Consider the following 112455-nt stretch of genomic DNA (forward strand, 5'->3'; position numbering starts at 1 on the left):
CTATGTCGCGCGCATTCCCTATGCCAATCCGACGACGCCGGAAAATCTGCGCAAGATGCAGCCGGCGCTGACGGCGGGTGCTGCCCTGATCCTGCCCGACGAGAAGCTCGATGCGATCTGCTACTCCTGCACCTCGGCCTCGGTGGTGATCGGCGACGCCGAGATCGAGGCGGCGATCCAGGCGGCCAAGCCCGGCGTGCCCGTCGTCACCCCGCCAATGGCCGGCGTGCGCGGGCTGAACGCCTTCGGCGTGCGCCGGATCAGCATCCTCACCCCCTACACGGTCGAAACCTCCAGGCCGATGGCGGCCTATTTCGCGGCGCGTGGATTCGACATCGCCAGCTTCACCTGTCTCGGCTTCGAGGACGACCGCGAGATGGCGCGCATCCCGCCGGCAGCCCTTGTCGATCTCGCGCGCCAGACGACCGACGCGAGCGCCGAAGCGCTGTTCGTGTCCTGCACGGCGTTGCGTGGGGCTCTCGCGGTTGCCGGCATGGAGGAGGCAATCGGCCGCCCCGTTGTGACCAGCAACCAGGCCAGCGCCTGGAATTGTTTGCGGCTGTGTGGCGATGAGACGCCACGCCCCGAATTAGGCTGTCTGATGACGCTGCCTTTGGTGCAGTAGATTATGTCCCGACTGCGCGAGCACCCCCCTCTGGCCTGCCGGCCATCTGCCCCTCAAGGGGGGAGATTGGCTGCCGCAACGCTTTCGCAAATTGCGGTCGTTGCAAGACGAGCGGTGACACATGAGCTGCCGATCTCCCCCCTTGAGGGGGAGATGGCCGGCAGGCCAGAGGGGGGGCTTTCGTGATGCCCTCCATCACCCTTCAGGACATCCGTGCCGCCCGTGAACATATCGCCAACAAGGTCGAGCAGACGCCAACCGTTCTGTCCCATAGCCTGTCCGAGCGTCTCGGTGTCCCCGTCCATCTCAAACTCGAGCACCGCCAGGCCACCGGCAGCTTCAAGCTGCGCGGTGCCACGAATGCCGTCGCTTCGCTCAGCGCGGAAGAGAAAGACCGCGGCGTCGTCGCGGCCTCGACCGGCAATCATGGCCGGGCGCTGGCGCATGCGGCGAAGCTCGAAGGCATGCGCGCGGTGATCTGCATGTCGCGACTGGTGCCGCAGAACAAGCTGGACGAAATCCGCCGGCTCGGCGCCGAAATCCGCATCGTCGGCAACAGCCAGGACGATGCCCAGCAGGAGGTCGAGCGGCTGGTGGTGGAGGAGCGGCTGGTGATGCTGCCGCCCTTCGACCATCCCGCCATCATCGCCGGGCAAGGCACGCTTGGGCTTGAAATGATCGAGCAGGTTCCGGATGCCGGTCTCGTGCTGGTGCAGCTTTCCGGCGGAGGATTGGCTTCCGGCGTTGCTGCAGCCGTCAAAGGCGTCAGCCCCGGCACGAAAGTCATCGGCGTTTCGATGGCGCGCGGTGCCGCGATGAAGGCGAGCCTCGATGCCGGCCGGCCTGTCCTGGTGGAGGAACTGCCGACGCTGGCGGATTCGCTCGGTGGCGGCATCGGCCTCGACAACAGGCTGACCTTCGCCATGTGCCGCGACCTGCTCGACGACGTCATCCTGCTCAGCGAGAACGAGATCGCCGCCGGCATCCGCCATGCCTATGCGCAGGAGCGCGAGATCGTCGAGGGCGCCGGCGCGGTCGGCATCGCCGCGCTGCTCGCCGGCAAGGTCAGGGCGAAAGGGCCGGTGGTCGTACTTCTCTCTGGCCGCAACATCGACATGAATGCGCACCGCAGGATCGTCTGCGGCGAGGCAATCGGGGAGCGCGCCGCATGAGCCGTATGACCATCCTGACCGAAGCTGAACTGCGTGAGATCGTGAAGCTCGATCTCGATGCCGTCGCTTGCGTCGAGAACGCGTTCCGTGCGCTGGCAACGCTGCCGGTGGCGATGCCGCCGATCCTGCGCCTCGATATCCCGGAGCACCGCGGCGAGGTCGATGTGAAATCCGCTTACGTACCCGGTATCGACGGCTTCGCCGTGAAGATCAGCTCCGGTTTCTTCGACAATCCAAAACTCGGCCTGCCGAGCGGTGGCGGCATGATGGTGCTGCTTTCGGCAAGGACCGGTGTGGTCGAGGCGCTGCTGCTCGACAATGGCTACCTGACCGATGTCCGCACCGCCGCGGCTGGCGGGGTCGCGGCCAAGTATCTGTCGCGCGAGGACTCCACCGTGGCAGCAATCTTCGGCGCCGGTTTGCAGGCAGGTCTGCAATTGGAAGCCCTACGTCTTGTGAGGCCGATCGCCGAGGCGCGCATCTGGGCACGCGACGCCGCCAAGGCCGAAGCCGCTGCTGCCCGCTTGCGCGAAAAACTGGGCATTGTCGTGCGCGCCGTATCAGACGCGGCGAATGCCGTTGCTGGCGCCGACATAATCGTCACCACCACACCCTCGACCGAGCCGCTGATCAAGGCTGGCTTCATCGCCGCCGGCCAGCACATAACCGCCATGGGCTCGGACGCCGAACACAAGAACGAAATCGTCCCGGCCATTCTGCGCATGGCCGACCTCTATGTCGCCGATAGCGCGCGCCAGACGCGGCGCCTGGGCGAACTGCACCATGCCATCGCGGCGGGAGTGATGGCCGCAGATGCAGAGGTGACTGAACTCGGCCAGATCATCGCCGGCACAAAACACGGCCGGCGCTCGGCCAGCGACATCACCATCGCCGATCTGACCGGGACCGGTGTGCAGGACACGGCGATCGCCACGCTAGCCCGCGACCGCGCGCGGGCGGCCAATGCCGGAACCATTTTTGAAAGCTGATGCTGGCCGCAAAGCCCAACAAACGAGGAAGCAAAAGAATGCAACCAAACCTGAAATTCTCGCGCGGCGAATTTGCGGACCGCCTCGCCAAAACACGGAAAGCCATGGAGGTGAAGGGCGTCGATCTGTTGATTGTCAGCGACCCGTCCAACATGGCCTGGCTGACCGGCTATGATGGCTGGTCCTTCTACGTGCACCAGGCGGTCATTGTGCCGCCGTCGGGCGAGCCTGTCTGGTACGGCCGCGGCCAGGATGCCAACGGCGCCAAACGCACCGCCTATCTCGCGCATGACAACATCGTCGGCTACGCCGACCACTATGTGCAGTCGACCGAACGCCACCCGATGGACTTCTTGTCCAGCGTGCTAGCCGATCGCGGCTGGGGCAAGCTCACCATCGGAGTCGAGATGGACAATTACTGGTTCTCGGCCGCCGCCTTCGCCTCGCTGCAGAAGCACCTGCCCAATGTCCGATTTGTCGATGCCACCGCGCTGGTCAACTGGCAGCGCGCGGTAAAGAGCCCGACCGAAATCGACTACATGCGCAAGGCCGCCCGCATCGTCGAGGCCATGCACCAGCGCATAGTCGACAAGATCGAAATCGGCATGCGCAAATGCGATCTCGTCGCCGAGATCTATGATGCCGGCACGCGCGGCGTCGATGGCATTGGTGGGGACTACCCGGCGATCGTGCCGCTGCTGCCGTCGGGCGTCGATGCTTCGGCGCCGCATCTGACCTGGGACGACCAGCCGATGAAGTCGGGCGAGGGCACCTTCTTCGAGATCGCCGGCTGCTACAACCGCTACCACTGCCCGCTGTCGCGCACGGTGTTCCTCGGCAAGCCGACGCAGGAATTCCTCGATGCCGAGAAGGCGACGCTGGAAGGCATGGAGGCGGGGCTGGCAGCGGCGAAACCCGGCAACGCCTGCGAAGACATCGCCAATGCCTTCTTCGCCGTCCTGAAGAAATACGGCATCGTCAAGGACAACCGCACCGGCTACTCGATCGGTCTTTCCTATCCGCCGGACTGGGGCGAGCGCACGATGAGCCTGCGCCCCGGCGACCGCACCGAACTCAAACCCGGAATGACCTTCCATTTCATGACCGGCTTGTGGCTGGAAACGATGGGGCTGGAAATTACCGAGTCGATCCTGATCACCGAAACCGGTGTAGAGTGTCTGGCCAATGTGCCGCGCAAACTGGTGGTGAAGAATTGAGCCCGATGTCCAGCCTCCGCCCGTCGCCGATCGCGCCGACTGTCGATTTCGATCGCGACGGCGTCCAGCACGGGTTCCTGCGCCTGCCCTACAGCCGCGACGATTCGGCGTGGGGTTCGGTGATGATCCCAATCTGCGTCATCCGCAACGGCGAGGGGCCGGTGGCGCTGCTGTCCGGCGGCAACCATGGCGATGAGTATGAGGGGCCGCTGGCGCTCTACGATCTCGCCCGCACGCTCGATCCGAAGGACGTCGGCGGCAGTGTGATCATCGTCCCGGCGATGAACTATCCGGCCTTCCGCGCCGGCACGCGGACCTCGCCGATCGACAAGGGCAACATGAACCGCAGCTTTCCCGGACGGCCGGACGGCACGGTGACGGAAAAGATCGCCGACTATTTCCAGCGCGAATTGCTGCCGCGCGCCGACATCGTCTTCGACTTCCACTCCGGCGGAAAGACGCTCGACTTCGTGCCGTTCTGCGCCGCCCACACGTTGCCCGACAAGGCGCTGGAGCAGAAAGCCTTCGATGCGGTCGCGGCATTCTCGGCGCCCTTCTCGATGCGCATGATCGAGATCGATTCCGTCGGCATGTACGACACGGCGGCCGAGGAAATGGGCAAGGTCTTCGTCAGCACCGAGCTTGGCGGCGGCGGCACCTCGCGTGCGCAAACCGTACGCATCGCGCGACGCGGCATTCTCAATGTGCTGCGCCACGCCGGCATCGTTGCTGGCGCGGTCGAGAAGGGCAGAACCCGGTGGCTCGACATGCCGTCAGGCGATTGCTTCTCCTTCGCCGAGGATGACGGCATGATCGAAACCATGGTCGATCTCGGCGAACCCGTCGAAGAAGGCGTGGTTCTGGCCCGCATCCATTCCACCGGCCGCACCGGTATGGCTCCGCAGGAGATCAAGGCAAAAATGTCGGGCTTGCTGGCGGCGCGGCATTTTCCCGGCCTGGTCAAGGCCGGAGATTGCGCTGCGGTGGTTGCCGTCGAAGTCGATTGAAGGAAGCGGTTTCGGGCCGAGGCTAGTCTCGTACACCAGGATACGCATATCCAGTCCGGTGGTTTTCCATTACGCTGGCTACCGTATGACAGGGGAGCATCGATTGCGCGGATTTGCGGAAAGCTTGATCGAGAGGCCGCAGACGGTGGCGGAGCAGGTCGCCAATATTCTGCGCGAGGCCATTGCCAGCGGCACCCTGAAGGCCGGCACCGCTTTGCGCCAGGACGAATTGGCCGAGCAGTTCGGCTTCAGCCGCATGCCGATCCGTGACGCGCTTCGGCAATTGGAAGCCGAAGGTATTGTCTCCATTCATCCGACCAAGGGCGCGCATGTCGCCCGGATGGACGGTGCCGAGATCAGCGAAATCTACGCGGTTCGGGAACTGCTCGAATGCGAAGCGCTGCGCCTCTCCATTCCGGCCTTGTTGGACGGCAAGCTCGATGAGGCCGAACAGGCGCTCGACCAGATCGACGCGGAGCGCAATGTCGGCCGCTGGGGCGCGCTGAACCGAACCTTTCATCTGTCGCTCTACCATGCCTGCGGCAACCAGCGTCTGCTCGGCCTGATCGAGGCGCATCACAACGCCGCCGATCGCTACGTCCGCATCCTCTTGTCGAATCTCGACTACCGCACCCGCTCGCAGAACGAGCATCGCGACCTGCTGGCCGCCTGCCGCCAGCGCGATAGCAAGAAAGCCGTGAGCATTCTGCGGAAGCATCTGCGCGAAGGCAGCGAGACGCTCGTCAGGGCGATTGAGGGCGGCGGCCTGTCGCGAAAATCCTAGGCTCGACGGGCAATGCGAGGGCCGATCGCTACCGGCCCCATCAGGCACTGTTGCGTGCCTGCCGGTTCACTGCCACATATTGCAACATCAGTGTTTGCCACGAGAATCGCCATGTCTCCCGTCAGCCGCCTGCCGGCGCGCGCGCTTGCCCCGCGCCGCCACGACGAGATCCTCAGACGGCTGAGCGCCCAGGGTTCCGTCAGCGTCGCCGAACTGGCCGAGTTCTTCGATATCTCGCGCGAAACCATCCGTCGTGACCTGAAGCTGCTTTCGGACCAGGGCAGGCTGGGCATCGTGCATGGCGGTGCTGCTCGCTTCGAGCCGAGCGAACCGGCGATGAGCCTGCGCAGCCAGGAAAATGCCGGTGGCAAGGCGGCGATCGGCAAAGCGGCCGCCGGCCTGGTCAGGGACGGAATGGTGGTCTTTCTCGATTCCGGCACCACCACCCTGGCCGTCGCGCAGGCCATGGCCGGGCTGCGCGATCTCACCATCTGCACCGCCAGCCTGAAGATCGCGCTGCATCTTTGCCATGTCCCCGGCATGCGCGTGCATATGCTGGGCGGCGAAATCGATCCGGGCGAGGAGGCGGCTTCCGGCATCGACACGCTCGATGCCATGGCCCGCTTTCGGGTCGACATCGCCTTTCTCGGCGGCGGCGCACTGTCGCCGGACGGTGAGGTCACCGACTTCACCCGTGCCGGGGCGGAACAGCGCGGCCGTATGATCGCACTCGCCGGCAAGACCTACTTCGTGCTCGACAGCAGCAAATTCGGCAAGCTGACGCCGCTCAGGATTCCGAATTTCGACCGCGCTGCCGGCGTGATCGTCGACACTACTCCCGAACCCGCCCTTGCCGAGGCGCTTTTGCAAAAGGGGCCTGAACTCATGGTTGTCACCTTGATGTGATATTTTGTGACTTTTTGAGTTGATGTTTGGTTTTGTCGTGATAGTGTCCGCCATCCCTTCAAACGGCGGAACGCTCATGGCCCATGAATTTCCCACCCAGGCACGTGTTGTCATTGTCGGCGGCGGCATCATCGGCTGTTCGGTCGCTTATCACCTGACCAAGCTCGGCTGGACCGATGTCGTTTTGCTTGAGCAAGGCCAACTCAGCGGCGGCACCACCTGGCATGCCGCCGGCCTTGTCGGGCAGCTGCGCAGCCATTCCAACATGACCAGCCTGATCCGACATTCGACGCAGCTTTACAGCGAGCTGGAGGCCGAGACGGGGCTCGCCACCGGCTGGAAGAATTGCGGCTCGCTGTCGGTGGCGCGCACGGCCGATCGTATGACGGTGCTGAAGCGCACCGCCGCCTCGGCCCGCGCTCAAGGGGTGGAGATCGACGTCATCTCGCCCAAGGAGGCCCGCGATCTCTGGCCTGTCATGGCGACTGATGACCTCGTCGGTGCCGTCTGGTTGCCGGGCGACGGCAAGGCCAATCCGACGGATCTTACGCAATCGCTGGCCAAAGGTGCGCGCAATCGCGGCGCGAAGATTTTCGAGCGGGTCAAGGTCACTGGCATCAGCATGAAGAATGGCGTCGCCTGCGGTGTCGAGACCGATCGCGGCAACATCGCTTCGGAAATCGTCGTCAACTGCGCCGGCCAGTGGGCGCGCAAGGTTGGGCTGATGTGCGGCGTGTCGGTGCCGCTGCACTCGGCCGAGCACATGTACATCGTCACCGGCCGGATCGAGGGCGTGCATCCGGACCTGCCCGTCATGCGCGACCCCGACGGTTTCATCTACTTCAAGGAAGAGGTCGGTGGTCTTGTCATGGGCGGCTTCGAGCCGCATGCCAAGCCGTGGGGCATGAACGGCATCCCGGAAAATTTCGAATTCGCGCTGCTGCCGGACGATTGGGACCAGTTCGAGATCCTGATGGAAAACGCGCTGGTCCGCGTGCCGCGGCTGGCGCAGGCCGAGGTCAAGAAATTCTACAACGGTCCCGAGAGCTTCACGCCCGACAACAATTTCATCCTCGGCGAGGCGCCGGAACTCAGGAATTTCTACGTTGGCGCCGGCTTCAACTCGATGGGCATCGCCAGCGCCGGCGGCGCCGGCAGGGCGCTGGCCGAGTGGATCGTCAACGGCGCGCCGACCATGGATCTGTGGCCGGTCGACATCAGGCGCTTCGCCTCGTTCAACAACAATCCGCGCTGGCTGCATGACCGGGTCAAGGAGACCCTCGGCCTGCATTACGCCATGCCGTGGCCGAACCGCGAACTGGATACCGCGCGGCCTTTCCGCCGCTCGCCACTCTATGACCAGCTGGCCGCCAAAGGCGCCTGCTTCGGTTCAAAAATGGGCTGGGAGCGCGCCAACTGGTTTGCCGCGCCGGGAGAGACGGCCGAGAACGACTATGCCTTTGGCCGCCAGAACTGGCACGAGGCGGTGCGGCGCGAAATGAAGGCAACGCGCGAAGCCGTTGCCATCTTCGACCAGACCTCCTTTGCCAAGCTGCTCGTCCAGGGTCGCGACGCCTGTGCCGTGCTCAACCGCATCTGCGCCGGCAACATCGATGTGCCGGTCGGCACGTCGGTCTACACAGGCGTGCTCAATGCGCGCGGCGGTTACGAGAGCGACCTTACCGTGATGCGGCTCGCTGCGGAAAAATTCCTCATCGTCACCGGCTCGGCGCAGGCGGTTCACGACGCCGACTGGATCGTCAAGAACATCCCAGCCGATGCCCATGCCATCCTGACCGACGTCACCTCGTCCTACGCGGTGCTGGCGGTGATGGGGCCGCGCTCGCGCGATCTGCTGAGCAAACTGTCTTCGGCGGATCTCTCCAATGCCGGTTTCCCCTTCGCCACCATTCGCGAGATCGATATCGGCTACGCCACCGCCTATGCCAACCGCATGACCTATGTTGGCGAGCTCGGCTGGGAGCTGATCGTGCCGACAGAATTTGCCGTTGGCGTCTACGAGGCGCTGCATGAAGCGGGCCGGGAATTCGGCCTGATCGATGCCGGTTACTACGCGCTCGACGCCTTGCGCATCGAAAAGGGTTTTCGCGCCTGGGGCAGGGAATTGACGCCTGATATCAACCCCTGGCAGGCCGGACTTGGCTTCGCCGTCGCCATGGACAAGCCGGGCGGTTTCATCGGCCGCGATGCGCTCGCCGCTGCAAAGCTGTCGGCACCGGCGAAGCGCATCGTGCTGTTCACGCTCGACGATGCCGAGCCGATGCTGTGGGGCGGCGAGCTGATCCTGCGTGACGGCAAACCGGTCGGCGAAGTCCGTTCCGCCGCCTACGGCCAGACGCTCAGCCGCTCGGTGGCGCTCGGGCTGATCGAGAATGAAGCCGGCGTCGATGCCGCGTTCCTTACCGGCGGCCGTTTCGAGATCGACCTCGCCGGCGTTCGCCATGCCGCGACGGCGCATTTGCGCAGCCCCTATGATCCGAAGTCGGAACGCGTGAAAGCCGACTGGTCGTGGTGAGGGCTGCTGCGTAGAGACGCTCAATCCGCCGACATCGACCGTGCCATGTCGAGGAAGGCGCGCACGAGTTTGCCGCCGCTGCGTTCGCGCAGGCAGATCAGCGCTTCGTCCATCAGCGTTTCGGGCGCGTCGATGGTGATCGGCACCAGCCGTGAATCCTGGCCGAATTCCGCCGCCGAGACAAAGCCGATGCCGGCGCCCGAGGCGACGATCTCACGGACGGCCTCGCGGCCCTCGGCCTCGATTACCGGTCTCAGTTCGATCTTCGACGCCGCGGCCAGGTCTTCGAGCTTCTGGCGCGTCTTCGAACCGCGCTCGCGCATGACCAGCGATTCCTGCGCGAGTTGTTTCAGCGTCAGCGATTTCTTGCCCGCCAGCGGGTGGTCAATGGAGGCGAAGGCGATGATCGGGGTCGAGTTCAGTTTCAGCACCTCGAAGTCGCGCCCGGTCGGCACCTCGCCCAAGACGCCGATGTCGGCATCGTAGCTGTAGAGGCTGCTGATCACCGTCTCGGTGTTGCCGGCGCGCACCGAAACCTGGACACCGGGATAGCGGGCGCGAAAACTGCCGAGGATGTGCAGCAGATGGTGTGCGGCGTCCGCAACGATGCGCAGCGTGCCGGAGCGCAGCGCGCGCGACTCCGTCAAAAGTTCGAGCGCCTGCTGTTCGGTATCGAACATGCGGTGGGTTATTTCGAGCAGCTTCTGACCCGAATGGGTCAGCGTGACCTGCTTCTTGTTGCGGTTGAACAGCAGCACATCATACTCTTCCTCGAGCTTGCGCACCTGATCGGATATGGCCGGCTGGGTCAGGAACAGCGCTTCGGCGGCCCGCGAAAAACCGCCTGATATGGCCACCTGATGAAAGGCTCGCAACTGAACGTAGCGCATTCGTCCTTACCTTCGAGACAGCGGAATCTTGAGGCAATCTATCATAAGGCCAGATTTCCAGAAGGCGGAAACGAACGATTTAGCTTATGCTAAACAGGCGTACTTATCCGGCTTCACAACTGTGTCATGACCAGGATGCAATTTGCGCCGCGTGGTTCACCCTACCATCGTATAAATCGATACTTCGATACAAAATAACGATTTTACAAATATGTCGTTCCGTCCAAGAATAAGGCCGCATCAAAAAGCAGCGATCTGTCGGAGGACACCATGCGCGCCGAGACGAAATTTGCCGCGGAGCCGCTGGCCAGTCCGGCACTGGGCGAGCCTTATCTGCTGACCCCGGGTCCGCTCACCACGGCCTATTCGGTCAAGCAGGCGATGCTGCGCGACTGGGGATCATGGGACGGCGATTTTCGTGGCATGACCGCCGAGATGCGCCGCCGCCTGCTGGCGCTGACGGGTGACACGAAAGACGAATTCGACTGCGTGCCGATGCAAGGCAGCGGCTCCTTCTGCGTCGAGGCGATGCTCGGTTCGTTCGTTCCTAGGGACGGCAAGGTGCTGGTGCTGGCCAATGGCGCCTACGGCCTGCGCGCCGCGCAGACCATGCAGTATCTCGGCCGTGCCTATACGCTGATCGACAAGGGCGACTACCTGCCGCCGCGCGGTGACGAGGTGGCGGCCGCACTCGAGGCCGACCCTGCCATCACCCATGTCATCGCCATCCATTGCGAGACCAGCTCCGGCATTTTGAACCCGGTCGCCGAGATTGCCGAAGCCGTCCATGCCAAGGGCCGCAAGCTGCTGGTCGATTCCATGAGCGCCTTCGGCGCCGTCGCGCTCGACGTCAACGAGATCCGCTACGAGGCGATGGTCTCGTCGGCCAACAAATGCATCGAGGGCGTGCCGGGCTTCGGCTTCATCATCGCCCGCAAGAGCGAGTTGGAAGCCGCCAAGGGTCGCAGCCATTCGCTGTCGCTCGACGCCCATGCTCAATGGGCGCACATGAACAAGACCGGCCAGTGGCGCTACACGCCGCCGACCCATGTCGTTGCCGCCTTCCTGGAAGCGCTGCGCCAGCATGAGGCCGAAGGTGGCGTCGCCGGCCGTGGCGCCCGCTATGTCAGGAACCGTGACGTCATGGTGGCCGGCATGCGCGAACTCGGCTTCGAGACCTTGCTCAAAGACCGCTGGCTGTCGCCGATCATCGTCACCTTCTTCAATCCGGCCCATGCCAACTTCGCCTTCGACCGTTTCTACGAGCTGATGAAGGACAAGGGCTTCATCATCTATCCGGGCAAACTGACGGTGGTGGATTCCTTCCGCGTCGGCTGCATCGGCCAGATGGACGAACATGTCATGCGCCGCGTCGTCGAGGCGGCGGCTTTCTCGCTTCATGAAATGGGCGTCGACACCGCCGCCCCGCCCGCTGCGGCAATCGCCGAGCGCGCCAAACTCGCCGCCTGAAACGGCATTATTTCGAAGGAATACCGATGAACCAGATGTCTCCCGTCAACGTCGCCGTCAACGGCCGCATTTATGCCTGGCCGCGCGTGCCGGCGATCGCCATCTGCCTTGACGGCTGCGAGCCCGCTTACCTCGATGAAGCGATCAAGGCCGGGCTGATGCCGGCTTTGGTGAAGATCAAGCAGAAGGGCACGGTGCGGTTTGCCCACTCGGTCATTCCGAGCTTCACCAACCCCAACAATCTGTCGATCGCCACCGGCCGTCCGCCGTCCGTGCACGGCATTTGCGGCAACTATCTCTACGAGCGCGAAACCGGCAAGGAAGTGATGATGAACGACCCGCGCTTCCTGCGTGCGCCGACCGTCTTCCAGGCCTTCTACGATGCCGGCGCCAAGGTGGCCGTGGTCACCGCCAAGGACAAGCTGCGTGCGCTGCTCGGCAAGGGACTGGCGTTCGATGAAGGCCGCGCGCTCTGCTTCTCGGCCGAAAAGTCGGACACCACGACTGTCGCTGAACATGGCATCGACAATGCCTCGAAGCATTTTGGGCTGCCGGTGCCGGAAGTCTACTCGGCCGAGCTGTCGGAATTCGTCTTCGCCGCCGGCGTCCAACTGCTCAGGGAATTCCGCCCCGACATCATGTATCTGACAACGACGGACTATGTGCAGCACAAATATGCGCCCGGCGTGCCGCAGGCCAACGCCTTCTACGAAATGTTCGACAAGTATCTGACCGAGCTTGACGCGCTGGGTGCTGCGATCGTCGTCACCGCCGACCACGGCATGAAGCCCAAGCACAAGGCGGACGGTTCGCCCGACGTAGTCTATGTCCAGGACCTTTTGGACGAGTGGTTGGGCAAGGACGCGGCCAGAGTCATCCTGCCGATCACCGACCCCTATGTCGTGCACCACGGCGCCCTCGGCTCGTTTGCCACCGCCTATCTTCCGGCGGGCGCCGACCAGGCCGGCATCATGGCGCGGCTGGCCAAGGTCGAAGGCATCATGCTGGTCGTCGACAGCCCGACGGCCTGCGAACGCTTCGAACTGCCGGCCGACCGTATCGGCGACATCGTGCTGATCTCGACCGAGAACAAGACGATCGGCACCTCGGCGCATCGCCATGATCTGGCGGCCCTCAACGAACCGCTGCGCTCGCATGGCGGGCTGACCGAGCAGGAAGTGCCGTTCATCGTCAACCGCGTGCTGCCTGATTTGCCGAATGAGCCGACCTTGCGCAACTTTGACGCGTTCTATTACGCGACGATGGCGGCGGCGCTGGCCTGATGTCGAGTGTGATTGTCGACCCCCACTCCGCCGAGCTTCGCCCGGCACCTCTCCCCCGACCGACGGGGGAGAGGAAAGGCGCCAGGGCTAGCCACGGCTTAGCCTGGAAACGTGAGAGCGCCGACTTCGCCTGATTTCCTCTCCCCCGCCGATCGGGGGAGAGGTGGCCCGAAGGGCCGGAGTGGGGGTCGATCCCCGGCCACGACGTACCCAAGAATCTGCTGGAGCAGAGCCGATGACCAAGCTTGACCCTGCCATCAAAGTTCGCCACGAGCCGATGCGTATCGCCGGCAAGAGGGTCGATGCCGACGGCCTCGTCGAGGTACGATACCCCTGGAACGACACAGTTATCGGCACCGTGCCCGCCGGTCGCGCCGAGCATGCCCGCCAGGCCTTCGAAATCGCCGCCGGCTACAGGTCGAAGCTGACGCGCTATGAGCGCCAGCAGATCCTGTTCCGCACCGCCGAAGCACTCGCGTCACGCCGGGAAGAAATATCCGATCTCATCACGCTTGAGCTTGGCATCTCCAAGACCGATTCGCTCTATGAGGTCGGCCGCGCCTATGACGTGTTCACGCTCTCGGCGCAGATGTGCATCCAGGATGACGGCCAGATCTTCTCCTGCGATCTCACCCCGCACGGCAAGGCGCGCAAGATCTTCACCACCCGAGAGCCGCTGAAGGCGATCTCGGCGATCACGCCGTTCAACCATCCGCTCAACATGGTGTCCCACAAGGTGGCGCCGGCGATTGCCACCAACAATTGCGTGGTGGTCAAGCCGACCGAACTGACGCCGATGACGGCGCTGCTGTTGGCCGACATTCTCTACGAAGCCGGCCTGCCGCCAGAAATGCTGTCGGTGGTGACCGGCTGGCCGGCCGATATCGGCAACGAGATGATCACCAACGACAACATCGACTTGATCACCTTCACCGGTGGCGTGCCGGTCGGCAAGATGATCGCCCGCACCGCCGGCTACAAGCGCCAGGTGCTGGAACTCGGCGGCAACGATCCGCTGATCATCCTCAATGATTTGTCGGACGAGGATCTGGCAAAGGCGGCGGACTTGGCAGTGGCCGGAGCGACGAAGAACTCCGGCCAACGCTGCACCGCGGTCAAGCGCATCCTCGTCCAGGAAAGCGTCGCCGACCGTTTCGTGCCGCTGGTGCTGGAGCGGGCGAAGAAGATCCGCTTCGGCAACCCGATGGACCGCTCGACCGATCTCGGCACCGTGGTGCACGAGAAGGCGGCAGCACTGTTCGAGGCCCGTGTCCATATGGCCGCCGAGCAAGGCGCCGAAATCCTCTACAATCCCGGCCGCCGGGGTGCGCTGCTGCCGCCGATCGTCGTCGATCGCGTGCCGCACACATCCGAACTGGTGATGGAAGAGACGTTCGGGCCGATCATCCCGATCGTGCGCGCGCCGGATGATGACGAGGCTCTCATCGCGCTGTCCAACTCGACCGCCTTCGGCCTGTCGTCGGGCGTCTGCACCAACTCGTTTCCCCGCATGCAGAAATACATCGCCGGCTTGCAGGTCGGCACCGTCAACATCTGGGAGGTGCCGGGCTACCGCATCGAGATGTCGCCCTTCGGAGGCATCAAGGACTCGGGCAATGGCTACAAGGAAGGCGTCATCGAGGCGATGAAGAGCTACACCAATGTGAAGACATTCTCGCTGCCCTGGTCGTGACCGGGCAGCCCGACTGGCAGTACACGAGGGGGCGTTCCACGCTCCCTCATTCGCGTTTTCGGAGAGGGTGATGGCCGCGATCAAAGAACTTGTGCACACCGAGGGCGATTCCAACACGACCGCGGCACGCGGCCGCTGGGATGCCGGCCAGGACGATCCCCGCATTCGCGGCCTGCTCGACCGTGACGCCTCAGCGTTCATGCACCAGAGCCTGTCCAGCCCCTGTCTTTCGACGATTGCTAAGGCGGAAGGCATATGGATCGAGGACACCGCCGGCCGCCGCTTCATGGATTTCCACGGCAACAGCGTGCATCACCTCGGCTACGGCCATCCCAGACTGGTGGCGGCGATCAAGAAGCAGCTCGACGACCTCTGTTTCGCGCCGCGCCGCTTCACCAGCGAACCCGCTGTCGAGCTGGCGGAGAAACTGGCGGCACTGGCGCCCGGCGATCTCGGCAAGGTGCTGTTCACAACCGGCGGTTCCGACGCCGTAGAAGTGGCGCTGAAGATCGCGCGCGCCGCGACCGGCCGGTTCAAGACCGTGTCGTTCTGGGATGCGTTTCACGGCGCCGGTTTCGGTGCGGCAAGCGTCGGCGGCGAAGCCACATTCCGTTCGCACATCGCCGGCCCGATGATGACCGGCACCGAACACGTCGCGCCCTGGGACGGCTATCGCTGCCCCTATGGTCACGATTCCCTGGAAGCGTCAGGGCTCGCCTGCGCCAACATGATCGCCTATGTGCTCGGCCGCGAGCAGGATGTGGCGGCGGTCGTCGCCGAGCCGATGCGAGCGACGCCCAACCCGCCGCCGCCCGGATTCTGGAAGCGGGTGCGCGACGCCTGCGACCGGCATGGCACGCTGCTGATCTTCGACGAGATCCCGACCGGCCTCGGCAAGACCGGTAAATTCTTCGCCCACGAGCATGATGGCGTGACGCCCGACATCGTCGTTCTCGGCAAGTCGCTCGGCGGCGGCATCCTGCCGATCGCCGCCGTCATCGCGCGGCGCGACCTCGACGTCACCGACGGCTTTGCCATCGGCCACTACACCCATGAGAAGAACCCGGTGACCACGCGCGCCGCCCTGACGACCATCGACATCATCCTGGAAGAAGGACTGGTGGAGCGGTCGGCCGAGCTTGGCCAACATATGCTGGGACGCATGCAGGATTTGATGGCTCGCTCGCCCCATGTCGGCGACGTCAGGGGCAGGGGGCTGATGGTCGGCGTCGAACTGGTCGAGGACCGCGCCACACGGCAGCCGGCTCGGGAGCTTGCCGAGCGGGTCTTCTATGCCTGCCTGGAGCAGGGCCTGAGCTTCAAGGTCAGCCAGGGCAATGTGCTGACGCTGTCGCCGCCGCTGGTCATCTCGAAAGCCGACCTCGACCACGCGCTCGACGTCGTCGAGCGCGCCGTGCTGGCGGCCTGATCGTGAAGGCCATCCGCACCGATCGGGAACTCGAATGCCCCGGCATTGACGCTGGTTTGCGGGCGCGAGGCGTCGAACTGGTGACGCTGCCTGACGGCATTGCCGAAGACGATCTCATCGAGGCCGTCACTGACGCCGATCTTCTGCTCATGTGCTACACGCCGATCACGGCGCGGGTCATCGAGGCCGCATCAAAACTGAAGGGCATCGTCAAATACGGCGTCGGCATCGATGCCATCGACATCCCGGCCGCGATGCGGCGCGGCATTCCCGTCGTCAATGTGCCTGAATATGCCGAGGAAACCGTAGCCGAAGGCGCCTTCGCCTTGATGATCGCGCTTGCCAAGCGGCTGCCGGCGATCACTACGGCGGTGTCGCGCGATGGCTGGGTCTGGCCCGCGCAGCGCTGGCTCGGGCGCGACATCTCCGGCGCCACGCTCGGCCTCGTCGGCTGCGGCAAGATTGGCCGCAGCATGGCACGCATGGCAGGCCAAGGGTTTCATGCCCGGGTGCTCGGCTTCGATCCCGGTGTCGATGCCGCAACCCTGCACGCCGCCGGCATCGAGAAGGTTGACGACCTGCAAGCCATGCTGCGTGCCTGCGATTTTGTCTCGATCCATTGCGTGTTGAACGAGAAGACGCGCGGCCTGATCGGCAAGGCGGAACTCGCCTGCCTGAAGCCTTCCGCCATCATCGTCAACGTCTCGCGCGGTGCACTCATCGATGAGGCGGCGCTTGTCGAGGCTGTTGTCGCCGGGCGCATCGGTGGCGCCGGGCTCGACGTCTACTCGGTGGAGCCACTCTCCAGGTCGACCCATCCGATGCGTGCGCTCTTCGATCGCGACAACGTGATCCTGTTTCCGCATCTCACTTTCTTCACCCGCGAAGCGATGCGCCGGCTCGAGGACGACACGCTCGCACGCTGTTTCGAGATCCTCGACGGCCGGCCAGTGACCATCCGCTCAAACGACCCACGTCTGCGGGCGCAGACATCAGGTGTTCTGTTCCGCTGATAAAGCATATCTTTCAACGAGATAGATGTCTTCATCGGAACCACAATCACGCCCGCGACAGGGATGCGACAGTTCCATGACAAATATCAGCAGAAGTTTGTCTGTCATAAAATAAATAGATTTTACTTATCGATCGCTGATCCCCAGAGTTGTCACAACGACGACATCCAATCGGCTCAACGTCCGCCAGAGACACGAAGCTGATCGGTCCTAGTGCATCGCAGAATGTGCCATCAATCACAGGGGAACTGATCCATGAAATCGCGAAACGCAACCATCGCAATGGCCTTCGCCGCGTCGCTTCTGGCGTCGTCAGCTCTCGTCGCGCCGGCATTCGCCGACGGCGTCGTCACCATCTATTCCGCCGACGGCCTGCATGACGGCAATGGCAGCTGGTACGAGACCGAATTCGCCGCCTTCACCAAGGCCACCGGCATCACCGTGCAATATATCGAGGCCGGCTCGGGCGGTGTCGTCGAGCGTGTCGCCAAGGAAAAGTCGAACCCGCAGGCCGACGTGCTGGTGACCTTGCCGCCCTTCGTCCAGCGCGCCGCAGCCGACGGCCTGCTGCAGGACTACAAGCCGGAAGGCGCCGACCAGATCGACGGCGGCACCGACAAGTACCGGCCGCTGGTCAACAACTACATGAACTTCATCTACAACAGCGCCGTGCTGTCGGAAGCGCCGAAGACCTACAACGACCTGCTCGATCCCAAGTTCAAGGGCAAGATCCAGTATTCGACGCCCGGCCAGGCCGGCGACGGCACCGCCGTCATGCTGCAGATCATCCACGCCTTCGGCGGCGAGGATGCCGGTTTCGAGTTCATCAAGAAGCTGCAGGACAACAATGTCGGTCCATCCGCCTCGACCGGCAAGCTGACCGCGCTGGTCAACAAGGGCGAACTGCATGTCGCCAATGGCGATCTGCAGATGAACATGTCGCAAATGGCCGACAATCCCAACATCAAGGTGTTCTGGCCCGCCGGTCCCGACGGCACGCGCTCCACCTTCGCGCTGCCTTATGAAATCGGCCTCGTCACCGGTGCGCCCAATGCCGACAACGGCAAGAAGCTGATCGATTTCCTGCTCGCCAAGGAAGCCCAGTCGACCATAAGCTCGGTGGCGCTCGGCATGCCCGCCCGCAAGGACGTCAAGCCGGACGACGCCAACTTCGCCAAGGCGCAGGAAGCGATGAAGGGCGTCACCATCTGGTCGCCGAACTGGGACGAGGCGCTGAGCAAGCTTCCCGGCTACGTCAAGAAGTGGAACGAGGCGACCGGAAGCTGACCCCGAGGACGGAAATCCGGAGGACCAAGCCATGTCGGCCGTCGCCTTTACTGGTACCAGTGTCATGGACATCGACGCCGCGAAGATTCGCGGCGCCGGTTCCAATGTCCACTTCGACAAGGTCAGCGTCGCCTATGGCGCGCATGTCGTCCTGCATCCGCTGACCCTGGATATCGCGCCGGGTGAAATCCTGGCGATGATCGGCCCGTCCGGCTCCGGCAAGACCACCGCTCTGCGCGCGGTCGCCGGCTTCGTGCGGCCGGCAAGCGGCCGCATCCGCATCGGCGCCACCGATGTCACTGACCTGCCGCCCTACGAGCGCGGTTTGGGCATGGTGGTGCAGAACTACGCGCTGTTTCCGCATATGCGGGTCGAAGACAATGTCGCCTTCGGCCTGAGGGCACAAGGCGCTGACAAGGCGCTGATCGGCGAACGGGTGAAAGATGCGCTCGCCACTGTCGGCATGGCGACTTTCGCACGGCGGTATCCGCGTGAGCTTTCGGGCGGCCAGCAGCAGCGTGTCGCGATTGCCCGCGCGCTTGCCGTGCGGCCCCGTGTGCTCCTGCTCGACGAGCCGCTGTCGGCGCTCGACGCGCAGATCCGCCGCAACATGGTCGAGGAGATCGCTCGCCTGCACCGCAGCCTGCCGGGCCTCACCATCCTCTATGTCACCCACGACCAGACCGAGGCGCTGACGCTCGCCGACAAGATCGCCATCATGCGCGACGGCCGGGTCTGTTCGCATGGGCCGACGACCGAGCTCTACCGCCGTCCGCCAAACCGGTTTACCGCAGAGTTCCTTGGCCGTGCCAACCTTCTGCCGGTGATCGTTGCCGAGGGCGTTGGCGCGAAGGGCTTTGCCGCGGCAAGGCATGGCGACACAGTGCTGACAGGCGCCGGCCGCGGCGAGCAGGCTGGCGACAAGAGCCTGCTCTGCATCAGGCCGCAGCATCTGAGCCTGACGGCCGACAGCGAGCACAGCAACCGCATCGTCGGCACGCTGAGGGAAGTGCACTGGCAGGGCGAACTCACCCATCTCGTTCTCGATGTCGACGGCACACCGGTGCGCGTCTCGGCAACGAAACTGCCGATCGCTTTACCCGAACCCGGCGCCAAGGTGCCGCTGTTCTTCGCACCCGCCGACACCTCGCTGCTTCCGGAAGACGCCGGTGTCTGACGCGATCGCACTTGGCGCGCCGGCGATCCGGCGGGAGCCCGGCAAATTCTGGATCGTGCCGCCGGCAGCGCTGCTGGCGCTGCTGTTCTTCTACCCACTGGCGCTGATTGCCCGGCAGGCCTTCCTCGACGACAGCGGTGTCGCCAATGCCGCCGAGATTTTTCGCGTCCTGCATTCGCGCTTCTTCCTCAATGCGCTGATCAACACGGTGACGATCTCGGTCACGGCGACGGCCGGATGCCTGATCGTCGGCCTCATCCTGGCGCTGATCCTTGCCTTCGTGCCGTTCCCCGGCAGCGGTTTCATCGCCCGGCTGATCGACACCTTCATCGCGCTCCCGACGTTCCTGGTGACGCTTGCCTTCACCTTCCTCTACGGCTCCGCCGGCATGCTCAACACGGGGCTGATGGAGACCTTCTCGCTGCCGCTGCCGCCGGTCGATTTCCTCTATTCGACCTGGGGCGTGGTGCTGGCCGAAGTCACCGTCTACACGCCCTTCATCCTACGGCCGCTGCTCGCCGCCTTTTCACTCGTAGACCGTGGCCAGATCGAAGCGGCAAGCGTGCTTGGCGCCAGGCCGTTCCGCATTGTCCGCCAGGTCATCCTGCCGGCGGCGATTCCAGCACTCATCGCCGGCGGCAGTCTCTGCCTGCTGCTCACCGTCAACGAATTCGGCATCGTGCTGTTCATCGGCGCCAAGGGCGTCATCACCCTGCCGCTGCTGATCTACGGCAAGGCGATCCAGGAATCGGCCTATCAGGTCGCCTGCATCATCGCCGTGGTCAACATCGCGCTGTCGCTCGGCCTGTTCGGCCTCTACCGCTTCGCCGCCGGCCGGTTGGGAGTCTAGCCATGCTGGTCTGGTCGCGCCTCGGTCGGATCGTGTTGTGGGTGCTCTTTGCGCTCATCTTCGGCGTGCTGTTCCTGGCACCGCTGGCGGTCATCCTCCTGTCCAGCCTCGCCGACCAGTGGAACGGTGTGCTGCCGAATGGCCTGACGACGGAGCACTACACTGATGTCATCAGGGGGTCGGCGTGGAACTCGGTCAAGGCCAGCCTGATCACCGGCTTCCTGGCCAGTGCCCTGGCGCTGGTCAGCGGCACCTGGGCGGCACTGTCGCTCCGCCTTCAGGGCCATGCCTTGAAGCGCCTGCTCGGCCTGCTGTTCTTCATCCCCAGTGCGGTACCTTCGGTCTCGGTCGGCCTTGGCTTGCTGGTTGCGTTCAGCCATCCGCCGCTGCTGCTTAACGGCACGATCGCTATCGTCATGATCGCGCATTTCGTGCTGATCTCGGCCTTCACCTTCGGCAATGTCTCGGCCGGCCTGGCGCGGCTTTCGCCCGATTTCGAGCAAGTGGCGTCAAGCCTCGGCGCCCGGCCCGCATACCGGCTCTGGCATGTCACGTTGCCCTTGCTCGCGCCCTATCTGGTCGCCGCCTTCGGCTTGAGCTTCGCGCTGTCGATGGGTGAGCTTGGCGCCACCGTCATGGTCTATCCGCCGGGCTGGGTGACGCTGCCGGTGTCGATCTTCAGCCTCACCGACCGTGGCGACATCTTTGCCGGTGCGGCGCTCACCATGATCCTGGTGGCGGCGACGCTGGTCCTGCTGCTCGGGCTGGAGCGCATCACCGCTCGGGCCACCGGCTCATAGCAGACACTGCCTCAGGTCGGCTTGTGTTCGACGATGTAGATATGATCGGCGGCGAGCACGACTTCGCCGCGCTGATTGATCACTTCGCAGCGCTCGATCACCCGTCCCGAACCCGGCCGCTTGGGGTCATCTTCCTTGGCTGTGATTGTCGTGCGGGTTTTGATCGTGTCGCCGATGAACACCGGCTTGATGAAGCGCAACCTGTCATAGCCATAGGAGAAGGCGACCGGGTTGACGATGCTTGCCGTCAGCCCGATGCCGACCGAAAACACCAGTGTGCCATGCGCGATGCGCTGGCCGAATGGCGTCGTCTTCATGTATTCCGCGTCCATGTGGTGCGGGAAGAAATCACCGGTGTGACCGGCATGGACGATGAAGTCGGTCTCGGTGATGGTGCGGCCGCTGGTCAGCCGCGACGAGCCGATCTCGTAGTCTTCGAAATAGGTGATCTGTTCCATCAGGGTCTTTCCGCGATCGGCGTCGCCGGCGCCGCACTCGATTTATAGGCGGCTTCCACCAGCGCCATGGTGTTCCAAGCGTCCTCGACCGAGCTGACCAGTTCGTCGTCCTCGCCCGTGGCAAAGCGCTGGACATTGGCCATGCGGCCGACGAAGGCGTCAGGGAACCATTCACCGGCCAAGGGCACGGCAACCCAGTCCGTTCCGCCTTTCGTATAGATCTCCAGAATATCCGGTTCGCCCCGGGGATAGTCGAGGTTGAGGCCGAGCTTGAGGTAGGCGGCACCCTCGGTGCCGCAGATGCGGAACTCACAGGCCTGGTGCCGGCGGCCGAATTTGTGGTCGTGATTGACCGACAGCGCGCAGCGCACCGTGTCGCCATAGTCGAGAATGGCGCTGGTGCGCGTCTGCGCCACCTTGTGGTTGGGATGGCCGAGCGTCTTGGCGTGAATCCCTTTGGGATCGCCGAGCAATTGCCTGATGAGGTCGAGATAGTGGATCGAGTGCATGGCGATCTCGACGCGCGGTGCCTTGAGCAGGAACTCCCAGAGCTCCCACGGAGTCGCCAGCGCCAGCCAGGCGTCGAAGTCGACGACTTCGCCGAGCCAGCCCTTGGCGATGGCATCCTTGAGCGCCAGCATCATCGGCGCGAAGCGCAGCTGGAAGTTCACGGCCGCCTTGAGGTTTTTGGCGCGGCAGATTTCGAGGATTTCGGTTGCTTCGCCCAGATAGTTGCCCATCGGCTTCTGGATCAATGCGACCGCACCGTCCGGCAGGGCTTTCAGGATCTCGGCGTGCCGGCCCGGCGGCGTCGCCAGATCGAAGATCGCATCCTTGACCGATGCCGCCTCTTCCACTGAGCGGAATGCGGTCACGCCCCATTTCTCGGCCAGGGTCCGCGCCTTGGCCTGGTCCGGATCGTAGAGGCCGGCAATCGGAAAGCCTGCCTTGCGATAGGCTGGGAAATGCGCGTCGCCGACAATAGAACCCGCACCGAAGGTAACAATCGGGCGAGGGCTGGAGGGTCTTAGCCAGGACTGGACGAGCGAGGCAGGGTCGAAACCGCCTTCAGTCATGGTGGAAGACCTCGTCCATATCAGCCCACCATTCACCCTCCTTGCGGGTCGCCAGCGGCTCCTGGCACGGCATGCAGACGGCCCACCATTCCTGCGTCCTGGGGTCGGCCGCCATCTTGGCCATGTCTGCCGTATAGTCGGTCCCGTGGTATTCAAAGTAGCTGAAGAGCAGGTTCTCCGGCCGCTTCAGGTAGATCGAATAATTCTTGATGTTGCAGGCCGAGATCATGGTCAGCACGTCGGGCCAGACGGCGGCATGGAGGCGGACATACTCCTCGACCTTTTCCGGCTTCAGTCCCAGCACCATTCCCATCCGCTGCATGTCCGTTTCCCTATATGGTGATCGCCGTGGTGAACTCGGCGATGCTCATGGCCTTGACCGCGTCCCAGTCCCAGTCGATGCCGATGCCGGGCTCGTCGGGCGCCAGTGCGTGGCCATCCTCGATGCGCATATGCTTGCCGGTCAACTGGTCGAGCTGCGGAATGTACTCGACATAGCGGCCGTTCTGAACAGCGCAGGTCAAGCTGACATGCAATTCCATCAGGAAATGCGGGCAGACCGGAATATCGAAGGCTTCCGCCGCATGGGCGATCTTGAGCCAGGGCGTGATGCCGCCGATGCGGCCGACATCGACCTGCACGATCGAGCAGGCACCCTTCTGCATGTATTCGCGGAAATGACGCATCGAATAGAGCGACTCGCCGATGGCGATCGGCGTCGGCGTCGAATTCGACAGCCTGATATGCCCGTCGATGTCGTCGGCCGGCAGCGGCTCCTCGATCCAGGCAAGGTCGAGTTCGCGCAGCCGCGCCGCGCGCCGGATCGCCTCGTCGACAGAAAACCCCTGGTTGGCGTCGGTCATGATCTCGTAGCCATCGCCGACCGCCTTGCGCACCGCCGACAAGCGCGCCACATCCTCGGATCCGTGCGGCTTGCCGATCTTCACCTTCGAGCCGCGAAATCCCTTGGCCTTGGCGGCCAGCGCGTCGTCGACAAGTGCGGCCGTCTGGATATGCAGCCAGCCGCCTTCGGTGGTGTAGAGCGGGCACCGGTCCTTGGCGCCGCCGGCCAGTTTCCACAGCGGCAGCTTCTGTTTCTTCGCCCTGAGATCCCACAGTGCTGTGTCGATCGCCGCGATGGCGATGGCGGTGATCGCGCCGATGGTGGTGGCGTGCGTGGCGAACTCGAGATCGTGCCAGATCGCCTCGATCATGTCGGGGTCGCGGCCGATCAGGCGCGGCACCAGATGGTCGGACAAGAGCCGCATCACCGACGAGCCACCGGTGCCGATCGTATAGCTGTAGCCGGTTCCCACCGCGCCATCGGAATCGGTGATGGTGACGATCGGCGTTTCCTGGCTGACGAAACTCTGGATGGCGTCGGTGCGCTTGACCTTGGGCACAAGGTCCACCATCCGCAGTTCGACTTTCTCGATTCTGGCCATGTCCGTCAGCTCCGCAATGTCTTTCCGGTCTCGGTGGCGAACAGATGCGCCTGCGACATGTCGAGGCTCATGGCCACCCGCTCCCCCGGCCGCAACGACCTCGGGTTCAGCATGCGCGACACCCAATCCGTGCCGTTGAATTCGACGAACACCAGCGTCTCGTTGCCGAGCGGCTCGGTGACCGTGACCGGCAGCTCGATCTGGTGGACGTCGGCGGCACCGCCAGAGCTGATGCCATGACCAGCCGGATAGATGTCGTCAGGCCTCAGCCCGAACACGACCTTGTCGCCGGTGGCGACATTGGCCTTGAACTGGCCGGGCAGCGGCAGCTTCTCGCCGCTGGCGAAAACCAGCTGGCCGTCATCGATCGTTGCCTCATGCAAATTCATCGGCGGTGAGCCGATGAAGCCGGCGACGAAGCGGGTCGCAGGCCGGCGGAACACTTCGTCCGGCGTGCCAACCTGTTCGATATGGCCGTCGCGCATGATGACGATGCGGTCGGCGAGCGTCATTGCCTCGACCTGATCATGGGTGACGTAGATCACCGTCGACTGCACCTTGGCATGCAGCTTCTTGATCTCGGTGCGCATCTGCGTGCGCAGCTTCGCGTCGAGATTGGAGAGCGGCTCGTCGAACAGGAAGACGTCGGGGTCGCGCACGATGGCGCGGCCCATGGCGACGCGCTGGCGCTGGCCGCCGGAGAGTTGCGACGGGCGGCGGTCGAGCAGCGTGTCGAGGCCGAGAATGGCCGAGGCCTCGGCGACACGGCGGTCCATCTCTTCTTTGGCCGCTCCTGCGATCTTCAGGGAAAAGCCGAGATTCTCGCGCACCGTCATGTGCGGGTAGAGCGCGTAGGACTGGAACACCATCGAGATGTTGCGCGAGCGCGGCGGCAGATCGTTGACGACGCGCCCGCCGATCTCGATCGAGCCGGCGCTGATTTCTTCCAGCCCGGCGATCATGCGCAAAGTCGTCGACTTACCACAGCCCGACGGGCCGACCAGCGCGATGAATTCGCGGTCGGTGATATCGAGATCGATGCCATGCACGATCCCGATATTGCCGTAGCGCTTGGTCAGCTTTTTGAGGGAAACCGTTGCCATGGGATCAGCCTTTCACCGCGCCGGAGGTCAGGCCGCCGACAAGGTGTTTCTGGACGATGTAGGTGAGGGTGAGCGCCGGGATGATCATCACCACGGCGAGCGCGCACATGCCGCGCCAGTCGATCGTGAATTCGGCCGTGTAATCGAGCAGGCCGACCGGCAGCGTCTTGGCGCTGACCGAACGGGTCAGTTGCGAGGCCAGCGCGAATTCGTTCCAGCAGGTCAGGAAGGCAAAGATGGCGGCGGACGCGATGCCCGGACCGGCAAGCGGAAACTCGACCTGCCAGAAGGCCTGCCAGCGGGTGCAGCCATCAATCTGCGCGGCCTCCGCGAGATCCTTCGGCACCTGGCGGAAGAAGCCGTCGATCAGCCAGATGGTGAACGGTACGTTGAGCGCGACATAGGCGAGGATCAGCCCGAAATGCGTGTCGATGATGCCGAGCCGCACATAGAGGAAGAACAGCGGCAGCGACAGCGCGATGCCGGGCACGGTGCGCGTCAGCATCAGGCCAAGGAAGACGCTCGATTTGCCGCGGAAGCGATAGCGCGCGAAGGCGTAGCCGCCGGCCATGCCGATGGCCACCGCGATCACCGTGGAAGTCACCGAGATGATCAGCGAGTTGCGGAAATATTCGATGACCGGGATGCCGCCCTTGCCGATGCCTGAGAACATCGCGACATAGGCATCGAACGAAACCTCCTGCGGAATCCACACCGGCGGCTTGGCCATGATCTCGACGGTCGGCCGCAGCGACGACAGCACGATCCAGAGGCCCGGCAAACAGATCGTCAGCATCGCCAGGAACAGGCCGATGCGATAGACGATGCCGGTGAGCCGGCGCTTCAGGCGGGCGGAAGAATTCTCGTCCATCACCACTCCGCACCGATCTGCGTGCGCGCCGCGGCGAGCTTGTTGAAGAAATAGACGGTGAAGGCGATCGACAGCAGGATCGAGAAATAGGCCATCGCGTTGGCCATGCCCATGCGGCCGTCGCTATAGGCGGTGCGTGCCACCAGCGTCCACAACAGCTCGGTGCGGCCGGCCGGTCCGCCATCGGTCATGATCTTGACGATGTCATAGGCGCGCGCGACGTCGAGCGAGCGGATGGTCATGGCGATGTAGGCAAAGGGCATGACGAACGGCCACGTCACATAGCGGAATGTCTGCCACGGCGTGCAGCCATCGACGCGCGCCGCCTCGATCGGCTCCTTGGGCATGGCGAGCAGGCCGGCGAGGATCAGGATGGCGAAGATCGCCGTCGACGACCAGATTTCGGCGATCGAGATGGCGATGAAGGCGAGATGGCCCTCGATCAGCCATGGAATGGCGTCTTGCGTAAGCCCAAGTGACTGCAGGGCGTTGTTCACCAGGCCGATATTGTCGTTGAACATGAACTTGAACTGGAAGCCGACGAGGATCGGCGAGAACATCATCGGAAACATCATCAGCGTGCGCAGGATACGCTGGCCGCGCGTCGCCTTCTCGACCAGCATGGCAAGGCCAAGGCCAAGCAGCATTTCGAGATTGAGCGCGATCGTCAGCAGCAGCACCGTGCGGCCGAAGGCCCACCAGAAATCGGCGTTGGCCAGGATCGAGAGATAATTCCGGAAGCCGATGAAGACATAGAATGTCTCGGGCTTGGTCAGGCGGAACGGCGTGAAGCTCGAATAGAGCGACAAAAGCAGCGGCACGACGACGACCGCCGCCAGCACGACGAAGGCCGGAAGCAGCAGCAGGAATGGCGCCGATGGCTTGAAGCCTTTCATCAGAATCCTGTGAGGTGTTGCATTGCGTGGGCGGGGCGCCGAAAGGCGATGTGCATCGCGGAGCCTCCGGCAAGACGCGATCGCCTCCCCCATTCCAAGTGGGGGAGGCAGCCTTGGGAGACGGTTCTAGAGCTTGCCGGCGTCCTGCAGGATCTGCGTCGCCTTGGCGGCGGCCTCATCCAGCGCCTGCTTGGAGGTCTTGTCGCCGAGGATCGCCGCTTGCAGTTCCGGATAGACGGCGTTCGAGATCTCGATCCACTCCGGCGTCTGCGGCACCGCGAAGGCGTGCTTGGCTTCTTCCTGGAAGGCGGAAAGAACTTCCTTCTTGTAGGGATCGTTCTCGGCCTGCTTCAGGTCCCAGTCCCAGACAGCGGTGCGGGTCGGCAGCGGGCCTGCGGCGGCCTCGAGCTTCTGGCTGTCCTCGTTGGTCAGCCACCACACCAGCGAGGCGGCGGCCTCCTTGTGCGGGCAGTTCTCGGTCACCGAGAAGCCGTGGAAACCGGACCAGCCGGTGCGCTTGCCGGAAGAGCCCTTCGGCGCGACCTTCACGCCGACATTGCCGGCGACCTTCGACGACTTCGGATCGTTGAAGAAGCCGGCCCAGCCCGGCCAGTCCAGATTGATGGCGACCGTGCCCGAGGCGAAGCCCTGGCCGAGATCGTCCCAGAGGTAGTTGGTGGTTCCGGCCGGCACGGCCTTGGCCTTGTAGAGATGGACGAACCAGTCGAGTGCCCGGATGCCGGCGTCGGAGTTGAAGACCGGCTTGCCGTCCTTGTCGAGATATTCGCCGCCCTCGGCGACCACCATCTCGTAGAAGCGACCGTTGATCGCCTCTTCCTTGCCGGCGAACTGCGTGCCGTAGAAATTGGGCGGGTTGGCGAAGAACTCGGCCTGGTCGGTGACCTCCTTCCAGGTGTCCGGCGGCACCAAATCATAGCTATATTTGGCCTTGAACTTGGTCTTGTTGTCGGCGTTCTCGTAGAGGCTCTTCTGGTAGTAGAGCGCAGAGACGTCGAACTGCGCGCGCGGCAGCATTTCGAGCTTGCCGTCAATGGTTGCCGATTTGATCGTCGACGGCACGAAGGCGTCGATCTCTTCCTTGGGCAGCAATTTGCTAAGGTCGGTGTAGAGGCCCGTATATTGCGGCGCGAAGGACGAATGGTTCCAGCCGACGCACCAGTTGGTGCTGCCGGAAGCGATGTCGGACTTCAACTCCTTGTCGATGTCGAAGCCGTTCTTCTTGGTCAGGATGTTGACCTTGGCGCCGGTGGCCTTCTCCCATTCGGGTATGCGCTCATAGAGCTTTTCATATTGCTGGCCGCCGATCAGTTTCACGTCGACGGTCACGCCTTCGAACTTGCCGGGCAGGTCGCCGGCAAGGGCCGTGCCTGCACCAAATGCAAGCATCAATGCACCGGCTGACACGCCGGAAAGCAGTCTGTTCATTGGTATCCTCCCTTGGTGCGCCTTGGCAGGCGACCGCAACTCGTCTGATGACAAGAAGTGCTACATTCATATACAAACAAAACATTCATGGATACGTCAAGGCGAAATTTGTTTCCGCCGGCTCCATTTATGCGTATATGAAGAATCGATTTCACTGGAGAAGCACCCCCATGGACGACAGCGAAGACGAGCGCTATCGCGCGCCGGCGCTCGACAAGGGGCTCGACATCCTTGAGCTGCTGGCCGGCGTCGATGGCGGCCTGACCCAGGCCGAAATCGCCAAGAAACTCGACCGTAGCCCGAATGAATTCTACCGCATGCTCGACCGGCTGGTGCGGCGCGGCTATGTCACAAGGCTGGATGGCGACCGCTATTCGCTGACACTGAAGCTATTCGGCCTTGCGCAATTGCACGCTCCGGTGCGGCGGCTGGTCTCCTACGCGACGCCGCTGATGCGCGAGCTGGCCGAGACCTCGCAGCAGGCCAATCAACTCGTTGTTTTTGATCGCGGTTCTGCCGTCGTCATCGCCCAGCAGGAGGCGCCGAACTACTGGGGCATCTCGATCCGGGTCGGCTCCCACATCAGCCTGTTCGACACCGGTTCGGGCCATGTGCTGCTGGCCTTCCGCTCGCAGGAAGAGCGGCAGATGATGATTTCCGAACATGTCCGCAGCACCGACAAGACGGCGCAGTCGGCCGAGTTCTTCACCCGGCTCGACCAGATCCGCGACCGTGGCTACGAGATGATGGCCTCTATGCAGACCGCCGGAGTCTTCAATCTGTCGGCACCGGTGCGCAGTTCCGACGGCAAGGCCATTGCCGCGCTGTCGATCCCCTACATCACCGTGGTCAATGCGCCGTCCGCGCCCGACATCACCCGGACCATCGAACTGCTGCTGGCGACCTGCGAGAAGCTGTCGCATCTGGCCGGGTCGGCTGTGGGCTCGGCAGCATAAATTCTTATTTGAATGAAGAATTCCTCCGTGAGATGATTTGAAAACCCTAGAGGGAGGAGCCTCGCCATGATCATCGACACCCATTTGCATCTCATCGATCGTTCGGCCTTGCGCTATCCCTGGCTCGCCGGTGTGCCGGCGCTCGACCGCGATTTCTCCTATGAGGAATACGCCACCGAGGCGCAGCGTATTGGCGTCGAGCGCGTGCTGCATATGGAGGTCGATGTCGATCCGGCCGACATCGAAGCCGAGACCGCACGGGTCGAAGGCCTGTCACGGCAGGCGGGCAGCATGCTGGTCGGGGCGATCGCGTCCTGCCGGCCTGAAGACGCCGACTTTTCAGCCTATCTCGAAAGGCAGCGGGCAAATCCGTTCGTCAAGGGCTTCCGCCGCGTGCTCCATGTTGTGCCGGACGATCTGTCGGAAGGCGCGGTGTTTCGCGACAACATCAAGCGGCTTGGCGGCACTGGGCTGACTTTCGATTTGGTCGTGCTGCCGCACCAGATCCCCAAGGCGATCGCGCTGGCCGACCTCGCGCCCGATGTCCAGTTCGTCCTCGACCATTGCGGCGTGCCCGATATCAAGCGCGGAGCCGAGCATCCTTGGCGCGAGCATATGAGCGAGATCGCGCGGCGTCCGAATGTCATGGCCAAGATCTCTGGCGTCGTCGCCTATGCCGATCCCGGCAACTGGACAGCCGCGACGTTGCGGCCCTATGTCGAGCACACCATCGCGGCGTTCGGCTGGGACCGTGTCGTCTGGGGCAGCGACTGGCCGGTCTGCACGCTGGGCAGCGGGCTGTCGATCTGGGTGGGCGCGACCCATGCGCTGCTTTCCGGCTGCAGCGTCGCGGAGCGCGACGGATTGTTGTCGGGCAATGCCCGCAAGCTGTGGCGGTTGAAATAGAGCAATTCCAGGAAAAGTGCGGAGCGGTTTTCCGTCCGGAATTGCGTCAAACAAACAATCGCCGTCAGATCGTCGTCGAGACGTGCCGCTCGCGGCCGTAGAGCGAGACCAGCAGCACGATGATGAAGCCCAGTGCTGCTTGCACCGCCGAAGGCTGGAAGCCAAGCCCGATCAGCAGCGTGTTGATCTCGGTCAGCACCAGCACGCCGGCGATGGTGCCGAGATAGCTGCCGCGGCCGCCGACCAGTGCCGCGCCACCGACGACGACTGCCGCAATGGTCTGAAACAGATAGGGTTGGCCGACATCGCCATAGGCCGAGCCGGTGAAGCCGAGCAGCAGCACGCCGGCGACGGCGGCGAAAAAGGCGCTCGCGGCATAGGTGATCACCCACATGCGAACCGGGTCGATCAGCGCCAGCGGCGCCGCGCCCGGATTGCTGCCGAGCGCATAGAGCCGGCGTCCATAGGGCGTCCGCTCCAGCACCAGCACGACGAGCGCGGCCAGCACGACCAGGCTCGGCACCAGCCACGGCACCGGCAGCGGCCCGGCCGATCCGCCGATCGACACGAAGCTGGAAACCGCTTGCGGCGCCGAGCCTGAGGGGAAGCCTGCGGTCCATAGCAACACCAGCCCTTGCACGATCATGCCGATGCCGAGCGTGACGATGAGCGGCTGGATGTCGAGGCTGCGCGCAATCAGACCGTTCAACCCGCCGATAACGATCGCCAGCACCGCGACGAGGCCGCAGACGAGGACAAAATTCCAGCCATCGCCGTAGAGCTGTGCGGCCACGACATTGGCAAAGCCGATGACGAAGGGGATGGACAGGTCGATGCCACCCATGATGACGACCAGCGTCTGTCCGATCGAGGCGACCGCCAGCAGCGAGGCAAGCACCAGCATGGCGCGCACGGCAAATGGCGAGGAGTAACCTGGAATGAGGACCGTGCCGGCGAGATGCAGAAGGGCCGCGACACAGAAAGCGCCAACGACGCGGGCATTGGTTGTCGCAAACAGGTTTCGCCCGGCCATGTCAGTGCCCCCTCGTGGCAAGACGTTCCTGCAGCGCGGTCAGCATCACCGCCAGCACCAGTATGGCGCCGTAGGCGATCTGCAGCACGAAGGTCGAGACGTTGAATGTCGTCAGCACGCTTTGCAGCAGGAAGATGTCGATGGCCCCGATCGCGGCGCCGGCGACGCCGCCACGTCCGCCGGCTAGGCTGACGCCGCCAAGCGCTACGGCGGCAATCGCGATCAGCGTGTAGGTCGGCCCGATATTGGGGTCGGCGGAACCGATCAGCGCCGTCAGCATCAGCCCTGCGCAGCCGCCAAGGATGCCGGTCATGACATAGGCGATGAAGCGCACGCGCGTGACATCGACGCCGGCAGTGTAGGCGGCGCGGTCATCGCTGCCGACCGCCATCAGCTGATCGTAGTAGGGAAGGCGCCGCACCAGCCACCAGGCAAGGAACATCAATAGCAGCGGCAACATCGACCAAGGACCTGCCAATGCCTTGAGCCATGCCGGCGCCGGGCCGATCGGTGCGGGCAGGATCGTCAGCGTCACGCCGGTCAGGATCAGATAGGTGCCGAGCGTGGCGACGATCGGCTGGATGCGTACGATCGTCGCCAGAAAGCCGTTGGCCACGCCAACCAGCGCGCCGATGAGCAGGGCCGCCGGGACAAGCAGCACGGGTGAGGAGATGCCGGCCTTGAGAAACAGCAGCTGGATCACGACGGCATTGACGAAGCCCATCAGCGGGCCGACCGAAATGTCGATGCCGCCACGGCCGGCGAGGATGACCGGTGTCGAGGCGATAGCCGCGCCGATCAGGGGTGCGGCCAGTCCGACCAGCGCACCCCACGACCCCGGCTGGAACCGCGCCGGGCTGAGGATGAGATTGACCGCAAGCAGGACGGCCAGCAGCACAACGGCGAAGCCCACACTTCGCCCTAGCGACAGGAGGCGCGTGACGGGGCTCATGCCGCGCGTCCGAACATGGCCGAGATCACGCTATCGGCGGTCATCGCTTCACCGGAGATTTCCGCCGCGACCTCGTTTTCCCGGAACACCAGCACGCGGTGGCAGAGGAGAAGGATTTCCTCGATCTCGCTGGACAGGATGACCAGCCCCATGCTCTCGGCGGCCAGCCCGCGAAAGACGTCGTAGAGAACATGCCGCGTCGCCACGTCGACGCCGCGGGTCGGATCGTTGAGCAGCAGGATCGCCGGCTCCAGCGCCAGCGCGCGTGCCAAAAGCACCTTTTGCTGGTTGCCGCCGGAGAGGGTGGTGATCGGCGCATCGGGTCGCGGTGCTACGATCGACAGTTTCTCCCGGTAGAGGTCGTAGCGCGCCTTACGCGCCGCCGGGCTGATCAGGCCAAGCCGCGTATCGCGCGACAGTGTTGATACGGCGAAATTGTCGAGCACCGACTGGGTCGGAAAAATGCCGTTCGCACGCCGGTCGCGCGGCAGGTAGGCGATGCCGCTGGCGACGGCTTTGCGGAATCCGGTGATCTTGCGAGACGCGCCGGAGACGCCGAGCTCGATCGAGCCACCAAGTGGCGCCACCAGGCCGGCGAGCATTTTCAGGAACAGCTCCTGGCCATGGCCGTCGAGGCCGGCAAGGCCGACGAGCTCACCGGGAGCGATGGTTTGCGTAATTGCGCTGGCGCCGGGCGCGATGACGAGGTCGCGAATGGCGAGCCCGCGAAAATCAGGGGCGGCGCGATCAACCATGCGCCAGCTCCGCCGCCGTGCGTGGCGCCATCGCCTTGAGCAATTCCGCTGGTGTCGAGGCGCCGCGCTCCTCGGTGCGCACCACGCTGCCGCCACGCAGGATCGAGATGCGATCCGACAACGACATCACCTCGTCCATGCGGTGGGTGATGAACAGGATGAGGCAGCTTTCACCGGCCAGTGCGCGCATCAGCGAAAAGACGGATTCGCGGTCGGCGAAATCGAGCGCCGCGGTGACTTCGTCGAGGATCAGAATCCGGGGATTGCGCACGATCGCTCGGGCTAGCACCACCAATTGCTGCGCGGCCAGCGGCAGCAGCCCGGCAGGCATGTCGAGGGGAACGTTGGTCACGGCGAAGCGTTTGAGCGCGGCTGCCGCCCTGTCACGGCGTTCGTTGCGTGGCACGGCACGCCGGAGCAGCCCATCGAGGCCGAGCAGGATGTTGTCCGTCACGCTGCGATCCGGTGCGATCAGCACCTCCTGGAACACGGTAGCAAAACCTTGCGCCTGGAAGGCCGACGGGTTTGCGACAGAGAACGGCGTGCCGTGCAGCAGGATCGCGCCACTGTCCGGCTGGACGATGCCGGACAGCAACTTGACCATGGTGCTCTTGCCCGAGCCGTTCTCGCCCAGGATGGTGTGGATGGTGCCTGCCCGGAACGCGATCGAAGCGTCGGCCAGCGCGATCGTCTCGCCATAGCGTTTGGATATGTCTTTGATTTCAAGCATGCCGTGTTTCGAAGCTGGCAAGCCAGCTCCCCGAAAGGAGCCGGCTTTCTGGGTTTGTCTCAGGCGTCACTTCGCGCAGGCGTCTGGCACTTTCGAATAGTCCCAGCCCTTCGTCGGCGCCGGGTTCGAGAAATAGGCGTCGAGCCATTCCTCCGGCATCGGATCCTTGGGCGGCACCGGGAAGATCGAGACGGCATCCGTCGTCATGCAGTCCTTGTACCAGGAACCGAGATCGGCGCTGTGCACCGGCGGGATCGGGATCAGCAGCGTGTTGAGCTTCGGCTTCTGGCCGTCGAGCATGCGCTCGCCGACGCGGAACAGCGTCTCAGCGGTCCAGTGCGGCAACACGGCATGGCCTTCGAAGCGGTACTTGTCGGGGTTGGCCTTCCAGTAGCCGAGAGCGTCGCCGGTGATCGAACCGGTGATCAGCGGCGCTGGCCGGCCGGCTTCGGCGAAGGCCTCGGCGACGACGCGGCTTTCGCTGCCGGTCGTCCACACCGCGTCGATCGGCGCCGGATTGGTGGCGATCGCCTGCAGCACGACGGTCTTGGTGACATTGGCCGTCCAGTTGCCGTTGACGTTGCGCGAAATCTTCAGCTTCGGATTCTCAGCCAACGCCTTGTCGGCACCCTGTCGTTCTTGCACCACGATCGGATGGCCGGCAATGCCTTCGACGAGCAGGATGCTGGCGCCGTCCGGCTGCGCTTTGCCGATCGCCGTCATCATGTCATAGCCCCAGCGCGCATAGTTGGAATCGACATTGATGGCGTTCGGGCTGGTCACCGAGCCGGCCGCGGTGATGAACGGGATGCCGGCCTTGGCGGCGGCATCGATGGCATCGTCGAGCGCGGTGGCCGAGCCCGGGATCGAGGTGATGATCGAACACTTCTTGTCGATGAAGGCGCGGATCTGGTTGATCTGTTGGCCGGCATCGTTGTTGGAATCGGACACTTCGAAGCTGGACACCGTGCCGTCGGCGATCAGCCCGTCGACCAGGCGCTTCAGCTCCTTGGTCACGGTGACCCGCCACGGATTGCCCTGGTAGGATTCCGAGTGGCACCATTTCCACGGCTTCGGCGGCGGGGTGAAATTGTCCCAGGCCGAAGGTAGCACCTTCTGCGGTGCGCCGTCATACTGCGCCTTGAGTTCGGTCGGCAGCCCCCCGATGACGCCTTGCACGTCCTGGGCATAGGCAACGCCCGTGATGGATACAAAAGCGGTTGCGGCCATCAGGCCGCGCATCATGTTTTTCATTTTTCTCCTCCGTTCGGTTTCGTTCAGGCTCCTCCACCGGCAGCGCCGGACACCTGCGCGGGCGAACTCTCCCGGAACAGGTTATTGAGATCGGCAACGACCGCGGCGGGCTTCTGCCTGCCTGCGATGCCGGAAAGGATGCGGTCGGATGCTGCCTGCTGGAACGCCATGTAACCGTCATGGCGCGGCCGCACCCATGCGCCTTCAAGCGTCGCGCGCGTGTCGCGATAGAAATTGCCGGTCGCGGCGTTGACGGTCTGATCTTCCCAGCCGGCGGCGTGACCCGGCTGTCCGCCGACGGCGGCATAGGGACCGCGCTGGACATCGCCGCTGGCAACCCAGTACGCAAAATCGATCGCGGCCTCTTTTGCCCGCGAAAAGGCCGACACCGCTATGCCGGTGCCGCCGAGCGCCGAGCCGACCGGGCCGTTGGAACCGATGACCGGAATGTCGGTGAAGGCCAGCCGGTGCGCACGAAACCCTGATATCGCATAGGAGACGTAGCCATAGATCAGCGGCGCGCAGGCGATCTTGGAATCCGCCGCCGCCATGCGTTCGGAGACCGCGATCGGATCCATCTCGAAGCATGCCGGTTCGACCAGCGCGGCGATCTCGCGCATCGCTTCGAAGACCTGGCTGCCGGTCTCGATGTCGATCAGATCGCGGGACGGTTCGGTCGTGCAGGGACGACCGAGATTGCCGGCCAGCGTGTAGAACACCATCAACGAATGAGGCGGTCGCAACGGCAAAAGCACGCGGCCTTGCCGGGCGAGATCGAGCACGTCGCTCCAGCGCGCCGGCGGTGCATCAAGCGCGTCCGGCCGCCAGGCCTGGACCTGCGTCGCCGCGTCGATCGGAAAAGCCCATTGCCGCCCTTGCCAGCTATAGCTCGGATAGGACTGGCCGACACTGCCCGAGGCGACCGCGGTTCGCTCTGCCTCGCGGCCGGCGACATCCAGCGGCGCAAGGCAGCTTTCCGCCGTGATCTGGCCGACATGCGGATGGTCGATGACGATGAGGTCGTAGGCGCGCGCCAGCTCCTCGACCGGGAAGGATTCAAAATCCTGCAGCGAGCGCTTGTCCCATTCGATGGCGATGCCGGTCCTCTGCTGCCAAAGCGACGAGCAGGCGACCATCGGATCATAGCCGCGCGGATGGCTCCAGGTCATGCCCTTGAGCGTGGTCACAGGCCGAACTCCGCGCGGATCGCGGCACTGTGCTCGCCGATGCGTGGTGCGGCGCGATCGACCTTCGCCCTGATACCATCGACCCTGAGCGGCGAACTGGTGGTGAGGATCGAGACATCGTCCTCGCGCGTCACCGTCTGCAGCATGTCGAGCGACTGGAAACCTTCGCTGGCCAGCATCTCCGGCCAGGTCAGCACCTTGGCGCACCAGATGTCTGCCGGCTCGAGAATGGCAAGCCATTCGTCGATGGTCTTGGTGGCAATTCTCTGCGCGATTATCGCCTTTATGTCGTCGCGCGCGGTGAACCACGATGCCGGTCTGTCGCGATAGGGTGCCAACTCGTTAAGCGACAGCAGGTCGGCGAGTTTCGGGATCGGCGTCATGGCGATGGCGAGATAGCCGTCCTTGGCCTGATAGACGCCATAAGGCGCCGACAGATAGGCATGCGCGCTGCGGAAATTGGAGCGCTTGGGCAAGCGGCGGCCGTCATTGAGATGCGTGGTCAGCACCTCGAACTGGAAGTCGACCAGCGCTTCGAGCAGGCTGGTTTCGATGTGGCTGCCTTGGCCGGTGATGCCGCGTCGCACCAGTGCGGCCAGGATGCCTTGCGCGCAGGCCGCGCCCGCCAGCATGTCGCCGATGGCAAGTCCGAATGGCACCGGCCCCTGGTCCTCATCGCCATTCAGCCACATCACGCCGGAACGCGATTGCGCCAGCAAATCCTGGCCGGGCCGCTTGACCCATGGGCCTTCTTCGCCATAGCCGCTGATCGAGGCATAGACCAAACGCGGGTTGATCTTGCGCACTGCCTCATAGTCGAGGCCCAGTCGCTCGATGACACCCGGCCGGAAATTCTGGATCAGCACGTCGGCCTTGGCGAGAAGAGCGCGCAGCGCCTGGAGATCGGCCTCGTTCTTGAGGTCGATGGCAAAGCTTTCCTTGGCGCGGTTGATGGCATGGAAGATGGTGGAATCGCCGCCGATCTCGGTGTCACTCAGATAGAGCCGGCGCGACAGGTCGCCGCCATCCGGGCGCTCGATCTTGATGACGCGGGCGCCGAGGTCGAGCAACCGGAGCGAGCAATAAGGTCCGGACAGGAACTGGCTCATGTCGACGACGACAAGACCGGCAAGCGGCAATTCGGCTGGCGCCGGCATCTCTATTCCTCCGTCTTGCCGACGAAATCGGCCGGGTTGCGGTACTTCACCGTCTGCAGATGCTCGCAATAGAGAACGAGTTCGCCTTCGCCCTTGAACACCTCGTAGCTGGCGCGGATCAGCCCCATTTCCTTGTAGCGAGGCTTCTTGTCGAGGTTGGAGCGGATCGAGTAGATCGTGTCGCCAATGAAAACAGGCTTTATGAAGCGCAGCTTATCATAGCCATAGGAAAAGGCATTGACGCAGTTGGTGGCGACCAGCCCCAGCCCCGCCGAGAAGACGAAAGCGCCGGCGATCAGCCGCTTGCCGAAAATGCCTTCGCTCTCGGCAAACATCTGGTCCTGTACATAAGGGTGGATGTCGAGCACCAGCGCGTTGAACAAATGGCTGTCGCCTTCCGCCATTGTGCGCCGCAACGAGCGGATTTTCTGGCCGACCGGCCAGTCCTCATAGAACCAGTTCTCGGCGTTCCACACCGGCAGTGCGGCATGATCTTCAGGCATGTTTTTTGGATGCGTCGAGGCAACGCCGACCGTGGGGGCGAAGTCGTTCATGGCTGGCTCCAGCGATCTCGCGGGAGGTACCCAGCAATCGTTTGAACACGCCTCGAAGCGCCTGAATGCAAGACGTCTCCTCCCGTCAATCTTCTTTTGTAAATAGTATTTTCACATATGGGGTTGCGTTGCAAGCGAGGACAGGCGAAATTTTGGCCGGCCCGCACGCTCAGGTGCAGGCGGGAGGGAGGAAATCATGGGCAAGGATTGTCTGGTCTTCGTCGGTAGCCTGAACCGCGAGGCGCCGTATTTTCAGGGCGCGCGCGGCATCGGCCTCAGCGTCTACAGCTTCGACGAGGCAACGCTGGAAACGCGAAAGCTGGCCGAGACCAATGACGTCGACAACCCGACCTTCCTTTCGGTGACATCGGATGGTTCGCGCATCTACGCCAATTCGGAAGTGTTTGCCTGGCGCGAGGGCACCGTCTCCGCCTACCGCTTCGATCGTGGTTCGAGCACGCTCTCCTATCTGAACAAGCAGCCGTCGCTCGGCAGCATCACCGCCCACAACACCATCACCCGCGATGGGACGAAGTTGCTGGTTGCCAACTATGGCATGGGCGAGGGCGGTCCGGATCGGGCGGTGGTGGTCTACGGCTTCGAGAAGGACGGCGCGCTGTCGGCGCCGCTGGCCAGCGTTTCGCACTCCGGCACGGGGCCGAACGCGGCGCGGCAGGAACGCTCGCACGCCCACAGCGTCACCGAAACCATTGCCGGCGGAACAGCCATCGTCGCCGACCTCGGCATCGACCGGCTGGTGTCCTACCGGATCGAACAGGATGGAAATCTGAGCAAGCTTGCCGAGTCCGCCCTGACGCCGGGCGCAGGTCCGCGTCATCTCGCGCTGCATCCGAACGGACGCTTCGTCTTCGTCATGAACGAGCTGGACTCGACCGTCGTGTCGATGGCGTTGGACGATGCATCAGGCAAGCTGTCGATCATCGATGCCAAGCCGGCGGTGCCGGCCGAGGCGCGCGACAGCAACCATTGCGCCGATATCCAGATCTCGCCGGATGGCCGCTTCATCTACGGCTCCAATCGTGGCCATGACAGTGTCGTCATCATGGAGGTCGGCCAGCAGACCGGCGCGCTCGACCTCGTCGGTTATGTCCGCTGTGGCGGCGCCACGCCGCGCAACCTGGCACTGACGCCGTCAGGCGGCCATCTGTTCTCGGCCAATCAGAATGCCGACCGCATCTCGATCTTCGCGCGTGACGCTGCGAGCGGCATGCTGACCGACACCGGACGCGCCATCGAGATCGGCACACCGATGTGCGTCAGGATCGTGCGCTGAGGCGCTCGCAACGACCCTCGGACAACTGGACGGGGCTCAAGCCTGCTGTATGGCCGAGAGCTTCCAGCTCGAGCCATTCTGACGCGTGAATGTCCACAGCTCGGTCGTCTCCGTCGGATGATCCTCGTCTCCTTCGACGACCTTGCCGTTGGCCCGTTCGCGCATCACGTCACGGGACTCGTAGCGCAGTGCGGCTGTGGCGTAGTCGCGGTCATCCTCGCGCCAGCTTTCGGCGATGTCGGCCTGCAGCAAGGTGATATCGGAGACCTCGTTCCGGAGACCTTTCTGGGCGTTGTCGGCCAGCTCCTCCGAGAGATAGGACACCATTTCGGGCGTCGTCGCCCGGCGGAGCGCAGCATGGTCTTCGCGCCCGAATGCTTCCTGGACATCGGTCAGCAGCTGCTGGAAGGCGTCGAGGTCGGTCTGGGCCAAGGTGATCTCTTCGGAGCCTGCAGCCGGCGAGCTTCCGCCCGAACCGCCGCCGAAGCCGGGAATTGTAAAGGAGCCTGCGGTCTGCTGCTGTTCCGTTGCGCGGTTCTCAAATCGCGACGCCTCGGCATTGCCGGCACCGGCCAGCGCCGGGGCAGGGCCACGCGCGGATTGCGACCGGAAGAAGCGGATGGCCAGCATGATGGCGCCACCGATGAGCAGGGCCTGAAGCAGGAAGCCGAACATGCCGGCCAGGCCGCCGAAGCCCTGGCCCACCAGCAGGCCGATCAGGCCGCCGAGCAGCAGGCCGCGCATCATCGTTCCGCCAAAACCGCTCATGAAGCCGGGCCTCTGCGGGCCGGCCAGCGGCTGCCGGGCGGCAGAATTCACACCGGTGTTGGGCGTCATCGAACGCTCGACCGGAGCGGTCGGCGCCGGCGCGGTCCTGGTCGGCGGCGCCGACTGGAAGGTGCGCGTGCCGCGACTGCCGAAACTGCCGCCGCGCCGCGCCTCGGCATGATCGATCGCGACCATGGAGAATGCGAGGAACAGTCCTGCAAACAGGGCTGCAAATCGGCTGGTGCGAGACATCATCGGAGATGAACCTTTGTCGATGTGGTTTTCAGGAATTTCAGCAGGCGCCGGCCCGGGCACCGGGCGGTGTCATCGGGTCAATCGAACAATTCCTCGAAGAAGGATTTCTTCCGCTTGGGATAGCGGTGGCCCTGCGAGCGGGAATAATCGTCATCGCGGCCGTGCTGCGGCTGGGAGAACGCCGCCGGCTGTGGCTGCGGCGCGGGCGCCGCCTCCCTGCCGGAACGCTCGATGATCTTGTCGAGTTCACCTCGATCAAGCCAGACGCCACGGCACTGCGGGCAATAATCGATCTCGATACCCTGGCGTTCGCTCATTGTGAGCGCAACGCGGCAGGAGGGGCAAATCAGACCAAGAAGGGAAGATGTCATACGGGGCTCCAAACCGAAAGGATTGAGCCCGCTTGACCGAAAAGGGTGGAAACGGGCCCGTTAAAGCGGTCCGACATCACAATCACCAGAAGCGATCGTCAGAGGGGCCCGGCCCGCGTTCGACAGTTAGGAATGCGGGGCCAAGCCTTCAAGGGCGGTATCGCCGGAAAGTTGCTCAGACCGTCACGACGATCTCAGATCGTCACCACGATCTTGCCGAACTGCTCGTTCGATTCGAGATAACGATGCGCTTCGACGATCTGGTCGAAGGCAAAACTCCGGTCGATGATCGGCCTCAGCGTACCTGTCTCCAGGCCTTCGAGGATAAACGCCTTGGCGACTTCCAGCTTCTCTGGATCGCCGGTGATCTCGTGCACGAGATAACCACGCAACGTCAGCGTCTTGCCCAACACGGCAGCCAACGGGAACGGCGTCGGCTCGCTGCTGAGGCCGCCATATTCGATGAGAATGCCGCCCTTTGACATCGCCGCCGTCAGCGGTTCGAAGATCGGGCCGCCGACTGCATCCAGCACCACGCGCACGCCTCGCGGTCCCGCGATCTTGCTCAGCCGTGCGGCGAGGTCCTCCTCAGCCAGGACGACAACATGCGCCGCTCCGGCATCGAGCAAGGCCTGGTTCTTTACCGATGTTCGCGTCACCGCGATCGCTGTCGCGCCAATTTTGTTGGCGATCTGGATCGCAGCAAGCCCGACACTGCTTGAGGCCGCGGTGATGACGACGGCCTCTCCCCTGCCAAGCCTGGCAATGTCGATCAGCGCACCATAAGCGGTGAGATACTGCATCCAGATGGCTGCCGCCGTCTGCCAGTCGAGCGATGGCGGATGCTTGACGATGAGCCCGGCGGGATAGGTGACCAACTCGCCGTAAGCCGGCCAACGAACCATCGACTGCGGCGGGATGACGCTGACGGCGTCGCCCGGCACGAAATCCTTCACGCCTTCGCCTATCGACTCGACGACGCCCGCTGCTTCCAGGCCAAGCCCGGAGGGCAGGGGCGGCGTCTCAATGTAAGCACCCGAACGCAACAGAGCCTCGGCGCGATTGAGGCCGAGGGCCTTGACGCGGATCTGAACCTCGCCCGGGCTCGGTGGAGGAAGGTCGACATCCTCGATGCGCAGAACCTCGGGATCACCATGCCGGTGGAAGCGAACTACACGTGTCATTCGGGCTACTCCAAATTATCTGAACCGAATGAGCTATGCAGCCAGGAGGTTTCGTGGATAAATGGGCGTAAGCATAAAGCAGTAGAAACCAAAGGTTTCGAATATGGATCGGCTCGAGAGCATGGCCGTGTTCGTTAGGGCGGTCGACCTCGGCTCATTCGCGGCCGCGGCGATCACGCTCGATCTGTCCGGCCCAATGGTGGGCAAGCATGTCCGATTTCTCGAAGACCGGCTGGGCGTGCGCCTCATCAACCGCACCACACGCCGCCAGAGCCTGACCGATTTCGGCCGCGCCTATTACGAACGCTGCCGGGTCGTGCTGGCCGAGGCCGAAGCCGCGGATGCGCTCGCCGCCGACCAGCTCTCGGAGCCGCGCGGAAAACTGCGCGTCACCATGCCGGCGCATTTCGGCCGCCACTGCGTCACCCCGGTGCTGCTGCAGCTCGCGCGGCAATATCCGATGCTGGAACTCGATTTGTCGCTCAGCGACCGCTTCGCCGATCTCGCCGAGGATGGCTACGACCTTGCCATCCGCACCGGAGATCTGGACGACAAAGCCGGCGTGATCGCGCGGCGTGTCGCACGCCAGGGCATGGTCGTCTGCGCCGCGCCTTCCTATCTCAAAAGCCACGGCGAACCGCGGCGGATCGAAGACCTCGCCGACCATCAGGCAATCGTCTACCGCCGGCTCGGCCAGGCCGTTCAGCCGTGGCTGTTTCCCCGCGAAAGGCAAGCCGCTCAGGAGATCATGCCGAGCGGCCGGCTGCGGCTCGACGATCTCGATGCCATCGCCGATGCTGCAGTCGAAGGCATGGGGCTGGCGTGGCTGCCCTGGTGGCTGGTTCGCGAGCGCATTCGAGCCGGTGCGCTGGTGGCGCTGTTACAGGACCAGCCGCGCTATCCCTACGACTGCCACGCCCTTTGGCTGCAGACGCCGCATCTGCCGCTCAAGGTGCGGCTCGCCGTCGATGCGCTGGCGGCCGCACTGCCGAAACTGATGGCCTGATTGCCAACAGAGCAGGCTTGCGCTCTTTGCGGCGTCGCCTTCCCTGCCATATGAAGGTGACTGACGGAATGCGCACATTGCAGGAGATTGTTCATGACCAAAGGTTCGGATCTGTTCGTCGCGGCCCTCGAGAACGAAGGGGTCGACCGGATCTTCGGCATTCCGGGCGAGGAGAACCTGGATATCGTCGAATCCATCCGCCGCTCGTCGATCCAGCTGATCCTGACCCGCCACGAGCAGGCCGCTGCCTTCATGGCCGCCACCTATGGCCGGCTCACCGGCAAGGCGGGCGTGTGCATCACCACGCTTGGCCCCGGCGCGCTCAACCTGACGACCGGCGCGGCTTATGCGCTGCTCGGCGCGATGCCGATGATCATGATCACCGGCCAGAAGGGCATATTGTCGTCGCGGCAGGCGCGCTTCCAGATTGTCGACATCGTCGCGGCGATGAAGCCGCTGACCAAGCTGTCGCGCCAGATTGTCTCGCCCAAGATGATCCCGTCGCTGGTGCGCGAAGCTTTTCGCGTTGCCCAGGAAGAGCGTCCCGGCCCCGTGCATCTGGAACTGCCGGAAGACATTGCGGCGGCGGAGTGCGAGCCGATCGCACTGGTGCCGACGCACCCGGTCGAACTGCCGCTCGCCAGCCCGGGCGCGCTCGATCGCGCCGCCCGCATGATCATTGAGGCGAAACGTCCGCTGCTGATGTTCGGCGCGGCGGCGTCGCGGCCGCGCGTGACCCCCGATGTCGCGCAGTTCGTGCTGCGCACGCAAATTCCCTATTTCACCACGCAGATGGGCAAGGGCACCGTGCCCGGCGGCACCGAACTCTACATGGGAACGGCCGCCCTTTCGGAGCGCGACTATGTGCACGAGGCCATCGAACAGGCCGACCTGATCATCACCATCGGCCACGACACGGTCGAGAAACCGCCCTTCATCATGGGCGCCAACGGACCGAAGGTCATCCATGTCGGCTACCACTCGGCCGATGTCGAGCAGGTCTATTTCCCGCAGGCCGAGATCGTCGGCGACCTCGGCCCTTCGCTGGCGCTTCTGGCGGACCGTATCGAGGGCAAGATCCCCAACGCACAGGCCTTGCTGCCGCTGCGCGAAGGCATTCTGAGCCGCATCGCCGCACGCGCCACCGAGGACCGCTTCACGCCGCAGCGCATCGTGCATGATGTCCGCGCCGTGATGCCGGCGGACGGAATCCTCGCCCTCGACAACGGCATGTACAAGATCTGGTTCGCGCGCAACTACCGCACGCGCATGGCAAACACGCTGCTGCTCGACAATGCGCTCGCCACCATGGGCGCCGGCCTGCCGTCGGCGATGATGGCGTCACTGCTCTATCCCAACCGCCGTGTCATGGCCATTTGCGGCGATGGCGGGTTCATGATGAACAGCCAGGAACTGGAAACCGCCGTCAGGCTCAAGCTCAACCTCGTCGTCCTGCTGCTTGAGGACCATGCCTATGGCATGATCCGCTGGAAGCAGGCGGTCGACGAATTTCCGGATTTTGGCATGACCTTCGGCAATCCGGATTTCGTCAAATACGCCGAGGCCTATGGCGCCAAGGGAACCAGGATTGCGGAAATCGCCGCCTTGCGGCCGGCGCTGGAACAGGCCTTCACCGGCGGCGGCGTGCATCTCGTCGTTGTGCCCATCGACTATTCCGAAAACACCAGGGTGCTTGTCGACGAACTGCGCGAGCGGCTGCCGGCGCCACAGAAGCCCTGACGGCAGCGGCAACGCCGCCGTCAGGGGTTGGTTGGGTGCGAGGGCCTACACCTTGCAGTAAGGCGTGACCGGCGCGATGGTGCCGAAATCCCTAGCGATCTCGTAGCCGATGCCGTCGGCCGCCGCCTTGCCGACATAGGAATGGCAAAGCGTGTGGTTGTTCGAGGCATCGACGCGGATCTTGCCTTGCGGCGCGTCGAACTCGATCGTCGGCAGCGCCTTGAGCACATCGTCGTCCTTCAGCGATCCGGCCTTCTCGGCGGCCAGCGCATAGAGATGCAGGCCGTTGTAGCCGGCCTCGCCAATGCCGTTGACCATCTTCTCCTGGCCGAACTTCTCGCGGAAGCTCGCGATGAACTTCTTGTTGATCGGATTGTCGAGCGCCATCCAGTAGGGCTGCGGCGCGTAGGTGCCGGCCGCCACGCCGGGCGGCAGCGCGTCCTTGTTGAAGACCTCGTCGAGCGGCGCGATCAGCGGCTGCTTGATGTCGAAAGAGCGATACTGCTTGAGCTGGGTGACCGCGTCGTTGCCGACCACCATCGACCAGACGACATCGGGCTTCAGCGATTTGATCTTCTGGAAGGCCGGGCCGAAATCCGTGGTGCCGAACGGATAGTAGTCGGCGCCGATGATCTTGCCGCCAGCCTTCTCATAGGCGGCCGTGATCGCCTCGGTCATCTTCTGCGGCCAGGCATAGTCCGAGGCCATGATGTAGATGGTCTTGCCGAGGTTCTCGGCCACCCACGGCATCATCGGGTCAACCTGCTGCATCGGGATCGGGCCGGTGGCGACGAAGTAGCGGTTGCATTCGCCACCCTCGAAATTGGTCGGGTAGAAGAACAGCTTCTTGGCCTTCGAGGTTACCGAGAGCGTCGCACTGCGCTCGGGCGAAATGATCGTGCCCATGATCACGTCGACCTTGTCTTCGTTGAGCAGTTTGCGCGTTGTCGATGGCGCCCTTGGTCGTGGTCTGGTTGTCCTCGATGAACAGCTCGACCTGGCGGCCGCCAATGCCGTTGGCGGCGTTGAGCTCGGCGGCCGCGAGCTTGTAGCAGTTGAGCAGCGTCTCCCCGAGGATCGCTTGCAGCCCGGTGATCGGGATCGACAGGCCGACCTTGACGGTGTCGGCGGCGCGCAGGATCGACGGCGCGCCGACCATGGCGAAGGCGGCGGCAGCGCCGCCGGATTTCAGGATCGTTCGTCTGCTTATCATTGTTATGTTCCCTTCCAGTCCAGGCGCGCCCCATGCACGCCTTACAAGTCAACAAGCTCCCAGGCGCGCTTCAGGCGGGCCCTATAGGGCCAACAGGTCCTTCAGCAGGCTCTCGTCGGCGAACGCCTCCGGTGTGCCCTCGTGCACGATCCTGCCCTTCTCCATCACCAGGCAGCGGTCCGCGGCCTTGAGAACGAGATCGAGATTCTGTTCGACCAGAACGATCGCGATGCCGCGCTCGCGGGCGATGAGCGGCACCAGTTCGGCGATCGACTGCACGATGTTCGGCTGGATGCCTTCCGAGGGCTCGTCGAGCAGCAGCACCGAGGGCAAGCCGCAGAGTGCGCGGCCAATCGCCAGCATCTGCTGCTGGCCGCCCGAAAGCGTGCCGGCGATTTGCGCCTCGCGTTCGCGCAGGATCGGAAAATAGCCGAAGATGTCGTCAGGAACGCCGCCGTCGCCGCGATCCTTGGCGGCACGGGTGCCGACTTCCAGGTTCTGCCGTACGGTGAGCTGGTTGAAGATGCCGCGCCCCTGCGGCACATGCGCGATGCCCGCCCGCGCCCGGCGGAAAGCCGGCGCATTGGTAAGATCGTGATCGCCGAGAACCACGGCGCCCCCGCTCGCCTTCAGGCCGCCGGCGATGACGCGCAGCAACGTCGTCTTGCCGGCGCCGTTGCGGCCAAGCAGGCCGACGACTTCGCCTGACGCGACGCTGAGGTCGATGCCGTTCAGCACCGGGAGCAGGCCATAGCCGGCCGAGATCGCGAGTGTCCGCAGCATGGTCAGCGCCTCCCCAGATAGACGTCGCGGACCATCTCGTCGGCCTCGATGTCGTGGAAAGGACCACTGCGCAGCCGGCGCCCCTGATGCAGCACCAGCGTCTCGCAGTTCAGCGCCCGCACGAAGCGGATGTCGTGCTCGACGGCGACGATCGAGAACTCGCCCTTGAGCCGCAGCAGCATCTGGGCGGTCGCCAGCGTTTCCTGCGGCGTCATGCCGGCTGTCGGCTCGTCGAGTAGCAGCAGCCTTGGCTCGATCGCCAGCGCCATGCCGATCTCCAGCCATTGCTTCTGGCCGTGCGCCAGTTCGCCGGCCAGCGTGGTTGCGCGGCCACCAAGCGCGACCAGTTCCAGCAGCTCACCGACCGGGCGAACCGGCGAGGGCGCGCCCCATCGCGCCACCTTCAGATTGTCTTCGACCGACAGGCTCGGGAAGACCGACGGGATCTGGAATTTTCGCGCGATGCCGAGCCTGGCGATGCGGTGCAGAGGCAGGCCGGCAATGTCGTGGCCGAGGAAGCGCACACTGCCGCTTGTCGGGCGAAGCGTTCCGGTCAGCACGTTGAGGAAGGTGCTCTTGCCGGCGCCGTTCGGCCCGATGATGCAGCAAAGTTCCTTGTCGCGTACCGTCAGGTTCAACCCTTCCAGCGCTTGCAGTCCGCCGAAGCGGATGCCGACATTCTCGGCCTGGAGCAGCACGTCGCTCATTGCGCGCGCCTCCGGCCTTTGAACAGGCTCTTCAGCCGCGCGTAGATCGACAGGATGCCGTCCGGCAAAACGAAGACGATGATGACGAAGATGCAGCCGAGCAGCAGCGGCCACAGGCTCGGGTTGAAGCTTGAGATCGTCTGCTGCGCGCGCTGGATGAAGATGGCGCCCAGCACCGGACCAAGCAGCGTGCCGCGCCCGCCGACCGCCACCCAGACGATGACTTCGGTCGACAGCAGCAATCCGGACAGATCGGGCGCCACCAGCCCGGCCATGCAGACATAGAGGGCGCCGGCAAGCCCGGCGATCGCCGCCGAGAGAACGAAGGTGACCAGCAGCCGCAACGGCGCATTGTGGCCAAGCGCCGCCGCCCGCACCTCATTGTCCTGGATGGCGGTCAGCACTGTACCCCAGCGGCCTCGGCTGATCGACCACAGCGCCAGCACGACCACCGCGACGATGGACGCGACAAAGATGTAGCTCGGCAGATCCTGGCTGAGATCGACATGCATCCCGCCAACATCGAATGCGATCGGCGGAATGCCGATCAGGCCGCTGTCGCCGCCGGTGACGGAGCTCCAGGAGACGGCGGCCTGCTGGCAGATGACGCCCATGGCCAGCGTGACGATGGTGAAGTAGCTGCCGCGGATGCCGCCGAAGAACAGGAAATAGCCGATGATGGCGGCGACGAAGGCAGCACCGGCCACCGCGCCCATGGTGCCGAGCAGGCTGCCAAAGGGGATCGCGTCGTTGAGCGTGACCAGCGCCATGATGTAGCCGCCAATGCCGAAGAAGGCGGCGTGGCCGAAACACAGGATTCCGGTGCGGCCCCAGAAGAAGTCGAGGCTCGCGGCGAACAGGCCGAAGATCAGCGCGTCCCGGATCACCGTCAACTGGTAGCCGTCGGCAAAGAGCGGATAGAGAACCGCGAGCACCACGCAGACGGCGAAGATCAGCAGCCAGTTGCGGTCGCGGGCGATCATCGCGACGCTCCGTTGAACAGGCCGTTGGGCCGCAGGCGGACGGCGACGATGGCCGCCAGCAGCACGATCGCCTGCGCCAGCGATGGCGAAACTGGTAGTTGAGGATGCTGGTCAGCCCGCCGACGAAGACGCTGCCGGCGACAAGCCCGCCGATCGAGCCGACGCCACCGACGATAACGACGAAGAAGGCGTTGGCGAGATAGTTCACCCCCATCTGCGGCAGCACGATCGCCAGTGGCGCGACCAGTCCGCCAGCAAGCCCGGCGATGGCCGCGCCGAAGGTGAAGGCGATGGCGTAGGTGCGCCGCGTGTTGATGCCGACACCCTCGGCCATTTCGCGGTTCTGGATGACGGTGCGGATGTCGAGCCCGAACGACGTCCGGCTGATCAAGAGGACGACGCCGAGCAAGGTCAGCATGGCAATGGCGATCAGGATCAGCCGGTAGGCCGGATAGACGGTGAAGAACAGATCGAGCGTGCCTTCGATCGGCGGCGTCACCGGCTTGGCGCCGAGACCGAAGGTCAGTTCCAGCCCTTGCTGCAGGATCAGGCTGACGCCCCAGGTGGCAAGCACCGTCGAGACCGGCCGCGAATAGAGATGGCGGATGATGGCGAATTCCAGGATGCAGCCGACCACCGCGCCGGAGATCGGTGCGGCGGCGAGCCCCAGCCAGAACGAGCCGCCGATGCTCTGGACGAAATAGACCGCGAAGGCGCCGACGGTGACGAACTCGCCATGCGCCAGATTGGTCACGTTCATCAGGCCGAAGCTGATCGCCAGCCCGAGCCCGACCAGCATCAGGATGCTGATCAGCGTCAGTGCGTTGAGGAGCGTGGTGACGACAAAATCCATTGTGTCAGGCAGCACTTGCGAGGCGTTGGCGCAGGCCCGCGAGCAGGCCTTCGGCGGCATCGATCACCGCAGCCTGATGCGGCTGCAAATCCTGCCCGGCCCATTCGTCGATATGGTCCGACAGCGGGTCGACCACTTCGGTGCGATGGTTGGCCAGCGTTTCGATGACGGCATGGCCGCAGAACGGCACATAGCCTTCGGAGTAGCCGCCCTCATGGCTCATCATCAGGCGCCCATTCGATGTCTCGGCGGCGAGCGCCACCATGCGCGCGGCAAGGCGCCGGAAGCATTCGCTGTTGAGCATCATGCGGCCGAGCGGATCGAAGCCGGACGCGTCGAAGCCCGACGCGACGATGACGAGGTCCGGCTTGAAGGCGCGCAGTGCGGGGGCGACAACGCGGTCGAAGCTGGCTTCATAGGCGCCGGTGCCGCTGCCGGCCGGCAGCGGGATATTGATGTTGTAGCCTTCGCCTTCGCCCTTGCCATTGTCGGCCAGCGCGCCGCGCCCGGTCGGATAGAGATTGTCCTGGTGCAGGGAAATGGTCAGTACCGACGGATCGGAATAAAACACCGTCTCGGTGCCGTTGCCGTGATGCACGTCCCAGTCGACGATCGCTGCGCGGCGGAGCAGGCCCTCATGCTGCAGCCGGCGCACGGAGACGCCGATATTGGAGAACAGGCAGTTGCCCATCGCCTGGTCGGGCTCGGCATGGTGCCCGGGCGGCCGCGCCAGTGCATAGGCGTTGTCGACACGGCCGGTCAGCACCGCGCGCATCGCGGCATAGGTCGTGCCGGCCGACAGGAGCGCGATGTCGAAACTGTTGAGGCCGATCGGCGCCTGCGGCCCGGCGAAGCCGGAGCCGCGCTCGCTGAGCATCCTGATATCGTCGACATGGCGCTGCGTGTGGACGCGCAGCAGGTCCTCAACCGTCACCGGCTCGGCAAGAATCGGCACCAGATGGCGCGCCAGGCCGCTGACCTGGATAAGGTTGTTCAGCCGGCGCTTGGATCCGGGCGATTCCAGGTGCCGGCCCGGTTCCACGAAACGGCCGGGAGGCATCATGTCGGCGCTCGGGCCGGTGTCATGCCACATCAGCTGTTCGTGAAAAACGTAACCTGTCGCATAGGCAAGCGTCCTCTGAAATCCAGACGACGCTAGCAGGCTAACGATACGATGGCCCGACCCGAAAGAGGGGTTGCGCCTGGTATCTATGCCCCTCCTTTCGGAGGGGGATGGAGGTTGGCGGCGGCCTGCGCGGCGCGCACGGCCTGGACGCGGTTCGATACCGAGAGCTTGCCGAAAATGTTCTTCAAATGCCATTTCACCGTCGTCTCGCTTACCGACAGCGCCACCGCGATATCCCTGTTGGATAGGCCTTCCGACAGGCAGCGCAGCAGTTCGGTCTCGCGCTGGGTGAGTTGCTCTTTCTCGGCTGCCGGTGCGGCGGCCTTGCGCGTTGCCACGGGCATTGTCTGCGCGGCATCGATGATGCGCGATGCATAGGCCGACAGGGCCGGATCTGTCTTTGCTTGCGCCGCGCGCAGCCGCATCAACGCTTCGACGACAGGCCTGCCCTCGTCGACGAAGGAGCGGATGAAGCCGGAAGGCTGAGCAAGGCGCAAGGCTTCGAGAAGATACCGGTCGGCCTCGCGCTGGTCGTGGCCGGCGCTCTTGGCGCGCAGGATCAGCGCCAGTATGTGGCGGCGCATGCGCCCGCTGCTTTTCGTCCGCTCCAGCAGCGCGTCGAGAAGTGCTGCGGCCGCCGCGTAGGATTTTTCCGCCGTCAACAACCGGCCTTCGGCGAAGAACTCGAATTCGTTGGCGACAGTCGGGGTGGTTTCAGCGCTTTCGCGGCGATGCTCGTCGAGCAAGGCGCGTGCTTCGGCGACGCGGCTCTGGTCGATGAGCAGTCGGACGCGGTCATGCACCAGCACCGAAGCAAGACGGCGGTAGACGGAGCCGCGGACGCGCTGGTAGACGCGCTCCAGCATGTCGAGTGCCGCGTCGCCGCGACCGGTCAGCTGCAGCACGCGGGCATAGGTCGGCACGCTGGCCAGCGGATAGACGATGACTGCGGCGCCTTCGATCAGCGGCCCGAGATTCTCGACCAGCGTCAGCGCCTCGCCGGATGCGTTGGTCTCGTAGGCGAGTTCGGCAAGCAGCGTTCCGGCGAGCGCCTCGGCATAGGAGTTCGCGCCGATCCGCGTCCTGGCCTCGATGATGGTGTTGCGCAGCAGCCGCTCGGCGGCGGGCAGGCGGCCGGCCGATCGCTCGATGACGGCCATGTAGCAATTCGCGATGGTGACGCCGAGCAGGCTGCCGCTTCGCTCATGCGCCTTGCGCGCCGCGTCCGCCGCCGCCCGCGCGCCTTCGAGGTCGCCCAGCGCATAGAGATTGTAGCCGATGACATTGGCGGTCGCGCCTTCCATGAACCAGGCATCGGGCGCGATGATGCGGAGCGCGGCCAGCGCGGTGTCGCGCGCTGCCTCGAACTGTTCCAGCGTGCTGTGCACGGCGGCATCCAGGACGGCGATTTCGGCCTCGATCGTGGTGCCGGTCAGCGTGCCCGGATCCTTGCCGTCGGCCGGCCCGGTCTCGACCAGCTTGCGCGCATTGGCGAGCGTCTGCTGGGCGATCTCGGGCTGGCTTGAGTGCACCGCCAGCCACAGCACGACGAGCTGAAGCCGGATGCGCTGGTCGACCAGTTTCTTCGGCAGCAGCGCCAGCAACTGGCGCACATAAAGCAGCTGGCACTGGGCGATGAGTTCGAGCGCGTTGTTCTCGACGAACACTGCCGCGCGGGCCTGGTCGCCGGCGGCGAGCGCATGCCCGATCGCCTCGGTCAGCATCTTGCGTTCGCCGAACCATTCGGCCGCGGCCAGATGCAGCGGCGCGATCATCTCCGGCTCGCGTCGTTCCATTTCGCGGCTGAGGAAATCGTGGAACAGATGATGATAGCGGAACCAGCGCCGCTCCTCGTCAAGCGGCACCAGGAACAGGTTGCGGGTCTCGATCTCGGTGATATCGGCCTCGGCATCCGCAGCGCGCAGGACCGCCCGGCAGGCCTCGGCGCTGAAGCGCTCGAAGATCGAACTGTGCAGCAGGAACTTCGCCAGGGCCGGCGGCAGCCCCAGGAACACTTCGCCCATCAGGAAATCGGCGACGTTGCGGTTGGCGCCGGTGAAGTTGCCGATGACGGTTTCCGGTGCATGCGCGGCGCTGAGCGACAGCGAGGCGAGTTGCAGGCCTGCGGCCCAGCCTTCGGTCCGCGAGCACAGGGCCTCGACCGTGCCGCTGCTGACGCTCAAGCCCAATTTATCGTTGAAGAAGGCTTCGGCTTCGGAGGAAGCGAAGCGTAGATCGTCCGGGCCGATTTCGAAGACGTCGCCAAGCACCCTAAGCTTGCCGAGCTGCAGGTCGGGCAGGTTGCGCGAACCGATGACGAAGGCGATGTTGGCCGGCGCCTGCCGGGTCAGCCGCTCCATGAACCGCTTGACCGCCGGCGCTTCGATGACGTGGTAGTCGTCGAAGAACAGGGTGATCTCGGCGTCGCGCGCCGCAAAACCCGCCACAAGTGCGGCGAGCACCACGTCGAGTTGCGGGATCGGGCTCGACTGGAAGGCGAGGTCGAGCTCGGCCGGGTTCTGGACGAGGTGACGCAGCGCCCCCACCAGATGCGACAGGAAGGCGCCTTCGTCATTGTCCGTCGCCTCGCAGGACAGCCACGCGGTCAGCCGGCCATGGCGCGCGACCTCCGCGGCCCACTGCGCCATCGTCGTCGACTTGCCGAAGCCGGCGGGCGCGGCGAACAGCACGATGCGTGTATCGACATGCCGCTCCAGCCTCGACAGGATGCTCTCGCGCCGCACCCACCGGCGATGGTGAGACGATGAAAGGCCGGCGGGTTGCGAAGACGGTCTCATCTGGCGCCGGGCATCCATTCCGCTTCGATCAACGGGATCTGCGGGGCCGCATCGCGCGGCAGGGTTCCCTTGACCCGGGGATCGTCGGTGATTTCAAACCCGGCCGCGTAGGGCTCGAACCCGCAAGCCCGGTAGAAACCGATGACGCTGTGATGGTCGATGCTGCTGGTGTGCAGCCAGATGCGGCCGGGGCCAAGGCGCCACGCCTGATCGAGCGCGCCGGCCATCAGCCGCTTGCCGAGACCGCGGCCGGTCAAGGCGGGGAACAGGCCGAAATAGGTGATCTCGATCTCGTTGTCGTCCGCCACGGAGAATTCGACCATGCCGACATGGTCGCCGCTATCATCATGGCCGTAGTACACATGCTGGCGAGGGTCGGCGAAGTGCGCGGCGACTTCGGCATCCGACATTTCGGCGGCGCGGTCCCACAGCCAGGGAGCGCCGATATCGAGGAAGATCGCGCGGTAGGAGGTGCTGTCGGGTTTGGTGATCCGGGTCATCGCCAGGGGCTGCGCGAGACCTGGCACCGGAGCGCGTGCTTCCATCCACGTCACCGCATTGACGATCTTGCCGGCCGGCACGCGCCGGTAGCCGGCCGAGAGATCGGTGACTTCATCCGGCAATGGGCCTTCGGTGACCAGCATCTGTCCTCGATCTCTGCCATGCAGCGTCGCCGGCATGCAGGAAGCTGATGCCAACTCTGCGCCCTCCTGCCAAGAGCTTCCCGGGTTGGGCCATCGTTTTGGCCCGACCTGTCTCTTCGCCTTTCCTTAGAATGGCATATGAGATATGATACACCATTCACGGGAAAGCGGAATATCATGCCTGAGCGAATTGCCGACGAAGCCATCTTGCGCGCGGTCGATGACGGCTTCGCGCGGCAAGTCGCGTTCCTGGCGGACCTCGTACGCTTTCCCTCCCAGCGCGGCGACGAGCACGCCGCGCAATCGTTCATGGCGGCCGCTTACGAGGCAGACGGCTATACGGTCGACATGTGGCGTGTCGATGTCGACGCGATCCGCGATCTGCCGGGGTTTTCGCCGGTTGCGGTTTCTTATGACGATGCCTTCAACGTCGTTGCCACCCACATGCCGCGAAACGCCACCGGTCGCTCGCTGATCCTCAACGGCCATATCGATGTCGTGCCGACCGGGCCGCTCGACCGCTGGGTGCGCGATCCCTACGACCCGGCCATCGAGGATGGCTGGATGCATGGCCGCGGCGCCGGCGACATGAAGGCCGGTCTGTCGGCCTGTCTCTATGCGCTCGCTGCCTTGCGCAGCCTCGGCTATCAGCCGGCCGCGAATGTCTACCTCCAGTCAGTGGTCGAGGAGGAATGCACTGGCAATGGCGCGCTCGCCTGCCTGCAACGCGGCTACCGCGCCGACGCCGCCTTCATTCCCGAACCCTTGGAACCGCGCTTGATGCGGGCGCAGGTCGGGCCGATCTGGTTCAGGGTCGAGGTCGACGGCGATCCCCAACATGCCTCCGGCGCTTTCTCGGCTGGCGCCAACGCCATCGAAAAGGCCTTTCTCATCATCCAGGCACTGAAGCAGCTCGAAATCGTCTGGAATGCGCGCAAGGTCGATGATCCGCATTTCTGCAATCATCCGCATCCGATCCGCTTCAATCTCGGCAAGATTGAAGGCGGCGAATGGACATCGAGCGTTCCGGCACGCTGCGTCTTCGAGATGCGGGTCGCGACCTATCCCGGGCAGAAACTCGAGGACGCCCGGGCCGAGCTCGAAGCCTGCATCGCCGAAGCGGCCCGTGCCGATCCGTTCCTGGTCAATCGTCCGCCAACGATGACCTATAACGGCTTCATGGCCGAGGGCTATGTCCTGGAAGGTGCCGACGAGATGGAAGCCGTGCTGCGGCGCAGCCATACCGCCGTGTGGGGCGAGCCGCTGACGGAACACGTCACCTCGGCGACCACGGATGCGCGCTTCTTCGGCCTCTATGCCGACACGCCAGCGATCGTCTACGGCCCGATCTGCCGCATGCCGCATGGCTATGACGAGGCCGTCGATCTGGATTCGGTGCGCAAGGTCACGCAGACCATTGCGCTGTTCATCGCCGACTGGTGCGGTCTCGAGCCGATCGATCCGGAGATGAGCTCATGAATGCGGCCGTGCCTGATGGTTTCGGCGAAACGCTCGCCGAGGATGCGCCGGACGTCTCGATCGCCGACGCGCTCGTCATCTTGCGCCGGCACTATGGGCTCACCGGCAGCGCGCGTCCGCTGCCGGGCGAACGCGACCACAATTTCCACATCCAGACCGAGGGCGAGGGCGAGTTCGTCCTGAAGGTTTCCCATCCGGCGGAGGAGGCCGGCTTCACCGATTTCCAGAACAAGGCGCTCGACCATATCCTGGCGGTCGACCCGACCTTGCCGGTCCCCTCGGTGCGCAAGAGCTTGGAAGGCGAAGCGCAGTTCACGGCCAGCGTCGGTGGATCGGCGCCGCGTATCATCCGGCTGGTCACCTATCTGCCTGGCCAGTTGCTGTCGCGCTCGCCCACATCGGCGGCACAGGATCGCAATCTCGGCATTTTCCTCGCCCGCCTTGGCCGGGCACTGCGCGGTTTCTTCCATCCGGCGGCCGGCAGCGACCTGCTCTGGGATATCCGCAAGGTCGCCAAGACACGGCCGATGCTGGCGTATATCGCCGATGCCGGCCACCGGGCCATGGTCGAGCGCGTGATGGACGCTTTTGAGGAGAACGCGGCGCCGGTCATTCCGAGCCTGCGCGCGCAGATCGTCCACAACGACATGAATTCCTACAATGTGGTGATGGACGCGTCGCGGCCGGAGGTCGTGACCGGCATCCTCGATTTCGGCGACATGATCCATTCGCCGCTGATCTGCGACCTCGCCATCGGCGCCGTCTATCGCTGGCCGGCTGAAGGTCATCCGCTGGCGTCCGCCGCGCGCTTCGTCGCCGGCTACCAGTCAGTGCAGCCGCTGGAGACGGAAGAGATCGGCATCCTTTTCGATCTGATCCGTGCCCGCCTTGCCCTTATCGCCAACATCGCCAGCTGGCAGGCGGAACGCTTCCCGGCCAAGCGCGACTATGTGCTGCGCCTCATCACCGAAGTCTGGGCCTCGCTCGAACGGCTGGACGGCCTGTCGTCCGCTGACGCCGGCCGCTATTTTCTCGACCATTCCAATCCGGAGTAGATGCCCGTGTCCCAGTCCTCGCCATATCCCGCAAATGCCGACTCGAGGGCATCCGAGCGCGCGCTGCTCGAACGCCGCGCCAGGCTGCTCGGGCCGACCTACCGCGCCTTCTACCGCAACCCGATCCATCTGGTGCGCGGCAGCGGCGTCTGGCTCTACGATGCGGGAGGGCGCAAATTCCTCGACGCCTACAACAATGTCGCCTCGGTCGGGCACTGCCATCCGCGCGTCGTCGAGGCGCTGTCGGGGCAGGCCGCCACCCTCAACACGCACACACGCTATCTGAGCGAGATCATTCTCGACTATGCGGAAAAACTGCTCGGCACGGTTCCGGCCCATCTCGGCCATGCCATGTTCACTTGCACCGGCAGCGAGGCCAACGACCTTGCCATCCGCATCGCCCAACATTCGAGCGGCGGTACCGGCGTCATCATCACCGATTTCGCCTATCACGGCGCCACGATCGCCACCGCTCAGCTGTCACCAGCGGCGGTCGGGGCAAAGGGCGTGCCCGCCCACCACCGCACCGTGGCAGCGCCGGACACATTCCGCGACCAGGGCCGCGCCGCGTATGATTTCGCCAGGAATGTCGCCGCCGCCCTCGACGATATGCGTGCGCAAAACATCCGTCCGGCGGCGCTGCTGCTCGATTCGGCCTTTTCCAGCGACGGCATTTTCTTCCCCGATGCGGCGGTCATGAGCGAGGCGGCGGATCACGTCAGGAAGGCGGGCGCCATCGTTATCGCCGATGAGGTCCAGTCCGGCTTCGGCCGGCTTGGCCAGGGCATGTGGGGTTTTGCCAATTATGGCCTCGAACCCGACATCGTCACCATGGGCAAGCCGATCGGCGACGGCCATCCGATGGGCGCTGTGCTCGTGCGGCCGCGGCTTGTCTCGTCCTTCGGTTCCAACACCGGCTATTTCAACACCTTCGGCGGCAATCCGGTCGCGGCCGCCGTCGGCATTGCGGTGCTGGACGTGATCGAAGGCGAGGGGCTGATCGAGAACGCGCGCAACGTCGGCGCCTATACAGGAGAGTTGCTGCGCGCGCTGCAGACCCGGCACGGCATGGTCGGTGACGTCAGGCAAAACGGTCTCTATTTCGGTGTCGAATTGACGGCGGATGGCGACGAAGCGCTGGCCGCCAGCAAGACGTCGGCGGTCGTCGAAGCCATGCGCGAGGACGGCGTGCTGATCTCGTCCTGCGGTCCGCGCGGCAACGTGCTGAAGATCAGGCCGCCTCTGCCCTTTGCCAGGGACAATGCCGAGCAACTGGCCGAGACGCTCGATCGCGCTTTGTCGAACTGGTGATCGGGACCGCGCATGCTGAAGCTCGAACATCAAACCCTCAACGACCGCGCCTATGGCGCGCTCAAGCAGGAGTTGATTTCAGGCGGTTTCAGCCCGGGCCAGACGCTGGTCATCCGCAAGCTTGCCGAGACGTTCGGCATCTCGACGACGCCGATCCGCGAGGCGTTGCAAAGGCTGGTCGCCGAGCGGCTGCTCGAGATGCAGAACAACCGCTCGATAATCGTGCCGCTGCTATCCGCCCCTGCCTTCGAGGAACTGACTCAGATCCGCATCGCCGTCGAAGGACTGGCGGGCGAGATGGCCGCGTTGCGGATGAGCGAAAGCGGATTGGTCGAGATCCAGACGACGCTCGCCGGCATGCAGCGCGCCATCGAAGCCGGCGATGCCAGGACCTATCTCTCGCTGAACGAGGCGTTTCACTTCTCCATCTACCAGCATGCCGGCGCGCCGATCCTGTTGAACATGATCCGCGACCTCTGGGGCCGCGTCGGGCCTTATCTCAAGCTTCTGATGCAGGCCGATCGCTACATTCCGCTGTCGAACGATGCGCATCGCCGGATTGTTGCCGCGTTGGAGCAGCGCAATGGCCCGGCTGTGCGGGTCTCTCTTGAACAGGACATCGCCGTGGCAGCCGCGGTTCTTTCCGAAAATCTGCGCATGACGGCCTGATCCGCGCGACCAGAAGCGATCGTTTTATCCGGTCTCGTCCAGCCGGTCGCGCAGCATGCTCCAGCCGAGCAGCATGTTGGGCGCGTGCCGCAGTACCGCATGGAAGGGGATCGGCGCCAGCGGTGCCAACGGCAGCGGCAAATCACGAGCCTCGATTCCCGCAGCCCAGTCGGCCAACACCTTGCCCATCGCCGTCGTCATGGCAATGCCGCGCCCGTTGCAGGCGCGACCGGCGATCAGCCCCGGTCCGAGGTCCAGGAGATGTGGCAGGAAATCCGGTTCGACCGCGGCCATTCCCGACCAGCTATAAGCCAGCGGCGGCAGGTTCGGCAAATCGAGATGCCTGGCGAGGCGCCGCCAGATCGTTTGCGGCACGCGCGTGTCGGCGCCGGCACTCAGAATATGCATGCCGCCGCTAATCAGCCGGTTGTCGGCGTCGAAGCGGAAGGTGAAGAGATTGCGCCTGGTGTCGCCGGCGCCTTGCCCGCCGGGAAGCAGCCGCGTGCGGATTTCGCTCGACAGCGGCTCGGTCGCGATCTGAAAAACCTTCAGCGGAATATAGGTTCGTTGCAGCAACGGATTGAGCGACCCGCCATAGGCGTTGGTGGCGATCAGCACCTTGCCGGCACGCACCGAGCCCGATGGCGTTTTCAGCGACCAGCCATCGGCCACGCGATCGACCGAGGTGACCGGCGTGCGCTCGAAGATCTTGGCGTCAGCCTTTTCCGCCGCATCGGCCAGTCCGTTCGCATAGGCGACCGGATTGAGCACCCCACCTGAACGGTCCATCCAGCCGCCGGCATAGCCGCGAACGCCCGTCAGCGCTTCGATTTCCTGCCTATCCAGCGTGACAGCTGGCCGGCCGCGCCGTGCCCATTGCCCGGCCCGCGATTTGACCTTCTCGAAGGCGGCGGGCGAATGCGCCGGTTGGATCCATCCGTTCTGCACGGCGTCGCAGTCGATGCCGTGCCGTTTGATAAGACCGAAGACAAGGTCGGCGCTGCCGGCGGCAAAATCGATCAGTCTCTCGCCGCGCTCTGGGCCGAGATGCGCAAGGATGTTGTCCGGGTCCATCTTGGCGAAGTTGGGCACGACGAAACCGGCATTCCTGCCGGTCGCGCCCCAGGCGATGATTTCGGCCTCGAGAACAGCGACCGAGATGCCATTTTCGGCGGCATGCAGCGCCGTTGAAAGGCCGGCAAAGCCGCCGCCGACAATTGCGAGGTCGACATTGATCTCGTCGTGCAGCGCGGGCCGGTCGCGGCTGTTGGGGCTGACGGCGTGCCAAAGTGAAGCGCCATGCGCTTCCTGCCGGATCGCAGTGTTCATGAGCCGTAACTACTCTTGGCTGTAGCCACCTTCGCCCGCTTGCCCAGTCGTGGCCGCCGCAGTCTGTCGCCGAACAAACCATTGGGCCTGATCAAGAGGATGACGCAGAGCATGACGCCGATGGCGACGATCTGCAGCGAGGCCGCGCGCGCCTGCTGCTCCGGCGCAAACAGCACGCTGGTCAGCGTGCCTGACCCCGCCCATATTCCCCAGACCAGGATGCTGCCAATGACGGCGCCGAGATTGCTGCCCGAGCCGCCGACGATCAGCATCACCCACACCTGGAAGGTCAGGATCGGCAAATAATTATCCGGTGCGATGAAGCCGGTGAAATGCGCCTGCAATGCGCCGGCCAGCGCCATGATGGCGCCGCCGACGGCAAAGGCCTGGATGCGGTAGAAGCGCGCGCTCTTGCCAAGCGAAATCGCCGCCCGCTCATCCTCGCGCAAGGCCTTCAGCACGCGTCCCCACGGGCTGCGCGACAGATGCTCCAAAGCGAGATAGGCAATCAGCGTGACCGCCGAGACGACGGCGAGGTTCGACAGGTTGAACAGCAGCGGCGTCTCGGCAAGGCTGCCGAAGGGGCGTGGGATGAAGCCGATGCCGAACGGGCCGCCCGTCAGCTTCTGCGCGTTGAGCGCGACGAGTTGCACGACCACGGCGACGCCGAATGTGGTGATCGCCAGATAGTCGGATCGCAGCCGCAGCGTCGCCATGCCGGTCAGCGCAGCGGCGATGCCGCCGACCACCATGGCACCCGCCCAGCCGACAAGGATCGGCAGGCCGAAGCCACCGAGCCGTGCGGCATCGTCAGGTGTGGTCAGCAGCGCTGAAGTGTAGGCGCCGATGGCGACGAAGCCGGCGAGGCCGACATTGAACAGGCCGGTCAGGCCCCACTGCAGATTGAGCCCCAGCGTGACCAGCGAAAAGATCAGCGCGGTGGTCAGGAAGAATGCGCCGTAGCCGAGCAGGTCCATCAGCGTTCCCTCACACCAAACAGGCCGATCGGCCGCACGAACAGCACCGCCATCAGGATGATGAAGGAGACGGCGGCGCGCCATTCGGCGCCGATCAACTGCACCGCCCCGGCTTCGGCGAGCCCGATGATCAAGCCGCCGAGTACGGCACCCGGGATGCTGCCGATGCCGCCGAGGATCGCGGCGGCAAACATCGGCAGCAGCATGTCGAAGCCCATGAACGGGCGGATCTGCACCAGAATGCCGATCATCACGCCGGCGACGCAGGCCAGAGCCCCGCCGATGATCCAGGTGACGCGCACCACGCTGGCGACGTCGATGCCGACGATGCGGGCCAGTGCCGCGTTCTGGCTCAGCGCCTGCATGGAACGGCCGGTCTGCGTGCGTGTCATCAACAGATGCACGCCGAGCACCAGCACGGCGGTCAGCAGCAGAAGCGCGATCTGGTCCGGGGTGATGCGGACGCCGAAGCCGACCGGCATGGCGATCTGGATCGCCCGGCTGAAATAAGTCGGCCGCGAGGTGAAGGTGAATTCGAGCAGGCTGCGCAGCGCCATCGAGGCACCGAAGCTTGCCATCACCACGATGATGGCTTGCCCTTGCGAGCGCAGCCGCGAAAACAGCACTCTGTCGAGCAGCAGCGCCAACAGGGCGGTGAAGGCCATGCCCACGACCAAGGCGACAAGCAGCGGCCAGCCGAAGGACAAAGGCGCGATCGGCGCCACCTTGCCGAATGTCGCGCCGATGGCGCTGACGACAGCCAGCGTCGCATAGGTACCCCAGGCCATGAAGTCGCCATGGGCAAAATTCGAGAAGCGCAGGATCGAATAGGTGAGCGTCACACCAATGGCGCCGAGGCCGATCATCGAGCCGGTCAGCAACCCGTCGACGACAAATTGCAAGCTCATGCCGCGCCTCCCTTGCTGGCGTGAGAAGGGCGTTGGCCGAGATAGAGCTCGGCGACGACCGGGTCGTTCCAGAGCTCCGAGGCAATGCCCTCGTGCCGGTCCTTGCCTTCGACCAGCACATAGGCGCGGTCGCCGATTGCCAGTGCTGCCTTGGCGTTCTGTTCGACCAGGAGGATGGTGACGCCGGATTTGCGGATGCCGGCCAGCATCTCGAACACCATCGAGACGAATTTCGGCGACAGGCCAGCCGACGGTTCGTCGAGCACCAGCACTTTGGGATGGACGATCAGGGCGCGGGCGACTGCGAGCATCTGCCGCTGCCCGCCCGACAGGTTTCCGGCGGCGGTGCGGCGCTGGCGGACAAGGTCGGGGAAGGCCGCATACATTTCCTCGATGCGGCCAGGGATGTCGCGCCGTTCGAGGATGCCGCAGGCGACTTTGAGATTGTCCTCGACCGACATCAGCGGAAAGATGTTTTCGGTCTGCGGCACGAAGGCCAGGCCTAGCCGCACCATGGTGTGGGCGGGCGCTGCGGTGATGTCCTTGCCGTCTAGGAACACCGAGCCGCCGGTGACCGGGACAAGACCGGCGATCGCCTTGATGAAGCTCGACTTGCCGGCGCCGTTGGGGCCGAGCACGACGACGATCTCGCCCTTGCTGACGGCGATCGAGGCGCCGCGCACGATCGGCACACCAGGCTCATAGCCGGCTTCGAGATTGCGGACATCGAGGACGGTCTCGCTCATGCCGTGCCTCCGAGATAGGCCTCGATGACGCGCGGGTCGCGGGCGACCTCTTCCGCCGTGCCTTCGCTGAGCAACTGGCCGCTCGCCATGACCAGCACGCGATGGCAGAGCCGCGTCACCATATCGATGTTGTGTTCGATCAATAGGAAGGTGATGCCGCGCGCGTTGATATCGCGAATGCGGTCGATGATGACTTCGAGCAGCGTCGCGTTGACGCCGGCCGCCGGCTCGTCGAGCAGGATGATCGCCGGGTCGGCCATCATCACGCGGGCAAGTTCGAGCAGCTTGCGCTGGCCGCCGGACAACACGCGCGCTGGCTCATGCGCGAGGTGGGTGAGGGTGACCAGCTCCAGTAGATCGAGCGCCTTTGCCCTGGCCGCCTTTTCCTGTGCCACCACCCGCCACGGCGTGACGAAGTTTGCGAGCAGTCTTTCCCCCGCCTGCCTCTGTGCCGCCAGCATGATGTTCTCGATCAGCGTCAGATTGGGCAGCGGGCGCGGGATCTGAAAGGTGCGACCAAGTCCCCTGCCAATGCGCAGATGCGCGGCTTCGCCGGAGACGCGCGTGCCATTGAGCAGGATATCGCCGCTGGTCGGCAATATACTCCCGGCGAGTAGGTCGAACATGGTCGTCTTGCCGGCGCCGTTCGGCCCGATCAGGCCGAGGATTTCGCCCGCTTTGACATCAAACGAGACATCGTTGACGGCGACAAGGCCGCCGAACCGCCTGACGACATTGCTTGCCGTCAGAACCGGTGCCCGGGTCTCCTGCCCTTGGCGCTCCGCTGCCTCGCTCATCAAACCCTCTGGCCGAAGACGATCGTTGTCGCCCCTGATTTTTGATTTGTGATCACACTTGCTTTGATCACGCTATTCGGCTTTAATTTCATCCGCAAGCCGAAAACGGGCCAAGACCGGGAATGCCATGCAGAAGGCTGCCATCGAGCGAAACAACGAGACGATCGCAGCCCAGCTTACGCCGGTCGGCCGCGAGACCGTGCAGGATCGCGTCTATTCCGAGTTGCGCCGGGCCCTGATCGGCGGCCTGTTCGAGCCGAACCAGGTGCTGACCATCCGCGGCCTTGCCGATGCGCTGGTCACCTCGACCATGCCGGTACGTGAAGCGCTCGGCCGGCTGATCACGGAAAAGGCGCTGGAGGCGCTGCCCAACCGCTCGGTGCGCGTGCCGCCGATCACGCTGGAGCGTATCGACGACCTTTTGCGCGCCCGGTCACTTATTGAAGGCGAAGCAATTGCACTTGCCGCCACGCGCATGAGCCCGCGCCAGATCGCTTCGATCGAAGCGATGCTCGGCGAGTGGGATGAGATGCGGGCGCTGAAGCACAAGAAGGACATTGACCGCGAAGCAACGCTCAACCAGAGCTTCCATTTCGAGATCTACCGCTGCTGCGGCTCGGCGGTGCTGATCCCGATGATCGAAAGCCTGTGGCTGCAATCGGGACCTTGCATCCGCGTCGCCATCTACGCCTTTTCCGAAGCCGGCGAGGTCGACACCGCGCACTATCACCGCAGCATCGTCGCGGCTCTCGCCAAACAGGATGCGCAAGCCGCGCGCGAAGCACTGGTGGCCGATATCAGCCGGCCTTTTGCTTTCCTGCGCGACAAGCTTCAGTCCGCTGCTACGAAAGACCAGACATGACCTCCATCAGCCTCACCGAGCCTCGCTCGAAGCTTTCCGTGACGGCGCAGCTGCTGCCCGAAAAGGCGCCGGAAAATGCCGCCTTTCTTCAGGCGTATCTCGCAACGCCACGTGTCGTTCCCGGCATCCATGCGATGTGGACGGGACCTGAGATTTCCTGCCCGGTTCCGTCAGCCGATCTCGATGGCCAGTCCTTTGCCCGGCCTCTACCGGCGGAGAACGCAACGCTGACGCCGCAGCCCGGCGACATCGTGCTGTCCTACGTGCCGCCGCGCATGTGGGGCGGCAACCCCAATGCCATTTTCGACATCGGTCTCTATTACGGGCAGGGCGCGCGGCTTCTGTTCCCGATCGGCTGGCTGGCCGGCAGCGTGGTGGCGCAGGTCCTGCCGGAGGAGCGTGAGCAGTTCGCCGCCGCCTGTGGCGTCATCCGCCGCAACGGCGCCTGCGACATAACCTTCAGCCTGGTGGAGGCCTCGAATGGCTGACGACAGTTTCGAGCTTTTCGATCTTCGCGTCGAGGCGGTCATCCCCGAGGGCAAGCCGATCTATTGCGGCGCCAAGCCGGGCGACTATTTCGAGCTCAAGGGCGAGATGCTGTCGATGCCGGCAGGGCAGAGTTTTTCGATCTATTCGCTTGCCTCCGTATTGCCGTTTCTCGCGGCAAAGCAGCGGCCGACCGACCGCAATGACTGGATGACCTCGGACGCCGAGATCGCTTGTCCCGATCCCAATTGCGCCAGCCGGCTGCGGATCGTCAGGCTGGCCAAGCGGCGATTCAGCCATGCCGAAACCACGGCCGTGCCGCTGCCGAAGGAGAATGACCGGACATGACCGCCAAGACCTTCGAGCTCGGCCCCGGCTACACCATCTCGCGCGTCATTCGCGGCGGCTGGCAGCTCGCCGGCGGCCATGGCGCCATCGATCGCAGCCAAGCGGTCACCGACCTGATCGCCACTTTCGACGCGGGCATCTGGACCTATGATTGCGCCGACATCTACACCGGCGTCGAGGAACTGATCGGTGCCGCGCGCCTGCGGCTGGCCAGCGAGCGCGGCCTCGATGTTGCGGCCAGGATGAAAGTGCACACCAAGCTGGTGCCCGACCTCGAACGGCTGGCCGGCATCAGCCGCGATTATATCAGGGGCATCGTCGATCAGTCGCTGCGCAGGCTGAAGACCGAACGTCTCGATCTCGTGCAGTTCCATTGGTGGGACTATGATCAGCCTCGTTACGTCGAGGCGATGGGGTGGCTCAACGAACTTCGGTTGGAAGGCAAGGTGCGCAATCTCGGTACCACTAATTTCGACACGCCGCGGCTCGCCGAGATCCTCGCCGCCGGCATCCCGCTGGTCAGCCAGCAACTGCAATATTCCGTGCTCGATCAGCGGCCGGGCAATAGCCTCGCCGCACTTGCAGAGAAAAACGGCGTCAGCTTCCTCTGCTATGGTTCCGTCGCCGGCGGCTTCCTCAGCGACAAATGGCTTGGCGTGGCCGAACCGGCGATGCCGCTCGAAAACCGCTCGCTGGTCAAATACAAGCTGATCATCGACGATTTCGGTGGCTGGGACCTTTTCCAGCAACTGCTCCAGGCACTTAAGGCCGTTGGCGATCGCCACGGCGTCGACATCGCCACCATCGCCAGCGCCTGGGTGCTTGAACAGCGCCAAGTGGCGGCCGTCATCGTCGGCGCCCGCAATCAGGCCCATGCACTGGCCAATGCTGGCATCATGGACATCGCGCTCGACGCCGATGATCGGGCGAAGATCACGGCCGTGATCGCGCAAAGCCAGGGTCCCCTGGGCGACGTCTACACGCTGGAGCGCGACCGGCATGGCCGTCACGGCTCGATCATGCACTACAATTTGAATGCGGGCCGCACATGAGCACCAGCAACAAGACGCTGTTTTCGCAGGCCAGCGCCGAAATCGTCGGCCTGCATCGCTTCTTTGTCGACTGGTTCGTCGCCGCGCGCGCCGACACGGTGGATTTCTCGCGCTTCGAGCGTGCCATGGGCGAAGGCTTGACCATGATCGCACCGAGCGGCCAGATCCTGGACCGTGACGCTGTGATTGATCATGTCCGCTCAAGCCGCGCCACATGCGACGAAGGGTTTGCCATTTCGATCGAGGATATCAGGCCCGGTTGGCAAAGCGCCGATACGATCGTTGTCTTCTACGTCGAGACGCAACTCCGCGCGGGCAAGCACACGCGCCGGCAGTCGAGCGCCGTCTTCACCACCAGTTCATCGGCGCCCAACGGCGTCGAATGGCGACATCTGCATGAAACCTGGCTGCAGGTGCCGGAACGCTGAACAGGCTCCAGAGATCAAATTAGAGTCGAGTAACGAAAGGGGAACAACAATGAGAAAGACGATACTCCAACTCACCACCGCGCTTGCTCTCGTGACGCTGGCAGGCGCCGCGCAGGCCGCCGACTGCAAGATCACCGTCGGCCTCGTCATGGAACTGACCGGCCCAGCCGGCGAATACGGCCAAGCCGGCGCCAAGTCCGTCGAGATGGCCTTCCGCGACATCAACGCCGCCGGCGGCGTGCGCGGCTGCGATCTGGCGACCGACACGCGCGACAGCCAGAGCCAGGGCAACATCGCCGTCGACGCCGCCACCCAGCTGGTCCAGGTCAAGAAGGTGCCGGTCATCATCGGCGGCATCATCTCGTCGGTGTCGATCCCGATCCTGACCTCGGTCACAGCGCCTGCCAAGATCGTCCAGGTCTCGCCGGCATCATCGTCGCCGACACTGACCGCGCTTGGCCGCGACGGCAAGACCAACGGCATCTTCTTCCGCACCATCACCTCGGATGCGCTGCAGGGCGTCGCCGCGGCCAAATACGCCGTCGACAAGGGCTTCAAGAAGCTGTCGGTCATCCACGTCAACAACGACTTCGGCGTCAACATGGTGGCCGAATTCTCGCGCGCCTACAAAGCGCTCGGCGGCACCATCGTCTCCGACACGCCCTACAACGAGAAGCAGTCGAGCTATGCCTCTGAAGTCACGGCGGCGATGGCGGGTGAACCGGACGGGCTCTATCTGGTCAGCACGCCGGTAGACGGCGCAACCGTTGCCCGCACCTGGATTTCGCAAGGCGGCGTGCAGAAATTCCTGCTCAATGACGGCATGAACAGCCCTGATTTCATCGAATCCGTCGGCGCCGATTATCTCAAGGATGCCTACGGCACATCGTCCGGCACCAGCCCGACGGCCTCCACCGATTACTTCATGAAGAACTACAAGGAATTTTCCGGTATCGAACCGTCGAACCCGGCCGCCGACCGTTCCTATGACGCCGGTGCCATCGTCGGCCTCGCCATCGCCATTGCCGGCTCCGAGGATCCGGCCAAGATCAAGGACGCGATGTACAAGGCGGTCGATCCGGCCGGCACGCCGATCTTTGCCGGCAAGGAGGAGTTCGCCAAGGCGCTCGGCCTGATCAAGGACGGCAAGCCGATCCGCTATGAAGGCGTCATCGGTCCGGTCGCTTTCGACAAATATGGCGACATCACCGGCCCGTTCCGGCTGTGGAAAATCGTCGACGGCAAGGTGACCACCGACGGTGAAATGACCACCGACGACGTCAACGCGCTGCAGGCCAAGCTCCAGTAAGGCCGCGCAATTCTTCCGGCATCAATCGCGCCTTATCGTGATTGATGCCGGCATCGTTCAGGGCAGGTCGATATCGCTTGCGCGGCACGCGATCCCGAATAGGATCGGCCGGCTGCAATGGAGGGATAGCGAGCGTGTCGGACAGGAATACTCATCGGGTCGTCCCGTCGATGGATGCAGATGACGTCCGTCGCCGCACCGGCGCCTGAGCCCGATGTCGCCTGAAACGCAACGACTTCTGTCCGCTCTTGGCGATCGGCTGGGCGCCGGCGGCGTGCTTGCCGGCTCCGATGTCGACCAGCGCTATCGCGACGATCCCGACGGCAAGCTCGGGGCACTGCCCGAAGTCGTGCTGCGTCCGCGCGATACTGTCGGTGTCGCGGCGGCACTCGCCGGGTGCAACGCTGTCGGCCAGCCGGTCGTCGTCCAGGGCGGTCGCACCGGGCTGGCCGGCGGCACACGCGTCCAGCCCGGCGAGATCGTGCTGTCGCTGGAGCGCATGACCGGCCTCGCCGCGCCGGACAGTCAAGCCGGCAGCATCGTCGCCGAAGCTGGCGCGACGCTGCAGGCGGTGCAGGAGGCAGCCGATGGCGCCGGGCTGATGTTCGGCGTCGACATCGGCGCGCGCGGTTCGGCCACGGTCGGAGGCAACATTGCCACCAATGCCGGCGGCATCCGCGTGCTGCGCTACGGCATGTACCGCGCGCAGGTGCTGGGGCTGGAGGCGGTGCTTGCCGATGGCAGCGTGCTGTCCTCGCTGAAGGGCCTGCCGAAGGACAATTCCGGCTACGACCTCGGCCAGCTGTTCGTCGGTGCGGAAGGGACGCTCGGCGTCGTCACTCGCGCCGCGCTCCGGCTGCATCCGAAACCAGCGTCGGAGGTGAACGCCTTCTGCGCGCTCGCTTCGCTCGATGCGGCCATAGCCCTGCTTGGGCTGCTCAGGCAAAAGCTCGGCCCGCTACTGTCTGCCTATGAGGTGAATTTCGCGCCGCTCTACGACGTCATGGTTGGCAGCATGGCCATGCCGGCGCCTTTGCCGGCTGGATCGCCCGTCTATGTGCTGGCTGAGATCCAGGGCAGCGAGCCCGAGCGCGACGGCGAGCGCTTCGCCGAGGTTCTGATGCAGGCTGTCGAAGACGGCGTGGTCGACGATGTCGTCGTCTCGCAATCGCCGCGCGAATTCCGTGCGCTGTGGGATGTGCGGGAAGACGCCAATCGCGTCCTGTTTTCGATCAAAGGCCTGATCGGCGTCGACATCAGCATTCCCTTGGCGCGCATGGGCGCATTCCTGCAGGAAGCGGACGCCGCCATCCATTCCGTCGATCCGGGCGCCGACATCTACGTCTTCGGCCATCTCGGCGACGGCAATCTGCACTATCAGGTGCTCACGGCGGATCCGGCGGCGGCTTACGGCATCATCTATCGCGGCGTGGCGGCGGCGGGAGGCGGCGTTTCGGCCGAGCATGGCATCGGTCTCGACAAGAAGCAGTGGCTGCATCTGGTGCGCAGCGACGCCGAAATCGCCACGATGCGGCGGCTGAAGACGGCGCTCGATCCCAAGAACATCCTCAATCCGGGGCGGGTCTTCGATCTCGATCCAACGGCCATCGCACGATGACGGGTGGTCGATAGCTCAGGTCCGTTCCGTCGCCATCTGCCTGGGAATCAGGAACCGGGCGGCGAGCACGCAGAGCAGCACGGTGAACATCAGGATCAGTGCCACCAGCGCATTGATGTCGGGCGAGAAGCCAAGCCGCATCATCGCCCACAATCGGACCGGCAGCGTGCTCTGAGTGCCGGTGACCAGGATGGTGATCATGGTTTCGTCGAACGACAGCGCGAAGGCCAGGATGGCGCCGCCGACCATGGCGCTCGACAGGTTCGGCAGGATGATGCGCCAGAAGGTCTGCCAGCCGGTGGCGCCGAGATCGTAAGAGGCTTCGACCAGCGTGCGGCTCATCGACTGCAGCCGCATCAGCACGGTGCGATAGACGATCGCCAGCACGAAGACCGTATGGCCGATGACGACCGTCAGCAGCGAGCGTTCGAGGCCGATCTCACGGAAGAAGATCAGCAGCGCCAGGCCGCTGATGATCGGCGGCATCAGGAACGGCAGGAAGATGATGAACTGCAGGAACGAGCGTCCGGAGCGGCGGCCGTGATAGTAAAGCGCCAGCAGCGTTCCGCTGACCACCGAGAGCACGACGGTGCACAGGCCGACGATCAGCGTGGTGCGCAAGGCGGCCAGGATGTCATGGTTCTCGGCGAGCGCGACGTAGGTCGAAAGGGTGGGCGACGACCAGTCGACATTGCCATGCGAAATGGCGAAGAACGACGACACGATCGGCACGAACAGCGGGCTGTAAAGCAGCACGGCAACCAGCGTCGTGATCGCGGCCAGGAAGATTGTGGAAGGTCGGGGCAGGGCGCTCATATCGACGTCCCCCGGCTGCGCCCGAACCGTTCGCCGATGAGGATGGCGCAGATCACCACGATCGCCAGCGCCACCGAGAGAGCGGCGCCGAACGGCCAGTTATAGGCCGTGCCGAATTGGCTGTAGAGGATGCGGCCGAAGGTGAAGCCGCTGATCCCGCCGACCATTTGCGGCGTCAGGAAATCGCCGATCGCCAGCACGAAGACGAAGCTCGCCGCCGAGGCGACGCCAGGCAGGCTGAGCGGCAAGGTGATGCGCAGGAACGTCTGCAGGCCGCTCGCGCCAAGATCGTCGGAGGCACGCAGCAAGGTCTGCGGTATCCGCTCCAGCGACAGGAAGATCGGCAGGATGGCGAAGGGGATCAGAAGCAGGCTCAGCGTCAACAGGATGGCGTTCATGTTGAACACGAAAAGCGTCGACGGCTGCTGCAATATGCCGATTGCCACCAGCGCCTTGTTGAGAAAGCCGTTGAGGCCAAGGATGCTGCGGATCGCGTAGATCTTGATGACGTAGCTCATCAACAGCGGCACCAGAAGCAGCATCAGCAAGGCGTAGCGCCAGCGCCCTTTCAGCGTCGTCAGGAAATAGGCGGCGGGATAGGCGAGCAGGATGCAGATCACGGCCACCGACACGCACAGCACGATGGTGTTCCAGAACACCGGGAGAAAGATCGGGTCGGTGAAGAACCTGACATAGTTGCCGAGCGTCGGCGCGTAGATGATCGTGCCCTGATCGACGCTGAAGAAACTGTAGACCAGGAAGATCGCCAGCGGCACCAGGACAAAGATCACCGGCAAGGCGAAGGCCAGCGCCGTCACCAGCAGCGACAATCGCCTTTCCACGGGATGTGTCGAGCCGGCCGTACTCATGCCAGCACCAGATGGCCTTCATGCGGCGCAAAGCAAAGCGATACCGTTTCGCCGGACTTGAGCGCGCTGCCGTCGATCCGGCTCGGCATGCGCAGCCGCAGGCGTTGCGCGGCAGTGTCCGCCCCCGCCGTGATGGTGGCGACGGTCGACGAACCGGCAAAGGCGAGGTCGGCGATGCTGCCGGAAAAGCGGTTGCCGCTGTCCGTAGCATCCGCAAGATGCAAGGCCTCGGGACGGAACGCCGCGAAGGCGCCGGCGCCATCCGCTGCGGCCTTCAGATGCGGCTGGTTGCTGATCGAACAGACAAGCCGCCCAAGTGCCGTCTCGATCGTCCGTTGATCACCCTGGACAGGACCGAGCTTTCCGGCGACCAGATTGTTCTCGCCGAAGAAGCGCGCCACGAACTCGCAATTCGGCGTGTAGTAAAGCTCGTGCGGCGTGCCGAGTTGGCGGATATGGCCGGCCTGCATGACGCAAATCCGGTCGGCCATGCCGATGGCTTCTTCCTGGTCGTGGGTGACGAACAGAAAAGTGGTCTTGATCTCGCGCTGGATGGATTTCAGGAATTCCTGCATCTGCCGGCGCAGCTCCAGGTCGAGTGCCGCGAGCGGCTCGTCGAGCAGGATCAGGCGTGGCTGGCAGATCAGCGCGCGGGCGAGCGCGACACGCTGGCGCTGACCGCCGGAAAGCTGCGCCGGAAAACGGTCGGCAAAGCGCCCGAGCTGCACCAGTTCGAGGGCTTCCGCGACGCGGCGCGCGATCTCCTTGCGCTGGATATGGCGCACCGAAAGTCCGTAGCCGACATTGCCGGAAACGGTCATATGCGGGAACAGCGCATAATCCTGGAACACGGTGTTGAACGGCCGCTTGTTGATCGGCATGCGGCTGATGTCCTGGCCGTCGAGGCGGATCTCGCCCGCGGTCAGCGGCTCCAGCCCGCCGATCAGCCGCAGCACCGTGGTCTTGCCCGAGCCCGACGGTCCAAGCACGGTCAGGAACTCACCGTCCTTGATCGACAGGTCGATGTCGTGCAGCACGGGAACCGTGCCGTAGGATTTCGAGACGGACCGCAGCGTCAGCAGGTCGGCATTCTGGTTCATAAGCTATTCTCGCATACGCTGCGGCGGTCCGGAATGTCCGGACCGCCGGGTCCTTCGAAGTCGGGCTGCGTAAAGGATCAGGGCGTCGCCTTGATCTCGTTCCACAGATCAGAGCGCTTGAGCGGGTCCTCGACATTGTTGAGCCAGACCAGCTTGTCATTGCCGCCGGCGCTGCTCGACTCGACCACCGTGTTGCCGAAGCCGGTGCGCTCGGAAAGCGCGCCGCTGACCTTCTTCGTCAGCATGAAGTCGATCCATTTCTCGGCCGCCGCATTGTCGCGGACGCCCTTGGAAATGACCCAATTGTCGAGCCAGGCCAGCGCGCCTTCGCTCGGATTGACGTAGGCGACATGGGCACCGATCTTCTGCAGCGCCTTGACCTGCTGCTGGCCGTAATTGGCCCAGATCAGGGCGACGTCATTGTTCTGGTAGATCTGCTGCGCCTCGTCGGCGGTGGTGTAGAAGCTCAGCACATTGCGCTTGAGTTCGACCAGCTTGGCCTTGACCGCCGCCATCTGCTCGGCGTCGAGGTTGAACGGATCCTTGTAGCCTAGCGTCAGCGCGGTGAACGAGAAATTGTGCTCGCCATTGTCGTAGGCCAGGATCTTGCCCTTGTAGGCCGGATCCCAGAGCACCGACATCGAGGTCGGCGCCGGCTTCACCTTGTCGGTGTCGTAGATCAGCCCGATGGAATCGAAGCAGAACGGAATGCCGTAGACCTTGCCGTCCTTGGTGTCGCCGCTGACCTGCGACAGATCGCGGAAGCGCGGCAGCACCTCCTTCTGGTTGGGCAGCTTGGTGATGTCGATGGGCGACACCAGATCGGCCTTGATGTAGCGCTGCAGCTGGGCGGTGTTGACGGCGAAGACGTCGAAGTCCTGGCCTTCGCTGCCCTTGATCTTGGCCCAAATCTCATCATCGCTGCCGATGAAGACGACATCGACGCCGATACCGGTGGCGGCGGTGAAGTCCTTGACCCAGTCCGGGTCGGCATAGCCGTCCCAGGCCAGCACGCGCAGGTTCGCGGCCAGGGCCGCGGAGGTCATCAGGCCGATGCCGAGGCCGATTGTCGCCAGTCTTAGAAACGCTCTCTTCAGTCCCATTTTTAATCTCCCATTGTCGTTCTGGTGGACCGTGAATTCCGGACCTTTGCCGTCACAGCGGGGTGACGGTGACCAGTCCCTCGTCCGGCACCGACACCATCCGGTTGCGCAGTGGCTTGCCGAATGCCTGTGCCTGGATTTCATACTCGTCGCCGGAGGCCGTCTTGACGCCGGAGGCGTAGCTCATCACCGCCGCGCCGAAGAAATAGGCGTGCAGATCGCCCGCCCTGCGGTGCATCGGGTAGCGGAAATGGAAGTGCTCGAGATTGGCGATCGAGTGCGACATGTGTTCTTCGCCCGACAGGAACTCCTGTTCCCAGATGACGGCCCCGTCGCGCAGGATGCGGGAATGACCGCGCACTTCGTTCGGCAAATCGCCGATCAGCAGTTCCGGACCGATCGAGCAGGAGCGAAGCTTGGAATGGGCGAGGTAGAGGTAGTTCTCGCCCTCCGTCACGTGGTCGGAATATTCGTTTCCGAGCGCATAGCCGATGCGATAGGGATGGCCGTCCGGCCCATTGAGATAAAGCCCGACGATCTCGGCTTCCTCTGCCCCGGCTTTCGCGAATGCCGGCATCGGCAGCTCAGCACCGGGCGGCACGACGCAGGTGCCGACGCCCTTGAAGAACCACTCCGGCTGGATGCCGATCTTGCCGGCGCCAGGCTTGCCGCCCTCCAGCCCCATGCGGAAGATTTTCAGGGAATCGGATTCGTCGGCACCTTCGCCATGGGTCAGAACATGCATCTGGTTGCGTGCGGCCGCACTTCCGGTGTGGGTCAGGCCGGTTCCGGTGACCAGGAAGCGCGCCGGCTCCGGATGATCGACAGGAGCGAGCACACGGCCATCGCGCAGCAGCTCGTCATAGTCGACTGTCGCTGTGCCCGTCCGCTTCTCGACCAGCGATGCAATGGATGCACCCGCGGCGATTGCCGCTTCGGCAAGCTCCAGCACGCTGCCGGTCTTTTCGAGCGGATACAGGTGATTGCCGTCGTCGGAGACGCGGCCGACCCGCCTGCTGCCATCGAGCATTCTGAACTGAACAAGACGCATGAAATACCCTTCTTCCCTTGGGGCCGTATAGGTCACACCCAACCCGCATCGACGATGAACTGCTGGCTCGTGCACATCAGGCTGTCGTCGGCGGCGAGGAACAGCGCCATGCGCGCGATATCGGAAGGCTGCAGCCGGTCGGGCAGGCACTGCCTTTCCGCGATCTGGCGTTCGCCGGCCGGGTTCAGCCACAGCCGCATCTGGCGTTCGGTCATCACCCAGCCCGGCACCATGCAGTTGACGCGGATGCGCTCGGGGCCGAGTTCGCGTGCAAGCGCCCGCGTCATGCCGTAGACAGCGGCTTTCGCGGTGACATAGGCCGGGCAGTCGGGGTCGCCGACCATCCAGGTGATGGAGCCGAAATTGATGATCGAGCCGCCGCCCAGCGAGCTCATCTGCGGGCGCACCGCTTGTGCCGCAAAGAACTGGTGGCGCAGATTGACCGCCATGCGGTCGTCCCAGTAGGCGACCGTGACGTCCTTGGTCTGATGGCGGTCGTCATTGCCGGCATTGTTGCACAGCGCCTGGATGGGGCCGTTGTGCTGCGCTGCTTGCGCGGTAGCCGCCTGTAGCTGCTCGACATCGCGCAGGTCGCAAGGAATGAAGAGCGGCGCGGCATGTCCTTCGGCAGTGATTGCGTCGACGAGCAGCCGGGATGGTTCCTCGGCCAGATCGACGAAGGCGACACGGCTACCTTGCGCGCAGAAATGCCGCACCAGGCTTTCGCCGATGCCGCTGCCGCCGCCGGTGATGAAGACGCTGCGGCCCTTGAGGCTCGGGTAGGTCGCGTAGCTGCTGATCGGATCCGTCATTGCGCGCCTCTCCTAGTGGGAATGCCGGGGGATGCCGGCATCGCGCCGGCCGACGAGGAAGTCGAAATCGCAGCCCTTGTCGGCCTGGAGCACGCGCTCGACATAGAGGCTCTGATAGCCGCCTTCGGGTGGCGCCGGCGGCTTCCAGTCGCGGCGGCGGATGGCCAGTTCTTCATCCGACACCAGCAACTCAAGCCGGCGGCCGGCGACATCGAGTTCGATGAGATCGCCGTCGCGCACCAGGGCCAGCGCGCCACCGGCCGCGGCCTCCGGCGCGACATGCAGCACCACCGTGCCGTAGGCCGTGCCGCTCATGCGTGCGTCTGAAATGCGCACCATGTCGGAGACGCCCTGCTTGAGCAGCTTGGCCGGCAGCGGCATGTTGCCGACCTCGGCCATGCCGGGATAGCCGCGCGGTCCGCAGTTCTTCAGCACCATCACCGAAGAGGCGTCGATATCCAGTTCCGGATCGTCGATGCGGGCATAGTAATGCTCGATGTTCTCGAAGACGACGGCCTTGCCGCGATGCTGCATCAGTTCGGGCGTTGCCGCCGACGGCTTGATGACGGCTCCATTGGGCGCCAGATTGCCGCGCAGGATCGAGATGCCGCCTTGCTCGGTCAATGGTTCGCTCAGCGGCCGGATGACTTCGCGGTTATAGTTGGGCGCGCCGTCGATCAGTTCACCGATCGTCTTGTCGCTGACGGTCATGACGTCGCGATGAAGAAGCCCCACTTCATCAAGCGACGCCATGACCGCAGCCAGCCCCCCGGCATAGTAGAAATCTTCCATCAGGAACCGGCCCGACGGCATCAGGTCGACAATGGTTGGAACATCGCGGCCAAGACGGTCCCAGTCCTCGAGGCTGAGATCGACACCGACCCGGTTGGCGATGGCGATCAGGTGCAGCACCGCATTGGTCGAACCGCCGATCGCGCCATTGACGCGAATGGCGTTTTCGAACGCCTGCTTTGTGAGAATGTCCGAAATTTTCACGTCCCGGCGGACCAGATCGACGATCTGGCGTCCGGCCATCTGGGCGAGCACGCCACGGCGAGAATCCACCGCCGGGATCGCGGCGTTGTCCGGCATGCCGATGCCGAGCGCTTCCACCATGCTGGCCATGGTCGAGGCCGTGCCCATGGTCATGCAACTGCCGGCCGACCGGCTCTGGCCCTGTTCTGCGGCGAGGAAATCGGCGACCGGCATGCGGCCGGCCTTCACTTCCTCGGCGAACTTCCAGACATGGGTGCCCGAGCCAATATCCTGCCCGCGGAACTTGCCGTTGAGCATCGGCCCGCCGGAGACGGTGATGGTCGGCAAATTGCACGAAGCGGCCCCCATCAGCAGCGCCGGCGTGGTCTTGTCGCAGCCGACCAGCAGGATGACGCCGTCGATGGGATTGCCACGGATGGATTCTTCGACATCCATGCTGACCAGGTTGCGAAACAGCATGGCGGTGGGGCGCATGTTGCTCTCGCCCAGCGACATCACCGGGAACTCCAGTGGCAGGCCGCCGGCCTCGTAGACGCCGCGCTTGACGTGGTCGGCCAAGGCGCGGAGATGCGCATTGCACGGCGTCAGCTCCGACCAAGTGTTGCAGATGCCGATCACCGGGCGGCCGTCGAAAGCATCGGCCGGGATGCCCTGGTTCTTCATCCAGCTGCGATGCATGAAGGCGTTCTTGCCTTCACCGCCGAACCAGGCTTCGGACCGCAGTTTGCGTTTGGTCTCGGTCACGATTGCTGGCCCCGATCGGTGCGGCGTTTGTTGCGGTTCTCGACGCTGCGGCGCACGTCGTCCTCGGCATTGTCGATGAGCACCAAGAGTGCCTTTTGCGCGCCGGCGGCGTCGCCGGCGGCAATCTTCTCCGCCACCTCGCGATGCAGCGGCAAGGAATGGCGCTGGCCTTCCGGATTGTCGTTGGAGAGGCGAAAGCTCATCACCAACGCGGTTTCGACCAGTGCCGCCAGCGAACCGATCAGTTCATTGCCGGTCATGCGCAGGATCGTCTGGTGGAACACCAGATCGGGTTTGGCGAAGCGGTCGCCATCATCGCTCACCGCCTCCATTTCGGCCAGCGCCGCATGGATCTCGGCAATCTGCGCTGGCGTGGCGCGCTGGGCGGCCAACGCGGCGGACATCGGCTCGATGGCGCGGCGCAGTTCGAACAGAGCCCGGACATCGTCAGCGCTGACGCCGCTGGCGTAACGCCAGGACAGCACGTCCGGATCGAGGAAGTTCCAGTCCGAGCGTGGGCGTACGCGCGTGCCGGTCTTCGGCCGCGATTCGACCAGCCCCTTGCCGGCCAGCACCTTGATCGCTTCGCGCAGCACCGTGCGGCTGACCCCCAGCATCTCGCTGGAATCGTCGGCATTGGGCAGCGCCTCGCCGGGCAGGAAGTCGCCCTGCACGATGCGCAGGCCGATCTGCTCGACGACGGTTGCGTGCAGCGCGGTGGAGCCGCTGGAAACGGCCACGGCAACCCGTGACGTGCGGGCCGTGCTGAAAGATTTCTTATTCTTCATACTATTCATATGATATGTCTTATAGCCATGGCGATTGGAGTCAAGGGACGGGGGAGCGCCGATGACAAAGAATCTTGCTGCCGTTGCCGCGCGGCTCACACAGCTGGTTTCGATCAGCGACGGCATTGCGACCGTCGACATTGCTCCGGCGGCCGGCGGCGCGCTGGCGTCCTATCGCTGGTGGCACAATGGCTCAGCGGTGGATTGGCTGCGGCCGGCCGATCCGGCGGCGATCAGCGGCCGCGATGCCGGCGCCATGGGCTGCTTCCCGCTTGTTCCCTATTCCAATCGCATAAGGGGCGGCCGGTTCGAGTTCGCGGGACGCACCATCCAGCTTCCAACGACTCCCGACGATCCACATCATGAGCATGGCCATGGCTGGCGTCGGCCTTGGGCGGTCGTCAGGCATGAAGCCAGCACGATCGTCCTGCGCTATCGTCACGCCGCCGATTGCTGGCCATGGAGCTATGAGGCCGAGCAGGAGATCACCTTGGATGGCGGCAAGCTTTTCATGACCATTGCCGTGCGCAACCTGTCGAAGACGCCCATGCCGGTTGGCTTCGGCCTGCATCCCTATTTCCCGTCGACGCCGTGGACGCATGTCCAGGCGCCGGTGTCGGGCATGTGGGAGACAGACACGGAGGTCCTGCCCGTCCGGCATGTCCTGCCGACTGTAGGAGCCGATCCATCCATCGGCTTTGACGTATCGGAAGTGGACTTCGACACGGTCTTCACCGGATGGGCGCGCCGCGCCCGGATCTCCTGGCCGGAGCACGGACGGCAACTGGACATCGAGACCGAGGCACCGCTCGATTTCCTCGTCCTTTACACGCCGCCCGGCGAGCCGTTCTTTTGCGCCGAGCCGGTCAGCAACATCACCGATGCCTTCAACCGCACGACCGGCCGCATCGACACCGGCTGCATCGTGCTGGCACCCGGGCAGATGCGATCCGCCAGTGTTCGCTTCACGCCGTCACTGGCTGCTTGACCTTCGCTATCGGTTGCCCGTAGCGAGGCCAGGTCAGAACGGATAGTGCTGGCCTGGATCCTCGATCGTCACCCAGCGCAGATCGGTGAATTCGGCGATCGAGGCCTTGCCGCCGAAGCGGCCATAGCCCGAGCCTTTGACACCGCCGAACGGCATCTGCGCCTCGTCGCCGACGGTTGGACCGTTGATGTGGCAGATGCCGGCTTCGATGCGCGCGGCGACCGCCATGGCGCGTTTGATATCGCGGCTGAACACGGCTGACGACAGGCCGTACTCCGTGTCGTTGGCAACGCGTATGGCTTCGTCCTCGCCCTTCACCCGGATCACCGGCTTGACCGGCCCGAAGGATTCTTCCGCATAGACTCGCATGGCCGGCGTCACATGGTCGAGCAGCGTTGCCTCGACAACGGTGCCAGTGCGCTTGCCGCCGGCGACAAGCTTGGCGCCCTTGGCGACCGCATCGGCGACGAGTTCCTCCATCTTGTCGGCGGCCTGGCTGCTGATCAGCGAGCCCAGCACGACATGGCCGCGCGGATCGCCGGCCGGCAGTTGCGAGGCGCGGGCAGCGAGCTTGGAAACGAACGCGTCGGCGACCGTCTCGTCGACGATCAGCCGCTCGGTCGACATGCAGATCTGGCCCTGATGCATGAAGGCGCCGAAGGTGGCCGCGTTGACCGCCGCGTCGATATCGGCATCGTCCAGCACCAGCAATGGCGCCTTGCCGCCGAGTTCGAGCAGCGCCGGCTTCAGGTTCCGGCCGGCGAGTTCGGCGATGATGCGGCCGACCTTGGTCGAACCGGTGAAGTTGACGCGCTTGACCGCAGGGTGGGCTACCAGCGCTTCGACAATCCCGGCGGCATCCTTGGGATCATTGGTGACGACATTGATAACGCCCTTGGGCAGGCCGGCCTCGACCAGCACCTGGCCGATCAGCCGGTGCGTGCCCGGACACATTTCGGAAGCCTTCAGCACCACCGTGTTGCCGCAAGCAATCGGCATGGCGATGGCACGCGTGCCGAGAATGACCGGCGCATTCCACGGCGCGATGCCGAGGCACACGCCGGCCGGCTGGCGGATCGCCATGGCCAGTGTCCCCGGCTTGTCCGAGGGAATGATCTCCCCCGAAATCTGCGTCGTCATCGCCGCCGCCTCGCGCAGCATGTTGGCCGCCAGCATGACGTTGAAGCCGGCCCAGGGACCCGTGGCGCCGGTCTCTTCCATCATCAGCCTGGTGAATTCGCCGACCTTGGAGGCCATCACATCAGCCGCCCTGGACAGCAAGGCGCGGCGCTCGCCAGGCCCAGTCTTAGACCAGGTCGTAAAGGCCGCGGCAGCAGCTTCCACGGCGGCATTGGCATCGGCGACGCTGGCCGCTGCGGCGCGCGTTGCCAGCTTGCCGGTGAACGGGTCCATGCGCTCATAGGAGGCCGAACCGGACGCATCCCTTTTGTCGCCGTCGATCAGAAGTCCGATATCCATGATTGTCTCCCTCGCTCCATCAGGAGCGCCTCGTTGGTTTTAGAAGCCGAGCACTTCGGCGTTGATCGATGCCTCGAGGCCGCCATCGACCGGTACATTCGCGCCGTTGACCCAGCGGGCGCCGTCCGAGCACAGGAACAGCACGACAGGCGCGATATCGCCCGACGTGCCGGCGCGACCGACCCTGGCAATGTCGCTGTCGACGCGGGCATCGCCGAGCACGCTGCGGAATTGTTTCAGGATGGGCGTCTCGACCGGTCCGGGGCTCACCGCATTGACGCGGATGCCCCGGCGTTTGAACAGATCCTGGTGCGCGGCGCGAAATGTCCACAGCAGGAGCAGTTCCTTCGAGACGGGATAGCCCTCCTCGTTCTTGACCGCGTGATCGGCGACCACATCGGCGACATCGGGAAAGCCCTCTATGGCCACCATCGAGGCGGCACGGTTGAGATTGGCGCGCCAGCCATGGCCGGCGATCGAGGCGACGTTGACGATGGCGCCGCCTTCGCGAAGTCTTGGCGCGAGGCCTTCCGAGAGCGCCCTGAGACCAAAGAAATTGACGGCCAGCGTCGCTGCCGCGCCGGTGTTGCCCGAGAGGCCAGCGACATTGCAGAGCGCGTCGAGGCGCTGCGGCAGGCGCGCGATCAACTCGTCGACGCCGGCCTTTGACGAGATGTCGGCCTTGACGAAGCTGCCGACCGGTGCGGCCGGCTCGCGCACGTCGACACCGATCACGTCAGCGCCAAGCTGGCCGGCCAGTTCCGCCGTGCGGGCGCCGATGCCGGAGGCGACACCGGTGATGAGGATCGTCTTGCCGAAAAGCATGGTCATGCCTTCTCCCGAGAGGTCGTGGATTGTTGTGGCGAGGGCTCCGCGTTGCCGTCGCCGATATCAGCCGGAAGCCTGACACGGTAGCCGACCGGCAGCAGGCGCAGCCCAAAACGCTCCTCGATCGTTCCCCACAGGCCGCGCGGCAGGAAAAGCGAGAACAGCACGGCGGTAGCGCCAAGGCCGACCAGGTACCAGACGCCGGTGCCGCCGAACCAGGTTTCGATGAGGAAGAACACCAGCGCGCCGAGAATGGCGCCTTCGAACGTGCCGATGCCGCCGACCAGCACCATGAAGATCATGTAGGCGGTCCACTGCACGTTGAAATAGGTCTTCGGCTGGAAGGTGATGGAGGTCGCCAGCCACAGCGCGCCGGCAATGCCGATGCCGAAGGCGGCGAGCACGAACAGCAGCCGCTTGGTGCCGGTGACGCGCACGCCGACTGAGGCGGCGGCATCCTCATTGTCGCGGATGGCGCGGATCGCCGCACCCGTGCTGCCGCGCAGCAGGCCGAACAGGATGGCGAGCAGGGCGGTCATCGAGGCCAGCGCCAGCCAGTAGATCGTCACCCGCCGTGTCGAGGCATCGTAGATATTGAGCGAGATCAGCGACGTGCCGGTTTCGCCTTGTACCAGCCGATCGAGATTGACCAGGAGATGCGTCAGCGCCGCGATCACCCACATGCCGATGGCGAACTCGCCGTTCTTCAGCCGCAGCATGAACAGCGACAGCGGCCAGGAAACCAGGCCGACAATGACAGCCGAAACGAAAAGCGAGGCGAAAGGGTTGAGGCCGGCATCGGCCAGCCGGATGGCGAAATAGGCGCCAAGCCCGAAGAACACCTGCTGGCCGACCGAGACCAGTCCGCCGAAGCCGGCCAGCGCATTCCACATCGCCGCCAGGATCACATAGATGAACAGCGCCGTCATGCGATCGACCGCGCCGGCCGACAGGAACTGTGGCGCGACGGCCAACAGCGCGATGATGACGGCGACCGCAATCGCCGCGGTCCGCGACGCTGTCGTGCCGCGCTCGATGACGGGTGAGGTCGAGACCGCACTCATGACACGCTCCGGGAAGGCAGGCGCAACAGGCCACGCAGGCCAAGGCTTGACGTGGACAGCCGCACGAACAGCACGACCAGGAACACCGCATGGCCGCCGATCAGAAAGCCTTGCGGATGCACCTGCGCGCCGAGCGTCTGCGCCAGCGCCAGCGCCATGCCGCCGATCAGCGTCCCCCACAGCGAACCGGCGCCGCCGATCACTGCAGCTTCGAAAGCAAACAGCAATTGCGGCGCGCCGGCATAGGGATCGAAGGTGGCGCGCATGCCCAGAAACGCGCCGGCAAGACCGACCGTGACCATGGCGATGGAAGCGGCTATTGCATTGGCGCGGCGCGCATCGACGCCGACCAGGCCCGCGGTATCCGGGTCTTCGGAAGTGGCACGGATCGAGCGCCCGAGCCTTGTGCGGGTGAGGAACAATTGCAGCCCGCCAAGCAGGATCACGGAGGTGGCAAACATGATCACCGCGAGTTTGCCGACATAGATGCTGCCGGGCCATTCCCAGGAATCATAGGACAGGCTGCCGATATAGGGCGCCAGCGAACGCGTATCGGCGCCGAACTGCTCGAACAGCATGTTGTCGATGACGATGGCGAGGCCAAACGTGGTCAGGATCGGCAGCAGCGCGCCGCCACGCGCGCTGCGCTCGAGCAGGAAGCGTTGCAGCGCCCAGCCGATCGCCGCCATCAAAGGCAGCACGATGAGCAGGCCGACAAAGGGCGAGACATGGAACCGTGAGGCGAGCCACCACAGCGCAAAGGCCGCGAACACGGCGAGACTGCCATGGGCGAGGTTGATGATGCGCATCACCGAGAACATGAAGGACAGGCCGCAGGCGATCAGCGCGTAATAGCCACCAAGCAGGATACCCTGGATGATCTGGTTGCTCATGCCGGAACGCTCCCGGGGCTTTTCCGGTGCAGGCCGAAATAGGCCTTCGTTACATCGTCGCGCGATACCGCCTTGCTCGGCCCTTCGAGCGCGACACGCCCCTCGAGCATGCAGATGACCCTGTCGGAAACCGACAGCGCGCGGTTGAGGTCCTGTTCGACGAGGATGATGGTCGTGCCGGAAGCGATCAATCCCTGAAGTGCGGAATAGACGCGGTCGACGATCAGCGGCGACAGGCCGAGCGAAACCTCGTCGAGCAGAAGCACGTCCGGATTGCTCATCAGCGCGCGGCCGATCGCCGTCGCCTGCTGCTCGCCGCCCGAGAGATGGCCCGTCTTGGCATGGCGGCGCGGCTTCAGATTGGGAAACATCTCCAGCACCTTGTCGACGCTCCAGTCACCCCGCCGGCCGGCGGTTTTGCCGAGCAGCAGGTTTTCTTCGACCGTCATCTGCACGAAGAGCTTTCGCCCCTCCGGCACCAGCGCGATGCCCATGCCGACGCGCCTGTGCGATGGCACGCTGGTGAGGTCGGCGCCGTCGAGCAGCACGCGGCCGGCGGCCGGCTGATGCGCGCCGGCGATTGCCCTGAGCAGCGTCGTCTTGCCGGCGCCATTGGCGCCGACCAGCGCCAGCGTCTCGCCGCGTTCGACAGAGAAACTCACGCCGCGCACCGCTTGCAGCAGGCCGTGGCGGACAACCAGGTTCTCGACCGCCAGCAGGCTCATTTGGGGCCTCCGCCGAGATAGGCGCGCACGACCTCGGGATCGGCCATCACCGCTTGCGGCTCGCCGTCGGCGATGATTTTTCCCGCATCCATGCAGATCAGCCGCTCGGCGACCTGCAGCAGGATGTGGACGATGTGTTCGATCCAGACGATGCCGATCTTGCGCCGGCGCAATTCCTTGATCGTGTCGACCAGCTCACCGGCTTCGCCGTCGGTCAGCCCGCCGCCGATCTCGTCCAGCAACAGCAGCGTCGGCCTTGCCGCCAGCGCGCGTGCCAGTTCCAGCCGCTTGCGGTCGAGCAGGCCGAGCGTCTCGGCGCGGCGGTTGGCCACACCCAGCATGCCGCACAGCTTCAGCGAGCCGAGCGCTTCCTCGTAGGCCTCGTCGCGGCCGAGCCCTGCGCCATGCGACGCGGCGACGAAGACATTCTCGAATGTGGTCATGCCGCTGAACGGTTTGGGCACCTGATGCGTGCGCACCAGGCCGAGCCGGCAACGCTGCGTCGCCGGCAGCGCCGTCACGTCGCCGCCCTTGAAGCGGACCGTGCCCGCACTTGGCGGAAAGGCGCCTGAAAGCACGCTGAGCAGCGTGGTCTTGCCGGCGCCGTTCGGGCCAACAATGCCGACCGCCTCGTCGGCTGCCATGGTGAAGTCGACGTCATCCAGCACCACAAGCGCGCCGAAGCGCTTGTGGATGCCGGCGGCAGCGAGAACAGCCTGTTGTTGCGGATGGGTCACCAGGCGATCCTCGTCAGCGGTCCATCAGCCGTTGTAAGGCAGAAGCTTGGCTTCGACGGGCACTTTCGGATCGGTGGCGTTCTCGGTCACCACATAGTCGAGCGGGAATTTGCTGCCTTCTTTGGCGGCCACCCACTGCGTGCCGATGATCGGGCCGGGCGAGACATTGGCGACCGGTCCGCTGGTGAAGTCGACCTTGCCGATCATCGTCTCGGTCTTGAGCGTGCTCAGCGCCTTGGCCACCGCCGCCTTGTCCTTGGCGTTGGTGCTGGCCTTCAGCGCTTCGAAGCCGGCGTCGAGCAGCGACATCGAGGCGCCGAGCTGCTGCGTCCACTGCTTGCCGCTCGCCGCCTCGTAGCCGTCGGCGAGTTCGGTGCCCGAAACACCGGTCAGCGGCGACTTGTAGGGGAAGGCCTTGTGCCAGTAGGCGGCGCTGGAAATCTTCATGCCGAGATCGCCGAGCGCCTCAATGTCGGACGGGAACAGTCCGGTCTTGGCGACCTGGCAGATCTTGATCTGCTTGATCAGCCCCTGTTGTGCCGCCTGGCGCCAGAAGGCGGCGAAGTCAGGCGGGATCGGGAAGGAGTTGAAGATCTCGACGCCTTCCTGCTTGAACAGCGCGATCTGCGAGGAATAGTCGGTGGTGCCGGTTTCATAGGCGCCGGGATCGACAATGGTAAAACCTTGCTTGGCCAGCAGTGGCGCCAGATTGGCGCGGATGGCGTTGCCGTCGGCATCGTTGGGATACATGACGCCGACCTTCTTGTTGGTCTCCATCAGGTTCCATTGCGAGATGTAGGTCTTGAAGAACTCGCCGACGCCGAAGCCGAAATGATAGGTCCATTTGAACGGCGAGGGCGCGCCCGGTTTGGCGCCTCGGCCGAAATACCAGGCTTCCCAGGGCATGACGGTCGACAGGCACGGCACGCCGGCGGCCTCGCAGGCATCGGCCACCGGATTGATCACTTCGGGCGTCGACACCGCCAGCATCAGGTCGATGGCCTGGTTGTTGATCAGGTCCTTGGCGAGCTGGCCCGCGCGGGAGGGATCCGATTGCGTGTCCTGATCGAGGATTTCCACACTGTATTTCTTGCCGCCGATTTCAAGGCCGCCGGCCAGTGCCTTGCGGGCAAGATCGAGCACATAGCCGTCGGTCTGGCCAAAGCCGGCCAAAGGTCCGGTGCGCGGACTGACGAAGCCGACCTTGAGCGTGTCGGCCGCCTGGGCGAAGGCCTTGCCGCCGCCGAGCGCCAGCGCCGCGCCGCCGGCAATCGAGGTGGCAATGAACTGGCGCCGAGACACGCCACGAATATTGGATCTGCTACCGCTAGCGTAGGTCATGCATTCCTCCCTCTGTGGTCCTCCATCGGTACAGTGCACCAGTGTTTTGGTTCGGTAAAATGATATTTTGCGGTGTTTCGTTAACCCCTGGGTTAGGAGATTTCTGATGAAGACGGCACCCGGTCCGACCAGTCCAATGCCTCACTTGCCCGGCCTTGCCGCCTCGCGAATGGTCTGAAGCAGGATGGTGAAGGCCGGCGAGAGCGCCGTGTCGGTGCGCATCGTCAGGCCGACCGGCCCTTTGGTCTCCTCGGTGTCGACCGGCAAAGCGACGAAGGCGCGGCTGGCGATTTCGTTGGCCACCACGCCGGCCGAAATGATCCAAACCGCATCGCTCTGTCGCATGAAGGAGCGGCCGAAGGAGTCCGAGACAGTTTCGATCTCGGTTGCGGGCGCGGTCATGCCATTGGTGATGAACAGGCGGTCGACAAAGGGGCGAATGACGGATTCCCGCGTCGGCATCAGCACCGGGAATTCGTCGAGCCTTGCGAAGATGTCTGCTCCCGGTTCGAGCAGCGGATGTCCGGCCCGCACCACGAACAGCACCTGTTCGGAATAGAGGTGTTCGAAGAAGAAGCCGGTCATGTTTTCGGGCGCCGCCAGCCGGCCGACGACGAGATCGAGCGCGCCGATGCGCAATTGTTCGAGCAGCACGGCATTCTCGCCGGTGACGATCTTGATCGCGGCGCCGGTGTTTTCCCTGAGGAACAGGCTCATGGCCTGTGGCATGACCTTCGCCGATACTGTCGGCAGCGCGCCGATGCGGATCGGATGGCGATTGATGGCGCCGTCCTGGCGAACGGAATCGACGCCGCGCTTCAACGCCGTAATCGCCGAGCCGGCATGGCCGAGGAAGATCTCGCCGAGCCTTGTGACGCGGATGCCGCGCCCGTCACGCTCGACAACGGCGACACCGAGCGCCTCCTCCAACTCACGCAACGTCTTGGTCACCGCCGGCGCGCTGACATGCAGGAAGTCGGCGGCGCGGGCCACGCTGCCTTGCCGCGCGACCTCCAGGAAGGCCTGCAGATGACGGAAGCGGATGCGGCCCTCGGCCATAATTTGATAACCCCTGAGTTAATGGAATGGCGCAAAATATCATTTTACTGAACCAAATCCCTTGTGCAATGTGAAGATGGAGGATCGAAATCGTGCCATTCGTCACCATCGGCGGCATCACGCTGCATCACCGCCACGTCAGGGCGGCCGGCAATGCGCGCGCGATCATATTCATCAATTCGTTGGGCACCGACTTCCGGATCTGGGACGACGTTGTCGCTGCACTTGATGGCGAAATGTCCTGGCTGGTCTATGACAAGCGCGGCCACGGACTGTCCGACATCGGCGACATCAGGTCGATCGACGATCATGTCGACGATCTCTTGGGGCTCGTCGATCATTTCGGGTTGGAGAAGGTTGTGCTGTGCGGCCTGTCGGTCGGCGGCATGATCGCGCAAGGGCTCTATGCCAGGCGCCCGGAGATCGTCGAGGCCATGATCCTGTGCGACACGGCCCACAAGATCGGTACCAACGAGAGCTGGAACACACGCATCGCGGTGGTTGAACGCAAGGGTATCCAGGCCATTGCCGACGGCGTGCTCAAAGTGTGGTTCACCCCCGCCTTCCATACCGCACGGGTGGCCGAGCTTGACGGCTATTGGAACATGATGACCCGGCAAGCACTCGCCGGCTACATCGGGACTTGCAGGGCCGTCCGCGACGCTGATTTTACTGACGCGGCGCGTCGCATCGCGGTGCCGACGCTCTGCGTCGTCGGCGACCAGGATGGCTCGACGCCGCCCGATCTCGTCCGCTCGCTGGCCGCTCTGATCCCCGGCGCGCGCTTCGAGATCATCCGCGACGCCGGGCACATTCCTTGCGTCGAACAGCCCAAAGCGCTGGTCGTGCTGATCCGCGATTTTGTCGCATCGCTTGCCCCTGGAGCACAAACCCATGGATGAAGTCCCCGGCAACGCAGCCAGATATCGCACCGGCCTCGCGGTGCGGCGCGCCGTGCTCGGCGACCGCCATGTCGACCGGGCCGAGGTCACCGCCACGGATTTCGACCAGCCTTTCCAGGAACTGATCACCGAGGCTGCCTGGGGGACGGTGTGGTCGCGGCCGGGTCTCAGCAAGCGCGAGCGCTCGATCGTCACGCTGGCGCTGCTGGCCGCACTCGGCCATGATGAAGAGGTCGCCCTGCATGTGCGCGCCACGGCCAACACCGGTGCCACGCGCGACGATATCTGCGAGGCGTTCCTGCATGTCGCCATCTATGCCGGCGTGCCGGCCGCCAACCGTGCCTTCAGGATAGCCAAGGACGTGTTTTCGGAAATGGACGGAGCCGACAATGCCAGCTGAGTCAGGCTCGAACCGGAGGCCCGAGACCGGCGCCTTCTTCCAGCGCGACCGGACATGGCATCCGCCGGCGCTGACGCCGGGCTACAAGAGTTCGGTGCTGCGCTCGCCGCAGAAGGCGCTTTTGTCCTTCGACAACACGCTGTCGGAAATAGCCGGACCGGTCTTCGGCCATGCCATGCTCGGTGAACTGGACGCCGACCTGATCCACAATTTCGCCAGGCCGGGCGAGAGCGCGATCGGCGAGCGCATCATCGTCCATGGGCGCGTGCTCGATGAGCGCGGTGTTGGCGTTCCCGGCGTGCTCATCGAATTCTGGCAGGCCAATGCCGGCGGCCGCTACCGCCACAAGAAGGACGGCTATCTCGCGCCGCTCGATCCGAATTTCGGCGGCTGCGGCCGCACCATTACGGGCCAGGATGGTGGCTATGCCTTCCGCACCGTCAAACCCGGGCCATATCCCTGGCCGAACGGGCCTAATGACTGGCGTCCGGCGCACATCCATTTCTCGGTTTTCGGCCATGGCTTTGCCCAGCGGCTGATCACGCAGATGTATTTCGAGGGCGACCCGCTGATCTGGAAATGCCCGATCGTGCGCGGCATCGCCGACAAGGCGGCCATCGAGGCACTGACGGCCATCCTCGACACGCAGGCGACGATCCCGATGGACGCGCTCGCCTACAAGTTCGACATCGTGCTGCGCGGGCGCCGTTCGTCGCTGTTCGAAAACCGGCTGGAGGGCAATTGATGGCGCAATCGCTCGACAGGCTGAAGGAGAGCCCCTCGCAGACCGCAGGCCCTTACGTCCATATCGGGCTGACGCCCAATTTCTGCGGCGTCAGTGGCGTCTATGCGGCCGATCTCGGCGCGACCATGGTCAACGACAAGACCAAGGGTGAGCGCATCGGTCTCAAGATCCGTGTGCTCGACGGCACCGGCACGCCGCTCAAGGACGCGCTGATCGAGATATGGCAGGCGGATGCGGACGGGCTCTACAATTCGCCGGCCGAATTGCGCGGTGCCGCCGATGCAAACTTTCAGGGCTGGGGCCGCTGCCCAACCGACATGGACACCGGCGTCTGCGCCTTCGAGACGATCAAGCCCGGTCGTGTTCCGTTCCGGGATGGTCGCCTGATGGCGCCGCATATCACGCTGTGGATCGTCGCCCGCGGCATTAATCTTGGCCTGCACACACGGCTCTATTTCTCCGACGAGGAAAAGGCCAATGGCGAGGATCCGATCCTGGCGCGCATCGAGCACCGCATCCGCGTGCCGACGCTGATCGCCGAGCGCCAAGGCGACACCTACGTCTTCGACGTCCATCTCCAGGGGGAGAAGGAAACGGTCTTCTTCGACAGCTAGGAGATCTCATGACCGTATCGCCCTTCGACCATCCGTTGCTGTCCGCTCTCCTCGGTGACGAGGAGGCATCGAGGCATTTTTCCGTTGAAGCAGAAATCGAGGCGGCGCTGGCGTTCGAGAGCGCGCTGGCGGAGGCCGAGGCTGAGAACGGGATCATCAGCAAGTATGCAGCGGCAGCGATCGTGACCGCGCTAGCCTCGTTTAGGCCGGACACCGCCTTGCTGCGGGCCGGCGTCGCCAAGGACTGCGTCATGATTCCGGAACTGGTACGCCAGATCAGAGTGACGGTCGGCGAACCGCATGGCGACAAGGTGCATTTCGGTGCCACCAGCCAGGATGTCATCGACACGAGCCTGATGCTGCGGCTGAAAGCGATCGTCGAGCACCTCGGCCTGCTGCTGACCGAGACCGTTTTGCGCCTCACCTCGCTTGAAGAGCGCTTCGGGAGCAGGGCATTGACCGGCATGACCCGTATGCAGCCGGCGATCCCGATCAGAGTGACGGATCGCGTGACAGCCTGGCGTACGCCGTTGCAGCGACATCAGGAAAGGTTGTCGGATCAGTCCAGGCGCCTGCTGGTGGTGCAGTTCGGCGGCGCCGCCGGCACGCTGGAAAAGTTTGGCGACAAGGGGCCGGCGGTGCGCGCCGCGCTTGCCGCAAAACTCGGCCTTGCCGATGCGCCGCAATGGCAGAGCCAGCGCGACGCGCTCGCCGACTTTGCCGGCTGGCTGTCGCTGCTGACCGGCAGCCTCGGCAAGTTCGGTCAGGACGTCGCGCTGATGGCGCAGGGTGGCGCCGAGATCGCGCTTTCCGGCGGGGGCGGCTCGTCGGCCATGCCGCACAAGCAGAACCCGGTGAAGGCCGAGGCGCTGGCGGCGCTGGCCCGCTTCAACGCAACGCAGCTTTCCGGCATGCATCATGCGCTGGTGCATGAGCAGGAGCGCTCGGGCGCAGCCTGGACGCTGGAATGGCTGCTACTGCCGCAGATGGTGGTGGCCACTGCCGCGTCGCTGCGGCTCGCCGCCGAACTGGCAGCACAGATCGAAAGCCTCGGCCACTGATGCGCACCCAGGTCGTCATTATCGGGTCAGGGCCTTCCGGCCTGCTGCTTGGCCAACTTCTGGCCGGCATCAGCGTCGAGACGGTCATTCTCGAACGCTCGAGCCGCGAGCATGTGCTTGGCCGCGTGCGGGCAGGGGTGCTCGAACAGGGCACGGTCGAATTGCTGGAAGAGGCCGGCGCTGCCGCAAGGCTGCATGCCGAAGGCTTGCCGCATTCCGGCATTTCGCTGGCTTTCGATGGGCGCCTGCACCGCATCGATCTCGCCGCGCTCACCGGCGGCAGGCATGTCACCGTCTACGGCCAGACCGAGGTGACGCATGATCTGATGGACAAGCGCGAAGCAGCCGGCCTCGTCACCGTCTACGAGGCTGCTGATGTCGCGCTACACGATTTCGATGGCGCCGCACCGTTCGTCACCTATGCGAAGGACGGTGTCAGCCATCGCATCGATTGCGATTTCATCGCCGGCTGTGATGGCTATCACGGCGTCAGCCGCAGATCGGTGCCGGGTGCTGCGCTGAAATCCTTCGAGCGGCAGTATCCGTTCGGCTGGCTCGGCGTGCTGGCCGAAGTGCCGCCGGCCGATCACGAACTGGTCTACGCCAACCACGAGCGGGGTTTTGCGCTGTGCTCGATGCGCTCGACGCACCGCAGCCGCTACTATGTGCAGTGCCCGCAGGACGATCGCGTCGAGGCCTGGTCGGATGACCGCTTCTGGGACGAGTTGCGCCGCCGCTTGCCGGAACGGACCGCGGCAAGCGTCACCATCGGGCCGTCCTTCGAAAAGTCGATTGCGCCGCTGCGCTCCTTCGTTGCCGAGCCGATGCGCTTCGGCCGGCTGTTCCTGGTCGGCGATGCCGCCCACATCGTGCCGCCGACCGGCGCCAAGGGCCTCAACCTCGCTGCCAGCGACGTGCGCTATCTCTTCGCTGGGTTGCGTGACTTCTACGTTGATAAATCCCACGCCGGTATCGAGGCCTATTCGCAAAAGGCGTTGGCGCGCGTGTGGAAGGCGGTGCGCTTTTCCTGGTGGATGACGACCATGCTGCATCGCTTTCCCGACACCGGCGATTTCGGCCAGCGTATCCAGGAAGCCGAACTCGACTATCTCGTGCACTCACAGGCGGCGTCGACCGCGCTCGCGGAGAACTATGTCGGGCTGCCGTACTGAAGCAGCTATCCCTTGATCGCCGAACCGACGAGGGAATCGACGAAGAAGCGCTGCAGCAGGACGAACAGGATGAGCGGCGGCAGCACGGCCAATGTCGCGCCGGCCATCACCAGCCCGGTGTTGACCGCACCCCTGTTGTAGCTGAGCAGGCGGCTGAGGCTGATGACGATCGGATAGGCGTCGGCATTGCCCTGCAGCACGGTCAGTGGCCAGAGATAGCTGTTCCAGTGATAGACGAAGGCGAACAGCGCCAGCGCGGCGATCGCAGGCGCGACGCTGGGCGCCACTATCTTGAACAGGATCAGCAACTCCGAAGCGCCGTCCATGCGCGCGGCGTCGATCAGATCGTCGGGCACGCCTGATATGAACTGGCGCATCAGGAAGATGCCGAAGGCGTTGGCGAGGTTGGGCACGATGATGCCGGCGAGGCTGGCGTTGAGGCCGATCGAACCGACCAGCCGGTAGAGCGGGATCAGCGTCACGATCGGCGGCAGGAACATGGTGGCGATCAGCAGCGAAAACAAAAGCGATTTGGCAGGGAAGTGGTATTTTGCGAAGGCGTAGCCGGCCATCATGCTGGTGATCAGGATGCCGGCGGTGGTGATCGAGGCGATGACCAGGGAGTTCCACATCGAGCGGCCGACATTGACCACGCCCGAAACCTTCTCATAGGCGTCGAGACTGGGTGTGTGCGGTATCCACACCGGCGGCACCTGCATGCTCTCGGCCGGCGTTTTCAGGCTCGAAAGCACCATCCACACCAGCGGGAAAGCAGATGCCACGGCGACCAGCAGCATCAGCGTCGCCAGCAGCGCCTTGCGGCCGGACGGGCGCCTGCGCGGCAGCAGGCTCGACGATCCCCCGCTCATTCCTGATCCTTCCGGTTGGCGAGAGCAAACAGCGCGCAGACCACGACGATCAGCGACAGCATCAGCATGACGGCCATGGCCGAACCCAGCCCGCCCTGCGCCCGTTCGATGCCGACGCGGCGTATGTGGTAGGTGAGCACATTGGTCGAGCCGACCGGGCCGCCCTGCGTGATCAACGCCACCGGCTCGAACACCTGCACCGCATTGATGATGGCGATGACGGCGCTGAACAAAAGCGTGCGCCGCATCAGCGGCAGGGTGATGAAGCGGAACTGCTCGAAGCGGTTGGCGCCGTCCAGCTTCGCCGCCTCGTAGAGGCTGCCGGGGATCTGCGTCAGCCCGGCGATCGCCAGCACGGTGAAATAGCCGACCTGCTGCCAGACATTGAGGAAGACGATCGAGATCAGCGCCGAGCGCGGCGACGACAGAAAGGGCTGCGGGCCGATACCGATGAGGCCGAGCATCTGGTTGAGCGGTCCTTCGCTGGGCGAATAGAGTTTCGACCAGACCAGCGCCACCGCGATCATCGGCACCATGTAGGTGGAAAACAGCACCGTCCGCAGCGCCGTGCCGCCGGCGACGTCTTGCTGATAGACCATCAGGCCGAAGACCACCGACAGCGGCAGGATGAGGATGACGGACAGCGCGGTGTAGATGGCGGTGTTGGTGAGCGCGCCCTTGAAGTCGCGCCCGACCGAGGAGGCCCTAAAAATCTCGCGGAAATTGTCGAGGCCGATGAAGCTGGCGCTGGAAAACGGCGTCTGCGTCGACCAGTCCTGAAAGGACAGCCAGACGGTGAGCAGCATCGGCAACAGGATGAAGATGCCGATCAGCGTCGCGGCGGGCGCAAGCATGATGCCCGCCGAGGCACGGTACCTCTGGATCATTATTTGGCGGCGCGCTCCAGGATCGATGTGGCGTCGGCCTGCGCCGTCGCCTGCGCATCCTTGGCCGAGACCTGGCCATACTGCAACGCCTCGATCGTCTGCTGCAGGGATTCCGAGAATTCCTGGCCGCCCGGCACGACCGGGAATGGCTTGGCATCGGCAAGCACGCTGACATAGCCGGAGAGGAATTCCGAGCCGAGCTTGTCCTTGTGCGCCTCGATGTCGGACAGGCGCGATGGCAGGATGCCTATCGACATCAGTATGTCGGACATGGCCGACGCGCCATTCTTGCCGGACTTCGGATTGTTCAGCCAGGCGAGGAAGTCCCACGCCGCCTTCTGCTCGGCAGCACCGGCATTGGCGTTGACCACGGTCATCCAGGAATAGGAGATCGAATGTGGCTTGTCGCCGCTCGGGCCGACAGGGATCGGCGCGGTGGCAATATCGGCGAATTTGTCGCCCATGCCGGTCTTCAGCGCGCTTTCCCACCAATTGGCCATGATGATCATGCCCGTCTTGCCGGAGACGAAATTGTCGAGGAACGGACCGGTGGTGTTGGCGTCGGCCGTCGCCATCGCCGGCACGCTCGCGCCCGACTTGATCAGGTCCTCATAGAGCTGGAAGGTCTGCGTGGCCTGCGGGCTGTCCAGCACCGGCTTGCCGTCCTTGACCAGATCGCCGCCATTGGAAACCAGCAGCGAGGCGAAGGGATGGACGACGCCGGCAGCCCAACTGTTGATCATGCCGAAGCCCTGCTGGCCGGCCTCCGTGTTGGTCAGTTTCTTGGCCGCGTCCTTAAACTCATCCCAGGTCTTGGGTGGGGCGGCGATGCCGGCCTGCTTGAACAGCGCCTTGTTGTAGTTCAGCGCATAGACGTCGATCTCGTTGGGAATGCCGTAGAGCGTGCCGCCGACAGAGGCGGCGCTGGTGACGCCCGCCGGCCATGAGGCCTTGACCTCGCTGGCCACCGCATCGGGAGCGGGCGCGACAAGCTTGTCGCGGGCGAGTTCCGGCAGCCACAGATCGTAGATGCCGCCGATGGTCGGCCCGTCCGCGCCGCCGCCTTGCGAGCGCAGCGTGGTCAGGAGATCGCCGAAGGGAACGGCGCGCACGGTGACGTTGACATCCGGATTGGTCTTGGAAAAATCCTTGGCCGCCGCTTCCAGCAGCGCGACCGTCTCCGGCGACCAGTGCGTCAGATAGGAGATGTTGACCGATTGCGCCCAAGCGGTGGCGGGCAGGACGGCAAGGCCCGCGGCCAGAGCCAGTTTCGAAGTCCAGGCAAACGACATTCCTCATCCTCCCTATCGATCACGATGACGTTATGACAAGTTGAGGCGACGGCGCAAGAGCCTGCAGTCGAAAAAGCTTGGTGTCGACCGGTTTCGGATTTCTTCGCGTTGCCAGCTAAAGATGTTTTATCATTTAAAAACAATATGATGAATGCCTATAACCCTCAGATCTTCCCGGTCGATGCCATCCCAGAGGCATGCCAGACCTCTTGCGAATGCTGCTATGTCGTTATAATGACTTTGGCCGAGCGAATGACTCTCTCGCGGCGTAGAGGCGCCACGGGACGCCAAGGACAGAAAACAATGGGAGACTGGCAATGAGCATGCTTTCACTTCACCGGCGCGCGGCCCTTGGCCTGATTGGCGGCCTTGCCGCCGCCTGTGCCGGCGTCCTCACGATCCTCCCGGCGAGGGCCGACAGCACGGTGACGCTGTGGAGTTGGCGCACCGAGGACGAGGCCGCGATGCGTCGCATCTTCGATGCCTTCGAGGCGAAGAACCCCGGCATCAAGGTCGACATCCAGTTCACGCCCGACGCCGACTACCAGAACCGGCTGAGCACCGCGCTGCGCGGCAGCCGCGGGCCTGACATCGCGCAGCTCAAGGCCTATGGCGAATTGCAGCCCTTCGTCGACGCCGGCTATCTCGACGCTCTCGACGACGGCGTGCCCGAGCTGAAGAACATGGCGGATGCCGCGCTGGGCGGCGCGCGCGGCCGCACCGACGGTAAACTCTATGGCGTGCCCTATTCGGTGCCGATGATGGGCGTCTTCTACAACCAGGAGATCTTTGCCGCCCAGGGCATCGAGATCCCCAAGACCTACAAGGATTTCGTCGCCGCCTGCGAGAAGCTGAAGGCGGCAGGCATCACCCCGATTGCCACCGGCGGCGCCAACGGCTCGGCCTGGGAGCTGGAGATCGGCGTCGGTGTCATCGGCCCGACCGTCTACGGCCCTGGTTTCTACGACGAGATGATGACCGGCAAGGCGACCTTCGAGGACCCGCGCTATGTCGCGGCGCTCAAGCGCTTCGCCGAGTTGAAGCCTTATTTCCCCAATGGCTTCGCTGGCATCGATTACACCACCGCCACGCAGCAATTCATCGGCGGCAAGGCGGCGATGTTCCTCGGCGGCTCGTTCGAGAACGGCAGCTTCAAGGCGCAGAACCCGAAGCTGAAATTCTCGATCTTTCCGTTCCCCGCCGATGATGCCGGGGCAAAGCTCTACACATCTGCCTTCTCCGACGGCTCCTATGGGCTTGTCTCCGAAAGCGCCAACAAGGAGGCCGCGACCAAGGTGCTGGGCTTCATGGCCTCTGCCGAATTCGCGCAGATGTTCGCCGACGAACTCGGCTGGCCGCCGGCCCGCACCGATGTCACGGTGAAGGATCCGGTGCTCGCCGAGATGACGGCGATGTCGAAGAACTCGACGCCCTATCTGACGCTGGTCGGCTTCCGCTGGCAGTCACCGACGGCGTCTTCGGTGCTGCAGTCGGAGATCATCGACATGGTCGAAGGCAACATCACGCCGGAGAAACTGGCTGCCGACATGCAGGCCGCCGTCGCCACCTGGTTCAAGCCGAAACAGTAAGGAGCCGGGCCGGCCGCATCGCTGCCGGCCTCTCACCGGGCACAAATAGCGTATGAGCAACCTTCGCCGCACAAGCAGCCTGAAGCGCACGCAGCAGCGCATGGCCGTGCTGTTCATCCTGCCGGCGCTGGCGGTCTACGCCCTGTTCGTCCTCTATCCGCTGGCGATGTCGCTGTGGGGCAGCTTCTTCGTCTGGAAGGGGCTGCGCATGGTCGAATTCGCCGGCCTGTCGAATTTTTCGCGGCTGTTTGTTTTCCCGAGCGGCGCGCGGCTTTACGGCGCGCTGTGGCACAACACCGCTTGGTTCTTCGGCATCATGGTCTTCCAGAACGGCATCGGCCTGCTGTTTGCCTGGCTGCTGTTCCTGCGCGACAGGGGGGCTGCCTTCTTCCAGTCAGTGTTCTTCTTCCCGGCGGTGCTGAGCCCGGTCATTGTCGGCGCGCTGTGGCGGCTGCTGTTGGCGCCGGGCGGCGTCGTCGAATGGGCGCTGAACGGGCTTGGCCTGCACCAGGGCAGCCTGACCGTGCTCGGCAACAGCCATACCGCGCTTGGCATGCTGATCGCCGTCGACGCCTGGAACTGGATGGGCCTGCCGGTGCTGATCTACACGGCGGGTCTGCGGCAAATCTCCGGCCAGATCTTCGAGGCGGCGAAACTCGACGGCGCCGGCAATGCGCGCATGCTGTTCTCGATCGCGCTGCCCCTGCTGATGCCGGCCCTCGGCACGCTGACGACGCTTTCCTTCATCAACACCTTCAACCAGTTCGACATCGTCTATGTGATGCAGGGCGTGCAGGGCAATCCGAGCTATTCGACCGACACGCTGGTGACCTACTTCTACCGGCTGGCCTTCGGCGCGGAAGGCGCTGTCGGCATCACCGATATCGGGCTGGCGCTGGCGCTCGGCACCCTGCTGTTCCTGATCCTCAGCCTCGGCACGCTGATGATGCTGCGCTTCTTCGACCGCCGCACGGTGCAGCTATGAGCGCACTGGCGATTTCACGCGGGCCAGTGCTCTCGCGGCAGCTGGCGCGACTGCCCGGCTGGACGGTGCTGGCCGTGTGGACGGCGGCCGTGCTGTTGCCGCTCTACATCCTCGTCGTCTCCTGTTTCAAGACCACCGCCGAGATCTACGACAACCGGCTCGGCCTGCCGCAGAGCTGGGCGCTCGACAATTTCATCAACGCCTGGACGCGCGCCGATCTCGGCCACAATTTTCTCAACAGCCTGATCGTCACCGGCGGCGCGGTCATCCTCACCATCGTCGTCTCGGCGATGGCCGCCTATCCGCTGAGCCGCTACCGGCTCGGCTGGAATGCTGTCATGCTCGGCCTGTTCCTGTCCGGTATCATGCTGCCGATCCGGCTGGCCTCGGTCGAACTGTTCACGCTGATGCGCAATCTCGGTCTTTTGGATTCACTGACCGGACTGATCCTCGTCTATTCGGCGATCCGCATCCCCTTCGCCGTCTTCATCTTCGCCAATTTCATGCGCGTCCTGCCCTCCGAACTCGACGAGGCGGCGCGCATGGACGGCGCCGGCGAGGTCCGCATCCTGTTCCACATCATCCTGCCGATGGTGAAGCCGGCGGTGTCGATCGTCGCCATCTTCACGGCAATCGCCGTGTGGAACGATTTCTTCTTCCCGCTGATCTTCATCTTCGACGATCGCTACAAGACCGTGCCGTTGGCGATCAGCGTCTTCGTCGGCCAGTTCCGCACCGATTGGGGCCTGGTGTTCGCCTCGCTGGCGATCTCCATGGCGCCCATCCTGATCATGTATTGTTTGCTGGCGCGCCAGATTCGCGAAGGCGTCGGTGCCGGGGGAGGCATGAAATGATCGAGGACAGGATCTACGCCGCGCGCTCCATCCTGGTGGTCGGCGCACACGCCTTCGACGCCGAGGTGATCGCCGGGCCGCTGGCCGCCGCCGCCGTCAAACGTGGGGCCACGGTGACCTTCCTGCACCTGACCATGGGCGAACAGGGACACCCCTGCCTGATCCCCCAGCACTATTGCGTGCAGAAGGAAGAGGAAGCGGGCAGGGCGGCCGCACGCCTTGGTGCCACCTCGCGCAGCCTTGGGCTGCGCGACGCCTTCCTGCCTTCCAACGACGAAACGGCGCTCGAAGTGTGCGACGTCATTCGCGAGCTGAAACCCGAAATCGTCATCACCCATTGGCACCGCAGCTGGCACAAGGACCATCGCGCCGCAGCCCATCTGACGCAGACCGGCATCTTCTTCGCCGCCCTGCCTACCATTGCCAGCGACCATGCCGCACACACGCCGCAACTGCTGCTGTTCGGCGAGAATTGGGAGGACGATGACGGCTTTCGGCCCGAACATCTTGTCGATGTCAGCGACGGCTTCGAGGCCTGGAGCGAGGCGGTCAAGGAATATGAGTTGGCGCGAGGCCTGAGCAGCTTTCCCTATGTCGACTATTACAGCGCGCTCTACCGGCTGCGCGGCTGCCTGCGCGGCACGCGCCACGCCCAGGCTTTCGCTGCCGCCTCGCATTCCTGGAATGCCGGCAGCGGCCTGTTTTCGCCACCGTTCGGCAAAGGGTCGAGCCGATGACGCGGGTCCTGGCCATCGATCTCGGCGGCACCAATCTGCGCGCCGCCATCTCGACCGGCGACATCGGCGCGTTGAAGGTGCTGAGCCGTGAGCCGGCGCCGGCAAGCCTCGATGCGCTTGTCGCTCGCATCAAAGCACTGTGCGCGGAAGCCGGATCGGTCGAGGCGCTCGGCATCGCCGTGCCGGGGCTGGTCGAGGGCTCGGTCTGCCGCTGGATTCCGAACCTGCCATTCCTCGATGGCGTCGACCTCCAGGCGCTGTTTCCGGACCTGCGCATCGCGCTTGGCAATGACGCACAGATCGCGCTGCTGGCGGAGGCTGTCGAAGGCAGCGCCAAGGGCATGTCGGACGCGATTCTGCTGGCCATCGGCACCGGTATCGGTTCCGCCGTTCTGGCCAATAGCCGCATCGTTGCCGGCGCCCATGGCGGCGCCTGTTCGTTCGGCTGGGCCTGTGCCGACATCAAGGACCATGGCGCGGAGCGCAGCGGCTGGCTGGAGCGCGTCGCTTCCGGCCGGGCGCTCGATGCGCTTGCCGGCCAGATCGGGCTTGCCGACAGCCGGCAGCTGATCGCTGCTGCCCGCGCCGGCGAACTGGCCGCGCAGACCTTGCTTGAAGTGCCGGCACGCCAGCTCGGCACGGCGCTTGCCGGCGCGGTGGCGCTGCTCGACCCGCAGGCGGTGCTGATTTCAGGCGGGCTGGCCGAGGCGCTGGATGTGATGAGGCCGCCGCTGCTGGCGGCACTGCGCCGTCAGTTGCCCGGGCATTTGCGTGGCATCGAGATCCAACCCGGCCAGTTCGGTCCGGAGGCGGGGCTTGTCGGCGCGGCGCTGGCTGGCCGTGTGGGGGAAGGGTGGAGGCAGGTGCGATGAGCGAAGCGAGCTTTCAGCAGCCGGACCGCAGACGGCCGGAACCGCTCTGGTATCAGGTCGAGGAAGCGATCCGCGCCATCGTCAAGAGCGGCGAATGGGCGACGGGCGACCAAATCCCGGCCGAGGACAGGCTGTGCGCTTTGTTCGGGGTGAGCCGTATCACCTTGCGCCATGCTCTGCGCAATCTCGAGGAGGCCGGGCTGCTGCGCCGCGAACATGGCCGCGGCACCTTCGTGCGTTCCACCACGCTGGTCGCCGGCACCCGCGAACTGACCAGCTTCACCCAGGAGATGGGCAATATGGGCGTGGTCGCCGGCTCGCGCCTGCTCGATTGCAGCCTGACCACGGCCAATGCAGCCGCCGCCGGCGCGCTGGAGATCGAGGAGGGCGATCCGGTGGTGCGCATCCGTCGGCTGAGGCTCGGCAACAATGAACCGATCGGCATCCAGACGGCGCAGCTGTCGGCCGTACGCGTGCCGGGCTTCCTCGACGCCGGCCTGCTGCAGGGTTCGCTCTATGAGGCGCTGGAGCGCCATTACGGCATCGTGCCGGTGGCCGCGCGCGAAAATTACCGCGTCGGCGCGGTCGGTGCGGCGGATGCCGAACTGCTCGATCTGCCCGCGGGCAGCCCCGCCTTCGTCGTCGAGCGCATCACCACCGACGAGCGCGGTCCGTTCGAATTCACAGTCTCGATCATGCGGGGCGACCGCTACGAAATCCGCTCGACGCTGCGCGCCGGCCGCGTCGCGTCAACCCCCAGAAGCTGATCCATCCCAAGCCTAGATATCAACAGGAGTACCCAAGTGTCCGATCTCTACATCCACCGTCTCACCGCCCTCATCGACCAGGCGGCAAAAGCCAATGAAGAGGCCTTCGGCCAGGCCGCCAGCCGCTTTGCCGACTCGCTCGAAGGTGGCGGTCTGGTCCATCTCTATGGGTCCGGCCATTCGGTATTGCCGGTGCAGGAGGTTTTCCCGCGCTATGGTAGCTATGTCGGCTTCAACCCGCTGACCGACCCGCGTGTCATGTGGCACAACGTGCTCGGCGCCGGCGGCGTGCGTGAGTTGCTGTGGCTGGAGCGGACGGAAAAATACGCCGAAAAATTCCTCGACCACCAGCCGCTCAACAAGGGCGATTCCATCATCATCTTCGGTCACAGCGGCCGCAATTCCTCCGGCATCGATACCGCGCTCTATGCCAAGAAACGCGGCATCTTCGTCGTCGCGGTGACCAGCAAGAACAATCTCGACAAGCCGGCGACGCACTCTTCCGGCAAGCGGCTGGCGGATGCGGCCGATCTCGTCATCGACACCTGTTCGCCGATCGAGGATGCGATTGTCCCGGTCGAAGGCTGGAGCCGTCCTGTGTCCGGCTCGTCGACCGTGCTCGCCATGATCCTGGCGCATGAGCTGATCGCGCGCACCGCCGAGCAGCTTGCCAAGCGTGGCATCGAACTGCCGGTCTTCGCCTCGCCGACGATATCAGGCGTGACGCTGCACGACACCGACGTCATCTACGGCGTCTACCGCGAACGCATGTTGGAAGCGCAGAAGAAGCACCTGCCGACCTTCCAGGCGACGATGCGCGGCGAGTGATGGCAAGGATTGGGAGGTGCCATCCGCGCCTCCCAATTTCCGGCGGCTACCGCCCCAGCAGATTGCGCTCGACGGTTCTCAGATGCGCCAGCATGGCCTGGCTGGCGCTTTCGGGATCGCGGCGCAGCAGCGCGTCGAGAACGGCCTGATGCTCGTTGCAATAGATGGCGCGGCGCTCCTCGGAAAAGGAGCGCTTCTTCATTTCGAACCACGGCGCCTGATTGCGCAGGATGCGCATCAGATTGTGGATCTCCTTGAGGAAGTCGTTGCGCGAGCAGGCGAAGATGCGGTGGTGGAACTCCGCGTCCCAATGCTCGAAGTCCGGCATGTCCCGCGATTCCGAGGCGATCTTGTGCGCCTCGCGCACCGCGTTGAGCTCCATGGCGCTGGCGTTGGTGGCGGCGAAGGCCGCCGCCGCCGGCTCCAGCAACTGCCGGATCTCCATCATGTCGGCCGGGCTGGTGCCTTCCATGCGGCCGACAACCGCCGCCATCGAACTTGGATTGGTGGCGGTCAGGAACGTGCCGCGCCCGACATGCCGCACCACGGTGCCGTCATCCTCGAGGAAGGAGACGGCGCGCCGCACCGTGTTGCGCGCCACGCCGAATTCGCTCGCCAGGTCGCGCTCCGGCGGCATGCGGCCATTCTCGATCCATTCGCCGGAAGAAATGCGTTTCTTCAGCGCGGTGGCGATATCGTTGGCGACGAGCTTTGGCATGTCTGGCAACTTTTATCTGATCCGATATTGAACCATTCATAGCAGCTTCGGCTGTCGTCGTCCACCACACGGCGCCCATCGATATCCCCGAGCCGGCCGGGACAGCGCTTGATTTCTTTTTGGTATGACGAGCCGAGATTCCGCTTGCGGGCTAAACCAATCGGCGCTAGCGTGTAACAAAAGAGCGAATAATTGGCTCAATATTGGTTCAGGGAGGACAAGAATGCGGGTCGCCACTTTTTCGATAGCGGGCGAACGTCGCGTGGGTCTTGTCGACCTCGACGCCCAGACCATTGCTCCGTTCGAATTTTCCGTCGACCAGGCCAAATCAGGCATTCTGGCTTTGATCGAGCGCAACGGCGCCGGCCTGCCGCGCACGCTTTCGCCGATTCCGCTGACGCAGGTCGAGATCGAACCCCCGATCCCGCAGCCGCGCCGCAACATTTTCTGCGTCGGCAAGAACTATTACGAGCACGCGCATGAGTTCGCTCGCAGCGGGTTCGATTCCAGCGCCGGCGCCGGCGCGATCCCAAAACATCCGATCATCTTTTCCAAAGTGCCGGAATCGGTTGTCGCCAATCATGCCAGCGTGCTGATCGATCCCTCCGTCTCGACGGCAATAGACTACGAGGCGGAACTGGCCGTCATCATCGGCAAGGGCGGGCGCGGCATATCGAAGGAGAGCGCGCTCGACCATGTCTGGGGCTACACCATCGTCAACGACGTCACGGCGCGCGACCTGCAGGGCAAGTACAGCCAGTGGCTGATCGGCAAATCGCAGGACACGTTCTGTCCGATGGGGCCTTGGGCGGTGACCAGGGACGAACTCGATCTGGCGACCGCCGGTATCAGGTGTTTCGTCAATGAGGATCTGCGCCAGGATTCCCGCATCTCGCTGCTCATCTTCGACATCCCGACCATCATCGCCACCCTGTCGCAAGGCATCACGCTGAAGCCCGGCGACATCATCGCCACCGGCACGCCGGTCGGCGTCGGCATCGGCTTCGATCCGCCGAAATACCTCAAGGCGGGTGACGTCGTGCGCATCGAGATCGACGGCATAGGCACGCTGGAAAACCGCTTCGCGGAGCACGCGCAATGACCACGGTGACGGTTGGCCAGGTGGTTGCCGAAACCGTCGGCGAGGGCGCCACCGTGGTGATGATCCACGGTCTTGGCGGCACGTCGAACATGTTCCAGCCGCAGATGGCGGCATTGTCCGGCTGCCGCGTCATCCGGCTCGATTTGCCTGGCTCCGGCCGCTCGCCGCGCCCGATCGAGCCCCTGACCATCGAAGGCATGAGCGAGGCCGTCATCCGCGCCATGGCCGGCATGGGGGTCATATCTGCACATTTCGTCGGCCATTCGATGGGCACCATCGTTTGCCAGCAGATTGCCGCGATGCAGCCCTCGCTGGTTAAGTCACTGACGCTGTTCGGTGCGCTGGCGGAACCGGCTGAAGCGACCAGGCAAGGGCTCGGCAACCGGGCGCGGCTGGCGCGCTCTGGCGGCATGGCCGACATCGCCGACCAGATCGTCGCCAACGCGATCTCGGCGCATACGAGGGAAACCTCGCCGTCCGCCGTCGCCTTCGTACGGGAATCGATCACCCGGCAGGATCCGGAATCCTATGCCCGCACCTGCGAGGCGCTGGCGAAGGCGACTGCCGTCGATCCCAGACGGATCTCGGCGCCGACATTGCTGGTCACCGGGGATGCCGACACGGTCAATCCGCCAGGGGTCGCCCAGGCGCTTGCCGACAAGATCAAGGGAGCCATATTCTCGTCCCTGGATCGGTGCGGGCACTGGGCCACGGTGGAAAGTCCGCGCGAAAGCAGCCAGAAGCTCGCCGATTTTTTGAGACGGGTTGATAGGTGAGGATTTCAGATCGGGCGTAGAACTACGCGCTCGGCAAGTTGGGAGGCTTGTGATGGCAGACGACAGCTGGAGCGGCAACGGTTCGAGCGGCACGCTGTTCACCAATGTGCGCGTGCTCGACGCGACAGGTGAATATCCGTACACCGGCGAGGTGCTGGTGCAGGGCAACCGTATCAAGCAGATCACCAAGGGCTCGTCGCGCTTCGGCTCGTCCTCGTCGTCTTCCTACAGTGGCGGCGCAACCGTCATCGACGGCATGGGCGCGACGCTGATGCCCGGCATGATCGACGCGCATCTGCATCTGTCCTGGAACAACGCACCCGGCATCGACCCGATCCAGATGATGGAAATCGAGGAGCACATGCTGGTTACCATGGAGATGGCCAAGCTGGTGCTCGACGCCGGTTTCACCGCCGGACGGGGTGCCGCCGCCGCCAAGCCGCGCCTCGATGTCGTCGCCAAGAAATTCATCAACCAGGGCCGCTTTCCCGGACCGCGCTATCTCGCGGCTGGTCCGGAGATCACCACGGTCGGCGGCCTCGGCGATTCCTCGCCGTCGCACATTCCGCATGAGGGGCTAAACCTTGGCATCGTCGTTTCCGGCCCGGAGGAAATCCGCCGCACCGTTCGTCAGCTGATCAAATACGGCGTCGATTCCATCAAGCTGAACTTATCCGGCGAAAGCATCACCGGCATGGGTGCCGAGGAAACGCCAATGTCGGAAGAGGAGGTCGCCATGGCGGCTTCCGAGGCGCGCTGCCGCAACAAGGTGCTGTCGGCGCATGCGCGCTCGTCCGGCTCGGTCAAGCAGTGCGTGCGCCACGGCATCCAGAACATCTACCATGCCTCCTTCGCCGACGAGGAAGCGCTCGACATGCTCGAGGCCGTCAAGGACAAGCATTTCGTCGCCCCCGGCATCGCCTGGCTGATCAACACCGCGCGCCATGCCGAGCAATGGGGCATCAAGCCGGGCTCGCCGCTGTCGCTCGAATATGAGCGCGAGCTCGAAATGTGCATCGACACCATGAAGAAGATGCACCGGCGCGGCATCCGCGTCCTGATCGGTGGCGACTACGGCTTTGCCTGGACGCCGCAAGGCACCAACGCCAAGGACATCCAGACCTTCGTCGAGATGCTCGGCTTCTCGCCGATGGAAGCGATCCAGGCCGGCACCAAATATGGCGGCCAGATCATGAACATGGGAGACGAGCTCGGCATGATTAGGGAAGGTTACCTCGCCGACATGCTGTTGATCGACGGCGACCCGATCGCCGACGTGCGCATCCTGCAGGACAAGAACCGCATCCTTGCCATCATGAAGGACGGCAAATTCCACAAGGCGCCGCGCATGAACGAGCAGCGCCGGCGGCTGACCGCATGAGCCTGCTCGACCGGCCATCCCAGACGCTCTCAAGCGGCGGCATGACAGGCCGGCAGGCGTGGGGCCTCGTCGGCCTGCTGGCCGCGGCTGTCATCGCGTGGCTGGTCTTCGCCGTCTGGCCGGATTGGCTGAACACGATCCTGATCTCCAAGAAGGCCTTCGTCAGCGCCATCCTCAACGGCATCACGCTGGCCGGCCTCTATTTCCTCGTCGCCAGCGGCTTCACGCTGATCTTCGGCCTGATGCGCAACGTCAATCTCGCGCATGGCTCGCTCTATCTGCTCGGCGCCTATATCGGCTACGAGGTCACCAACCGCACCGGCTACTGGCTGCTCGGCGTCGCCGCCGGTTTCGCCGTGCTCGCCATCGTCGGCGTAATCATGCAGGTCTTCGTCTTCCGCAGGCTCGAAGGCGACGATTTGCGCCAGACCCTGGTGTCGATCGGCATCTCGATCGTCGCCGCCGATTTGATGCTGGCGGTGTGGGCCGGCGGCACCTACCAGATCACCACGCCGGAATGGCTCGACGGCGCCTTGACCTTGCCAATCATCACCGCGGTGCGCTCCAACGGCGCCTCGGTCTTCCTCACCTATCCGCTCTACCGCGTCGTCGTGCTGGCGGCGGCGATCGTCATCGGCGTCGGCCTCTGGCTGATGCTGCACAAGACCCGTGTCGGCATGATGATCCGCGCCGGCGTCGACGACCGCGCCATGCTGCAGGCCTCGGGCGTCAATGTGCATGCCGTCTTCGCCATCGTCTTTGCCGTCGGCGCCGGCCTTGCCGGCTTTGCCGGGGTCGTTGGCGGCTCGGCGCTGTCGGTCGCGCCCGGCGAGGATGTCCGCTATCTCCTGGCCTCGCTGGTCGTCGTCATCGTCGGCGGCATGGGCTCGATCACGGGCGCCGCCATCGGCGCACTGCTGATCGGCCTCGCCGAGCAGATTGGCCTCGTCTATTTCCCGACCTACGGCATCGTGCTGACCTTCGTCATCATGGTGGTGGCGCTGGCGGTGCGGCCGCAAGGCATTATGGGGAAGGCAAGATGAGCCTGGCCATCGCCACCACCGGCGCAACGGCGCAGCAGAATTGGCTGGAGAAGCTCGGCGCCGGCCACATAATCCTTGGCTTCGCACTTCTGCTCTATCCTCTGGTTGCGTCGGATTTCTTCCTGACACAGATCGGCGGTTATTCCTTGATCTTCGGCATGCTCGGCCTGTCGCTGATGCTGCTCGCCGGCTATGGCGGCATGGTCAGCCTGGCGCAGATCACCGTCGCCGGCATAGCGGCCTACGCCATCGCCATTCTCGGCAACAACAATTCCAACATTCTCGGCTTCGGCTGGCCATGGTGGATCGCGATGCCGTTCGCGGTTGCAGCGGCCGCTTTGGCCTCGGCGCTGATCGGCTGGATCTCGGTGCGCACCGAGGGCATCTACACCATCATGATCACGCTGGCGATCGCTACCGCGACCTATTATTTCGCGCAGCAGAACTACGCCATCTTCAACGGCCATTCCGGCTATGCCGGCATTCGCGCGCCCGTCTTCTGGGGCGTCAATTGGCGCGATCCCCGGCCGTTCTACTATCTCTGCCTTGGCCTGGCGGCGCTGTCCTACGCCGCCGTGCTCTACGGCTCGCGCTCGACCTTCGGCATGACCTTGCAGGCGATCCGTGACAATCCGCGCCGCATGCGTGCGCTCGGCTATCATGTCACCGCGCACAAGGTCTTTGCCTGGCTGCTGGCCGGTGTGATCGCCGGGCTGGCGGGCGTGCTGCTGGTCTGGTTCAACGGCCGCGTTTCGCCCGGCACCATCGGTGTCGATGCCGCGATCGACGTGCTGATCATCGCCGTCATCGGCGGCCTGCGACATCCGATCGGGCCGTTCCTCGGCGCGGTCGTCGTTATCCTGATGCAGACCTTCGCCATCGACATCGTCGGCGCCGAGCGCTTCAACACGCTGATCGGCATGGTGTTTCTGGTGATCGTCTTCGTCTCACCGGATGGAATTCTTGGGTTGTGGGGGAGGATCAAGCCACATCTTGCCCAGGAGTCCTTGCGTCCCGGCCCCTAGCCGCCGGGATGGAATGAACCACTGCAAAACGAAATCAACGGGAGGAAAATCATGAGGATGCATAGACGTACGGTGCTCGCGCTCGCCATGTTCACCGGGCTGACCGCGCCTTCTATGGCGCTGGCTGCCGACGACACCATCAAGATCGGCCTGCTCGCCACGTTCGAGGGACCGTTCACGGTGCTCGGCGAAGACGGCGAGCGCGGCGCCATGACCGCGGTTGCCGAGATGAACGGCACCGTCGGCGGCAAGAAGATCGAGATCGTCAAGGGTTCGTCCGACGCCTCGCCCGACAGTGCGGTGCGCGCGGCGCGCAAGCTGGTCGAGCAGGACGGCGTCAAGGTGCTGGTCGGCCCGCTTTCGGGCGACGAGGGGCTGGCCGTCAAGGACTACGCCAAGACCCAGCCGAATGTGACCTTCATCAACGGCACTTCGGCCGCGCAGGACACCACGCTGCGCAATCCGGCGGAGAATTTCTTCCGCTTCTCGACCGACGGCGCGCAGTGGATGGCCGGCCTCGGCACCTATGCCTTCAAGGACAAGGGCTACAAGAAGGTCGCCACTGTCGCCGAGGATTATTCCTTCCCCTACACGCAGGTGTTCGGCTTCATGGCCGAGTTCTGCAAGGCCGGCGGCCACGTGCCGTCGAAATCCTGGGTGCCGATCGGCAACAAGGACTTTTCCTCGGTCATCGCCGCCATTCCTGAAGGTGTCGATGCGATCTATGTCGCGCTCGGCGGCGCCGATGCCGTGAACTTCCTGACCCAGTACCAGCAGAGCGGCGGCACCGCGCCGCTGATCGGCGGCTCGATCACCGTCGACCAGACCGTGCTGACCTCGAAAGGCAAGCTGAAGGATGTGCTGAAGGGCACGCCCTCGGCCGGCCCGACCGCCGACACCAATGACGCACCGGCCTGGAAGGCCTTCGTCGAGGCCTACAAGAAGCAGCCGGGTGCCTTCCCGTCACCCTCGCTCTTCGCCCATGGCTACTATGTCGACATGAAGGCGACGCTGCTCGGCCTCGACCAGGTCGGCGGCGATGTCTCGGACGGCGGCAAGAAGCTGCGCGAGGCGCTGTCGAAACTGTCCTTCGATACGCCGACCGGCAAGGTATCGCTCGACAAGAACCGCAACGCCATTGCCGACATCTTCCTGACCGAGGTCACCGAAGGTGCCGACGGCAATCTCCTCAACAAGCTGGTCAAGGTCGTGCCGCAGGTCAACCAGACGCTCGGCATTCCCGAAGACGAGTTCATGAAGCTCGGCGCGGTCAACCGCGACAATCCGAGCTGCCCGTAAAACCTGATATCGAGTGCAGCCGCCAGTGACCGAAAGCCTCGCAGCAAACCGTCTCCAGAGCACCGGCGCCTATGCGCTGGAACTCGATGGCGTGGCGCGGCATTTCGGGGCGCTGGTGGCGCTCTCGGGCATCACTATGAGGATCGCGGCCGGCGAACGGCGTGCGGTCCTCGGCTCCAACGGCGCCGGCAAGACGACCCTGTTCAACGCCGTCACCGGCGATTTCATGCCGACGGCGGGGCGCATCCGCTTCTTCGGCGAGGACATCACCGACCTGCCGCCGCATGAGCGCATCCGGCGCGGCCTGCGCCGCACCTATCAGATATCGCAACTGTTCAAGGGCCTGTCGGTCCTCGATTCCATCTTTCTCGCCTGCCGTGGCGTCTCGCGCCGACGGTTCTCGCTGCTGCGCCCGGCTGTGTCGGACGTCAACATGGTGCAGGCGGAATCGATCCTCAACGCCGTGCATCTGGAAGCCTATCGCGACACGCTGGTGGCGACGCTGAGCCATGGCCAGCAGCGCCAGCTGGAGATCGCGCTGGCACTGGCCGGCGCGCCGCGCTTCATCCTGTTCGACGAGCCGGCGGCCGGCCTGTCGCCGACCGAGCGGCGCGACCTCGTCGCCATACTCAACGCGCTGCCGAAGCATATCGGCTACATCATCATCGAGCATGATCTCGATGTCGCGCTGCGCGTCTCGGAATATGTCTCGATGATGCACAATGGCCGCCTGTTCAAGGAAGGCACGCCGCAGGAGATCGAAGCCGATCCCGAGGTTCAGGAAATCTATCTCGGGGGCAAGCATGGCTGAACGCCCCAAGCCGACCAAAGCCATGCTGCGGATCGACGATTTGCAGGTCTTCTACGGCGAAAGCCATGCGCTACAGGGTGTTTCGCTGACGCTGGAAAGCGGCGTGCTGTCGGTGGTCGGCCGCAACGGCATGGGCAAGTCGACGCTCTGCAACACCATCGTCGGCCTCAAGCGGGCAAAGTCCGGCTCCATCCGCGTCGACGGCCGCGAGATCACCTCGCTCGAACCACACGAAATCCACCGCCTCGGCGTCGGCTACGTGCCACAAGGCCGCCGCGTCTGGCCGAGCCTGACGGTCGACGAACATCTGCGTCTCGCCGCCGGCAACAGGCGCGATGCCAGCTGGACGGTCGAGCGCGTCTACCAGACCTTTCCGCGCCTCGCCGAGCGCCGCACCAATGGCGGCTCGCAGCTGTCGGGTGGCGAACAGCAGATGCTGGCGATTTCGCGTGCGCTGCTCAGCGATCCCAAGCTTTTGGTCATGGACGAGCCGACCGAAGGCCTGGCGCCGGTCATCGTCGACCAGGTCGAGAAGATGCTGGTCGACCTCGCCGCCGAAGGCGAGATGGCGGTGCTGGTCATCGAGCAGAATATCGGCGTGGCGACAGCGGTGTCGAACCAGGTCGCCATCATGGTCAATGGCCGCATCAACCGGCTGATGGATGCCAAGGCGCTCGCCGCCGACCGCGAGTTGCAGCAGCGGCTGCTTGGCGTCGGCCGCCATGCCGAGGAGGCCCCGGTCACGCCGGCGGAAGTCGCGCAGGCAAGGGAACAATTGGCGGAAGTCTATCGCGTCGACCGCGCCGGCGCCGGTTCGGCCGAGCCGGTGCCGCAGAACGGCGTCTATCGTTCGGTCACCGAACTGCCCAACCGCTGGAATGTGCCGGTCACCGAACTGCGCCAGGCGGCGGTCGACAAGGCAGCACCCCAAGATGACCTGAAGAAGGTCTTTGCCATCCCGTTTGCCGAGCGCATCGGCCGGACCGTGCTGGTCGTCGGCACTTTCGACACCAAGGGCAAGGAATTGCGCTTTGTTGCCGACCGGCTGAAGGCGCTCGGTCTGCCGGTGCGCACGGTGGACCTGTCGACATCAGGAAAACCGACCAGCGCCGACGTGCCCGCCATGCAGGTGGCCGGCATGCACCAGCGAGGTTCGTCCGCCGTCTTCACCAATGATCGCGGCGGTTCGGTCAGCGCCATGGCCGACGCCTTCGCGCGCTGGATCGAGCGCGAGCCGCGTATCGGCGGCGTCATCTCGGCCGGCGGTTCCGGCGGCACCACGCTGGCGACCGCGGGCATGCGCGTACTGCCGGTCGGCATTCCGAAGCTGATGGTCTCGACGGTGGCGGCCGGCGATGTCGCCAAATATGTCGGTGGCGCCGACATCATGATGTTCCATTCGGTCGCCGACGTGCAGGGGCTGAACTCGATCACCGAGCAGGTTCTGTCCAACGCCGCGCACGCCATGGCCGGCATGGTCGCGCAACTGCCCAATGCCGAGACCTGGGAAGCAAAACGCAAGCTGGCGCGGCCGGCCGTCGGCATCACCATGTTCGGCGTCACCACGCCCCTGGTGCAGGCTGTTACCAAACGTCTCGAAGCCGATTATGACTGCCTCGTTTTCCATGCCACCGGCATTGGCGGGCGGGCCATGGAAAATCTTGGAGACTCCCGGCTGCTGTCGGCCTTCCTCGATGTTACCACCACGGAGGTGGCCGACATGATTGTCGGCGGGGTGTTCCCGGCAACGGAGGATCGCTTTGGTGCGGCGATCCGCACTGGACTGCCCTATGTCGGCTCGACCGGCGCGCTCGACATGATCAATTTCGGCCCGCGCGACAGCGTGCCGGAGAAATTCCGCAGCCGCAAATTCGTCATCCACAACCCCAATGTCACGCTGATGCGCACGACGCGTGACGAGAACCGCGCCGTCGGCGAATGGATCGGCGCGCGACTTAATGCCATGAACGGCCCGGTGCGCTTCCTGCTGCCCGAAGGCGGGGTGTCGATGCTCGACGCGCCAGGCCAGCCTTTTCATGACCCCGAAGCCGACAACGCTCTGTTCGAAGCGATCGAGAAAACGGTTCGCCGCACGCTCTTGCGCCAGGTCGAGCGGGTGCGGGCCAACATCAACGACACGCCTTTCGTCGATGCGGCGATCGCTGCGTTCCACGCCATCACGCCGAAGCTGCAGAGGCGGGCATGAAGAATTGGACTTCGCCACCGTGCGGGTGGATGTTTGAAATCGGTCGCCTCGCGCCGACCGTATTGTCTTGGGGAGGATAGATCATGGACGCGCAGACCTTTGGCGCTTTCCTGTTGTGGCTGATCATTGCCGCGGTCGTCGTGGTGATCGCCGTCTACATTTTGCGCTGGCTCTACCGCCGCTCGACCAAGGAGACGGCGTTCGTGCGCACCGGCTTCCTGGGCGAGAAGGTGGTGGTCAATGGCGGTGCCTTCGTCATCCCGGTGCTGCACGAGATCACCCCGGTCAACATGAACGTGCTGCGCATCGAGGTGCGGCGCGAGGACGGGCTGGCGCTGATCACCCGCAACCGCATGCGCGTCGATCTGATCGCGGAATTCTTCGTGCGCGTCGGCGCCAGCCGCGAACTGGTGGCGGCAGCCGCGCAGACGCTCGGCCGCCGCACACTGCAGCCGGACAGTCTGCGCGAATTGCTCGAAGGCAAGTTCGCCGGCGCGCTGCGCACCGTGGCCGCCCAGATGACGCTGGAAGAAATGCACGAGCTGCGCGGCGACTATGCCGCGAAGGTGCGCAGGCTGGCCGAGGAGTCTCTCGCCGCCAACGGGCTTGAGCTGGAGAGCGTCGCCATCGTCGATCTCGACCAGACCAGCCTCGAATATTTCGATCCGTCCAACGCCTTCGACGCTGAAGGCCTGACGCAGCTGACGGAATCGATCGAGACCCGCCGCCGGATGCGCAACGAGATCGAGCAGCGTACGCTGGTCGATATCCGCAACCAGAATCTCGACACCCAGCGCAAGGTGCTGGAGATCGATCGCGACACCGAATATGCCCGCCTCGAACAGGAGCGCGAGGTCGAGATCCGCCGCGCCGCGCAGCGTTCTGAGCTGGCCATTGAGCGAGCATTGCGTGATCAGGAATCCGAGCAGGCACAGCTTTCGTCGCGCGAAGCTGTCGAAAAATCGCGCCTCAACCAGGAGCGCAACATCACCGAAGAGCGCATCAAGAGCGAGGAAGACACGCAGCGCCGCGAGATCGCGCGCCGCCGTTCGCTCGACGAGACCGAGATGAAGATGCGCGAATTGACCGAGCGCGAGCAGATCGCGCTCGAACTGTCGCTG

The 112455-nt window shown here is 64.4% G+C and carries 107 protein-coding genes and 2 pseudogenes (2 of these 109 running past the window's edge); 56 read left to right on the forward strand and 53 right to left on the reverse strand.

Annotation, left to right across the window (positions count from 1 at the left end):
• From eutA to AC04SF_RS01505, 8 genes are all read left to right on the forward strand, one after another.
• On the forward strand, nucleotides 1-625 hold the 3' portion of the coding sequence (eutA, locus tag AC04SF_RS01470; RefSeq protein WP_488476197.1) for an ectoine utilization protein EutA. Its footprint begins 152 nt before the window's first position; the window shows 625 of its 777 coding nt (coding positions 153-777); the start codon falls outside the window, past its left edge; it ends in the stop codon at nucleotides 623-625.
• A 185-nt stretch (nucleotides 626-810) separates the two neighbouring features.
• Nucleotides 811-1797 carry a hydroxyectoine utilization dehydratase EutB gene (gene eutB / locus AC04SF_RS01475; protein ID WP_488476198.1) on the forward strand — a complete coding sequence of 329 codons (987 nt, stop codon included), beginning with the start codon at nucleotides 811-813 and terminating at the stop codon, nucleotides 1795-1797.
• The gene (locus AC04SF_RS01480) at nucleotides 1794-2786 is read left to right on the forward strand and encodes a cyclodeaminase (protein WP_488476199.1); all 993 of its coding nucleotides are present in this window, start codon (nucleotides 1794-1796) and stop codon (nucleotides 2784-2786) included. Before eutB ends, AC04SF_RS01480 begins: the two co-directional genes overlap by 4 nt.
• A gap of 38 nt (nucleotides 2787-2824) precedes the next feature.
• The gene (gene doeA, locus AC04SF_RS01485) at nucleotides 2825-4003 is read left to right on the forward strand and encodes an ectoine hydrolase DoeA (RefSeq protein WP_488476200.1); all 1179 of its coding nucleotides are present in this window, start codon (nucleotides 2825-2827) and stop codon (nucleotides 4001-4003) included.
• Nucleotides 4004-4008: 5 nt separating this feature from the next.
• Nucleotides 4009-5010: a N(2)-acetyl-L-2,4-diaminobutanoate deacetylase DoeB gene (gene doeB, locus AC04SF_RS01490; protein WP_488476201.1), complete on the forward strand. Its 1002-nt coding sequence runs from the start codon at nucleotides 4009-4011 to the stop codon at nucleotides 5008-5010.
• 103 nt (nucleotides 5011-5113) lie between these two features.
• Nucleotides 5114-5794, forward strand: coding sequence for a GntR family transcriptional regulator (locus AC04SF_RS01495; protein WP_488476202.1), 681 nt, complete (start codon nucleotides 5114-5116; stop codon nucleotides 5792-5794).
• A 111-nt stretch (nucleotides 5795-5905) separates the two neighbouring features.
• A complete protein-coding gene (locus tag AC04SF_RS01500; RefSeq protein WP_488476203.1) occupies nucleotides 5906-6700 on the forward strand; it encodes a DeoR/GlpR family DNA-binding transcription regulator in 795 nt (264 codons plus the stop codon).
• Nucleotides 6701-6776: 76 nt separating this feature from the next.
• Entirely contained in the window at nucleotides 6777-9236 is a 2460-nt protein-coding gene (locus tag AC04SF_RS01505; RefSeq protein WP_488476204.1) for a GcvT family protein, read from the forward strand.
• Nucleotides 9237-9256: 20 nt separating this feature from the next.
• Here AC04SF_RS01505 and AC04SF_RS01510 read toward each other — a convergent pair whose 3' ends face one another.
• On the reverse strand, nucleotides 9257-10126 hold the full coding sequence (locus tag AC04SF_RS01510; RefSeq protein ID WP_488476205.1) for a LysR substrate-binding domain-containing protein: 870 nt from the start codon (nucleotides 10124-10126) through the stop codon (nucleotides 9257-9259).
• Nucleotides 10127-10396: 270 nt separating this feature from the next.
• Between AC04SF_RS01510 and AC04SF_RS01515 the strand changes: the two genes are divergently transcribed.
• The 9 genes from AC04SF_RS01515 to AC04SF_RS01555 all read left to right on the forward strand — a co-directional run bounded on the left by AC04SF_RS01515 (nucleotide 10397) and on the right by AC04SF_RS01555 (nucleotide 21128).
• Entirely contained in the window at nucleotides 10397-11596 is a 1200-nt protein-coding gene (locus AC04SF_RS01515; protein WP_488476206.1) for a 2-aminoethylphosphonate--pyruvate transaminase, read from the forward strand.
• 26 nt (nucleotides 11597-11622) lie between these two features.
• Nucleotides 11623-12879, forward strand: coding sequence for a phosphonoacetate hydrolase (phnA, locus tag AC04SF_RS01520; protein ID WP_488476207.1), 1257 nt, complete (start codon nucleotides 11623-11625; stop codon nucleotides 12877-12879).
• Nucleotides 12880-13114: 235 nt separating this feature from the next.
• Entirely contained in the window at nucleotides 13115-14572 is a 1458-nt protein-coding gene (gene phnY, locus AC04SF_RS01525) for a phosphonoacetaldehyde dehydrogenase (protein ID WP_488476208.1), read from the forward strand.
• A 70-nt stretch (nucleotides 14573-14642) separates the two neighbouring features.
• Complete coding sequence (gene pbfA, locus AC04SF_RS01530) at nucleotides 14643-16001, forward strand: (R)-1-hydroxy-2-aminoethylphosphonate ammonia-lyase (protein WP_488476209.1); 1359 nt, start codon at nucleotides 14643-14645, stop codon at nucleotides 15999-16001.
• A 2-nt stretch (nucleotides 16002-16003) separates the two neighbouring features.
• Nucleotides 16004-17014, forward strand: coding sequence for a 2-hydroxyacid dehydrogenase (locus AC04SF_RS01535; RefSeq protein ID WP_488476210.1), 1011 nt, complete (start codon nucleotides 16004-16006; stop codon nucleotides 17012-17014).
• 255 nt (nucleotides 17015-17269) lie between these two features.
• The gene (locus AC04SF_RS01540) at nucleotides 17270-18301 is read left to right on the forward strand and encodes a 2-aminoethylphosphonate ABC transporter substrate-binding protein (RefSeq protein ID WP_488476211.1); all 1032 of its coding nucleotides are present in this window, start codon (nucleotides 17270-17272) and stop codon (nucleotides 18299-18301) included.
• 31 nt (nucleotides 18302-18332) lie between these two features.
• Nucleotides 18333-19478 carry an ABC transporter ATP-binding protein gene (locus AC04SF_RS01545; RefSeq protein WP_488476212.1) on the forward strand — a complete coding sequence of 382 codons (1146 nt, stop codon included), beginning with the start codon at nucleotides 18333-18335 and terminating at the stop codon, nucleotides 19476-19478.
• A complete protein-coding gene (locus AC04SF_RS01550; protein WP_488476213.1) occupies nucleotides 19471-20328 on the forward strand; it encodes a 2-aminoethylphosphonate ABC transporter permease subunit in 858 nt (285 codons plus the stop codon). Before AC04SF_RS01545 ends, AC04SF_RS01550 begins: the two co-directional genes overlap by 8 nt.
• Nucleotides 20329-20330: 2 nt before the next feature.
• Nucleotides 20331-21128 (forward strand): ABC transporter permease subunit, encoded by a 798-nt coding sequence (locus AC04SF_RS01555; RefSeq protein ID WP_488476214.1) that lies wholly within the window; start codon nucleotides 20331-20333, stop codon nucleotides 21126-21128.
• Between the two features lie 11 nt (nucleotides 21129-21139).
• Here AC04SF_RS01555 and AC04SF_RS01560 read toward each other — a convergent pair whose 3' ends face one another.
• The 8 genes from AC04SF_RS01560 to AC04SF_RS01595 all read right to left on the reverse strand — a co-directional run bounded on the left by AC04SF_RS01560 (nucleotide 21140) and on the right by AC04SF_RS01595 (nucleotide 28423).
• The gene (locus tag AC04SF_RS01560; protein WP_488476662.1) at nucleotides 21140-21589 is read right to left on the reverse strand and encodes a MaoC/PaaZ C-terminal domain-containing protein; all 450 of its coding nucleotides are present in this window, start codon (nucleotides 21587-21589) and stop codon (nucleotides 21140-21142) included.
• Nucleotides 21586-22662: a Gfo/Idh/MocA family protein gene (locus tag AC04SF_RS01565; RefSeq protein WP_488476215.1), complete on the reverse strand. Its 1077-nt coding sequence runs from the start codon at nucleotides 22660-22662 to the stop codon at nucleotides 21586-21588. Before AC04SF_RS01565 ends, AC04SF_RS01560 begins: the two co-directional genes overlap by 4 nt.
• Entirely contained in the window at nucleotides 22655-22984 is a 330-nt protein-coding gene (locus AC04SF_RS01570; protein WP_488476216.1) for an L-rhamnose mutarotase, read from the reverse strand. Before AC04SF_RS01570 ends, AC04SF_RS01565 begins: the two co-directional genes overlap by 8 nt.
• Before the next feature lie 10 nt (nucleotides 22985-22994).
• Entirely contained in the window at nucleotides 22995-24107 is a 1113-nt protein-coding gene (locus tag AC04SF_RS01575; protein ID WP_488476217.1) for a mandelate racemase/muconate lactonizing enzyme family protein, read from the reverse strand.
• 5 nt (nucleotides 24108-24112) lie between these two features.
• Nucleotides 24113-25210 (reverse strand): ABC transporter ATP-binding protein, encoded by a 1098-nt coding sequence (locus tag AC04SF_RS01580; RefSeq protein ID WP_488476218.1) that lies wholly within the window; start codon nucleotides 25208-25210, stop codon nucleotides 24113-24115.
• 4 nt (nucleotides 25211-25214) lie between these two features.
• On the reverse strand, nucleotides 25215-26081 hold the full coding sequence (locus AC04SF_RS01585) for a carbohydrate ABC transporter permease (protein WP_488476219.1): 867 nt from the start codon (nucleotides 26079-26081) through the stop codon (nucleotides 25215-25217).
• Nucleotides 26081-26977, reverse strand: a complete 897-nt coding sequence (locus AC04SF_RS01590; protein WP_488476220.1) for a carbohydrate ABC transporter permease — start codon at nucleotides 26975-26977, stop codon at nucleotides 26081-26083. The genes AC04SF_RS01585 and AC04SF_RS01590 overlap by 1 nt, the downstream gene beginning before the upstream one ends.
• Before the next feature lie 126 nt (nucleotides 26978-27103).
• Entirely contained in the window at nucleotides 27104-28423 is a 1320-nt protein-coding gene (locus AC04SF_RS01595; protein ID WP_488476221.1) for an ABC transporter substrate-binding protein, read from the reverse strand.
• Nucleotides 28424-28593: 170 nt separating this feature from the next.
• On the opposite strand from AC04SF_RS01595, the gene AC04SF_RS01600 reads away from it, so the two are divergent.
• Nucleotides 28594-29379 (forward strand): IclR family transcriptional regulator, encoded by a 786-nt coding sequence (locus AC04SF_RS01600; RefSeq protein WP_019856711.1) that lies wholly within the window; start codon nucleotides 28594-28596, stop codon nucleotides 29377-29379.
• Between the two features lie 66 nt (nucleotides 29380-29445).
• A complete protein-coding gene (locus AC04SF_RS01605; protein ID WP_488476222.1) occupies nucleotides 29446-30285 on the forward strand; it encodes an amidohydrolase family protein in 840 nt (279 codons plus the stop codon).
• Nucleotides 30286-30349: 64 nt separating this feature from the next.
• On the opposite strand, the gene AC04SF_RS01610 is transcribed toward AC04SF_RS01605, so the two are convergent.
• The 8 genes from AC04SF_RS01610 to AC04SF_RS01645 all read right to left on the reverse strand — a co-directional run bounded on the left by AC04SF_RS01610 (nucleotide 30350) and on the right by AC04SF_RS01645 (nucleotide 37907).
• Entirely contained in the window at nucleotides 30350-31318 is a 969-nt protein-coding gene (locus AC04SF_RS01610; protein ID WP_488476223.1) for an ABC transporter permease, read from the reverse strand.
• A gap of 1 nt (nucleotide 31319) precedes the next feature.
• The gene (locus AC04SF_RS01615; protein ID WP_488476224.1) at nucleotides 31320-32270 is read right to left on the reverse strand and encodes an ABC transporter permease; all 951 of its coding nucleotides are present in this window, start codon (nucleotides 32268-32270) and stop codon (nucleotides 31320-31322) included.
• Nucleotides 32267-33025, reverse strand: a complete 759-nt coding sequence (locus AC04SF_RS01620; RefSeq protein ID WP_488476225.1) for an ATP-binding cassette domain-containing protein — start codon at nucleotides 33023-33025, stop codon at nucleotides 32267-32269. The genes AC04SF_RS01615 and AC04SF_RS01620 overlap by 4 nt, the downstream gene beginning before the upstream one ends.
• Nucleotides 33018-33755 (reverse strand): ATP-binding cassette domain-containing protein, encoded by a 738-nt coding sequence (locus AC04SF_RS01625; RefSeq protein WP_488476226.1) that lies wholly within the window; start codon nucleotides 33753-33755, stop codon nucleotides 33018-33020. The genes AC04SF_RS01620 and AC04SF_RS01625 overlap by 8 nt, the downstream gene beginning before the upstream one ends.
• 66 nt (nucleotides 33756-33821) lie before the next feature.
• Nucleotides 33822-35009, reverse strand: a complete 1188-nt coding sequence (locus AC04SF_RS01630; protein WP_488476227.1) for an ABC transporter substrate-binding protein — start codon at nucleotides 35007-35009, stop codon at nucleotides 33822-33824.
• A 23-nt stretch (nucleotides 35010-35032) separates the two neighbouring features.
• Nucleotides 35033-36178 carry an extracellular solute-binding protein gene (locus tag AC04SF_RS01635; protein ID WP_488476663.1) on the reverse strand — a complete coding sequence of 382 codons (1146 nt, stop codon included), beginning with the start codon at nucleotides 36176-36178 and terminating at the stop codon, nucleotides 35033-35035.
• 14 nt (nucleotides 36179-36192) lie between these two features.
• Nucleotides 36193-37353, reverse strand: a complete 1161-nt coding sequence (locus AC04SF_RS01640; protein ID WP_488476228.1) for a CaiB/BaiF CoA transferase family protein — start codon at nucleotides 37351-37353, stop codon at nucleotides 36193-36195.
• Nucleotides 37354-37355: 2 nt separating this feature from the next.
• The gene (locus tag AC04SF_RS01645) at nucleotides 37356-37907 is read right to left on the reverse strand and encodes a MaoC family dehydratase (RefSeq protein WP_488476229.1); all 552 of its coding nucleotides are present in this window, start codon (nucleotides 37905-37907) and stop codon (nucleotides 37356-37358) included.
• Between the two features lie 196 nt (nucleotides 37908-38103).
• Between AC04SF_RS01645 and AC04SF_RS01650 the strand changes: the two genes are divergently transcribed.
• Nucleotides 38104-39201, forward strand: a complete 1098-nt coding sequence (locus AC04SF_RS01650; RefSeq protein WP_488476230.1) for a lactonase family protein — start codon at nucleotides 38104-38106, stop codon at nucleotides 39199-39201.
• A 36-nt stretch (nucleotides 39202-39237) separates the two neighbouring features.
• Here the strand turns inward: AC04SF_RS01650 and AC04SF_RS01655 are convergent, their stop codons facing one another.
• The 3 genes from AC04SF_RS01655 to AC04SF_RS01665 form a co-directional block, all read right to left on the reverse strand.
• Nucleotides 39238-40224 carry a Tim44 domain-containing protein gene (locus tag AC04SF_RS01655; RefSeq protein WP_488476231.1) on the reverse strand — a complete coding sequence of 329 codons (987 nt, stop codon included), beginning with the start codon at nucleotides 40222-40224 and terminating at the stop codon, nucleotides 39238-39240.
• A 77-nt stretch (nucleotides 40225-40301) separates the two neighbouring features.
• Entirely contained in the window at nucleotides 40302-40595 is a 294-nt protein-coding gene (locus AC04SF_RS01660; RefSeq protein WP_488476232.1) for a TFIIB-type zinc ribbon-containing protein, read from the reverse strand.
• A 194-nt stretch (nucleotides 40596-40789) separates the two neighbouring features.
• Nucleotides 40790-41779, reverse strand: a complete 990-nt coding sequence (locus AC04SF_RS01665; protein ID WP_488476233.1) for a zinc-dependent alcohol dehydrogenase family protein — start codon at nucleotides 41777-41779, stop codon at nucleotides 40790-40792.
• A 103-nt stretch (nucleotides 41780-41882) separates the two neighbouring features.
• Between AC04SF_RS01665 and AC04SF_RS01670 the strand changes: the two genes are divergently transcribed.
• Nucleotides 41883-42785 (forward strand): LysR family transcriptional regulator, encoded by a 903-nt coding sequence (locus AC04SF_RS01670; RefSeq protein WP_488476234.1) that lies wholly within the window; start codon nucleotides 41883-41885, stop codon nucleotides 42783-42785.
• A 93-nt stretch (nucleotides 42786-42878) separates the two neighbouring features.
• Nucleotides 42879-44525 carry an acetolactate synthase large subunit gene (locus AC04SF_RS01675; RefSeq protein ID WP_488476235.1) on the forward strand — a complete coding sequence of 549 codons (1647 nt, stop codon included), beginning with the start codon at nucleotides 42879-42881 and terminating at the stop codon, nucleotides 44523-44525.
• A 45-nt stretch (nucleotides 44526-44570) separates the two neighbouring features.
• Here the strand turns inward: AC04SF_RS01675 and AC04SF_RS01680 are convergent.
• The 8 genes and pseudogenes from AC04SF_RS01680 to AC04SF_RS01715 form a co-directional block, all read right to left on the reverse strand.
• Nucleotides 44571-45738: pseudogene (locus AC04SF_RS01680) on the reverse strand (substrate-binding protein).
• 81 nt (nucleotides 45739-45819) lie between these two features.
• Entirely contained in the window at nucleotides 45820-46521 is a 702-nt protein-coding gene (locus tag AC04SF_RS01685) for an ABC transporter ATP-binding protein (protein ID WP_488476236.1), read from the reverse strand.
• Nucleotides 46522-46523: 2 nt separating this feature from the next.
• Nucleotides 46524-47228, reverse strand: coding sequence for an ATP-binding cassette domain-containing protein (locus tag AC04SF_RS01690; protein WP_488476237.1), 705 nt, complete (start codon nucleotides 47226-47228; stop codon nucleotides 46524-46526).
• Nucleotides 47225-48211 (reverse strand): branched-chain amino acid ABC transporter permease, encoded by a 987-nt coding sequence (locus AC04SF_RS01695; protein WP_488476238.1) that lies wholly within the window; start codon nucleotides 48209-48211, stop codon nucleotides 47225-47227. The genes AC04SF_RS01690 and AC04SF_RS01695 overlap by 4 nt, the downstream gene beginning before the upstream one ends.
• Nucleotides 48212-48359: 148 nt before the next feature.
• Nucleotides 48360-49124, reverse strand: a pseudogene (locus AC04SF_RS01700) (branched-chain amino acid ABC transporter permease); the annotation flags it as partial.
• Nucleotides 49069-50157 carry a class II histone deacetylase gene (locus AC04SF_RS01705; RefSeq protein ID WP_488476239.1) on the reverse strand — a complete coding sequence of 363 codons (1089 nt, stop codon included), beginning with the start codon at nucleotides 50155-50157 and terminating at the stop codon, nucleotides 49069-49071. The pseudogene AC04SF_RS01700 and the gene AC04SF_RS01705, both read right to left, overlap by 56 nt.
• 116 nt (nucleotides 50158-50273) lie before the next feature.
• Complete coding sequence (locus AC04SF_RS01710) at nucleotides 50274-52988, reverse strand: winged helix-turn-helix domain-containing protein (protein WP_488476240.1); 2715 nt, start codon at nucleotides 52986-52988, stop codon at nucleotides 50274-50276.
• Nucleotides 52985-53686, reverse strand: coding sequence for a GNAT family N-acetyltransferase (locus tag AC04SF_RS01715; protein WP_488476241.1), 702 nt, complete (start codon nucleotides 53684-53686; stop codon nucleotides 52985-52987). The genes AC04SF_RS01710 and AC04SF_RS01715 overlap by 4 nt, the downstream gene beginning before the upstream one ends.
• A gap of 123 nt (nucleotides 53687-53809) precedes the next feature.
• Here AC04SF_RS01715 and AC04SF_RS01720 point away from each other — a divergent pair, with 123 nt between their 5' ends.
• The 4 genes from AC04SF_RS01720 to AC04SF_RS01735 are packed head-to-tail and all read left to right on the forward strand — an operon-like array spanning nucleotide 53810 to nucleotide 58146.
• Nucleotides 53810-55111, forward strand: a complete 1302-nt coding sequence (locus tag AC04SF_RS01720) for an ArgE/DapE family deacylase (RefSeq protein ID WP_488476242.1) — start codon at nucleotides 53810-53812, stop codon at nucleotides 55109-55111.
• On the forward strand, nucleotides 55108-56166 hold the full coding sequence (locus AC04SF_RS01725; RefSeq protein ID WP_488476243.1) for a phosphotransferase: 1059 nt from the start codon (nucleotides 55108-55110) through the stop codon (nucleotides 56164-56166). Before AC04SF_RS01720 ends, AC04SF_RS01725 begins: the two co-directional genes overlap by 4 nt.
• Nucleotides 56167-57477: an aspartate aminotransferase family protein gene (locus tag AC04SF_RS01730; RefSeq protein WP_488476244.1), complete on the forward strand. Its 1311-nt coding sequence runs from the start codon at nucleotides 56167-56169 to the stop codon at nucleotides 57475-57477.
• A 12-nt stretch (nucleotides 57478-57489) separates the two neighbouring features.
• Nucleotides 57490-58146: a GntR family transcriptional regulator gene (locus tag AC04SF_RS01735; RefSeq protein ID WP_488476245.1), complete on the forward strand. Its 657-nt coding sequence runs from the start codon at nucleotides 57490-57492 to the stop codon at nucleotides 58144-58146.
• Between the two features lie 24 nt (nucleotides 58147-58170).
• Here the strand turns inward: AC04SF_RS01735 and AC04SF_RS01740 are convergent, their stop codons facing one another.
• From AC04SF_RS01740 to AC04SF_RS01760, 5 genes are read right to left on the reverse strand one after another with little or no spacing between them, the layout of a single operon-like run.
• Nucleotides 58171-59475, reverse strand: coding sequence for an NAD(P)/FAD-dependent oxidoreductase (locus AC04SF_RS01740; RefSeq protein ID WP_488476246.1), 1305 nt, complete (start codon nucleotides 59473-59475; stop codon nucleotides 58171-58173).
• The gene (locus AC04SF_RS01745) at nucleotides 59472-60455 is read right to left on the reverse strand and encodes a branched-chain amino acid ABC transporter permease (protein ID WP_488476664.1); all 984 of its coding nucleotides are present in this window, start codon (nucleotides 60453-60455) and stop codon (nucleotides 59472-59474) included. The genes AC04SF_RS01740 and AC04SF_RS01745 overlap by 4 nt, the downstream gene beginning before the upstream one ends.
• Nucleotides 60452-61360: a branched-chain amino acid ABC transporter permease gene (locus AC04SF_RS01750; RefSeq protein WP_488476247.1), complete on the reverse strand. Its 909-nt coding sequence runs from the start codon at nucleotides 61358-61360 to the stop codon at nucleotides 60452-60454. Before AC04SF_RS01750 ends, AC04SF_RS01745 begins: the two co-directional genes overlap by 4 nt.
• Entirely contained in the window at nucleotides 61357-62106 is a 750-nt protein-coding gene (locus tag AC04SF_RS01755; RefSeq protein ID WP_488476248.1) for a branched-chain amino acid ABC transporter ATP-binding protein, read from the reverse strand. Before AC04SF_RS01755 ends, AC04SF_RS01750 begins: the two co-directional genes overlap by 4 nt.
• Nucleotides 62103-62903, reverse strand: a complete 801-nt coding sequence (locus AC04SF_RS01760) for an ABC transporter ATP-binding protein (RefSeq protein WP_488476249.1) — start codon at nucleotides 62901-62903, stop codon at nucleotides 62103-62105. Before AC04SF_RS01760 ends, AC04SF_RS01755 begins: the two co-directional genes overlap by 4 nt.
• Before the next feature lie 127 nt (nucleotides 62904-63030).
• Here AC04SF_RS01760 and AC04SF_RS01765 point away from each other — a divergent pair, with 127 nt between their 5' ends.
• The 7 genes from AC04SF_RS01765 (at nucleotide 63031) to AC04SF_RS01795 (ending at nucleotide 69006) form a co-directional block, all read left to right on the forward strand.
• Nucleotides 63031-63765 (forward strand): GntR family transcriptional regulator, encoded by a 735-nt coding sequence (locus AC04SF_RS01765; RefSeq protein ID WP_027034003.1) that lies wholly within the window; start codon nucleotides 63031-63033, stop codon nucleotides 63763-63765.
• Entirely contained in the window at nucleotides 63762-64253 is a 492-nt protein-coding gene (locus AC04SF_RS01770; RefSeq protein ID WP_488476250.1) for a DUF3830 family protein, read from the forward strand. The genes AC04SF_RS01765 and AC04SF_RS01770 overlap by 4 nt, the downstream gene beginning before the upstream one ends.
• Nucleotides 64246-64599, forward strand: a complete 354-nt coding sequence (locus AC04SF_RS01775) for a TIGR04076 family protein (RefSeq protein ID WP_096455491.1) — start codon at nucleotides 64246-64248, stop codon at nucleotides 64597-64599. Before AC04SF_RS01770 ends, AC04SF_RS01775 begins: the two co-directional genes overlap by 8 nt.
• Nucleotides 64596-65651 (forward strand): aldo/keto reductase, encoded by a 1056-nt coding sequence (locus tag AC04SF_RS01780; RefSeq protein WP_488476251.1) that lies wholly within the window; start codon nucleotides 64596-64598, stop codon nucleotides 65649-65651. The genes AC04SF_RS01775 and AC04SF_RS01780 overlap by 4 nt, the downstream gene beginning before the upstream one ends.
• Nucleotides 65648-66079 (forward strand): hypothetical protein, encoded by a 432-nt coding sequence (locus tag AC04SF_RS01785; RefSeq protein ID WP_488476252.1) that lies wholly within the window; start codon nucleotides 65648-65650, stop codon nucleotides 66077-66079. The genes AC04SF_RS01780 and AC04SF_RS01785 overlap by 4 nt, the downstream gene beginning before the upstream one ends.
• A gap of 49 nt (nucleotides 66080-66128) precedes the next feature.
• A complete protein-coding gene (locus tag AC04SF_RS01790) occupies nucleotides 66129-67388 on the forward strand; it encodes an ABC transporter substrate-binding protein (protein ID WP_488476253.1) in 1260 nt (419 codons plus the stop codon).
• Nucleotides 67389-67602: 214 nt separating this feature from the next.
• Nucleotides 67603-69006, forward strand: coding sequence for an FAD-binding oxidoreductase (locus AC04SF_RS01795; RefSeq protein ID WP_488476254.1), 1404 nt, complete (start codon nucleotides 67603-67605; stop codon nucleotides 69004-69006).
• Between the two features lie 15 nt (nucleotides 69007-69021).
• Here AC04SF_RS01795 and AC04SF_RS01800 read toward each other — a convergent pair whose 3' ends face one another.
• The 8 genes from AC04SF_RS01800 to AC04SF_RS01835 form a co-directional block, all read right to left on the reverse strand.
• Complete coding sequence (locus AC04SF_RS01800) at nucleotides 69022-69822, reverse strand: ABC transporter permease (RefSeq protein WP_096455499.1); 801 nt, start codon at nucleotides 69820-69822, stop codon at nucleotides 69022-69024.
• Complete coding sequence (locus tag AC04SF_RS01805; protein ID WP_488476255.1) at nucleotides 69819-70691, reverse strand: ABC transporter permease; 873 nt, start codon at nucleotides 70689-70691, stop codon at nucleotides 69819-69821. Before AC04SF_RS01805 ends, AC04SF_RS01800 begins: the two co-directional genes overlap by 4 nt.
• Entirely contained in the window at nucleotides 70688-71791 is a 1104-nt protein-coding gene (locus tag AC04SF_RS01810; RefSeq protein ID WP_488476256.1) for an ABC transporter ATP-binding protein, read from the reverse strand. Before AC04SF_RS01810 ends, AC04SF_RS01805 begins: the two co-directional genes overlap by 4 nt.
• A gap of 77 nt (nucleotides 71792-71868) precedes the next feature.
• Nucleotides 71869-72894 (reverse strand): ABC transporter substrate-binding protein, encoded by a 1026-nt coding sequence (locus tag AC04SF_RS01815; protein WP_488476257.1) that lies wholly within the window; start codon nucleotides 72892-72894, stop codon nucleotides 71869-71871.
• Between the two features lie 52 nt (nucleotides 72895-72946).
• Complete coding sequence (araD1, locus tag AC04SF_RS01820; RefSeq protein ID WP_488476258.1) at nucleotides 72947-73945, reverse strand: AraD1 family protein; 999 nt, start codon at nucleotides 73943-73945, stop codon at nucleotides 72947-72949.
• A gap of 32 nt (nucleotides 73946-73977) precedes the next feature.
• A complete protein-coding gene (locus AC04SF_RS01825; RefSeq protein ID WP_488476259.1) occupies nucleotides 73978-74757 on the reverse strand; it encodes an SDR family NAD(P)-dependent oxidoreductase in 780 nt (259 codons plus the stop codon).
• Nucleotides 74758-74769: 12 nt separating this feature from the next.
• A complete protein-coding gene (locus tag AC04SF_RS01830) occupies nucleotides 74770-76497 on the reverse strand; it encodes an IlvD/Edd family dehydratase (protein WP_202350998.1) in 1728 nt (575 codons plus the stop codon).
• A complete protein-coding gene (locus AC04SF_RS01835; protein WP_164986995.1) occupies nucleotides 76494-77285 on the reverse strand; it encodes a FadR/GntR family transcriptional regulator in 792 nt (263 codons plus the stop codon). The genes AC04SF_RS01830 and AC04SF_RS01835 overlap by 4 nt, the downstream gene beginning before the upstream one ends.
• A 61-nt stretch (nucleotides 77286-77346) precedes the next feature.
• On the opposite strand from AC04SF_RS01835, the gene AC04SF_RS01840 reads away from it, so the two are divergent.
• On the forward strand, nucleotides 77347-78273 hold the full coding sequence (locus AC04SF_RS01840) for an aldose 1-epimerase (RefSeq protein ID WP_488476260.1): 927 nt from the start codon (nucleotides 77347-77349) through the stop codon (nucleotides 78271-78273).
• A gap of 33 nt (nucleotides 78274-78306) precedes the next feature.
• On the opposite strand, the gene AC04SF_RS01845 is transcribed toward AC04SF_RS01840, so the two are convergent.
• The 8 genes from AC04SF_RS01845 to pcaQ all read right to left on the reverse strand — a co-directional run bounded on the left by AC04SF_RS01845 (nucleotide 78307) and on the right by pcaQ (nucleotide 86399).
• Complete coding sequence (locus AC04SF_RS01845; protein WP_488476261.1) at nucleotides 78307-79752, reverse strand: aldehyde dehydrogenase; 1446 nt, start codon at nucleotides 79750-79752, stop codon at nucleotides 78307-78309.
• 39 nt (nucleotides 79753-79791) lie between these two features.
• The gene (locus tag AC04SF_RS01850) at nucleotides 79792-80577 is read right to left on the reverse strand and encodes a coniferyl-alcohol dehydrogenase (RefSeq protein ID WP_488476665.1); all 786 of its coding nucleotides are present in this window, start codon (nucleotides 80575-80577) and stop codon (nucleotides 79792-79794) included.
• 2 nt (nucleotides 80578-80579) lie between these two features.
• On the reverse strand, nucleotides 80580-81644 hold the full coding sequence (locus tag AC04SF_RS01855; protein WP_488476262.1) for a branched-chain amino acid ABC transporter permease: 1065 nt from the start codon (nucleotides 81642-81644) through the stop codon (nucleotides 80580-80582).
• Nucleotides 81641-82537, reverse strand: a complete 897-nt coding sequence (locus AC04SF_RS01860; protein WP_488476263.1) for a branched-chain amino acid ABC transporter permease — start codon at nucleotides 82535-82537, stop codon at nucleotides 81641-81643. The genes AC04SF_RS01855 and AC04SF_RS01860 overlap by 4 nt, the downstream gene beginning before the upstream one ends.
• Nucleotides 82534-83262: an ABC transporter ATP-binding protein gene (locus AC04SF_RS01865; protein WP_488476264.1), complete on the reverse strand. Its 729-nt coding sequence runs from the start codon at nucleotides 83260-83262 to the stop codon at nucleotides 82534-82536. Before AC04SF_RS01865 ends, AC04SF_RS01860 begins: the two co-directional genes overlap by 4 nt.
• Complete coding sequence (locus AC04SF_RS01870; protein ID WP_488476666.1) at nucleotides 83259-84002, reverse strand: ABC transporter ATP-binding protein; 744 nt, start codon at nucleotides 84000-84002, stop codon at nucleotides 83259-83261. The genes AC04SF_RS01865 and AC04SF_RS01870 overlap by 4 nt, the downstream gene beginning before the upstream one ends.
• Before the next feature lie 21 nt (nucleotides 84003-84023).
• Complete coding sequence (locus AC04SF_RS01875) at nucleotides 84024-85340, reverse strand: ABC transporter substrate-binding protein (protein WP_096455524.1); 1317 nt, start codon at nucleotides 85338-85340, stop codon at nucleotides 84024-84026.
• A 141-nt stretch (nucleotides 85341-85481) separates the two neighbouring features.
• Complete coding sequence (pcaQ, locus tag AC04SF_RS01880) at nucleotides 85482-86399, reverse strand: pca operon transcription factor PcaQ (RefSeq protein ID WP_488476265.1); 918 nt, start codon at nucleotides 86397-86399, stop codon at nucleotides 85482-85484.
• A 92-nt stretch (nucleotides 86400-86491) separates the two neighbouring features.
• On the opposite strand from pcaQ, the gene pcaD reads away from it, so the two are divergent.
• From pcaD to pobA, 6 genes are read left to right on the forward strand one after another with little or no spacing between them, the layout of a single operon-like run.
• The gene (gene pcaD / locus AC04SF_RS01885) at nucleotides 86492-87301 is read left to right on the forward strand and encodes a 3-oxoadipate enol-lactonase (RefSeq protein WP_488476266.1); all 810 of its coding nucleotides are present in this window, start codon (nucleotides 86492-86494) and stop codon (nucleotides 87299-87301) included.
• Entirely contained in the window at nucleotides 87294-87701 is a 408-nt protein-coding gene (gene pcaC / locus AC04SF_RS01890; RefSeq protein WP_096455528.1) for a 4-carboxymuconolactone decarboxylase, read from the forward strand. Before pcaD ends, pcaC begins: the two co-directional genes overlap by 8 nt.
• On the forward strand, nucleotides 87691-88446 hold the full coding sequence (pcaH, locus tag AC04SF_RS01895; RefSeq protein WP_488476267.1) for a protocatechuate 3,4-dioxygenase subunit beta: 756 nt from the start codon (nucleotides 87691-87693) through the stop codon (nucleotides 88444-88446). The genes pcaC and pcaH overlap by 11 nt, the downstream gene beginning before the upstream one ends.
• Nucleotides 88446-89060 carry a protocatechuate 3,4-dioxygenase subunit alpha gene (pcaG, locus tag AC04SF_RS01900; RefSeq protein ID WP_096455532.1) on the forward strand — a complete coding sequence of 205 codons (615 nt, stop codon included), beginning with the start codon at nucleotides 88446-88448 and terminating at the stop codon, nucleotides 89058-89060. Before pcaH ends, pcaG begins: the two co-directional genes overlap by 1 nt.
• 8 nt (nucleotides 89061-89068) lie before the next feature.
• Nucleotides 89069-90121, forward strand: coding sequence for a 3-carboxy-cis,cis-muconate cycloisomerase (locus tag AC04SF_RS01905; RefSeq protein ID WP_488476268.1), 1053 nt, complete (start codon nucleotides 89069-89071; stop codon nucleotides 90119-90121).
• Nucleotides 90121-91293, forward strand: a complete 1173-nt coding sequence (gene pobA / locus AC04SF_RS01910) for a 4-hydroxybenzoate 3-monooxygenase (RefSeq protein ID WP_488476269.1) — start codon at nucleotides 90121-90123, stop codon at nucleotides 91291-91293. Before AC04SF_RS01905 ends, pobA begins: the two co-directional genes overlap by 1 nt.
• A 5-nt stretch (nucleotides 91294-91298) precedes the next feature.
• On the opposite strand, the gene AC04SF_RS01915 is transcribed toward pobA, so the two are convergent.
• From AC04SF_RS01915 to AC04SF_RS01925, 3 genes are read right to left on the reverse strand one after another with little or no spacing between them, the layout of a single operon-like run.
• Nucleotides 91299-92162, reverse strand: a complete 864-nt coding sequence (locus AC04SF_RS01915) for a carbohydrate ABC transporter permease (protein WP_488476270.1) — start codon at nucleotides 92160-92162, stop codon at nucleotides 91299-91301.
• Entirely contained in the window at nucleotides 92159-93049 is an 891-nt protein-coding gene (locus tag AC04SF_RS01920; RefSeq protein ID WP_488476271.1) for a carbohydrate ABC transporter permease, read from the reverse strand. The genes AC04SF_RS01915 and AC04SF_RS01920 overlap by 4 nt, the downstream gene beginning before the upstream one ends.
• Nucleotides 93049-94341 carry an ABC transporter substrate-binding protein gene (locus tag AC04SF_RS01925; protein WP_488476272.1) on the reverse strand — a complete coding sequence of 431 codons (1293 nt, stop codon included), beginning with the start codon at nucleotides 94339-94341 and terminating at the stop codon, nucleotides 93049-93051. The genes AC04SF_RS01920 and AC04SF_RS01925 overlap by 1 nt, the downstream gene beginning before the upstream one ends.
• A 317-nt stretch (nucleotides 94342-94658) precedes the next feature.
• Between AC04SF_RS01925 and AC04SF_RS01930 the strand changes: the two genes are divergently transcribed.
• From AC04SF_RS01930 to AC04SF_RS01960, 7 genes are read left to right on the forward strand one after another with little or no spacing between them, the layout of a single operon-like run.
• Nucleotides 94659-95930 (forward strand): extracellular solute-binding protein, encoded by a 1272-nt coding sequence (locus AC04SF_RS01930; RefSeq protein WP_488476273.1) that lies wholly within the window; start codon nucleotides 94659-94661, stop codon nucleotides 95928-95930.
• Nucleotides 95931-95982: 52 nt separating this feature from the next.
• Nucleotides 95983-96915, forward strand: a complete 933-nt coding sequence (locus AC04SF_RS01935; protein ID WP_488476274.1) for a carbohydrate ABC transporter permease — start codon at nucleotides 95983-95985, stop codon at nucleotides 96913-96915.
• Entirely contained in the window at nucleotides 96912-97769 is an 858-nt protein-coding gene (locus AC04SF_RS01940) for a carbohydrate ABC transporter permease (protein ID WP_488476275.1), read from the forward strand. The genes AC04SF_RS01935 and AC04SF_RS01940 overlap by 4 nt, the downstream gene beginning before the upstream one ends.
• Nucleotides 97766-98506 carry a PIG-L deacetylase family protein gene (locus AC04SF_RS01945; RefSeq protein ID WP_488476276.1) on the forward strand — a complete coding sequence of 247 codons (741 nt, stop codon included), beginning with the start codon at nucleotides 97766-97768 and terminating at the stop codon, nucleotides 98504-98506. Before AC04SF_RS01940 ends, AC04SF_RS01945 begins: the two co-directional genes overlap by 4 nt.
• Nucleotides 98503-99378 (forward strand): ROK family protein, encoded by an 876-nt coding sequence (locus AC04SF_RS01950; protein WP_488476277.1) that lies wholly within the window; start codon nucleotides 98503-98505, stop codon nucleotides 99376-99378. Before AC04SF_RS01945 ends, AC04SF_RS01950 begins: the two co-directional genes overlap by 4 nt.
• Entirely contained in the window at nucleotides 99375-100145 is a 771-nt protein-coding gene (locus AC04SF_RS01955; protein WP_488476278.1) for a GntR family transcriptional regulator, read from the forward strand. The genes AC04SF_RS01950 and AC04SF_RS01955 overlap by 4 nt, the downstream gene beginning before the upstream one ends.
• Before the next feature lie 36 nt (nucleotides 100146-100181).
• The gene (locus tag AC04SF_RS01960; RefSeq protein ID WP_095771214.1) at nucleotides 100182-100973 is read left to right on the forward strand and encodes a sugar isomerase domain-containing protein; all 792 of its coding nucleotides are present in this window, start codon (nucleotides 100182-100184) and stop codon (nucleotides 100971-100973) included.
• 46 nt (nucleotides 100974-101019) lie between these two features.
• Here the strand turns inward: AC04SF_RS01960 and AC04SF_RS01965 are convergent, their stop codons facing one another.
• Complete coding sequence (locus tag AC04SF_RS01965; RefSeq protein ID WP_488476279.1) at nucleotides 101020-101691, reverse strand: FadR/GntR family transcriptional regulator; 672 nt, start codon at nucleotides 101689-101691, stop codon at nucleotides 101020-101022.
• A 223-nt stretch (nucleotides 101692-101914) separates the two neighbouring features.
• Between AC04SF_RS01965 and AC04SF_RS01970 the strand changes: the two genes are divergently transcribed.
• The 9 genes from AC04SF_RS01970 to AC04SF_RS02010 form a co-directional block, all read left to right on the forward strand.
• Nucleotides 101915-102793, forward strand: coding sequence for a fumarylacetoacetate hydrolase family protein (locus AC04SF_RS01970; protein WP_488476280.1), 879 nt, complete (start codon nucleotides 101915-101917; stop codon nucleotides 102791-102793).
• The gene (locus AC04SF_RS01975) at nucleotides 102790-103569 is read left to right on the forward strand and encodes an alpha/beta fold hydrolase (RefSeq protein ID WP_488476281.1); all 780 of its coding nucleotides are present in this window, start codon (nucleotides 102790-102792) and stop codon (nucleotides 103567-103569) included. Before AC04SF_RS01970 ends, AC04SF_RS01975 begins: the two co-directional genes overlap by 4 nt.
• A gap of 52 nt (nucleotides 103570-103621) precedes the next feature.
• The gene (locus AC04SF_RS01980) at nucleotides 103622-104950 is read left to right on the forward strand and encodes a metal-dependent hydrolase family protein (RefSeq protein WP_488476282.1); all 1329 of its coding nucleotides are present in this window, start codon (nucleotides 103622-103624) and stop codon (nucleotides 104948-104950) included.
• 41 nt (nucleotides 104951-104991) lie between these two features.
• Entirely contained in the window at nucleotides 104992-105993 is a 1002-nt protein-coding gene (locus AC04SF_RS01985) for a branched-chain amino acid ABC transporter permease (protein ID WP_488476667.1), read from the forward strand.
• Nucleotides 105990-107018: a branched-chain amino acid ABC transporter permease gene (locus tag AC04SF_RS01990; protein ID WP_488476283.1), complete on the forward strand. Its 1029-nt coding sequence runs from the start codon at nucleotides 105990-105992 to the stop codon at nucleotides 107016-107018. Before AC04SF_RS01985 ends, AC04SF_RS01990 begins: the two co-directional genes overlap by 4 nt.
• Before the next feature lie 51 nt (nucleotides 107019-107069).
• Nucleotides 107070-108317, forward strand: a complete 1248-nt coding sequence (locus AC04SF_RS01995) for an ABC transporter substrate-binding protein (RefSeq protein WP_096455550.1) — start codon at nucleotides 107070-107072, stop codon at nucleotides 108315-108317.
• Nucleotides 108318-108342: 25 nt separating this feature from the next.
• A complete protein-coding gene (locus AC04SF_RS02000; RefSeq protein ID WP_202350990.1) occupies nucleotides 108343-109128 on the forward strand; it encodes an ABC transporter ATP-binding protein in 786 nt (261 codons plus the stop codon).
• Nucleotides 109121-111334 (forward strand): Tm-1-like ATP-binding domain-containing protein, encoded by a 2214-nt coding sequence (locus AC04SF_RS02005; protein ID WP_488476284.1) that lies wholly within the window; start codon nucleotides 109121-109123, stop codon nucleotides 111332-111334. Before AC04SF_RS02000 ends, AC04SF_RS02005 begins: the two co-directional genes overlap by 8 nt.
• A gap of 83 nt (nucleotides 111335-111417) precedes the next feature.
• On the forward strand, nucleotides 111418-112455 hold the beginning of the coding sequence (locus AC04SF_RS02010) for a flotillin family protein (protein WP_488476285.1). The gene runs 1149 nt beyond the window's last position; the window shows 1038 of its 2187 coding nt (coding positions 1-1038); its start codon is at nucleotides 111418-111420; the stop codon falls past the right edge of the window.

The sequence above is a fragment of the Mesorhizobium sp. CNPSo 4671 genome (assembly GCF_057784245.1).

Excerpts from the sequence above, each read along its gene's own strand:
- AC04SF_RS01920 (WP_488476271.1), bottom strand. The coding sequence starts at position 93,049 with ATGATCCAGAGGTACCGTGCCTCGGCGGGCATCATGCTTGCGCCCGCC.
- AC04SF_RS01630 (WP_488476227.1), bottom strand. The coding sequence starts at position 35,009 with ATGAAAAACATGATGCGCGGCCTGATGGCCGCAACCGCTTTTGTATCC.
- AC04SF_RS01505 (WP_488476204.1), top strand. The coding sequence starts at position 6,777 with ATGGCCCATGAATTTCCCACCCAGGCACGTGTTGTCATTGTCGGCGGC.
- pcaH (WP_488476267.1), top strand. The coding sequence starts at position 87,691 with ATGCCAGCTGAGTCAGGCTCGAACCGGAGGCCCGAGACCGGCGCCTTC.
- AC04SF_RS01905 (WP_488476268.1), top strand. The coding sequence starts at position 89,069 with ATGACCGTATCGCCCTTCGACCATCCGTTGCTGTCCGCTCTCCTCGGT.
- AC04SF_RS01765 (WP_027034003.1), top strand. The coding sequence starts at position 63,031 with ATGCAGAAGGCTGCCATCGAGCGAAACAACGAGACGATCGCAGCCCAG.
- AC04SF_RS01845 (WP_488476261.1), bottom strand. The coding sequence starts at position 79,752 with ATGGATATCGGACTTCTGATCGACGGCGACAAAAGGGATGCGTCCGGT.
- AC04SF_RS01915 (WP_488476270.1), bottom strand. The coding sequence starts at position 92,162 with ATGAGCGGGGGATCGTCGAGCCTGCTGCCGCGCAGGCGCCCGTCCGGC.
- pbfA (WP_488476209.1), top strand. The coding sequence starts at position 14,643 with ATGGCCGCGATCAAAGAACTTGTGCACACCGAGGGCGATTCCAACACG.
- AC04SF_RS01690 (WP_488476237.1), bottom strand. The coding sequence starts at position 47,228 with ATGAGCGACGTGCTGCTCCAGGCCGAGAATGTCGGCATCCGCTTCGGC.
- araD1 (WP_488476258.1), bottom strand. The coding sequence starts at position 73,945 with ATGCGTCTTGTTCAGTTCAGAATGCTCGATGGCAGCAGGCGGGTCGGC.
- AC04SF_RS01815 (WP_488476257.1), bottom strand. The coding sequence starts at position 72,894 with ATGGGACTGAAGAGAGCGTTTCTAAGACTGGCGACAATCGGCCTCGGC.
- AC04SF_RS02005 (WP_488476284.1), top strand. The coding sequence starts at position 109,121 with ATGGCTGAACGCCCCAAGCCGACCAAAGCCATGCTGCGGATCGACGAT.
- AC04SF_RS01515 (WP_488476206.1), top strand. The coding sequence starts at position 10,397 with ATGCGCGCCGAGACGAAATTTGCCGCGGAGCCGCTGGCCAGTCCGGCA.
- AC04SF_RS01825 (WP_488476259.1), bottom strand. The coding sequence starts at position 74,757 with ATGACGGATCCGATCAGCAGCTACGCGACCTACCCGAGCCTCAAGGGC.
- AC04SF_RS01980 (WP_488476282.1), top strand. The coding sequence starts at position 103,622 with ATGGCAGACGACAGCTGGAGCGGCAACGGTTCGAGCGGCACGCTGTTC.
- AC04SF_RS01595 (WP_488476221.1), bottom strand. The coding sequence starts at position 28,423 with ATGAACAGACTGCTTTCCGGCGTGTCAGCCGGTGCATTGATGCTTGCA.
- AC04SF_RS01540 (WP_488476211.1), top strand. The coding sequence starts at position 17,270 with ATGAAATCGCGAAACGCAACCATCGCAATGGCCTTCGCCGCGTCGCTT.
- pobA (WP_488476269.1), top strand. The coding sequence starts at position 90,121 with ATGCGCACCCAGGTCGTCATTATCGGGTCAGGGCCTTCCGGCCTGCTG.
- AC04SF_RS01685 (WP_488476236.1), bottom strand. The coding sequence starts at position 46,521 with ATGCTGCGGACACTCGCGATCTCGGCCGGCTATGGCCTGCTCCCGGTG.
- AC04SF_RS01555 (WP_488476214.1), top strand. The coding sequence starts at position 20,331 with ATGCTGGTCTGGTCGCGCCTCGGTCGGATCGTGTTGTGGGTGCTCTTT.
- AC04SF_RS01590 (WP_488476220.1), bottom strand. The coding sequence starts at position 26,977 with ATGAAAGGCTTCAAGCCATCGGCGCCATTCCTGCTGCTGCTTCCGGCC.
- AC04SF_RS01600 (WP_019856711.1), top strand. The coding sequence starts at position 28,594 with ATGGACGACAGCGAAGACGAGCGCTATCGCGCGCCGGCGCTCGACAAG.
- AC04SF_RS01855 (WP_488476262.1), bottom strand. The coding sequence starts at position 81,644 with ATGAGTGCGGTCTCGACCTCACCCGTCATCGAGCGCGGCACGACAGCG.
- AC04SF_RS01990 (WP_488476283.1), top strand. The coding sequence starts at position 105,990 with ATGAGCCTGGCCATCGCCACCACCGGCGCAACGGCGCAGCAGAATTGG.
- AC04SF_RS01740 (WP_488476246.1), bottom strand. The coding sequence starts at position 59,475 with ATGAACACTGCGATCCGGCAGGAAGCGCATGGCGCTTCACTTTGGCAC.
- eutB (WP_488476198.1), top strand. The coding sequence starts at position 811 with ATGCCCTCCATCACCCTTCAGGACATCCGTGCCGCCCGTGAACATATC.
- AC04SF_RS01650 (WP_488476230.1), top strand. The coding sequence starts at position 38,104 with ATGGGCAAGGATTGTCTGGTCTTCGTCGGTAGCCTGAACCGCGAGGCG.
- AC04SF_RS01500 (WP_488476203.1), top strand. The coding sequence starts at position 5,906 with ATGTCTCCCGTCAGCCGCCTGCCGGCGCGCGCGCTTGCCCCGCGCCGC.
- AC04SF_RS01970 (WP_488476280.1), top strand. The coding sequence starts at position 101,915 with ATGCGGGTCGCCACTTTTTCGATAGCGGGCGAACGTCGCGTGGGTCTT.
- AC04SF_RS01930 (WP_488476273.1), top strand. The coding sequence starts at position 94,659 with ATGAGCATGCTTTCACTTCACCGGCGCGCGGCCCTTGGCCTGATTGGC.
- doeB (WP_488476201.1), top strand. The coding sequence starts at position 4,009 with ATGTCCAGCCTCCGCCCGTCGCCGATCGCGCCGACTGTCGATTTCGAT.
- doeA (WP_488476200.1), top strand. The coding sequence starts at position 2,825 with ATGCAACCAAACCTGAAATTCTCGCGCGGCGAATTTGCGGACCGCCTC.
- AC04SF_RS01810 (WP_488476256.1), bottom strand. The coding sequence starts at position 71,791 with ATGAACCAGAATGCCGACCTGCTGACGCTGCGGTCCGTCTCGAAATCC.
- AC04SF_RS01760 (WP_488476249.1), bottom strand. The coding sequence starts at position 62,903 with ATGAGCGAGGCAGCGGAGCGCCAAGGGCAGGAGACCCGGGCACCGGTT.
- AC04SF_RS01565 (WP_488476215.1), bottom strand. The coding sequence starts at position 22,662 with ATGACTGAAGGCGGTTTCGACCCTGCCTCGCTCGTCCAGTCCTGGCTA.
- AC04SF_RS01735 (WP_488476245.1), top strand. The coding sequence starts at position 57,490 with ATGCTGAAGCTCGAACATCAAACCCTCAACGACCGCGCCTATGGCGCG.
- AC04SF_RS01670 (WP_488476234.1), top strand. The coding sequence starts at position 41,883 with ATGGATCGGCTCGAGAGCATGGCCGTGTTCGTTAGGGCGGTCGACCTC.
- AC04SF_RS01940 (WP_488476275.1), top strand. The coding sequence starts at position 96,912 with ATGAGCGCACTGGCGATTTCACGCGGGCCAGTGCTCTCGCGGCAGCTG.
- AC04SF_RS01695 (WP_488476238.1), bottom strand. The coding sequence starts at position 48,211 with ATGATCGCCCGCGACCGCAACTGGCTGCTGATCTTCGCCGTCTGCGTG.
- AC04SF_RS01665 (WP_488476233.1), bottom strand. The coding sequence starts at position 41,779 with ATGACACGTGTAGTTCGCTTCCACCGGCATGGTGATCCCGAGGTTCTG.
- AC04SF_RS01835 (WP_164986995.1), bottom strand. The coding sequence starts at position 77,285 with ATGAAGAATAAGAAATCTTTCAGCACGGCCCGCACGTCACGGGTTGCC.
- AC04SF_RS01800 (WP_096455499.1), bottom strand. The coding sequence starts at position 69,822 with ATGAGCGCCCTGCCCCGACCTTCCACAATCTTCCTGGCCGCGATCACG.
- AC04SF_RS01625 (WP_488476226.1), bottom strand. The coding sequence starts at position 33,755 with ATGCTTGAAATCAAAGACATATCCAAACGCTATGGCGAGACGATCGCG.
- AC04SF_RS01750 (WP_488476247.1), bottom strand. The coding sequence starts at position 61,360 with ATGAGCTTGCAATTTGTCGTCGACGGGTTGCTGACCGGCTCGATGATC.
- AC04SF_RS01935 (WP_488476274.1), top strand. The coding sequence starts at position 95,983 with ATGAGCAACCTTCGCCGCACAAGCAGCCTGAAGCGCACGCAGCAGCGC.
- AC04SF_RS01480 (WP_488476199.1), top strand. The coding sequence starts at position 1,794 with ATGAGCCGTATGACCATCCTGACCGAAGCTGAACTGCGTGAGATCGTG.
- AC04SF_RS01875 (WP_096455524.1), bottom strand. The coding sequence starts at position 85,340 with ATGACCTACGCTAGCGGTAGCAGATCCAATATTCGTGGCGTGTCTCGG.
- pcaC (WP_096455528.1), top strand. The coding sequence starts at position 87,294 with ATGGATGAAGTCCCCGGCAACGCAGCCAGATATCGCACCGGCCTCGCG.
- AC04SF_RS01780 (WP_488476251.1), top strand. The coding sequence starts at position 64,596 with ATGACCGCCAAGACCTTCGAGCTCGGCCCCGGCTACACCATCTCGCGC.
- AC04SF_RS01850 (WP_488476665.1), bottom strand. The coding sequence starts at position 80,577 with ATGCTTTTCGGCAAGACGATCCTCATCACCGGTGTCGCCTCCGGCATC.
- AC04SF_RS01805 (WP_488476255.1), bottom strand. The coding sequence starts at position 70,691 with ATGAGTACGGCCGGCTCGACACATCCCGTGGAAAGGCGATTGTCGCTG.
- AC04SF_RS01985 (WP_488476667.1), top strand. The coding sequence starts at position 104,992 with ATGACAGGCCGGCAGGCGTGGGGCCTCGTCGGCCTGCTGGCCGCGGCT.
- AC04SF_RS01615 (WP_488476224.1), bottom strand. The coding sequence starts at position 32,270 with ATGAGCCCCGTCACGCGCCTCCTGTCGCTAGGGCGAAGTGTGGGCTTC.
- AC04SF_RS01675 (WP_488476235.1), top strand. The coding sequence starts at position 42,879 with ATGACCAAAGGTTCGGATCTGTTCGTCGCGGCCCTCGAGAACGAAGGG.
- AC04SF_RS01725 (WP_488476243.1), top strand. The coding sequence starts at position 55,108 with ATGAATGCGGCCGTGCCTGATGGTTTCGGCGAAACGCTCGCCGAGGAT.
- AC04SF_RS01705 (WP_488476239.1), bottom strand. The coding sequence starts at position 50,157 with ATGTGGCATGACACCGGCCCGAGCGCCGACATGATGCCTCCCGGCCGT.
- AC04SF_RS01545 (WP_488476212.1), top strand. The coding sequence starts at position 18,333 with ATGTCGGCCGTCGCCTTTACTGGTACCAGTGTCATGGACATCGACGCC.
- AC04SF_RS01580 (WP_488476218.1), bottom strand. The coding sequence starts at position 25,210 with ATGGCAACGGTTTCCCTCAAAAAGCTGACCAAGCGCTACGGCAATATC.
- AC04SF_RS01655 (WP_488476231.1), bottom strand. The coding sequence starts at position 40,224 with ATGATGTCTCGCACCAGCCGATTTGCAGCCCTGTTTGCAGGACTGTTC.
- AC04SF_RS01660 (WP_488476232.1), bottom strand. The coding sequence starts at position 40,595 with ATGACATCTTCCCTTCTTGGTCTGATTTGCCCCTCCTGCCGCGTTGCG.
- AC04SF_RS01570 (WP_488476216.1), bottom strand. The coding sequence starts at position 22,984 with ATGCAGCGGATGGGAATGGTGCTGGGACTGAAGCCGGAAAAGGTCGAG.
- AC04SF_RS01730 (WP_488476244.1), top strand. The coding sequence starts at position 56,167 with ATGCCCGTGTCCCAGTCCTCGCCATATCCCGCAAATGCCGACTCGAGG.
- AC04SF_RS01995 (WP_096455550.1), top strand. The coding sequence starts at position 107,070 with ATGAGGATGCATAGACGTACGGTGCTCGCGCTCGCCATGTTCACCGGG.
- pcaG (WP_096455532.1), top strand. The coding sequence starts at position 88,446 with ATGGCGCAATCGCTCGACAGGCTGAAGGAGAGCCCCTCGCAGACCGCA.
- phnA (WP_488476207.1), top strand. The coding sequence starts at position 11,623 with ATGAACCAGATGTCTCCCGTCAACGTCGCCGTCAACGGCCGCATTTAT.
- AC04SF_RS01860 (WP_488476263.1), bottom strand. The coding sequence starts at position 82,537 with ATGAGCAACCAGATCATCCAGGGTATCCTGCTTGGTGGCTATTACGCG.
- AC04SF_RS01605 (WP_488476222.1), top strand. The coding sequence starts at position 29,446 with ATGATCATCGACACCCATTTGCATCTCATCGATCGTTCGGCCTTGCGC.
- AC04SF_RS01965 (WP_488476279.1), bottom strand. The coding sequence starts at position 101,691 with ATGCCAAAGCTCGTCGCCAACGATATCGCCACCGCGCTGAAGAAACGC.
- AC04SF_RS01955 (WP_488476278.1), top strand. The coding sequence starts at position 99,375 with ATGAGCGAAGCGAGCTTTCAGCAGCCGGACCGCAGACGGCCGGAACCG.
- AC04SF_RS01790 (WP_488476253.1), top strand. The coding sequence starts at position 66,129 with ATGAGAAAGACGATACTCCAACTCACCACCGCGCTTGCTCTCGTGACG.
- AC04SF_RS01950 (WP_488476277.1), top strand. The coding sequence starts at position 98,503 with ATGACGCGGGTCCTGGCCATCGATCTCGGCGGCACCAATCTGCGCGCC.
- AC04SF_RS01640 (WP_488476228.1), bottom strand. The coding sequence starts at position 37,353 with ATGCCGGCGCCAGCCGAATTGCCGCTTGCCGGTCTTGTCGTCGTCGAC.
- AC04SF_RS01975 (WP_488476281.1), top strand. The coding sequence starts at position 102,790 with ATGACCACGGTGACGGTTGGCCAGGTGGTTGCCGAAACCGTCGGCGAG.
- AC04SF_RS01710 (WP_488476240.1), bottom strand. The coding sequence starts at position 52,988 with ATGAGACCGTCTTCGCAACCCGCCGGCCTTTCATCGTCTCACCATCGC.
- phnY (WP_488476208.1), top strand. The coding sequence starts at position 13,115 with ATGACCAAGCTTGACCCTGCCATCAAAGTTCGCCACGAGCCGATGCGT.
- AC04SF_RS01620 (WP_488476225.1), bottom strand. The coding sequence starts at position 33,025 with ATGGTTGATCGCGCCGCCCCTGATTTTCGCGGGCTCGCCATTCGCGAC.
- AC04SF_RS01720 (WP_488476242.1), top strand. The coding sequence starts at position 53,810 with ATGCCTGAGCGAATTGCCGACGAAGCCATCTTGCGCGCGGTCGATGAC.
- AC04SF_RS01770 (WP_488476250.1), top strand. The coding sequence starts at position 63,762 with ATGACCTCCATCAGCCTCACCGAGCCTCGCTCGAAGCTTTCCGTGACG.
- AC04SF_RS01785 (WP_488476252.1), top strand. The coding sequence starts at position 65,648 with ATGAGCACCAGCAACAAGACGCTGTTTTCGCAGGCCAGCGCCGAAATC.
- AC04SF_RS01755 (WP_488476248.1), bottom strand. The coding sequence starts at position 62,106 with ATGAGCGAGACCGTCCTCGATGTCCGCAATCTCGAAGCCGGCTATGAG.
- AC04SF_RS01795 (WP_488476254.1), top strand. The coding sequence starts at position 67,603 with ATGTCGCCTGAAACGCAACGACTTCTGTCCGCTCTTGGCGATCGGCTG.
- AC04SF_RS01645 (WP_488476229.1), bottom strand. The coding sequence starts at position 37,907 with ATGAACGACTTCGCCCCCACGGTCGGCGTTGCCTCGACGCATCCAAAA.
- AC04SF_RS01610 (WP_488476223.1), bottom strand. The coding sequence starts at position 31,318 with ATGGCCGGGCGAAACCTGTTTGCGACAACCAATGCCCGCGTCGTTGGC.
- pcaQ (WP_488476265.1), bottom strand. The coding sequence starts at position 86,399 with ATGGCCGAGGGCCGCATCCGCTTCCGTCATCTGCAGGCCTTCCTGGAG.
- AC04SF_RS01925 (WP_488476272.1), bottom strand. The coding sequence starts at position 94,341 with ATGTCGTTTGCCTGGACTTCGAAACTGGCTCTGGCCGCGGGCCTTGCC.
- AC04SF_RS01575 (WP_488476217.1), bottom strand. The coding sequence starts at position 24,107 with ATGGCCAGAATCGAGAAAGTCGAACTGCGGATGGTGGACCTTGTGCCC.
- AC04SF_RS01635 (WP_488476663.1), bottom strand. The coding sequence starts at position 36,178 with ATGACCTGGAGCCATCCGCGCGGCTATGATCCGATGGTCGCCTGCTCG.
- AC04SF_RS01840 (WP_488476260.1), top strand. The coding sequence starts at position 77,347 with ATGACAAAGAATCTTGCTGCCGTTGCCGCGCGGCTCACACAGCTGGTT.
- AC04SF_RS01945 (WP_488476276.1), top strand. The coding sequence starts at position 97,766 with ATGATCGAGGACAGGATCTACGCCGCGCGCTCCATCCTGGTGGTCGGC.
- AC04SF_RS01510 (WP_488476205.1), bottom strand. The coding sequence starts at position 10,126 with ATGCGCTACGTTCAGTTGCGAGCCTTTCATCAGGTGGCCATATCAGGC.
- AC04SF_RS01775 (WP_096455491.1), top strand. The coding sequence starts at position 64,246 with ATGGCTGACGACAGTTTCGAGCTTTTCGATCTTCGCGTCGAGGCGGTC.
- AC04SF_RS01865 (WP_488476264.1), bottom strand. The coding sequence starts at position 83,262 with ATGAGCCTGCTGGCGGTCGAGAACCTGGTTGTCCGCCACGGCCTGCTG.
- AC04SF_RS01585 (WP_488476219.1), bottom strand. The coding sequence starts at position 26,081 with ATGGACGAGAATTCTTCCGCCCGCCTGAAGCGCCGGCTCACCGGCATC.